At 65.6% G+C, this 109610-nt stretch carries 118 protein-coding genes, 1 tRNA gene and 1 riboswitch; of the genes, 51 read left to right on the forward strand and 68 right to left on the reverse strand.

Annotation, left to right across the window (positions count from 1 at the left end):
* Window positions 1-47: 47 nt before the first annotated feature.
* The 3 genes from RB2654_RS22570 to RB2654_RS17345 form a co-directional block, all read right to left on the reverse strand.
* Window positions 48-725, reverse strand: a complete 678-nt coding sequence (locus RB2654_RS22570; protein WP_008334263.1) for a sulfotransferase family 2 domain-containing protein — start codon at window positions 723-725, stop codon at window positions 48-50.
* Window positions 722-1828: a sulfotransferase family protein gene (locus tag RB2654_RS17340; RefSeq protein WP_040885183.1), complete on the reverse strand. Its 1107-nt coding sequence runs from the start codon at window positions 1826-1828 to the stop codon at window positions 722-724. Before RB2654_RS17340 ends, RB2654_RS22570 begins: the two co-directional genes overlap by 4 nt.
* A gap of 87 nt (window positions 1829-1915) precedes the next feature.
* Entirely contained in the window at window positions 1916-2308 is a 393-nt protein-coding gene (locus RB2654_RS17345) for a DoxX family protein (RefSeq protein WP_008334265.1), read from the reverse strand.
* 250 nt (window positions 2309-2558) lie between these two features.
* On the opposite strand from RB2654_RS17345, the gene rpsA reads away from it, so the two are divergent.
* The 10 genes from rpsA to RB2654_RS17400 all read left to right on the forward strand — a co-directional run bounded on the left by rpsA (window position 2559) and on the right by RB2654_RS17400 (window position 9879).
* Window positions 2559-4241, forward strand: a complete 1683-nt coding sequence (gene rpsA / locus RB2654_RS17350) for a 30S ribosomal protein S1 (RefSeq protein ID WP_040885185.1) — start codon at window positions 2559-2561, stop codon at window positions 4239-4241.
* Between the two features lie 115 nt (window positions 4242-4356).
* Complete coding sequence (locus RB2654_RS17355; protein WP_040885186.1) at window positions 4357-4536, forward strand: hypothetical protein; 180 nt, start codon at window positions 4357-4359, stop codon at window positions 4534-4536.
* 236 nt (window positions 4537-4772) lie between these two features.
* Window positions 4773-5054 carry an integration host factor subunit beta gene (ihfB, locus tag RB2654_RS17360; RefSeq protein WP_008334268.1) on the forward strand — a complete coding sequence of 94 codons (282 nt, stop codon included), beginning with the start codon at window positions 4773-4775 and terminating at the stop codon, window positions 5052-5054.
* Window positions 5055-5067: 13 nt separating this feature from the next.
* Complete coding sequence (locus RB2654_RS17365) at window positions 5068-5418, forward strand: lipopolysaccharide assembly protein LapA domain-containing protein (RefSeq protein ID WP_008334269.1); 351 nt, start codon at window positions 5068-5070, stop codon at window positions 5416-5418.
* A gap of 10 nt (window positions 5419-5428) precedes the next feature.
* The gene (locus tag RB2654_RS17370; RefSeq protein WP_008334270.1) at window positions 5429-6067 is read left to right on the forward strand and encodes a phosphoribosylanthranilate isomerase; all 639 of its coding nucleotides are present in this window, start codon (window positions 5429-5431) and stop codon (window positions 6065-6067) included.
* Window positions 6064-6516: a GNAT family N-acetyltransferase gene (locus RB2654_RS17375; protein ID WP_008334271.1), complete on the forward strand. Its 453-nt coding sequence runs from the start codon at window positions 6064-6066 to the stop codon at window positions 6514-6516. Before RB2654_RS17370 ends, RB2654_RS17375 begins: the two co-directional genes overlap by 4 nt.
* 35 nt (window positions 6517-6551) lie before the next feature.
* Window positions 6552-6806, forward strand: coding sequence for a hypothetical protein (locus RB2654_RS17380; RefSeq protein WP_008334272.1), 255 nt, complete (start codon window positions 6552-6554; stop codon window positions 6804-6806).
* Between the two features lie 72 nt (window positions 6807-6878).
* Entirely contained in the window at window positions 6879-8114 is a 1236-nt protein-coding gene (gene trpB / locus RB2654_RS17385) for a tryptophan synthase subunit beta (protein WP_008334273.1), read from the forward strand.
* A gap of 494 nt (window positions 8115-8608) precedes the next feature.
* Entirely contained in the window at window positions 8609-9295 is a 687-nt protein-coding gene (locus RB2654_RS23930; RefSeq protein ID WP_246146579.1) for a hypothetical protein, read from the forward strand.
* Entirely contained in the window at window positions 9295-9879 is a 585-nt protein-coding gene (locus RB2654_RS17400; protein ID WP_148912565.1) for a helix-turn-helix transcriptional regulator, read from the forward strand. The genes RB2654_RS23930 and RB2654_RS17400 overlap by 1 nt, the downstream gene beginning before the upstream one ends.
* Window positions 9880-9927: 48 nt before the next feature.
* Here the strand turns inward: RB2654_RS17400 and RB2654_RS17405 are convergent, their stop codons facing one another.
* From RB2654_RS17405 to pth, 7 genes are all read right to left on the reverse strand, one after another.
* Window positions 9928-10446, reverse strand: a complete 519-nt coding sequence (locus RB2654_RS17405; RefSeq protein WP_008334277.1) for a hypothetical protein — start codon at window positions 10444-10446, stop codon at window positions 9928-9930.
* Window positions 10447-10697: 251 nt separating this feature from the next.
* Window positions 10698-11420 carry a hypothetical protein gene (locus RB2654_RS23230; RefSeq protein WP_148912564.1) on the reverse strand — a complete coding sequence of 241 codons (723 nt, stop codon included), beginning with the start codon at window positions 11418-11420 and terminating at the stop codon, window positions 10698-10700.
* A 274-nt stretch (window positions 11421-11694) separates the two neighbouring features.
* A complete protein-coding gene (locus RB2654_RS17415) occupies window positions 11695-12360 on the reverse strand; it encodes a hypothetical protein (protein ID WP_040885191.1) in 666 nt (221 codons plus the stop codon).
* A 330-nt stretch (window positions 12361-12690) separates the two neighbouring features.
* Window positions 12691-13065, reverse strand: coding sequence for a DUF2237 family protein (locus RB2654_RS17420; protein ID WP_008334280.1), 375 nt, complete (start codon window positions 13063-13065; stop codon window positions 12691-12693).
* Entirely contained in the window at window positions 13046-14215 is a 1170-nt protein-coding gene (locus RB2654_RS17425; protein ID WP_008334282.1) for a serine hydrolase domain-containing protein, read from the reverse strand. The genes RB2654_RS17420 and RB2654_RS17425 overlap by 20 nt, the downstream gene beginning before the upstream one ends.
* 30 nt (window positions 14216-14245) lie before the next feature.
* Entirely contained in the window at window positions 14246-15277 is a 1032-nt protein-coding gene (locus tag RB2654_RS17430) for a DUF2332 domain-containing protein (RefSeq protein WP_008334283.1), read from the reverse strand.
* A complete protein-coding gene (gene pth / locus RB2654_RS17435) occupies window positions 15274-15957 on the reverse strand; it encodes an aminoacyl-tRNA hydrolase (protein WP_008334284.1) in 684 nt (227 codons plus the stop codon). Before pth ends, RB2654_RS17430 begins: the two co-directional genes overlap by 4 nt.
* A 106-nt stretch (window positions 15958-16063) precedes the next feature.
* On the opposite strand from pth, the gene RB2654_RS17440 reads away from it, so the two are divergent.
* Entirely contained in the window at window positions 16064-16741 is a 678-nt protein-coding gene (locus tag RB2654_RS17440; protein WP_008334285.1) for an FkbM family methyltransferase, read from the forward strand.
* Window positions 16742-16792: 51 nt separating this feature from the next.
* On the opposite strand, the gene RB2654_RS17445 is transcribed toward RB2654_RS17440, so the two are convergent.
* On the reverse strand, window positions 16793-17434 hold the full coding sequence (locus RB2654_RS17445; protein WP_040885193.1) for a 50S ribosomal protein L25/general stress protein Ctc: 642 nt from the start codon (window positions 17432-17434) through the stop codon (window positions 16793-16795).
* A gap of 298 nt (window positions 17435-17732) precedes the next feature.
* Here RB2654_RS17445 and RB2654_RS17450 point away from each other — a divergent pair, with 298 nt between their 5' ends.
* Window positions 17733-18872: an MFS transporter gene (locus RB2654_RS17450; RefSeq protein WP_008334287.1), complete on the forward strand. Its 1140-nt coding sequence runs from the start codon at window positions 17733-17735 to the stop codon at window positions 18870-18872.
* Window positions 18873-19087: 215 nt separating this feature from the next.
* Here the strand turns inward: RB2654_RS17450 and RB2654_RS17455 are convergent, their stop codons facing one another.
* A complete protein-coding gene (locus RB2654_RS17455; RefSeq protein ID WP_008334288.1) occupies window positions 19088-20251 on the reverse strand; it encodes an alpha-hydroxy acid oxidase in 1164 nt (387 codons plus the stop codon).
* 109 nt (window positions 20252-20360) lie between these two features.
* On the opposite strand from RB2654_RS17455, the gene RB2654_RS17460 reads away from it, so the two are divergent.
* The 3 genes from RB2654_RS17460 to RB2654_RS23605 are packed head-to-tail and all read left to right on the forward strand — an operon-like array spanning window position 20361 to window position 22021.
* The gene (locus RB2654_RS17460) at window positions 20361-21134 is read left to right on the forward strand and encodes a ZIP family metal transporter (protein WP_040885806.1); all 774 of its coding nucleotides are present in this window, start codon (window positions 20361-20363) and stop codon (window positions 21132-21134) included.
* 60 nt (window positions 21135-21194) lie between these two features.
* Complete coding sequence (locus RB2654_RS23600) at window positions 21195-21566, forward strand: hypothetical protein (protein ID WP_161600703.1); 372 nt, start codon at window positions 21195-21197, stop codon at window positions 21564-21566.
* On the forward strand, window positions 21563-22021 hold the full coding sequence (locus RB2654_RS23605) for a MaoC family dehydratase (protein WP_008334291.1): 459 nt from the start codon (window positions 21563-21565) through the stop codon (window positions 22019-22021). Before RB2654_RS23600 ends, RB2654_RS23605 begins: the two co-directional genes overlap by 4 nt.
* A gap of 18 nt (window positions 22022-22039) precedes the next feature.
* Here the strand turns inward: RB2654_RS23605 and RB2654_RS17475 are convergent, their stop codons facing one another.
* Window positions 22040-22597, reverse strand: coding sequence for a LapA family protein (locus RB2654_RS17475; protein WP_008334292.1), 558 nt, complete (start codon window positions 22595-22597; stop codon window positions 22040-22042).
* Window positions 22594-24255, reverse strand: coding sequence for an NAD+ synthase (locus RB2654_RS17480; protein ID WP_040885807.1), 1662 nt, complete (start codon window positions 24253-24255; stop codon window positions 22594-22596). Before RB2654_RS17480 ends, RB2654_RS17475 begins: the two co-directional genes overlap by 4 nt.
* 149 nt (window positions 24256-24404) lie before the next feature.
* On the opposite strand from RB2654_RS17480, the gene RB2654_RS17485 reads away from it, so the two are divergent.
* A complete protein-coding gene (locus RB2654_RS17485; RefSeq protein ID WP_008334302.1) occupies window positions 24405-26183 on the forward strand; it encodes an MORN repeat-containing protein in 1779 nt (592 codons plus the stop codon).
* Between the two features lie 72 nt (window positions 26184-26255).
* Here the strand turns inward: RB2654_RS17485 and RB2654_RS17495 are convergent, their stop codons facing one another.
* The 4 genes from RB2654_RS17495 to RB2654_RS17510 all read right to left on the reverse strand — a co-directional run bounded on the left by RB2654_RS17495 (window position 26256) and on the right by RB2654_RS17510 (window position 30617).
* A complete protein-coding gene (locus RB2654_RS17495) occupies window positions 26256-27539 on the reverse strand; it encodes an NAD(P)/FAD-dependent oxidoreductase (RefSeq protein ID WP_008334303.1) in 1284 nt (427 codons plus the stop codon).
* A 149-nt stretch (window positions 27540-27688) separates the two neighbouring features.
* The gene (locus RB2654_RS17500) at window positions 27689-28279 is read right to left on the reverse strand and encodes a TetR/AcrR family transcriptional regulator (RefSeq protein WP_008334304.1); all 591 of its coding nucleotides are present in this window, start codon (window positions 28277-28279) and stop codon (window positions 27689-27691) included.
* A 146-nt stretch (window positions 28280-28425) separates the two neighbouring features.
* A complete protein-coding gene (locus RB2654_RS17505; protein WP_008334305.1) occupies window positions 28426-29955 on the reverse strand; it encodes a cryptochrome/photolyase family protein in 1530 nt (509 codons plus the stop codon).
* Window positions 29949-30617, reverse strand: coding sequence for an SDR family NAD(P)-dependent oxidoreductase (locus RB2654_RS17510; protein ID WP_008334307.1), 669 nt, complete (start codon window positions 30615-30617; stop codon window positions 29949-29951). Before RB2654_RS17510 ends, RB2654_RS17505 begins: the two co-directional genes overlap by 7 nt.
* A gap of 259 nt (window positions 30618-30876) precedes the next feature.
* Between RB2654_RS17510 and RB2654_RS17515 the strand changes: the two genes are divergently transcribed.
* From RB2654_RS17515 to RB2654_RS17545, 7 genes are all read left to right on the forward strand, one after another.
* On the forward strand, window positions 30877-32439 hold the full coding sequence (locus tag RB2654_RS17515) for a 2-isopropylmalate synthase (protein ID WP_008334309.1): 1563 nt from the start codon (window positions 30877-30879) through the stop codon (window positions 32437-32439).
* Window positions 32440-32652: 213 nt separating this feature from the next.
* A complete protein-coding gene (locus RB2654_RS17520) occupies window positions 32653-33690 on the forward strand; it encodes a rod shape-determining protein (RefSeq protein ID WP_040885198.1) in 1038 nt (345 codons plus the stop codon).
* Between the two features lie 41 nt (window positions 33691-33731).
* The gene (gene mreC, locus RB2654_RS17525; protein WP_050771989.1) at window positions 33732-34703 is read left to right on the forward strand and encodes a rod shape-determining protein MreC; all 972 of its coding nucleotides are present in this window, start codon (window positions 33732-33734) and stop codon (window positions 34701-34703) included.
* Window positions 34700-35239, forward strand: a complete 540-nt coding sequence (locus tag RB2654_RS17530; protein ID WP_008334314.1) for a hypothetical protein — start codon at window positions 34700-34702, stop codon at window positions 35237-35239. The genes mreC and RB2654_RS17530 overlap by 4 nt, the downstream gene beginning before the upstream one ends.
* Entirely contained in the window at window positions 35236-37179 is a 1944-nt protein-coding gene (gene mrdA, locus RB2654_RS17535) for a penicillin-binding protein 2 (protein ID WP_008334316.1), read from the forward strand. The genes RB2654_RS17530 and mrdA overlap by 4 nt, the downstream gene beginning before the upstream one ends.
* Entirely contained in the window at window positions 37176-38315 is a 1140-nt protein-coding gene (rodA, locus tag RB2654_RS17540) for a rod shape-determining protein RodA (protein ID WP_008334318.1), read from the forward strand. Before mrdA ends, rodA begins: the two co-directional genes overlap by 4 nt.
* Entirely contained in the window at window positions 38315-39244 is a 930-nt protein-coding gene (locus RB2654_RS17545; RefSeq protein WP_008334319.1) for a 2-hydroxyacid dehydrogenase, read from the forward strand. Before rodA ends, RB2654_RS17545 begins: the two co-directional genes overlap by 1 nt.
* Before the next feature lie 103 nt (window positions 39245-39347).
* On the opposite strand, the gene RB2654_RS17550 is transcribed toward RB2654_RS17545, so the two are convergent.
* The 4 genes from RB2654_RS17550 to mgtE form a co-directional block, all read right to left on the reverse strand.
* Complete coding sequence (locus RB2654_RS17550) at window positions 39348-41126, reverse strand: SLC13 family permease (RefSeq protein WP_008334321.1); 1779 nt, start codon at window positions 41124-41126, stop codon at window positions 39348-39350.
* Between the two features lie 64 nt (window positions 41127-41190).
* On the reverse strand, window positions 41191-42003 hold the full coding sequence (locus RB2654_RS17555) for a TIGR00282 family metallophosphoesterase (protein WP_008334323.1): 813 nt from the start codon (window positions 42001-42003) through the stop codon (window positions 41191-41193).
* Window positions 42004-42046: 43 nt separating this feature from the next.
* The gene (locus tag RB2654_RS17560) at window positions 42047-42595 is read right to left on the reverse strand and encodes a 5-formyltetrahydrofolate cyclo-ligase (RefSeq protein ID WP_008334324.1); all 549 of its coding nucleotides are present in this window, start codon (window positions 42593-42595) and stop codon (window positions 42047-42049) included.
* Window positions 42595-43977 (reverse strand): magnesium transporter, encoded by a 1383-nt coding sequence (mgtE, locus tag RB2654_RS17565; protein WP_008334325.1) that lies wholly within the window; start codon window positions 43975-43977, stop codon window positions 42595-42597. The genes RB2654_RS17560 and mgtE overlap by 1 nt, the downstream gene beginning before the upstream one ends.
* A 124-nt stretch (window positions 43978-44101) precedes the next feature.
* On the opposite strand from mgtE, the gene guaD reads away from it, so the two are divergent.
* Complete coding sequence (guaD, locus tag RB2654_RS17570) at window positions 44102-45388, forward strand: guanine deaminase (protein ID WP_008334326.1); 1287 nt, start codon at window positions 44102-44104, stop codon at window positions 45386-45388.
* Between the two features lie 89 nt (window positions 45389-45477).
* Window positions 45478-46140 (forward strand): methyltransferase domain-containing protein, encoded by a 663-nt coding sequence (locus RB2654_RS17575; RefSeq protein WP_008334327.1) that lies wholly within the window; start codon window positions 45478-45480, stop codon window positions 46138-46140.
* 1 nt (window position 46141) lies between these two features.
* Here the strand turns inward: RB2654_RS17575 and RB2654_RS17580 are convergent, their stop codons facing one another.
* The 3 genes from RB2654_RS17580 to trxC form a co-directional block, all read right to left on the reverse strand.
* Window positions 46142-46858: a SapC family protein gene (locus RB2654_RS17580; RefSeq protein WP_008334328.1), complete on the reverse strand. Its 717-nt coding sequence runs from the start codon at window positions 46856-46858 to the stop codon at window positions 46142-46144.
* Window positions 46859-46982: 124 nt separating this feature from the next.
* Window positions 46983-47058, reverse strand: a tRNA-Ala gene (locus RB2654_RS17585).
* Window positions 47059-47116: 58 nt separating this feature from the next.
* Window positions 47117-47563: a thioredoxin TrxC gene (gene trxC, locus RB2654_RS17590; RefSeq protein ID WP_008334329.1), complete on the reverse strand. Its 447-nt coding sequence runs from the start codon at window positions 47561-47563 to the stop codon at window positions 47117-47119.
* 75 nt (window positions 47564-47638) lie between these two features.
* Between trxC and RB2654_RS17595 the strand changes: the two genes are divergently transcribed.
* A complete protein-coding gene (locus RB2654_RS17595) occupies window positions 47639-47824 on the forward strand; it encodes a hypothetical protein (protein WP_008334336.1) in 186 nt (61 codons plus the stop codon).
* 18 nt (window positions 47825-47842) lie between these two features.
* A complete protein-coding gene (locus tag RB2654_RS17600; RefSeq protein WP_008334338.1) occupies window positions 47843-49027 on the forward strand; it encodes a geranylgeranyl reductase family protein in 1185 nt (394 codons plus the stop codon).
* Window positions 49028-49167: 140 nt separating this feature from the next.
* On the opposite strand, the gene RB2654_RS17605 is transcribed toward RB2654_RS17600, so the two are convergent.
* The 6 genes from RB2654_RS17605 to gcvT form a co-directional block, all read right to left on the reverse strand.
* Window positions 49168-50148, reverse strand: coding sequence for a class I SAM-dependent methyltransferase (locus RB2654_RS17605; protein WP_008334341.1), 981 nt, complete (start codon window positions 50146-50148; stop codon window positions 49168-49170).
* Between the two features lie 64 nt (window positions 50149-50212).
* Window positions 50213-53059 (reverse strand): aminomethyl-transferring glycine dehydrogenase, encoded by a 2847-nt coding sequence (gcvP, locus tag RB2654_RS17610; RefSeq protein WP_040885200.1) that lies wholly within the window; start codon window positions 53057-53059, stop codon window positions 50213-50215.
* A gap of 11 nt (window positions 53060-53070) precedes the next feature.
* The gene (locus tag RB2654_RS17615) at window positions 53071-53424 is read right to left on the reverse strand and encodes a VOC family protein (RefSeq protein ID WP_008334345.1); all 354 of its coding nucleotides are present in this window, start codon (window positions 53422-53424) and stop codon (window positions 53071-53073) included.
* Window positions 53421-53885: an SRPBCC family protein gene (locus RB2654_RS17620; protein WP_008334347.1), complete on the reverse strand. Its 465-nt coding sequence runs from the start codon at window positions 53883-53885 to the stop codon at window positions 53421-53423. Before RB2654_RS17620 ends, RB2654_RS17615 begins: the two co-directional genes overlap by 4 nt.
* Window positions 53882-54241, reverse strand: a complete 360-nt coding sequence (gene gcvH / locus RB2654_RS17625; RefSeq protein ID WP_008334349.1) for a glycine cleavage system protein GcvH — start codon at window positions 54239-54241, stop codon at window positions 53882-53884. Before gcvH ends, RB2654_RS17620 begins: the two co-directional genes overlap by 4 nt.
* 18 nt (window positions 54242-54259) lie before the next feature.
* Window positions 54260-55354: a glycine cleavage system aminomethyltransferase GcvT gene (gene gcvT / locus RB2654_RS17630; protein ID WP_008334351.1), complete on the reverse strand. Its 1095-nt coding sequence runs from the start codon at window positions 55352-55354 to the stop codon at window positions 54260-54262.
* Between the two features lie 139 nt (window positions 55355-55493).
* A riboswitch (glycine riboswitch) is annotated at window positions 55494-55593 on the reverse strand.
* A 69-nt stretch (window positions 55594-55662) separates the two neighbouring features.
* On the opposite strand from gcvT, the gene RB2654_RS17635 reads away from it, so the two are divergent.
* The 4 genes from RB2654_RS17635 (at window position 55663) to RB2654_RS17650 (ending at window position 58392) form a co-directional block, all read left to right on the forward strand.
* Window positions 55663-56229: a gamma-glutamylcyclotransferase family protein gene (locus tag RB2654_RS17635; protein WP_008334353.1), complete on the forward strand. Its 567-nt coding sequence runs from the start codon at window positions 55663-55665 to the stop codon at window positions 56227-56229.
* 220 nt (window positions 56230-56449) lie between these two features.
* Window positions 56450-57310, forward strand: coding sequence for a branched-chain amino acid aminotransferase (locus tag RB2654_RS17640; protein WP_008334354.1), 861 nt, complete (start codon window positions 56450-56452; stop codon window positions 57308-57310).
* Window positions 57311-57511: 201 nt separating this feature from the next.
* A complete protein-coding gene (locus RB2654_RS17645; protein WP_008334356.1) occupies window positions 57512-57967 on the forward strand; it encodes a universal stress protein in 456 nt (151 codons plus the stop codon).
* A gap of 59 nt (window positions 57968-58026) precedes the next feature.
* Entirely contained in the window at window positions 58027-58392 is a 366-nt protein-coding gene (locus RB2654_RS17650) for a hypothetical protein (RefSeq protein WP_148912562.1), read from the forward strand.
* Here RB2654_RS17650 and RB2654_RS17655 read toward each other — a convergent pair.
* Complete coding sequence (locus RB2654_RS17655) at window positions 58367-59260, reverse strand: DMT family transporter (protein WP_008334361.1); 894 nt, start codon at window positions 59258-59260, stop codon at window positions 58367-58369. The genes RB2654_RS17650 and RB2654_RS17655 overlap by 26 nt on opposite strands.
* A gap of 104 nt (window positions 59261-59364) precedes the next feature.
* Between RB2654_RS17655 and RB2654_RS17660 the strand changes: the two genes are divergently transcribed.
* The 3 genes from RB2654_RS17660 to RB2654_RS17670 are packed head-to-tail and all read left to right on the forward strand — an operon-like array spanning window position 59365 to window position 60927.
* Window positions 59365-59925 (forward strand): NifU family protein, encoded by a 561-nt coding sequence (locus tag RB2654_RS17660; RefSeq protein WP_008334363.1) that lies wholly within the window; start codon window positions 59365-59367, stop codon window positions 59923-59925.
* Window positions 59915-60517, forward strand: coding sequence for a tRNA (adenosine(37)-N6)-threonylcarbamoyltransferase complex dimerization subunit type 1 TsaB (gene tsaB / locus RB2654_RS17665; RefSeq protein ID WP_040885205.1), 603 nt, complete (start codon window positions 59915-59917; stop codon window positions 60515-60517). The genes RB2654_RS17660 and tsaB overlap by 11 nt, the downstream gene beginning before the upstream one ends.
* An 11-nt stretch (window positions 60518-60528) precedes the next feature.
* A complete protein-coding gene (locus tag RB2654_RS17670; protein ID WP_008334368.1) occupies window positions 60529-60927 on the forward strand; it encodes a GNAT family N-acetyltransferase in 399 nt (132 codons plus the stop codon).
* On the opposite strand, the gene RB2654_RS17675 is transcribed toward RB2654_RS17670, so the two are convergent.
* Window positions 60924-61538, reverse strand: a complete 615-nt coding sequence (locus RB2654_RS17675) for a PAS and helix-turn-helix domain-containing protein (protein ID WP_008334370.1) — start codon at window positions 61536-61538, stop codon at window positions 60924-60926. The genes RB2654_RS17670 and RB2654_RS17675 overlap by 4 nt on opposite strands.
* 89 nt (window positions 61539-61627) lie before the next feature.
* Here RB2654_RS17675 and RB2654_RS17680 point away from each other — a divergent pair, with 89 nt between their 5' ends.
* The 8 genes from RB2654_RS17680 to RB2654_RS17715 all read left to right on the forward strand — a co-directional run bounded on the left by RB2654_RS17680 (window position 61628) and on the right by RB2654_RS17715 (window position 69393).
* Window positions 61628-62821: a substrate-binding domain-containing protein gene (locus RB2654_RS17680; protein WP_008334372.1), complete on the forward strand. Its 1194-nt coding sequence runs from the start codon at window positions 61628-61630 to the stop codon at window positions 62819-62821.
* A 65-nt stretch (window positions 62822-62886) separates the two neighbouring features.
* Window positions 62887-63651: an ABC transporter ATP-binding protein gene (locus tag RB2654_RS17685; RefSeq protein ID WP_008334375.1), complete on the forward strand. Its 765-nt coding sequence runs from the start codon at window positions 62887-62889 to the stop codon at window positions 63649-63651.
* Complete coding sequence (locus tag RB2654_RS17690; protein WP_008334380.1) at window positions 63648-64361, forward strand: ABC transporter ATP-binding protein; 714 nt, start codon at window positions 63648-63650, stop codon at window positions 64359-64361. The genes RB2654_RS17685 and RB2654_RS17690 overlap by 4 nt, the downstream gene beginning before the upstream one ends.
* Window positions 64362-64596: 235 nt before the next feature.
* On the forward strand, window positions 64597-65583 hold the full coding sequence (locus tag RB2654_RS17695; protein ID WP_138421675.1) for a branched-chain amino acid ABC transporter permease: 987 nt from the start codon (window positions 64597-64599) through the stop codon (window positions 65581-65583).
* An 11-nt stretch (window positions 65584-65594) separates the two neighbouring features.
* Window positions 65595-66653, forward strand: coding sequence for a branched-chain amino acid ABC transporter permease (locus RB2654_RS17700; RefSeq protein WP_008334384.1), 1059 nt, complete (start codon window positions 65595-65597; stop codon window positions 66651-66653).
* Window positions 66650-67513, forward strand: coding sequence for an alpha/beta fold hydrolase (locus RB2654_RS17705; protein ID WP_008334386.1), 864 nt, complete (start codon window positions 66650-66652; stop codon window positions 67511-67513). Before RB2654_RS17700 ends, RB2654_RS17705 begins: the two co-directional genes overlap by 4 nt.
* 65 nt (window positions 67514-67578) lie before the next feature.
* Window positions 67579-68739 carry an amidohydrolase family protein gene (locus RB2654_RS17710; RefSeq protein WP_008334387.1) on the forward strand — a complete coding sequence of 387 codons (1161 nt, stop codon included), beginning with the start codon at window positions 67579-67581 and terminating at the stop codon, window positions 68737-68739.
* A 36-nt stretch (window positions 68740-68775) separates the two neighbouring features.
* Window positions 68776-69393, forward strand: coding sequence for a nucleoside/nucleotide kinase family protein (locus RB2654_RS17715; protein ID WP_008334395.1), 618 nt, complete (start codon window positions 68776-68778; stop codon window positions 69391-69393).
* On the opposite strand, the gene RB2654_RS17720 is transcribed toward RB2654_RS17715, so the two are convergent.
* Window positions 69383-69853, reverse strand: coding sequence for an Lrp/AsnC family transcriptional regulator (locus tag RB2654_RS17720; protein WP_008334397.1), 471 nt, complete (start codon window positions 69851-69853; stop codon window positions 69383-69385). The two genes, RB2654_RS17715 and RB2654_RS17720, sit on opposite strands and share 11 nt — an antisense overlap.
* 97 nt (window positions 69854-69950) lie before the next feature.
* On the opposite strand from RB2654_RS17720, the gene putA reads away from it, so the two are divergent.
* From putA to RB2654_RS17735, 3 genes are all read left to right on the forward strand, one after another.
* Window positions 69951-73367 carry a bifunctional proline dehydrogenase/L-glutamate gamma-semialdehyde dehydrogenase PutA gene (gene putA, locus RB2654_RS17725; RefSeq protein ID WP_008334398.1) on the forward strand — a complete coding sequence of 1139 codons (3417 nt, stop codon included), beginning with the start codon at window positions 69951-69953 and terminating at the stop codon, window positions 73365-73367.
* A gap of 90 nt (window positions 73368-73457) precedes the next feature.
* On the forward strand, window positions 73458-74363 hold the full coding sequence (locus tag RB2654_RS17730) for a diacylglycerol/lipid kinase family protein (protein ID WP_040885209.1): 906 nt from the start codon (window positions 73458-73460) through the stop codon (window positions 74361-74363).
* Window positions 74360-75196 carry a metallophosphoesterase family protein gene (locus tag RB2654_RS17735; RefSeq protein WP_008334400.1) on the forward strand — a complete coding sequence of 279 codons (837 nt, stop codon included), beginning with the start codon at window positions 74360-74362 and terminating at the stop codon, window positions 75194-75196. The genes RB2654_RS17730 and RB2654_RS17735 overlap by 4 nt, the downstream gene beginning before the upstream one ends.
* Here RB2654_RS17735 and RB2654_RS17740 read toward each other — a convergent pair.
* A complete protein-coding gene (locus RB2654_RS17740; protein ID WP_008334401.1) occupies window positions 75164-75976 on the reverse strand; it encodes a division plane positioning ATPase MipZ in 813 nt (270 codons plus the stop codon). The two genes, RB2654_RS17735 and RB2654_RS17740, sit on opposite strands and share 33 nt — an antisense overlap.
* 320 nt (window positions 75977-76296) lie before the next feature.
* Here RB2654_RS17740 and RB2654_RS22580 point away from each other — a divergent pair, with 320 nt between their 5' ends.
* Window positions 76297-78429, forward strand: coding sequence for a calcium-binding protein (locus RB2654_RS22580; protein WP_008334402.1), 2133 nt, complete (start codon window positions 76297-76299; stop codon window positions 78427-78429).
* Window positions 78430-78585: 156 nt separating this feature from the next.
* The gene (locus RB2654_RS17750; RefSeq protein ID WP_008334404.1) at window positions 78586-79242 is read left to right on the forward strand and encodes a hypothetical protein; all 657 of its coding nucleotides are present in this window, start codon (window positions 78586-78588) and stop codon (window positions 79240-79242) included.
* 58 nt (window positions 79243-79300) lie between these two features.
* On the opposite strand, the gene rpmE is transcribed toward RB2654_RS17750, so the two are convergent.
* The 12 genes from rpmE to ffh all read right to left on the reverse strand — a co-directional run bounded on the left by rpmE (window position 79301) and on the right by ffh (window position 87472).
* Window positions 79301-79522, reverse strand: a complete 222-nt coding sequence (rpmE, locus tag RB2654_RS17755) for a 50S ribosomal protein L31 (protein WP_008334405.1) — start codon at window positions 79520-79522, stop codon at window positions 79301-79303.
* An 11-nt stretch (window positions 79523-79533) separates the two neighbouring features.
* Window positions 79534-79914, reverse strand: coding sequence for a 50S ribosomal protein L19 (rplS, locus tag RB2654_RS17760; RefSeq protein ID WP_008334407.1), 381 nt, complete (start codon window positions 79912-79914; stop codon window positions 79534-79536).
* Window positions 79915-80189: 275 nt separating this feature from the next.
* Window positions 80190-80474: a GNAT family N-acetyltransferase gene (locus RB2654_RS17765; RefSeq protein ID WP_008334409.1), complete on the reverse strand. Its 285-nt coding sequence runs from the start codon at window positions 80472-80474 to the stop codon at window positions 80190-80192.
* The gene (locus tag RB2654_RS23935) at window positions 80471-81094 is read right to left on the reverse strand and encodes a CDGSH iron-sulfur domain-containing protein (RefSeq protein WP_008334411.1); all 624 of its coding nucleotides are present in this window, start codon (window positions 81092-81094) and stop codon (window positions 80471-80473) included. The genes RB2654_RS17765 and RB2654_RS23935 overlap by 4 nt, the downstream gene beginning before the upstream one ends.
* Window positions 81095-81164: 70 nt before the next feature.
* Window positions 81165-81962 (reverse strand): tRNA (guanosine(37)-N1)-methyltransferase TrmD, encoded by a 798-nt coding sequence (trmD, locus tag RB2654_RS17775; RefSeq protein ID WP_040885819.1) that lies wholly within the window; start codon window positions 81960-81962, stop codon window positions 81165-81167.
* A 156-nt stretch (window positions 81963-82118) separates the two neighbouring features.
* The gene (locus RB2654_RS17780; protein WP_008334415.1) at window positions 82119-82973 is read right to left on the reverse strand and encodes a hypothetical protein; all 855 of its coding nucleotides are present in this window, start codon (window positions 82971-82973) and stop codon (window positions 82119-82121) included.
* A gap of 128 nt (window positions 82974-83101) precedes the next feature.
* A complete protein-coding gene (locus RB2654_RS17785) occupies window positions 83102-83908 on the reverse strand; it encodes a hypothetical protein (RefSeq protein ID WP_008334417.1) in 807 nt (268 codons plus the stop codon).
* Window positions 83905-84417 (reverse strand): ribosome maturation factor RimM, encoded by a 513-nt coding sequence (rimM, locus tag RB2654_RS17790; protein WP_008334423.1) that lies wholly within the window; start codon window positions 84415-84417, stop codon window positions 83905-83907. Before rimM ends, RB2654_RS17785 begins: the two co-directional genes overlap by 4 nt.
* Before the next feature lie 81 nt (window positions 84418-84498).
* Window positions 84499-84897 carry a 30S ribosomal protein S16 gene (gene rpsP, locus RB2654_RS17795; protein ID WP_040885212.1) on the reverse strand — a complete coding sequence of 133 codons (399 nt, stop codon included), beginning with the start codon at window positions 84895-84897 and terminating at the stop codon, window positions 84499-84501.
* A 35-nt stretch (window positions 84898-84932) separates the two neighbouring features.
* Complete coding sequence (locus tag RB2654_RS17800; RefSeq protein WP_040885820.1) at window positions 84933-85241, reverse strand: chorismate mutase; 309 nt, start codon at window positions 85239-85241, stop codon at window positions 84933-84935.
* Between the two features lie 17 nt (window positions 85242-85258).
* On the reverse strand, window positions 85259-85867 hold the full coding sequence (locus tag RB2654_RS17805; protein ID WP_008334426.1) for a GNAT family N-acetyltransferase: 609 nt from the start codon (window positions 85865-85867) through the stop codon (window positions 85259-85261).
* Window positions 85868-85966: 99 nt separating this feature from the next.
* Window positions 85967-87472 (reverse strand): signal recognition particle protein, encoded by a 1506-nt coding sequence (ffh, locus tag RB2654_RS17810; RefSeq protein WP_008334428.1) that lies wholly within the window; start codon window positions 87470-87472, stop codon window positions 85967-85969.
* 380 nt (window positions 87473-87852) lie between these two features.
* Between ffh and RB2654_RS17815 the strand changes: the two genes are divergently transcribed.
* Complete coding sequence (locus tag RB2654_RS17815) at window positions 87853-88623, forward strand: putative nucleotide-diphospho-sugar transferase (RefSeq protein WP_008334429.1); 771 nt, start codon at window positions 87853-87855, stop codon at window positions 88621-88623.
* Here RB2654_RS17815 and RB2654_RS17820 read toward each other — a convergent pair.
* Genes RB2654_RS17820 through RB2654_RS17835 form a run of 4 tightly spaced genes read right to left on the reverse strand, consistent with a single transcriptional unit; the run spans window position 88620 to window position 90473 of the window.
* A complete protein-coding gene (locus RB2654_RS17820) occupies window positions 88620-89078 on the reverse strand; it encodes a hypothetical protein (protein ID WP_008334430.1) in 459 nt (152 codons plus the stop codon). The two genes, RB2654_RS17815 and RB2654_RS17820, sit on opposite strands and share 4 nt — an antisense overlap.
* Window positions 89075-89533 (reverse strand): hypothetical protein, encoded by a 459-nt coding sequence (locus RB2654_RS17825; protein ID WP_008334431.1) that lies wholly within the window; start codon window positions 89531-89533, stop codon window positions 89075-89077. The genes RB2654_RS17820 and RB2654_RS17825 overlap by 4 nt, the downstream gene beginning before the upstream one ends.
* Window positions 89530-89991: a hypothetical protein gene (locus RB2654_RS17830; protein WP_246146577.1), complete on the reverse strand. Its 462-nt coding sequence runs from the start codon at window positions 89989-89991 to the stop codon at window positions 89530-89532. Before RB2654_RS17830 ends, RB2654_RS17825 begins: the two co-directional genes overlap by 4 nt.
* 8 nt (window positions 89992-89999) lie before the next feature.
* Window positions 90000-90473 (reverse strand): hypothetical protein, encoded by a 474-nt coding sequence (locus RB2654_RS17835; RefSeq protein ID WP_008334434.1) that lies wholly within the window; start codon window positions 90471-90473, stop codon window positions 90000-90002.
* A 177-nt stretch (window positions 90474-90650) separates the two neighbouring features.
* Here RB2654_RS17835 and RB2654_RS17840 point away from each other — a divergent pair, with 177 nt between their 5' ends.
* Together RB2654_RS17840 and RB2654_RS17845 are read left to right on the forward strand one after the other, a co-directional pair.
* Window positions 90651-91517 carry a LysR family transcriptional regulator gene (locus RB2654_RS17840; protein ID WP_008334440.1) on the forward strand — a complete coding sequence of 289 codons (867 nt, stop codon included), beginning with the start codon at window positions 90651-90653 and terminating at the stop codon, window positions 91515-91517.
* Entirely contained in the window at window positions 91514-92413 is a 900-nt protein-coding gene (locus tag RB2654_RS17845) for a DMT family transporter (protein ID WP_008334441.1), read from the forward strand. Before RB2654_RS17840 ends, RB2654_RS17845 begins: the two co-directional genes overlap by 4 nt.
* Window positions 92414-92416: 3 nt before the next feature.
* On the opposite strand, the gene RB2654_RS17850 is transcribed toward RB2654_RS17845, so the two are convergent.
* From RB2654_RS17850 to xdhA, 12 genes are all read right to left on the reverse strand, one after another.
* The gene (locus RB2654_RS17850) at window positions 92417-93571 is read right to left on the reverse strand and encodes a lipocalin-like domain-containing protein (protein WP_008334442.1); all 1155 of its coding nucleotides are present in this window, start codon (window positions 93569-93571) and stop codon (window positions 92417-92419) included.
* A 41-nt stretch (window positions 93572-93612) separates the two neighbouring features.
* Window positions 93613-94677: an NAD(P)/FAD-dependent oxidoreductase gene (locus tag RB2654_RS17855; protein WP_008334443.1), complete on the reverse strand. Its 1065-nt coding sequence runs from the start codon at window positions 94675-94677 to the stop codon at window positions 93613-93615.
* A gap of 90 nt (window positions 94678-94767) precedes the next feature.
* Complete coding sequence (locus RB2654_RS22585) at window positions 94768-95319, reverse strand: EF-hand domain-containing protein (RefSeq protein WP_008334444.1); 552 nt, start codon at window positions 95317-95319, stop codon at window positions 94768-94770.
* Between the two features lie 150 nt (window positions 95320-95469).
* Window positions 95470-96555: a BMP family ABC transporter substrate-binding protein gene (locus RB2654_RS17865; RefSeq protein WP_008334445.1), complete on the reverse strand. Its 1086-nt coding sequence runs from the start codon at window positions 96553-96555 to the stop codon at window positions 95470-95472.
* A gap of 1 nt (window position 96556) precedes the next feature.
* The gene (locus RB2654_RS17870) at window positions 96557-97309 is read right to left on the reverse strand and encodes an ion transporter (protein WP_008334447.1); all 753 of its coding nucleotides are present in this window, start codon (window positions 97307-97309) and stop codon (window positions 96557-96559) included.
* Between the two features lie 40 nt (window positions 97310-97349).
* On the reverse strand, window positions 97350-98273 hold the full coding sequence (locus RB2654_RS17875; RefSeq protein ID WP_008334450.1) for an ABC transporter permease: 924 nt from the start codon (window positions 98271-98273) through the stop codon (window positions 97350-97352).
* A gap of 119 nt (window positions 98274-98392) precedes the next feature.
* Complete coding sequence (locus RB2654_RS17880; RefSeq protein WP_040885823.1) at window positions 98393-99484, reverse strand: ABC transporter permease; 1092 nt, start codon at window positions 99482-99484, stop codon at window positions 98393-98395.
* Between the two features lie 2 nt (window positions 99485-99486).
* The gene (locus tag RB2654_RS17885; protein WP_008334454.1) at window positions 99487-101019 is read right to left on the reverse strand and encodes an ABC transporter ATP-binding protein; all 1533 of its coding nucleotides are present in this window, start codon (window positions 101017-101019) and stop codon (window positions 99487-99489) included.
* Window positions 100994-101965: a xanthine dehydrogenase accessory protein XdhC gene (xdhC, locus tag RB2654_RS17890; RefSeq protein WP_008334455.1), complete on the reverse strand. Its 972-nt coding sequence runs from the start codon at window positions 101963-101965 to the stop codon at window positions 100994-100996. Before xdhC ends, RB2654_RS17885 begins: the two co-directional genes overlap by 26 nt.
* A complete protein-coding gene (locus tag RB2654_RS23460; protein ID WP_148912561.1) occupies window positions 101962-102468 on the reverse strand; it encodes a hypothetical protein in 507 nt (168 codons plus the stop codon). The genes xdhC and RB2654_RS23460 overlap by 4 nt, the downstream gene beginning before the upstream one ends.
* A 32-nt stretch (window positions 102469-102500) precedes the next feature.
* Window positions 102501-104780, reverse strand: a complete 2280-nt coding sequence (gene xdhB / locus RB2654_RS17895) for a xanthine dehydrogenase molybdopterin binding subunit (protein WP_008334456.1) — start codon at window positions 104778-104780, stop codon at window positions 102501-102503.
* Window positions 104777-106153, reverse strand: a complete 1377-nt coding sequence (xdhA, locus tag RB2654_RS17900) for a xanthine dehydrogenase small subunit (RefSeq protein WP_008334457.1) — start codon at window positions 106151-106153, stop codon at window positions 104777-104779. The genes xdhB and xdhA overlap by 4 nt, the downstream gene beginning before the upstream one ends.
* 295 nt (window positions 106154-106448) lie before the next feature.
* On the opposite strand from xdhA, the gene RB2654_RS17905 reads away from it, so the two are divergent.
* Complete coding sequence (locus RB2654_RS17905) at window positions 106449-107273, forward strand: DUF6544 family protein (protein WP_008334458.1); 825 nt, start codon at window positions 106449-106451, stop codon at window positions 107271-107273.
* On the opposite strand, the gene RB2654_RS17910 is transcribed toward RB2654_RS17905, so the two are convergent.
* From RB2654_RS17910 to RB2654_RS17930, 5 genes are read right to left on the reverse strand one after another with little or no spacing between them, the layout of a single operon-like run.
* Window positions 107243-107719 (reverse strand): SRPBCC family protein, encoded by a 477-nt coding sequence (locus RB2654_RS17910; RefSeq protein ID WP_008334459.1) that lies wholly within the window; start codon window positions 107717-107719, stop codon window positions 107243-107245. The genes RB2654_RS17905 and RB2654_RS17910 overlap by 31 nt on opposite strands.
* A gap of 11 nt (window positions 107720-107730) precedes the next feature.
* Window positions 107731-108183: an SRPBCC domain-containing protein gene (locus RB2654_RS17915; protein ID WP_008334468.1), complete on the reverse strand. Its 453-nt coding sequence runs from the start codon at window positions 108181-108183 to the stop codon at window positions 107731-107733.
* Window positions 108180-108635 (reverse strand): SRPBCC family protein, encoded by a 456-nt coding sequence (locus tag RB2654_RS17920; RefSeq protein WP_008334470.1) that lies wholly within the window; start codon window positions 108633-108635, stop codon window positions 108180-108182. The genes RB2654_RS17915 and RB2654_RS17920 overlap by 4 nt, the downstream gene beginning before the upstream one ends.
* Window positions 108632-108982, reverse strand: a complete 351-nt coding sequence (locus RB2654_RS17925; RefSeq protein ID WP_040885219.1) for an ArsR/SmtB family transcription factor — start codon at window positions 108980-108982, stop codon at window positions 108632-108634. The genes RB2654_RS17920 and RB2654_RS17925 overlap by 4 nt, the downstream gene beginning before the upstream one ends.
* A gap of 55 nt (window positions 108983-109037) precedes the next feature.
* Window positions 109038-109499, reverse strand: coding sequence for an SRPBCC domain-containing protein (locus RB2654_RS17930; protein WP_008334472.1), 462 nt, complete (start codon window positions 109497-109499; stop codon window positions 109038-109040).
* Window positions 109500-109610: the final 111 nt, after the last annotated feature.

Raw genomic sequence — 109610 nt, forward strand, 5'->3', positions numbered from 1 at the left:
CCCCAGCCCCCCCTCCGAGGTATTTGTGGACCAGAGAAGGTGGACCGTCAGGCCCCTTTGCCGAAACTCGGGAAGAGGCGGCGCTTCGGTTGGCCTGCGTCTTGTGTGTAGCCGAATGCTTCGAAGTCTTTCGCATAGAGCACGACGATCTGGTCCAGGTCTTTGTCTGCAAGGTCGCGGCGCGTTGCGCCATCCACGCTCCGATTTCTATGGGGGAGCGGGGCCCCGAGGTTTGCCGTATTCTGGAGTGCGGGCCAGTCACGACCAAGGGTTTCGAGATGGAATACCCGGTCTGGCAGGAGCGTGCCGCCGTCGCCCGCCAAGAAATCGACCTGCGGACGCACGAAGTGAAACTTGGCGCTGCGGTCATCAGGCGCGCGGGTGAATTGCGCGGGCAGCCAGTCGTGGACGAACGCCCTCAGAGTCTCGACCGGGCGCAGATGGTTGAACAGCGACACCGCGCGCGCGACAGGGTCGCGGACCACGGTGAAGGTGAAGTAGTCGTCCCACATCTTGTCCGTGACGAAGTGGTGCCGGGTGTACTGCGCTGCCGACAGATGGGCGAGCCGGGGTGGACCCACGGCTTTCGACGGATTGCGCCCCAGCATCAGCGGCGCGCGCTGGCCCCAATCAAGGCCCAGATCGTCGAGGAACGCCTGTTCGACGCTTTGACCGCCGCATTTCGGGATATGGACGAAGATCGTGCGGTGGGGATGCGAGATCATGCGCCGAACCGGGCCTCGATGAGCGGCTTATAGGCCTGCCAACCCCGCGCCATGGCCGGGTCGATCCCCTGACGCACCTGCCATTTGGACAGTGTCGGCATGTCGCCCCCGGATTTCTCGGGCGCGGCGCAGGCGTCGGTCCAGTCGAGGCCGAGCGCCGTCAGAACGGGGGTCAGGGTGGCGCGCGGCGCGGCTGTGAGGGTGTCGAGGTGGATGTCATGCCACGCGGACCCCGCGCGCGCCGCGCCGAGCGCGCAGAAGTCGAGGTGCCGGTCGTATTGCGCGCTCAGATCGCCCCAGTCGTAGCTGTAGCGGTGGCCGTCGCGGAAGTCGTTCTTGAAGCAGGACCAGCAGGTCGCCTGTTTGTCGCGGCGCATGTGGATGATCTGGGCGTCGGGAAACAGCATCGGGATCGCCCAGGCGAAATAGTAGTTTTCGGGCATCTTGTCGACGAAGATGCCCGTGTTCGGGACGCCTTGCAGATAAGCGGTGCGGGCGGCCTCGAGCCGGTCGGCGTCCAGCCCGTCGAGAAAGGCGATGTGCGGGTTGCGGCCCGTGCCGTCGCGCATGAGCGCAGGTCCAAGCGCGATCCGTTCGCCAAGGTTCGTGATTTCGCGGTGTGCGGCAAGCATCTGACTGATGAGCGAGGTGCCGGAGCGCGGCATTCCAAGGACGAAGACCATCCGGGGCGGCCTCGCATCCAGCCGCAGGTCGGGGGCGGCGCGCACGGCGGCAAGCGTGTCGCGGGCAAGCGCCGCCATCGCGCCGTTGTCGTATCGGACGCCTTTCAGGCGATTGGCCGCGACCACGGCATCGAAGGCTCGCTGGGGCTTGCCGAGATCGTCATAGGCCTTGCCCAACATGAACAGGAGTTGCGCGCGCAGCGGGGCCGACAGCGCCTTTTGCCTCGCGAAGCCTTCGATCCGGGCCAGCATCTTGTCGCCGGGGGTATAGGGCGTGCCGTAAGTGTAGATCCACAGACCGGCGAGGCTGCCGGGATCGGCCGCGAACACCTTGTCGAGCGCCGCGTGCATTTCGTCGAACCGGCCCGCGTTCAGGGCCGCTTCGGCGGTGACGAGGTGCTGGTGCAACGTGTCGGTCATGGTCTTCCCTTCCCGGCGCAGTCTGCCCGACATCGAGACCCCAAGGAAAGGTGCCGCGCGGGGCCGCCCGCCGCTTTCACGCGCCGGTCAAAGCGACCGCGCCAGCGGGAACAGGCCACGCAGCCGGGGCGAGCGAAGCCACAATCCGCCCCACATGAAAAGGCCGAGGTAGATGGAGAAGAGCTTGTTCGACAAAAGCGGCATGTCGGCGAAGACCTGCATCGTCATCGCACCGCCGAGGATCGCCATCGACAGCACCGCGCCAAGCACCGCCGTCGCCGGCACGGCATAGAGCAGCACGCAGATCAGTTCGAGGATGCCGATCATCAGAACCGGACTGTGCTCCCACCCGAGCGACACCATCGTTTCGTCGGCAATCGGCATCCCGGACAGTTTCGGATAGACCGACGCGCCGAGGATGAAGAGGATGTAGAGGCCGGACAACACCCAGCCGAGACGTGTCATGGTCTTCTGCGACATGAAAAACTCCTGATCGAACGCGCCATCGAAGCACTGCCGCTCCCCGTCCTGTCAAGGTGCTTTGCCCTTGCGTTATGGGGCCGAGAGCCGTATACGCGCGCCCAGACAGGCGTTAAGCCGCATGCCAGAGAGCGAGCAGGGTCGGGCAACCGGCCCTCTTTGTTTTGCGTAAGCCCGTCTGGAAACCCATGAAAGACCGGCGGAGACAACCGTCTGGCCCGAATAGAACTGTAAAGGAACTGAAACGCTTATGAGCGCCAATGCATCTATGGAGGAATTCGAGGCCCTCCTTAACGAATCCCTCGAAATGGACACGCCGGACGAAGGTACGGTTGTCAAAGGCAAGGTCATCGCTGTCGAAGCCGGCCAAGCCATCATCGACGTCGGCTACAAGATGGAAGGCCGTGTCGATCTTAAAGAATTCGCAAACCCCGGCGAAGCGCCCGACATCACGGTCGGCGACGAAGTCGAGGTTTACCTGCGCGCGGCTGAAAACGCCCGTGGCGAAGCCGTCATCTCGCGCGAGATGGCCCGCCGCGAAGAAGCCTGGGACCGTCTGGAAAAGGCCTATGCCGACGACGCTCGTGTCGAAGGCGCGATCTTCGGTCGCGTCAAAGGCGGCTTCACCGTCGATCTCGGCGGTGCCGTTGCGTTCCTGCCCGGTTCGCAGGTCGATGTGCGCCCCGTGCGCGACGCCGGCCCGCTCATGGGTCTCAAGCAGCCGTTCCAGATCCTCAAGATGGACCGCCGCCGTGGCAACATCGTCGTGTCGCGCCGTGCCATCCTTGAAGAATCGCGTGCCGAGCAGCGTGCCGAAGTCATCGGCAACCTGTCCGAAGGCCAGACGGTCGAGGGCGTGGTCAAGAACATCACCGAGTACGGCGCGTTCGTCGACTTGGGCGGCGTCGATGGCCTGCTCCACGTGACCGACATGGCATGGCGCCGTGTGAACCACCCGTCCGAGATCCTCTCGATCGGCGAGACGATCAACGTTCAGGTCATCAAGATCAACAAAGAGACGCACCGCATCTCGCTCGGCATGAAGCAGCTTCAGGAAGATCCGTGGGATCTGGTCGCTGCCAAGTACCCGCTCGAGTCGGTCCACAAGGGCCGCGTTACGAACATCACCGACTACGGTGCGTTCGTCGAGCTGGAGCCGGGTGTGGAAGGCCTCGTCCACGTTTCGGAAATGTCCTGGACCAAGAAGAACGTCCATCCGGGCAAGATCGTGTCGACTTCGCAAGAGGTCGAGGTCATGGTTCTTGAGATCGACCAAGCCAAACGTCGCGTTTCGCTCGGCCTCAAGCAGACCATGCGCAACCCGTGGGAAGTCTTTGCCGAGACGCACCCCGAGGGCACGCAGGTCGAAGGCGAAGTCAAGAACATCACCGAATTCGGTCTGTTCATCGGCCTCGACAACGACATCGACGGCATGGTGCACCTGTCGGACATCTCGTGGGACCAGCGTGGCGAAGACGCCATTCAGCAGTTCCACAAGGGCGACGTCGTCAAAGCCGTCGTCACCGAGGTGGACACGGACAAAGAGCGTATCTCGCTCTCGATCAAGGCGCTCGACGGCGACCCGTTTGCCGAAGCCGTTGGCGGCGTGAAGCGCGGCCAGATCATCACCGTGACCGTGACCGCGATCGAAGATGGCGGGATCGAAGTGGAATACGAAGGCATGAAGTCCTTCATCCGCCGCTCCGACCTGTCGCGTGACCGTGCCGAGCAGCGCCCCGAGCGTTTCCAGGTCGGTGACCACGTCGACGTGCGTGTGACCAACGTGGACGCCAAGTCGCGCCGCCTCGGTCTGTCGATCAAGGCCCGCGAGATCGCCGAAGAGAAAGAGGCCGTGGAGCAGTTCGGTTCGTCCGACTCCGGTGCTTCGCTCGGCGACATCCTCGGCGCCGCGCTGAACAAAGGCGACGAATAAGCCTTTCGCGTAAAGCGATGAGAATTGAGACGGCCCCGGAGCGTTCCGGGGCCGTTTTCTTTTGTCGCGGCGACATGGCGCGCCGACCGCGATACACTTGGTTCAGGAGGGGCGTATGAGACAGAAACGCAAGGAATGGATGGGCGTCGTCGGCGCATTGGGTCTGGCCGCGTTTCTTTTGGGATTGTTCGGCGGCATCTACTCGCTCGGTATGGCGATCGCGCTGTCGGTGTCGGTGTGGGCGGTCGGTGCCACGCTCGTCCTCGCCCTGACCGACCCGCCCGAGGGCGACTGATCCGGCCCCCGAATCATAAGGCGCTAACCATGCGGTTCGCGGGGTCGTGGCGGGCGGTTTCGCCGGGCGCACCACCTAACGGTCGGGATTTCCATGAAAAAATCGGCACTTTGCCGCCAAATTCGGCGCGCGGCCCAAGCCTCGGCTGTTTCGCGACGAAATCTTTCCCCCTATAGTCAGGGGGTAAGCGGCGTGCTGCCAACAAACGCCGGTCAGTCCTTCGGGGGGAAGACGGGATGATCCGTTCGGAGCTCATTCAGAAGATCGCGGACGAAAATCCGCATCTCTACCAGCGCGATGTCGAGCGCATCGTGAACACCATCTTCGAAGAAATCATCGAAGCGATGGCGCGCGGCGACCGGGTCGAGTTGCGCGGTTTCGGCGCCTTTTCCGTCAAGCAACGGGATGCCAGAGTAGGGCGGAACCCGCGCACGGGTGAATCGGTTGATGTCGAAGAGAAGCACGTGCCTTTCTTCAAGACCGGCAAGCTGCTGCGCGACCGACTGAACGGGAACTGAAAGGCCCTTTCCCATGCGTTACATTCGCTACGCGTTTCTGGGCGCGCTGGCCGTGGTGCTTATCACCGTGGCGCTCGCCAATCGCAACATCGTCGAACTTCGTCTGCTGCCGGAAGAAATGGCCGGTTTTCTGGGCTGGAGCTGGACCATCAATCTGCCGCTTTTCATCGTCATCTTCCTCGCCATCATCGCGGGCGTGATGATCGGGTTCGTCTGGGAATGGTTCCGGGAACACAACCAGCGCGCCGAAGGGCGCCGGGCCAAATCGGCCGCCGTCAAGCTGGCGGGCGAGGTGCAAAGTCTCAAGCGCGAGAAGGCCGGGCCGAAGGACGATGTTCTGGCGCTTCTGGAGGATGGGCGGTAAGCACACGCCCATGACCGACATCCGAGTGAAAATCTGCGGGCTGACGAGCGTGGAGGCGGTGGCCGCCGCCGCCGACGCCGGTGCGCGTTATGTCGGCTTCGTGTTCTTCCCGAAATCCCCGCGCAACATCTCGGTCGATCTGGCCGCGGAGCTGGCTGCCGAGGTGCCGCCGGGCATCGCCAAGGTCGCGCTGGTGGTGAACGCGGACAACGCGCTGCTTGACGAGATCACGTCGCGGGTGCCGCTCGACATGCTGCAACTCCATGGCTCCGAAACGCCGGAACGGGTGGCCGAGGTGCGCGCGCGCTATGGCCTGCCGGTGATGAAGGCGGTCGGGATCGCGGATGCCGCCGATCTTACGCGCATCGACGATTATATCGGCGTCGCCGACCAGATCCTCGTCGATACCAAGCCCCCGAAAGAGGCGGAGCTTCCCGGCGGCAACGGTCTGGCGTTCGACTGGCGGCTTTTGCAGGGGCGGCACTGGACGGTGCCGTGGATGTTGGCCGGCGGCCTGACCCCCAGAAACGTGGCTCTGGCGGCGAAGCTTACGGGTGCACGGCAGGTCGATGTCTCGTCGGGCGTGGAAAGCGCGCCGGGCGTGAAGGACGAAGGGCTCGTCCGCGACTTTCTGGGGGCGGTCGGGTGACCGTGACTTTCCGCGCCGCGCGCGCCGACGATGTGCCCGCGGTGATGGCCCTGCTCATGGAGGATCGTGCGCCGGGCGCGCAGCCGGTGCGGGACGACGATCCGGTCCAGATGTACCTCGCCATGATCGCCGACGGCACGACCCAGTTGGTCGTGGGGTGGCGCGCGGGCGAGGTCGTGGCCTGCTATCACCTGACGATCCTCCACCTCGTATCGCCATCCACGCCGATCCGCGCACAGGTTGAATCGGTGCGTGTGCGCGCGGATCTGCGCGGGCAGGGGATCGGCGCGGCCATGATGCGGGATGCCGAGGACCGGGCGCGGGCGGCGGATGCCACGCTCATGCAGTTCACATCGAACGCCTCGCGCGGTGACGCGCATCGGTTCTATGAACGGCTGGGGTTCAAGGCGACGCACGCGGGATTCAAGAAGGATCTGATCTCACGTTAACCGGGGATTCACCGCGACTCGGCCATGGTTAACCCATGACACATCTCATCCCGCCTCAGAGCCCCGACCACTGGCTGTCCGCAGCTTTCACCTCCAACACCGCGACCTCCGGCGGCGTCATCAAGCGCCGGATCAGCGACATCGACCGGATCGTCGGGCGCGACCGTTTTCTGGGCGAAGTGCGCGCGCGCGGGTTTCAGGCCGTCGAAAACGGCGACAACCTGATCGTCTTCTGCAATGCCCAGCCCGTGCGGCTGGCCGCCCCCCGCGCCGGGGTCACGGCCCACTGATTGCCACGCTGCCGTGCTTGCTCTTGCCCGATGCCTATTCTAGGAACGGGCAAGACTGCCCGGGAGCGCGATATGGCTGACGATCTCTTCAATTCCTTCATGAACGGCCCTGACGAGAAGGGCCGGTTCGGCGATTTCGGCGGGCGTTTCGTGTCCGAGACGCTCATGCCGCTGATCCTCGAACTCGAAGCGCAGTATGAACATGCCAAGACCGACCAGAGCTTCTGGGACGAAATGGAATTCCTGTGGAAGCACTATGTCGGCCGCCCGTCGCCGCTTTATTTTGCTGAGCGTCTGACCGAAGAGCTTGGCGGTGCGAAGATCTATCTCAAGCGGGATGAGCTGAACCACACCGGCGCGCACAAGATCAACAACGTGCTGGGGCAGATCATCCTCGCCCGCCGCATGGGCAAGACCCGGATCATCGCCGAAACCGGCGCGGGCCAGCACGGCGTGGCGACGGCGACCGTCTGCGCCAAATTCGGGCTGAAATGCATCGTCTACATGGGCGCGCATGATGTCGAGCGTCAGGCGCCCAACGTGTTCCGCATGAAGCTGTTGGGGGCCGAGGTCGTTCCGGTGACCTCCGGTCGCGGCACGCTGAAGGACGCGATGAACGACGCGCTGCGCGACTGGGTGACCAACGTGCGCGACACGTTCTACTGCATCGGCACGGTGGCCGGCCCGCACCCCTATCCGGCGATGGTCCGCGATTTTCAGGCGATCATCGGCAAGGAAGCCAAGGAACAGATGATGGAGGCGGAAGGGCGCCTTCCCGACACCATCATCGCGGCCATCGGCGGCGGGTCCAACGCGATGGGCCTGTTCTATCCGTTCCTCGACGACAAATCCGTGCGCATCATCGGCGTCGAAGCCGGCGGCAAGGGCGTGAACGAAAAGATGGAGCACTGCGCGTCGCTGACCGGCGGTCGCCCCGGCGTGCTGCACGGCAACCGGACCTACCTGCTACAGGACGAAGACGGTCAGATCCTCGAAGGGCATTCGATCTCGGCGGGTCTGGATTATCCGGGCATCGGGCCGGAGCATTCGTGGCTGCATGACATCGGTCGCGCCGAATACGTGTCGATCACGGACACCGAGGCGCTCGAGGCGTTCCAGCTTCTGTGCCAGACCGAAGGCATCATTCCGGCGCTGGAGCCGTCTCACGCGATGGGCCATGTGATGAAAATCGCGGGCGATCTGCCCAAGGATCACATCATCTGCATGAACCTGTGCGGGCGCGGCGACAAGGACATTTTCACGGTCGCCAAAGCGCTGGGCACGGATATGGCGGGTCTGAGCGACTAGTGATCGGCCTATAAACTCAGGTTTAGACCCGTCTGCGCCGGGTTTAAAACGCCGGTCATAAACCCGACGCTCATAGCCTGACCCATGCGTTCGCCGCAGCCTCTCCTCGGGTGCCACGATCCAGGCACCGGAGGAGAACGCAAAGGAACGCATAATGAAACTCGACATTTTCAAAGTAACGGCAGCCGTATTGCTGTCGGCTGGTATCGCTACGGCCGCGCCGCAGGACACGATCAACGAGATCGTGAAGGGGCTCGCAGGCGAAGGATTCACGCGGGTCGAAATCAAGAACCGACTGAATGGCGTCAAGATCGAAGCCCACGGCCCGAACGGTTCGGTGGAACGGATCTACGACGGGAACGGCGTGCTGATGAAAGAAGAAACGCACAGCCGTCAGGGCACGTTCGGCTTCGGTGATCGTGACCGGGATCGGGACCGCAGCGGCCAGCGCAGCGCGACCAATGGTTTCGCCCATGACGACGACGGTCCCGACCATGACCGCGACGACGATCACGGCGGCCGTGACCGAGACCGCGACCGTGACGACCACGGCGAACATGACAGTGACGACGACCACGGTGGGCGCGACCGCGACCGCGAAGACCGTGACCATGGCGGTCGGGATCGCGAAGATCGCGACGACGACTGAGCCTGCGACACAGGAACGCTCCCATCGCGATTGCGGCATCGGGTGGGGGCGTGCCATCTTGCGGGCGGGAGGAATGGATTTGCGGCATCTCGCGATCGTGGCGGTTTGGCTTTTGGCGGGCACCGGGCTCGCCCGCGCCGACGTTGATCTCGACACGTTGATGCGCAGCCTGTCGCAACAGGGGTTCACCCGGATGCAGGTCTCGACGACCCTGCTGGGCAGAACCCGGATTTTCGCCACCTCTGACCAGTTTCATCGCGAAATCGTCGTGAACACGAACACGGGCGAGATCCTTCGCGATTTCTGGCAGGTGCGCTCCGAGTCCTCGTCCCGGTCCGAGGCGCAGATCCTCGATCCGTCCGGCGTGAACGACATGGGCGACCGCGACGACCGAAGCGGGTCGTCGGGCTCAAGTGGTCGCTCGGGGCGGGACGATCGCGACGACAGAGATTCGTATGACGACGACGATTACGACGACGATGATGACGACGACGACCGTGACCGCGACTCCGATCGTGAGGATGACGATTGATGCAGGGGCGGAGGCGATTGGCGCAGGACCGGGTCATCATCGTGATCGCGCTGGTCGTTCAGGCGCTCTGCGCCGGGTTCTTCATTTCCGACATTCTTTCCTCCCGCATCGGGTTCAGAAGCACGCCGATCCCGTGGCGGATGCGCGAACTCATCGAAATAGGGGCTGCGCTTGGGCTATTGCTCGGGTTCGTGCTGGGTGTTCTGGCGCTGACGCGGGTGCGCCGCCATCATCGGCTGGCGGAAGAGCGCCTGCGCGAGGCGTCGGCGGCGTTTCTGGACCTCGTGGCCAAACGGTTCGACGACTGGGCCCTGACGCCTGCCGAACGTGACGTGGCGCTGTTCGCCATCAAGGGGATGAGCCTGGCCGATATCGCGGCGGTCAGGGGCACGTCCGAAGGCACGGTCAAGGCGCAGACCAACGCAATCTATCGCAAAGCGGGGGTGAGCGGCCGGGCCCAGATGTTGAGCGACCTGATCGACACGCTGATGGACGATCAGGTGATGCAGGACTTCCCGCCACCGACCGTCCCCGAACCGCATGAGATCGCGGCCAAGACGCGCGACGCCGAAGTCCGCTCATGAAAAGAGGCGGCGCACTGCGCCGCCTCTGATCCGTGAGAGAGACCTCACTTAGTTGGTGGAGTTCTTCACTTCCGTATCGGACTCGGTCTCGGCGTCGGCCGAAGCGCTTTCTTCCAGATCGTTGGTGGCTTCAGCGCCGCCACCGGCTTCGGTCCGGGTGTTCAGGTCGATGTCGATGTCGGGATCGATCGAACCTTCTTCCGGCAGAATCTCGGTGGTCTGGTTGCTGACGTTCGTGTCATCCGAGTCTTCGATCTCTTCGTCGGTGAAGATGGTGGTCGCGGCGTACTGGTCCACGCCCATTTCCATCTGCGTCATGGTGTCGGACACGACCATGCCGTCGGCGTCGAGGATCAGAATGCGGCCACCAGCGTCGCTGGACGCCATGAAGGTCAGATTGCCGTCGCGGCCCTGACGCACGGTGTTCACGTCGTAGCCTTCGGCGGTCAGGTCGGCCATGCCCTTGGCATAGACTTCCTGATTCAGGCCCGATTCCACGTTCTGAGCGAAAGCGGCCGTGCCGGCGATGAGGGCGACGGTCGAAAGGGTCATCAGCTTGCGTTTCATAACTTCAGTCTCCTGTTGTCCCCGCGTCTCGTTTAACCGCGGGCCCCGGCTGCTATTGGCGGTCAGTTCACGTGGACCCTCATGGTCCGTCGAGGACCGCCCGCCGGGCGCTATGGTCTGCCAACACGAGACTCGATCATTTGGTTCCTCACCCCGGTGCGTTTTTTTCAAATGATTGATTTTTTAACAAAAAGGGTGGCGCCAAGCGTTGGCGCCACCCTGTCCCCACCGATGTGATTTCGCCCCTGCCGTCAGGAGCCGAGACCCAAGGACACGTCAAGGCCGATGCCCAGTCCGCCGTTCTTGCTGCCCGAGGCGCTGACGTCGGCATCGACCTCGGCGTCGAGGCCCGATTGCCCGTCCGACGACCCGACCGCGGCGTCGACATCGGCGTCGAGACCGAGACCGGACGAGCCGTCCGTGCCGGATGTGCCGACGCTGGCTCCGGCCTCTGCCGAAAGGCCTCCGCCGCCGTCCGAGCCACCCACGCCGACGCCCACGTCTGCGTCGATGCCAGCGGCGACATCCGCCCCGGTGGAGCTGCCGTCGGTCGCCGGCCCATCGCTGCCGGGGTTATCTCCGCCAGCCATGTCGTCGCCGTCACCCGGCGGTGTCATCGGATCGTCGGACGCGGCGTCTCCCGTCCGACCGTTTCCGGTATCCGGGCCGACCGGCGTGGTGACAGACTGGCGGGCGGCGGTGCGCAGGTCGCCGGTGCAGGCGACCTGTTCATCCGACACCACGGTGCCGTCTTCGGACAGGATCAGGATCCGCCCGTCGTCACCGGCGCAGGCGTAAAACGTCAGCCGCCCCAGGCTGTCCTGGCGGACGGTGCCGACCGAATACCCTTCGGCGCGAAGTTGCGTGGTGCCCATCTGATAGACGCTGTCGTTCAAAGCCGTCTGTGCGATGGTCGGTGCTGCGGAACAGGCAGCGGCGATCGTTACTGCGGAAACACGTTGCGTAAAAGTCATTGTCTGGTCCTCTTCGGTCTGCGGTGACCCCCACCCAGATGGGGACGCGACAACCCGAGGCTTGATCGGACGAACCCGCCCGACCATCGGGCTGAACACGTAACCTACATGATGGCCAAACTGCCGGCGGCCCGGATCAGTTCCCAATTGAGACGCAACAAATCGTTTCGCGTGAAAGTTGTGGCGCTTACACAATGAGAAGAGGCGGCACCGAAGTGCCGCCTCTCGCAAAGGTCAGGTCTGTCGGTCAGCTGTGTGACCGTGCGACCCCGGATTAGCTGTCGCTGTCAGCCGACAGGCCAAGGTTCAGGCCGGTGTTGAGGCCGATGGACGCGCTGCCGTCGCCATCGTCGCCTTCACCTTCGACCGACACACCGGCGTCCACGCCAGCGCCAAGGCCGACCGAGGCGGAGTCGCCGCCGTCGTCGCCTTCGGCGTCGATCCCGACGTCAAGGCCGGTGCCGACGTTGACCGAGGCGGAGCCGTCGCCATCGTCGCCTTCAGCGTCGATGCCGATGTTCGTGTCCGACCCCACGCCAGCCGACAGGCTGCCCGAGTCGTCGCCATCGTCCGACATGGTTTCCACACCGATCATGGTGTCGGAGTCGGCCATTGCGCTCAGCGAGCCGCCGTCTTCGTCACCTTCGGCTTCGATCGCGGCCGAGGCGCTCAGGTCGGTCATCGTGTCCGACATGACTTCGCCGTCTTCGCTCATGATAAGGATACGGCCGTTGGTGTTGTTGCGGGCCATGAAGGTCAGCGAGCCTTCGCCGTCCTGACGCACCGAGTCGACGTTGTAGCCGTCGCCGCGCAGTTCAGCCATGCCCATCGCATAGACTTCCTGGTTGAGTTCAGCTTGGGCCGAGTCCTGTGCGAAAGCGGTCGCGGCAGGCGTAGCGGCCAGAAGGGCGATTGCAGTCATCGTAGCAAAGCGGTTCATAATCTCTCTCCAATCTGCTGTGGCACCCCTTGGATGCCCCTTCCAATGCGTTGGTCGCCGGGATCGCATCGACCGTCGTGGCCGGATGAGGGCGCCCCCCGTTGGAAGCTGTGACCGGACAACAGCCTCAAAGTCCGAAAGTTCCTGTCTCGGTTGCGAAAAAACTTTAATTTTTCCAATGGGCTATCGGCTGAAACTTTTCACGGGGCGGACTCGTGCCAGTTCAGTTGGTGCTGGAAACAAAGAGAATTTTCTTGAAGTGACTGTTCGCTTCGGGGGCCGGACGCCAGCCACGGGCAAATCAAGGGCCGCAACTTTTTTCCGGGTCGTTCAGATCGAATGCTCTTCCAGCACCCTCAGCGGGATGACTTCGAGCGCGCGTCCGTGGGTCGCTTCCAGCCGGACCTTGGGCGCGCACCCCTCGTCATGGGCCTGAAGGAACCGGGCGGCACACAGGCACCACTGATCGCCGGGCTTGAGGCCGGGAAAGCTGAACTCGGGCCGGGGTGTCGACAGGTCGTTGCCCACGTATTTCGAATAGGCGAGGAACTCGGCGGTCATGACCGCGCAGACCGTGTGATTGCCGGTGTCCGCGTTGCAGGTGTTGCAATAGCTGTCACGGAAGTATCCCGTCTTGGGGTCGTCCGAGCATAGCAGCAATGTCCCGCCAAGGACGTTGATCGGTTCAATCGGTTCTGGCTTCATGGGCGGTCCGGGTGATCTGTCTCAGTCTCTCGATATTGTCTTCGAAGACGCCGGGTTCGGTAAAGCCCCGGTCGGCTGAATTGATCGCGATGACGACGTCGTGGGTGCGGTCGATCCAAATGTATTGACCATAGACGCCGATGGCGAAAACCTCGCCGGGCTGCGGATCGGCGGGCAGCCACCATTGGTGGCCATAGCGCGCCTCTCCTTGCGCGGTCGGCGCTGTGGGGGCCGTCGATGCCTCGACCCAGTCGGCGGGAACGATCTGCTGCCCCTGCCACATGCCGTCCTGCGCGATCATCTGGCCGAAGCGGGCATAGTCGCGGGTTCGCAGGTTGAGCCCCCCCAGCACAAAGGCATTTCCGTCACCGTCGGCCATGTAATAGGGGTCGGCTTCCAGCCCGAGCGGCTCGATGATCCGGTCTTCGAGAAGCGGTGGAATGCGTTCCCCCGTCGCGCCGCGAATGACCATGCCAAGCACATGGGTATCCATCGAGACATAATACCATTCCGCCCCCGGCTCTGCGCGGCGATCCATCAGGTCGCGGGTGAAATCGTCAAGCGACCCGCCAAGCGCGATCACGCGGCCCATGCGGTTGATGTCGGACCAGAAGTCCAGATAGTCCTCGTCGAACGCGACGCCCGAGGCCATATTCGCCACCTGCGCGATGGTGGCACCGTCATAGGCCGTCCCTTCGAGCGATGGGGCATATGCGGTGACCGGATCGTCGATGGAGGCGATAACGCCCTCGTCGATCATGATCCCGAGAAGCGCCGACAGCCAGCTTTTGGCGACCGACCATGACACGCGCCGATCTTCGGGCGCGGTGCCTTGGTAATAGTCCTCATGGACGATCTCGCCCCCGGACAGGACGACCATCGCAGTCACGGTGCGGGTTTCGATCCAGTCGTCGATCCCGGCGGGCAGCGTCATCGCCTCGCCCTCGGGCAAGGGCGAAACCGGGCCGTCGCCGCGCGACATCGGGACCGTGTTGAACAGCGCGTCCATGTTCGAGAAATTCTCGACGATGCGCCCCTCGTCGAACAACGTCTGCACGGCCATGAGACGTTTGAGTTCCTCGCCGCGCGTGATGCCGATCAGGGCGGCAATCGCGACGATGGCGACGAGGATGTAACCCAGTTTGCGCATGATAACACTCCCGATGCCCGGACTATGGCGTCAGGGGGCCTGCCAGTCCACCCAACGCCCGTGGAAATCGACGCGGCCGAGGTTGTGCACCTCGCCGCCGGGCCATGTGGTCAGGGTCATGGCCGCGCCCGGCCCCTGTCCGTCGGCTTCCATCGACAGCCGCGCGATGGGGGCGTCGAGGGTCGCGGCCTTGCCCGCCGCTTCGAACGCGATTTCGCAGGCGGCCTTGGTGGCGGGAGGGAAGTATTGCCACGCGATCGTGTGGAACACGAGGTGGATGTGGCCGGGCCGCCGGATCGCCACGCGGATCGGCAGGAACGACATGGCATCGCTCTGATCCACCTGCGCGTCATAGACCGCGATCGCCGCCCGCGTGCGCTCGATCCGCTCGGGCTGGTCGGCCCAGAGGTAGGACAAGAGGCGGCGTTCATCCGCCGGGTCGTGCACGTCGAGCGGGGCCACGTCGATCCCGCGCCGGTCCGTAACCTCGATCTTCGCCTCGGGCGGGCAGGGGCCGGTCCAGTCGGGCGACAGCGTGACGGCGGGATCGGCAGGCCCGCGATAGCCGCAGGGCAGGTCGAGCGCATAGCGATCCCACATCAGGTTCAATCCGGCGCTCGCGCCCAGTTCCGTCAGCACGAAGGGCAGGCCATAGCGGTCGGCAAGCCAGTGACCGGCGGCGATCATCACGGCCGAGCGGCGCACCTCGTTCGTCTGCGGCGGCAGCGCGAGATAGGTGAGCAGCGTGTCGGTCCGGGTGGCGAGCGCTGCGTCGAGGGCGGCGCCAAGCGTCGCGTCGTCCGTCGCCGGGTTCGGCGGGTAACAGGCGGCAAGGTCCGGGTCTTCGCCCGACAGCACCAGCGCGTGCAACCCGCCCAGCAGGCGCAGGGGCACCGATTGGCCCGAGGGGCCGATGTCGCCCTCGAATGCGAGCATCCGGTCCATCACCGGACTTCCCGGTGCGATGCGGTCGGCGACAAGGCGCAAGACACGGGCGGAGAACGGCGAGCCGAGAGCTTCGTTGCTCTTGGCCTGTTCGCGGAAGGCGGTGGCGAGAGTCATCTGAACTTGTCGACCAGTTTCTGAAGCGGTGAACGGTCTTCCTGCGGTGCCGGCGGCTCCTTTGCCTTCGCAGGGGCGGGTTTCGGGGCGGGTTTTTCGGGCTTGGGTTTGGCACCCCCCGTGCGCAGCGCGACGGCATTGGTGAACTTGGCGTTGTCGTCCGTCACAAGGTGCTCGGCCCCGTCCGAAATGCCGCGCAGCATGTCGTCGAGCCACTTTTCTTCCTGCTTGGCGAAGTCGGACAGCACGTAGGGCGACACGCGGTCCTTGTGGCCCGGATGGCCGATGCCCAGCCGGACGCGGCCATAATGCGGGCTGATATGCTGGTGGATCGAGCGCAACCCGTTATGGCCCGCATGGCCCCCGCCCAGCTTCAGCTTCACCTTGAACGGCGGCAGGTCCAGCTCGTCGTGGAACACCGTCACGTCCGTCGAGTCGAGTTTGTAAAAGCGCATCGCCTCGCCCACCGACTGACCCGACAGGTTCATGAACGTCTCGGGCTTGAGCAGGATGACCTTCTCACCACCCAGGTTGCCCTCGCTCACCTGTCCCTGAAATTTGGACCGCCACGGGGCGAAGCCGTGATCCTCGCGAATCCGGTCCACGGCCATGAAGCCGATGTTGTGGCGGTTGCCCGCGTATTTGCTGCCCGGATTGCCGAGGCCGACGAAGAGTTTCATGGCGGCAATCTAGGGGCGGACGGGCGCGAGGTAAATGTCCTGCCGTCCCGCTGGACTTTCACCCCGCCCGGTCTAGGATCGTCGCCAAAACCGGGCAGGGCGGACCATGGCGCAATTCACTTTGAAAGACATCACGCTTCGCGTGCCGGGCAAGGCGCTGACCAAGCCGCTGCGGGTGGCGTTGGAGACGGGCCGCTACGAATGGAACGAGCGCGACGCGATCGAACGGCATGTGAAGCCGGGCGACAAGGTGCTCGATATCGGGGCGGGGGCCGGCTACATCTCGATCATCGCCGGGCGCGCGGCGGGGCCCGAGAACGTGATCTCGGTCGAGGGCAACCCGGTGATGATGGAGGCGCTGCGCCACAACCTCGACGAAAACGGGGCGCAGGCGACGCAGGTGCTGCACGGCGCCGTGGTGGCCGACAATTTCGACGAGGATACGGTTCTGTTCGCGGCACGCGACGCCTTCTGGTCGTCCTCGATCGCGAACGAAAAGACCAATCCCGACAAGATCGTCGAGGTGCCCGCGCTGAAGCTGTCGGCGCTGCTCGACGAACACCAGCCCACGATCGTGTCGATGGATGTGGAAGGGGGCGAACTGGAACTGTGCCAGCAGCCCTGGCCGCCCTGTGTGCGCATGGTGGTGATGGAAATTCACACGAGCCAATATCCGCCCTCGGCGGTGAAGGCGATTTTCGACGGCATGTCGAGAAACAACATGACGCTCATGCCGTGGGGCACCCGCGGAGAGGTCATCGTGCTGCAAAGGTGCGATAAATGAAAAACGGGGCCTGATCGGCCCCGCTTCGTTTGTTCCACGATGGGAAGAGACTTACGCCTCTTCGCCCTCGGTCACATCCTCTTCGGCTTCGCCCTCGTCCTCGTCCGCACCGGCGGAGCGCAGGCCCGACGGGGCCGAGATGTTGGCGATCACGAAATCACGCTCGACGGTCGGCTTGGCGCCCTGCGGCAACTCGACGTCCGAGATGTGGATCACGTCACCGATGTCACGGCCGGCGAGATCGACGACGATCTTTTCGGGAATGTCACCCGCGACCACATCAAGCTCGACTTCCGGACGAACGTGCACGACCACGCCACCCTTCTTCACGCCCGGAGCCTTCTCTTCGTTGATGAACTCGACGGGAATGAACAGGTTGATGCGCGAGGTGCGGCGCAGGCGCAGGAAATCGACGTGGGTCGGAAGATCCTTGACCACGTCGCGCTGCACGTTGCGGCAGATCACGCGGACATCGTCCTGACCTTCAACCTTGAGGTTGAAGAGGGTCGACAGGAAACGACCGTCCTTGAGCTTCTTGAGAAGCATGTTGAAGTTGATGTTGATCGGCAGCGGATCGACGTCGCCACCATACACGATACCAGGTACGTTGCCTTCGCGGCGAGCTTGACGAGCGGCCCCCTTGCCCGTCCCCGTCCGTACCGTGGCGTGAAAGTCAGGTATTTCACCAGCCATGGGTTTTCTCCAAATTGTAAAGGTCTGCGGCGTTCCTCCAAGGGTGCAACCCCGCATGAGTGCGCGCGTATACGCGGGAATCATGGGTTTGGGAAGGGAAAAAGCGCGCGCGCCCCGGCGGCCTCGCGGTGGCCCGCCGGGCCGGGCGAACGGGGCACCCTTTTCTTCATCGTTCTCGGAATACTTCGGGGAGTGCGAGGGGCAGCACCCCTCGTATGGTTCGGTGGGGGCGCAGGCCCGCGACGAAACACGAATGCGTCGTGACGCCCGTTGCCGTTTGCGCTATCGGTCCCGGTGCATGACCCTGTTCGACGCCCTCAGAATCTCCCGCGGACCGGCCTTCGTCCTGATGGCGACGGGCGTCTATTGGGGTGGCCTCGCGGGCATGATGCCCGACGTCAAGGCGCATGTGGCGGCCTCGGACGGGGTGATGGGCGCGGTGCTGGTGGCGCCCGCCGCGGCCTCGATCCTCGCGATGGGGGCGGCCCCCTGGGCTGCGCGCCGGTATGGCGGATACACTCTGCCGGTCGCGGCGATCCTGATCGCGCTGACGCTGCTTCTGTATCTCGTCGCCGATACGCCTTTGGCTCTGGCCGGCGCGCTGTTCGCGGGCGGTTTCGCGGTCGCCTTCGCGGATATGACCGCGAATATCCGCATCGCCCATGTCGAGGCGCGGCGCGATGTGCATCTGATGAACCTGAACCACGCGGCCTATTCCTTTTCCTTTGCGATCACGGCGCTTCTGATCGCGGGGCTTCGCGGCGGTGGCTGGGATTTCAGGACCATCGCGATGATCCTGTCCGGCGTCGCGCTGGCCTATGCCGTGCTGGGGTGGGACAGTCGCGACCCGTCGAGCGGCGATGACGAGGCCGAGAGCGGCCCGGCGCGTCCGCCCATGATCGTGGTGCTTCTAGCCGGGGGGATGCTGTTTTGTTCCTTCGTGGCCGAGAACGCGACCGAGGGCTGGACCGCGCTGTTCATCGAACGCACGCTCGGCGGCGCGGTCGGCGAGGGCAGCTTCGGTCCCGCCGTCTTCGGCTTCGTCATGGGGGCCGCGCGCCTGTCGGGGCAGGCGCTGGTGCGGCGGCTGGGGGCCGAACGGCTGATCCTGTCCTCGGCGGTGCTGGCCGTGATCGGGGCCATCGTGATCGCCCTGTCGCCGAGCCAGATCGTGATGCATGGCGGGGTGGTTCTGACCGCGCTCGGCGTTGCGGTCATCGTGCCCTCGACCAACTCGATCCTTGCGCGAAAAGTGAAAGGTCCGGCCCGGTCCATCGCCATTTCGCGGGCCTGGATGTTGGGATTGATGGGGTTCTTCATCGGCCCGGCCCTGATGGGCGGGCTCGCGGAACTGGGCAGTCTGCGCCTGTCCTTCGCCGCCGTTGCGGTCTCCTCCGCCGCGATCATCCCGGCGGTTCTGGCGCTGTCGCGTCGGTAGAGTTCCCGCATTGTGCGGGCTGAAGCCCGCGCCGGATGTGCGCGTCCCCGCCGCTGGCGGGCACGCGCGGTGGGCGCCCTTGCCCGGCGGCCCTTACGGCGATGACGGTCGGAGCATGGGCTGGGGAGGCGCTTGAGGGGGCGATCCGCCCCTCAAGGCGCCATGTCCAGCATGAGGCGAGTCGCCTGCGCGTCAAGGACGACTCGCGGGTGCTCTTAGGCCCAGTCGCCGGAGAAATCGCGCGGGATGCGCAGGATGTCGCGGTCGACCTGATTGATGTCGCGGTGTCCGCAGAAGGCCATCGAGGTGTCGAGTTCCTTGTGGATCACCTCCAGCGCGCGGGTCACGCCCGCTTCGCCCATCGCGCCCAGACCATAGACGAAGGCGCGGCCGATATAGGTGCCCTTCGCGCCCATCGCCATTGCCTTTAGCACGTCCTGACCGGAGCGGATGCCGCTGTCCAGATGCACCTCGATCCGGTCGCCCACCGCCTGAAGGATCGGGTCCAGCGCGCGGATCGACGACAGCGCCCCGTCCAGTTGGCGCCCGCCGTGGTTCGACACGATGATCGCATCGGCACCCACCTTGGCGGCCATCACCGCGTCCTCGGCTTCCATCACGCCTTTCAGGATCAGCGGGCCGCCCCACATCTCTTTGATCTTTTCGATCTTGGACCAGTCGAGCGAGGGGTCGAATTGATCGTTGGTCCAGGACATGAGCTTGGACGGGTCCGAAATCCCCTTCACATGCCCGACGACGTTTCCGAAACTGCGCCGTTTCGTGCCCAGCATCCCCATGCCCCAGCGCCATTTGGTCGACAGGTTCACGAGGTTTCGGACGGTGGGTTTCGGGGGGGCGGAAAGGCCGTTGCGAATGTCCTTGTGCCGCTGCCCCATGATCTGAAGGTCGAGCGTGATGACGAGCGCCGAACAGCCCGCATCCTTGGTGCGCTGGATCAGGCGCGACAGGTAATCCTCGTCGCGCATGACGTAGAGCTGGAACCAGAAGGGGGCCGTGGTGTGCTCGGCCACGTCCTCGATCGAGCAGATCGACATGGTGGACAGCGTGAAGGGCACCCCGAATTTTTCGGCGGCGCGGGCTGCCTTGATCTCGCCATCCGCGGATTGCATCCCGGTCATGCCGACCGGGGCGAGCGCGACGGGCATGGCCACGTCCTGTCCGATCATCTGCGTCTTCGTGGTCCGGTTGGACATATCGACGGCCACGCGCTGACGCAGGCGGATCGCGTCGAAATCCGATACGTTCTCGCGAAAGGTCTGCTCGGTCCACGAACCGCTTTCGCAATAGTCGTAGAACATCTTCGGCGCACGACGCCGGTAGAGGCGTTTGAGATCGTCGATGTTGGTGATGACGGTCATGGATACCTCCCCCGGACCTGCTGTCCGCGCGACGCTACAGCCGGCGATCACCGTGCGCAACGCGACCGATTGCTCTTGCGCCCGGCGCGACGCCCCGCAAGGTGGCGCCATGTCTATCGTATTGATCGGATTGCTGGCGAGCCTTGGCGCAGGGCTCATGACGGGGGTCGGGGCGCTGCCCGTTCTCTTCGGTCGCACCATCACCCGGAAATGGTCGGACATGCTCTTGGGCTTCGCGGCCGGGGTGATGATCTCGGCCTCGTTCTTTTCGCTCATCCTGCCCGGTCTCGACATCGCCAAAGCGGAAACCGGGAGCGTCTGGGCGGCTGCGGCCATCGCGGCGGGCGGGATCGTTCTGGGCGCGCTTGCCGTCTATGCGATGAACGAAGCCTTGCCGCATGAGCATTTCATCGCCGGGCCCGAGGGCGCGGACCCCGGTGCGCTGTCGCGCATCTGGCTGTTCGTCATCGCGATCACGATCCACAACTTCCCCGAGGGTATGGCCGTGGGTGTCGGGTTCGGCGGCGGCGACGTGGCCAACGGCATGTCGCTGGCCACCGGCATCGGCCTTCAGAACGCGCCCGAGGGGCTTGCGGTCGCCGTGGCCCTGCGCGGGCTGGGGTATGCCAAGGGGCGCAGTTTCCTGATCGCCCTCATGACCGGGCTGGTGGAGCCGGTGGGCGGGCTGATCGGTGTCGTCGCGGTGACCATGGCCGAGGCGCTGCTGCCCTGGGGGCTGACCTTCGCCGCCGGGGCCATGCTCTATATCATCAGCCACGAGATCATCCCCGAAACGCATCGCGGCGGGCACCAGCACCGTGCCACGACCGGACTAATCGTCGGACTGGTCCTGATGATGTTTCTGGATGTCACGCTGGGCTGATCGCCGGGCCGGTGGCCAAGTTTCGCTTGCGCATGTCGCGCCACATGGCACTGTCGCCGCATGACAGCACGCACTGCCTTACGAATAGGTCTCTTGCTCTGGAGCGTCGCGTTCATTCTGGCGTTCATCGACTTCGGAATGACCGAGCCATCCAGCGACGGGTTCACCGCCGGGCTGAACAAGGTCGCCAAGTTCATGGCGTGGCAGGCGGTGGCGCTCGTCATCTCCGTCATCGTCTGGGTGATCGGCAGCCGGTTCGAGCGTCGGTCGGCCCAACGGGTCGCAAGCCGTATTCCGGGGATCATCATGATCGCGATCGCACTCGCGTTCGGCCTGTTCATTCTGAGCTCGGGCCTGATCGGCGGCATGGCGGGCGGAACCGAAACATCCCCACAAATGCCGGTGACCAAACCGGCGGAGCCTGCCCAGTGACACAAAGGTATTTCGAGGATCTGCCGATCGGGTTCACCTACCGATCCGGCGAGGCGGAGCTGACCCGCGAGGCCATCGTGAAATTCGCCCGCGAATGGGATCCGCAGCCGTTCCATGTCGACGATGCGGCGGCGGCCGAAAGCCATTTCGGAACGCTGATCGCCTCGGGCTGGCACACGCTTCTGATCGCCTTCAACCTCGCCATGCAGTCGGGCGTCTGGGACGAGGCGTCGATGGGCGCCTCGGGGATGGACGAGGTGCGGTGGTTCCTGCCAGCGGTTCCGGGCGACGTGATCCACGTGCGGGCCGAGGTCGTGACGGCGGAACGGTCGAAATCGCGGCCCGACCGGGGGCGGGTGAGTTTCCGCAACGACGTGCATCGCGCCGACGGCAAGCGGATCGCGAGCTATATCGGCAATCACCTGATGAAGGCGCGCGGCACCTCGCTCGCCTGAGGCCGCCCCGAGGGGTGATCAGGCGGGGACGTGTCCGGGCTTGGCCGGCGCGGGTTCCGGCGCGCCCGACACCTCCCAAACGTCGCGTTGACCGATCATCTGCTCTTTCGGCGCGTGGGTCACCGTCAGCCCGGCATTCTCGATCAGGGCGAGCACTTCGCCCACGATCATGTCGGGCGAGGTTTCGGCGCGGCCCACCGGGATCGGACGGCGCAATTCGCGCTTGCCGGAGGGGAACAGCGTGAGCGTCTCGTAGGTGCCCGAGCCACGCCGTTCGACGCGCACGATATGGCTCCACGGGATCAGGCCATGCACCCCGACCTGCGCGCCTTTGGGCGTCAGAAGCGCCAGCCGCCGCCGCATATGGGTTTCGGTCAGCCCGACCCAGCCCAGCATCACACCGATCAGAACCGGCACGGCGAGGATCACGCCGAGCGGCGTTTTCCACAGCGCATCAGGATCGGTCGTCGCCACGTTGAAGATGCAGATCACACCCAGCGCCAGAAACGCCGCCCCGATCCAGCGCATCGTCCGGAACGACGGCGGGGCCGCGTGGATTTCCAACGTATTCGTCATGTCTTGTCCCGCCAGCGGTTCACGATGGGATAGCGGCGGTCGAGCCAGAAGCTACGCATCGTCAGGCGTGCGCCCGGCGCGGATTGGAAACGCTTGTATTCCGAGATGAAGATCAGGTGTTCCACCTTTTTCACCGTGTCCCGGTCGAAGCCCTGCGCCACCAGCTCGGCCACCGACAGTTCCTTGTCTACAAGCCCTTCTAGAATGGCGTCCAGCACCTCGTAAGGCGGCAAGCTGTCGCTGTCTTTCTGGTCGTCGCGGAGTTCCGCGCTGGGCGGTTTGTCGATGATGGACACCGGAATGACCTCGCCCGCCGGGCCCATCATCCAGTCGCGGTGGTTCGCATTGCGCCAGCGGCAGGTCTCGAAGACCCGCATTTTATAGAGGTCTTTGATCGGGTTATAGCCGCCCGCCATGTCGCCATAGATCGTGGCGTATCCTACCGCGACCTCGGATTTGTTGCCGGTGGTCAGCAGCATTTCCCCGAACTTGTTGGACATCGCCATCAGGAGCAGGCCGCGCAGGCGCGACTGGATGTTTTCCTCGGTGAGGTCTGGCGCGTAGCCCTCGAACAAGGGCGCGAGCGCTTCCGTCACCGCGTCGCGGGGGCCTTTGATCGGCACGAAGTCGTAGTGACAGCCGAGCCTCTCGGCCACCGCCTTGGCGTCGTCCAGAGAGCCTTGGCTGGTGTATTCGGACGGCAGCATCACGCAGCGCACGTTTTCGGGGCCAAGCGCGTCGGCAGCGATGGTCGCGACGATGGCGCTGTCGATGCCGCCGGACAGACCCAGAAGCACCTTCTTGAACCCGGTCTTGCCCATGTAGTCGCGCAGGGATTGCACCATGACGCGGTAGTCGGCCTCATAGGCTGGCAGGGCGGGCACCACCTCACCCGGCACAATGCGCCAGCCATCGTCGCCCTTTTCGAGGTCGACGTGCCGGATCACCTCGTCGAATTCGCGAAACTGGAAGGCAAGCTCGCCCTGCGCGTCCATGCCGAAACTCGCGCCGTCGAACACCTGATCGTCCTGTCCGCCGACCATGTTAAGGTAGATGAGCGGCAGCCCCGTCTCTTCGACGCGCGCGCGCATCACGCCATGGCGCGTCTCGACCTTGCCCCGGTAGTAGGGCGAGCCGTTCGGCACGGCGAGCACCTCGGCACCCTTGTCGGCAAGGTTTTCGCAGACCGCATCGGGCCACCACGCATCCTCGCAGATCGGGATGCCCAGCGTGAGCGGCCCGATCTTGATCGGGTCTTGCGGTTCTGCGTGGCTGAACAGGCGTTTTTCGTCGAACACCGTCTCGTTCGGCAGCATCTGCTTCAGGATGCGCCGCCGCACCCGCCCGCCTTCGAGAACCCAGTAGGCGTTATACAGGTCTTTGCCGTCGTGATAGGGGCAGCCGATCCCCATGACCGGGCCATCGGCCACGTCTTTGGCCAGCGCCTCGCACGCCTCCATCGCCTCGGACCAGAAGGCCGGGCGCATCACAAGGTCCTGCGGCTGGTAGCCGGTCAGGAAGCTTTCGGTCAGCATGACCATGTCGGCCCCGGCCTCTTTCGCGGCGGTCCACGCCGCGCGCGCCATGTCGGCATTGCCGGGAATATCACCCACAACAGGGTTCAACTGGGCCAGTGTCAGGCGAAAGGTGTCAGCCATGTCCATCCTCGCGAGGTCGCGACCCTCTTAGCGGGGTTCATGGGCAGGGAAAAGCCGGGTGCCGTGATTGTCATGCGAAAACAATTGTCTCTCATGGCCCTGACGCTTAGGTTTCGCACACTTTCCGAACGAATGCCCACGAGGTTCTCATGTATCGCGCGATGCGTCTTGTCCTTCCCTTCGCCGCCAGCCTGTGCGCCAGCGGCGTCTTTGCGCAGGACGGGGCCGATACGATGCAGTATGACGACGGCCGCGTCTATGAAGGCACGTTCAAGGACGGGCAGCCCCACGGACAGGGCACGCTGCGCACCCCGGCGGGCTACGAATACACCGGCACCTTCGTCGAGGGCGAGATCCGGGGCGAGGGCGTCGCGCGCTTTCCCAACGGCTCGGTCTACGAAGGGAACTTCGCCGCCGGCAAGCCGCATGGCTTCGGCAAGATCACCTTCGCGGACGGGTCGAGTTTCGAAGGCGACTGGGTCGACGGCAAGATCACCGGGACCGGGATCGCGGAATACGCCAATGGCGTGACCTACGAGGGTGGCCTGCGGGAGGCGCTGCATCACGGGCGCGGCAAGATGGTCAGCCCCTCGGGCTTCACCTACGACGGCGAGTGGAACATGGGCCAGAAGGACGGGACGGGCACCGCGACCTATGCGGACGGCTCGACCTATTCCGGCGGGTTCTCGAACGACCAGCGGCAGGGGCAGGGCACCTATGTCGGAACCGACGGGATGCGCTACGAAGGCCAGTGGGTCGCGGGCCAGATGCACGGCTCCGGCATCCTCACGCAGGCCAATGGCGACGTCTATCAGGGCCAGTTCGTCGAAGGTCAGCGGTCGGGCGAGGGCAAGGTCACCTATGCCAGCGGCGACAGCTACACCGGCGCCTTCCTGAACGATCACCGCAGCGGGCAGGGCGTTTTCGCCGGCGCGGACGGGTATCGCTACGAGGGCAACTGGGTCGACGGCCAGATCGAAGGCGAAGGCACCGTGACCTATCCCGACGGGTCGGTCTATCAGGGCACCTTCCGCGCGGGCCTGCCCGACGGCAGTGGCACGATCACCTATCCCGACGGCGGCACCTATGTCGGCGACTGGCGCGACGGGGTGATCGAAGGCACGGGCCGCGCGACCTATCCCAACGGCTCGACATACGAGGGCAGCTTCGTTTCGGCGCTGTTCGACGGCGAAGGCACCCTGACCTTCGCCGAAGGTCACGGCTACACCGGCGGCTGGAAGGCGGGCAAACGCCACGGTCAGGGACGCGAGGAATACGCCGACGGCTCCGTCTATGACGGCGGCTGGGCCAATGGTGAACGCGACGGGCAGGGCACGCTGACGCTGGCCGACGGGTTCACCTATACCGGCGAATGGAAAGACGGGATGAAGCACGGCATGGGCACCGCGACCTATGCCAACGGCGACGTCTACGAAGGCATGTTCGCGAACGACCAGCGCAACGGGCAGGGCACGGTGGCCTATGCTTCGGGCGAGCGGGTGTCGGGCGCATGGGTCAACGGCGTGATGTCGTCGATGCTCGAAGGCGGCACGCCCGCGCCGATCGTCCCGGCTGCGACCGAAGCCGAACCCGAAACACCCGCGGCCGAACCCGAGACACCTGCGACCGACCCGGTACCTGCTGCGGAGCCCGAGCCCGCCCCCGAACCGGAACCGGAACCTGCGCCCGAGCCTGAGCCTGAACCCACACCGGAACCCGCGCCGACGCCCGAACCCGAGCCCACGCCGGAACCCGCGCCTGCCCCTGCGCCCGAGCCGGAGCCTGCGCCCGCCCCGGCACCCGCTCCGGCGCCTGCGCAAGAGAACCAGTCGTCGGATCAGAACAATTCGGCCGCGCCCCGTGTGCCGTCGGGGCCGCCGCAGGCGCCCGAGATCAATTCGACCCTGGGAAGCGGCGGGCTTTACTGATTCCGACATCCTCGACCACGAAAAAGGCCGCCCACTGGGCGGCCTTTTCCCTTTTCCGATCCAAGGGCTGCCTCAGCGGCCCTGAATCTTGTTGATCTTCATGATCTTCATTGCGGTCTTTTCGTACCACGGCTCGCTCACGCCCTTGCGGACCTTGCGCATGAAATACCACTCGAAGGCCAGCTTCGCCCAATGCACCCATTTGCCTTCCGACGCCCAGTTCACGTTACGCGGCGGGTTCTGGGGCATGGCGAGGAACGCGGCCCCCCGGTCGCCGAAATCGGCAAGGCAAAGCGCGTTCCAAGACGGCAGGTTGTTCGGCTCCTCTCCCACGAGAATGCGGGGCAGGTTGTGGGCCGTCGCGGTCACCATCGACTCGATCATGAACCCGGTCTTGGGCACACCCGTCGCGACCGGGGTCGCAACAGGCGGTGCGATGGCGATGGCGACGCCGATCCCGAAGATGTTGCGGTATTTCGGATTGCGCTGGTACTCGTCGACGATGACGAAGCCGCGCGGGTTCACCAGCCCCTCGATGCCCCGGATCGCCGGGATGCCGCGAAAGGCGGGCAGCATCATCTTGTAGGTCGCCGGCACCTCGTGCGTCTTCTTCTCGTTGCCGTCCTCGTCGAACTCGGTGACGTGCACCGCGCCATCGGTGAACTTGTCGGTGCGCGCATTGGTGATCCACTTGATGTCGCGGTCGCGCATCGCGCTTTCCAGCATCGATTTGGTGTCGCCCACGCCGCCAAGGCCCAAGTGGCCGATATAGGGTTCCGATGTCACGAAGGTCATCGGCACCTTATGCTTGATCTTGCGACGGCGCAGGTCCGTGTCGAGCGTGAACAGGTATTCATAGGCCGGGCCGAAGCAAGACGCGCCCTGTACCGCGCCCACGACGATGGGGCCGGGGTTCTTGCAGAACGCCTCCCACGTGCCGCCCTTGCCGCCCGATTTCTCGGCATGTTCGATGGTGCAGACCGAGTTCGTGTGACCCTCGGGTCCGAACCCCTCGATCTCGTCGAAGGCGAGCTCCGGCCCGGTCGCGATGATGAGGTAGTCGTATGTGACCTCGGCCCCGCTTTCAAGCTCGATCCTGTTTTCCTCGGGCACGAGTTTCGTCGCACCGTCGCAGATGAAATCGATCCCCCGGCGTTTCATCACCGGAGCGAGGTCGATGGTGATCTCGTCCTTTGAGCGCCAGCCGACACCGGCCCACGGGTTCGACGGGGTGAACTGGAAATAGGGTTTGTTCGATATGAGCGTGATGGTGTCGCTGCGTGTCAGCGTTTCCTTCAACTCATAGGCCTGGATGGTGCCCCCAAGGCCCCCGCCCAGAACGACCACATGCGCCATGATGTCTCCTCCCACAAGAGGGGCGCAGCGATCCTACCAAGCGCCCGAGCAGGCCGCGACAGTGCGGCCAAGGGCGATTGTATACTATCGGAGACCGAAAAACGGAAGCATAAATTCATATTTTAGAATGTTACATTCCGCCGCAGGTTTCAGGTGCGGATCATCGCGATCAGGTTGTCCGCAAGACGCGCGCCTTCTTCTTCCAGATCGAAGGTCTGCCCCTTAAGGGTCCAGTCGAGCGTAAGCCCGTGGAGCGACGAAAGCACCACACCGGCCACTTCCGATGGTTTCAGGTCGTGCCGGATGATCCGTGCGCCCTGACCCTGTTCGACCAGCCCGGCGATCATCGACGTGCGCTCGGAATGCATGGCGTGGAAACGGTCGCGCAGCGCGGCGTTATCGGCCTGAAGCTCCAGCGAATGCAGGATCGAGGGCAGGGCGGGCCGCCATTTGACCAGATCGACGAAATTCTTCACGTAGTCGCGCAGCCCGTCCAGAGCGTCTCCGGCGGTGCGCGCGATGCCTTCGATGTCGGTCACGATCCGCTCGCTAACGGCGTCCCAAATCTCGGCCTTGGTGCCGAAATGGCGGAAAATCGCCGGCTGGGTCACCCCCACCGCATCTGCAAGGTGCTGTGTCGTTACGCGGTCCGGCCCCATCGTCGCCGACAGCTGGATCACCGTGTCCACGATTTCGGCTTTGCGGTCGGCGGCGCTTTTTCTTCTGCGCACCTGGTCCACGAATACCTCCTTTTCGACCGGCCCATCCGGTCATGTCTGGAAATCCTGACAGCAAGGACTGACTAACAGTGACTCATATGGGCTTTAAATACGATAGTGAAATACAACTTTTGGCCGTGCAGGCCGATTTTCGCTTGGGAAGTGGGTTACGGAGTCTCACCATTATCGAGTCGGGCCAAGAATTCTTCGGCTTCCGACAGGATCACCTTTTTCCGGTCCGTGTCCATCCGGTCCCATGTCGCATAAATCGTTCCCATGCGGGGATTTTTTCGGAACCTTTGCGCGTGTCGGTCAAGGAACCACCAATAGAGCAGGTTGAACGGACAAGCGCCTTTCCCGGTCTTCTTGCGCACGTCATAGGCGCAACCGTCACAATAGTTTGACATCTTGTCGATATAATTGCCGGACGAGACATAGGGCTTGGACGCGATCATGCCGCCATCTGCGAACTGGCTCATTCCGATCGTGTTCGGGGCCTCGACCCATTCGAACGCGTCGGCATAGACCGATAAATACCAGTCGTGCACCTGCGCCGGGTCCGCGCCGATCAGAAGCGCGAAGTTTCCGGTAATCATCAACCGTTGGATATGGTGCGCATAGGCGTTTTCGCGCGTCAGCGTCACCACTTCGGACAGGCAGGCCATATCGGTGTCGCCGCTCCAGAATACCCATGGCAGATCGCGCTCATGCCGCAGCGCGTTGCGGCCGGTGTAGCCGGGGCCGTCCATCATGTAGATGCCGCGCACGTATTCGCGCCAGCCAAGGATCTGGCGGATGAACCCTTCGGCCGAATTCAGTGGCACCTTCCCGTCGCGATAGGCCGCTTCGGCGCGTCGGCACAGATCGAGCGGGTCCAGAAGCCCGATGTTCAGCGCGGGCGACAGGATCGAGTGATACAGATGCGCCTCGCCGGTCAGCATCGCGTCCTGATAGGGGCCGAAGCCCTCAAGCCGATTCGCGATGAAATCGTCGGCGGCCTTCGCGGCCTCTTTCGCCGTGGTCGGATAGGCGAACCCGTCCAGATCCCCGAAATGGTCGGCGAATTCGTCTGCGACAAGCTCCAGCACCTCCCGCGTCACGTCATCGGGCTTGAACCTCGGCACCTTCGGCTGGAACAGGTCCGCCTCGGCGGGCTTTCGGTTGTCATGGTCGTAATTCCACTTGCCGCCCTCCGGCTTGTCGCCATCCATCAGAATGCCCGTCTTCTTGCGCATCAACCGATAGAAATACTCCATGCGGAGCTCCTTGCGGCCCTCGGCCCAATCCTCGAACTCCGACTGGGTCGAGATGAACCGGGTGTCGGGCAGGCGTGTGACCTTGAGCGGCAGCTCGTCCAGAAGTTCGATCAACCGCCAGTCGCCGGGGGTGGTGCAGATCACCTCCCGCGCGCCGAACTCGTCGGCACGGCGCAGGAGTTCGCCGTCAATTGACTGCGCGTTGTCCGTGTCGGTGAGCCGGGCATAGGCCACGGTCCAGCCCTCTTCGATCAGGGCCGCCGCGAACTTGCGCATCGCGGCAAAGATCAGCGCGATCTTCTGCGGATGGTGCTTGGGGTTTCCCGCCTCGCCCCGCACCTCGGCCATGACCACCACGTCCGTCTCCCGGTCGGCCGCATCCAGCGCGGACAGCGTTGGGGTCAACTGGTCGCCAAGGACGAGGATCAGGCGGCTCACCACACCACCCGCTTGCCCTGCCAGTCGAAGAACAGCCCCGTGTCCTCCGGCGTCAGACCGTCCAGAACGCCCAGCAGGTTCGCGGCGGCCTGATCTGGCGTGACCTTGTCATGACCCGCGCCGTGCACGGCGGTCAGGTCCGTCTCAACCGTGCCGGGGTGCAGGGCCACGCAGACGGCCTGTTTGTGCGTGCGGGCGAGTTCGATGGCCGCGCCGTGCATGATCTGGTTCAGTGCCGCCTTGGCCGCGCGGTAGCCATACCATCCGCCTAGACGGTTGTCGCCGATGGAGCCGACGCGCGCCGACAGCGCCGCCACGGTCGCCCGCCGATCGCGGGGGAGGAGGCGCGCGGCATGGCGCATCACAAGCGCCGGGCCGATGGTGTTGGTGCGGAATTGCGCCTCCAGCGCAGCGGCGTCGATCTGCTTCAGCGCCTTTTCGGGGCCGTGCCCGTCGATCTCAAGCGCGCCCGTGGCGATGAAGATCAGGTCGAACGGGCCGTCGAGTGTCGAGAGTAGGCGGTCCACGGCGTCCGGGTCCGCATAATCGAACCCGTCCACGCTACGAGACAGGCCCGCGACAGACCACCCGGCGGCGTCCAGATGTCGGCAAATGGCGGCGCCGATTCCGCCCGACGCGCCGATGATGAGGGCTGATCCGGTCATGTCTCGTTTACGCAGCGCCTGCCGGGCCAGACCAGTTCCGCCGAAAAATCACTTTTCATTCACGCTGGGCGGGGTATAAATCCGCCCCATGACGATGACGGCACATAATCTCGGTTCGACCGGCGCGACCCCGCGCCCGTCCCGTCGTGCTGCCCTCCTCCTTCTTAGCCGCCTCTGAGCGTGCCGTCGGCGCGAGCGCTCAGGGGTATGCAACCGCGCCAGCGAACCCAAGGCTAAGACAGACAAGAGAGACATTCCCATGACCGACAAGAGCGAACAGGACCGCGTCCTGATTTTCGATACGACCCTGCGTGACGGCGAACAAAGCCCCGGCGCGACCATGAGCCACGAGGAAAAGCTCGAGATCGCGGAAATGCTCGACGACATGGGCGTCGACGTGATCGAAGCGGGCTTTCCCATCGCCTCCGAGGGCGATTTCGAGGCGGTGAAGGAAATCGCCGTCCGCTCGAAACAGTCCACGATCTGCGGGCTGTCGAGGGCGAATTTCAAGGACATCGACCGGTGTTATGAGGCGATCAAGCACGCGGGCAGCCACCGGATACACACGTTCATCGGCACCTCGCCGCTGCACCGGGCCATCCCGAACCTGACGCAGGATGCGATGGCGGACCTGATCCACGACACGGTGACCCACGCCCGCAACCTGACCGACAACGTCCAGTGGTCCGCGATGGATGCGACCCGGACCGAGCACGACTATCTCTGCCGCGTCGTCGAAATCGCGATCAACGCGGGTGCGACGACGATCAACATCCCCGACACGGTGGGCTACACCGCGCCGCGCGAAAGCGCCGACCTGATCCGTATGCTGATAGAAAAGGTGCCGGGCGCGGACGAGGTCGTGTTTTCGACCCATTGCCACAACGATCTGGGCATGGCGACGGCCAACAGCCTCGCCGCCGTCGACGCAGGCGCGCGCCAGATCGAATGCACGATCAACGGGCTGGGTGAACGCGCGGGCAACACCGCGCTGGAAGAGGTCGTCATGGCGATGCGCGTGCGCAACGACATCATGCCCTATGCCACCCAGATCGACACGAAAAAGATCATGGCGATCAGCCGCCGTGTGAGCCAGGTGTCAGGCTTCCCGGTGCAGTTCAACAAGGCCGTGGTCGGCAAGAACGCCTTCGCGCATGAAAGCGGCATCCATCAGGACGGAATGCTGAAGAACGCCGAGACGTTCGAGATCATGCTGCCCGAGGACATCGGCCTCGCCGCGTCCTCCTTGCCGCTGGGCAAACACTCGGGTCGGGCGGCGCTGCGCGACAAGCTCAAGGGTCTGGGCTACGACGATGTGGGCGAGAACCAGTTGAAGGACGTGTTCGTGCGGTTCAAGGCTTTGGCCGACCGCAAGAAAGAGGTCTACGACGACGACATCATCGCCCTGATGCAGGTGGTGTCGGGCGACGCGATCAACGAGCGGATCAAGCTGAAGTTCCTGCGCGTCATCTGCGGCACCGAAGCGCCGCAATCCGCCGACATCAACCTGACCATCGACGGGGTGGATCACCAGCACACCGCGACCGGCGACGGCCCGGTGGACGCGACCTTCAACGCGGTCAAGGCGCTGTTCCCGACCGGGGCGCGGCTGGAACTCTATCAGGTGTCCGCCGTGACCGAAGGCACGGATGCGCAGGCCACGGTGTCGGTGCGTTTGTCCGAGGATGGCCGGATCGCCACCGGCCAGTCGTCGGACACCGATACGGTCGTGGCCTCGGCCAAGGCCTATATCACCGCGCTGAACCGGCTTCAGGTCCGAAAGAAATCGACCCCGGAAGTGCGCTACACCGACGCGAGCTGACGGGCGGGGCCACGCTCATCCGGCCCTGCGACCCGTCTTCGCCCAGACGGCGATGAGAGGGCAGCGACCTTGAAGAGCGGGCGGGCTGGGCAGAATTTTGCCGGGGCCGCCTGCGCACCCCCTTTCACCTGCGCCCCTTGGCTCATATAAGGCGTCACACCCCCGGCCTCGCGTCGGGGGCTTGGGTATTGGGACTGACGGAAGACACCGAAAATGGTAGGAATCTCTGGACTTTTCTCGTCCGACATGGCGATCGACCTCGGGACGGCGAACACGCTCGTCTACGTGAAGGGTCGCGGTGTGATTCTCAACGAACCTTCGGTGGTCGCCTACCACGTCAAAGACGGCGTGAAGAAGGTGCTCGCCGTGGGCGAGGACGCCAAGCTGATGCTGGGTCGGACCCCCGGTTCGATCGAAGCGATCCGCCCGATGCGCGAAGGCGTGATCGCCGACTTCGACACCGCCGAAGAGATGATCAAGCACTTCATCCGCAAGGTTCACAAGCGCACGACCTTCTCGAAGCCCAAGATCATCGTCTGCGTGCCCCATGGGGCCACCCCCGTCGAAAAACGCGCCATTCGCCAGTCGGTGCTGTCCGCCGGCGCGCGGCGCGCCGGCCTGATCGCGGAACCCATCGCGGCGGCCATCGGGGCGGGGATGCCGATCACCGATCCGACCGGGTCCATGGTCGTCGACATCGGCGGCGGCACGACCGAGGTGGCCGTCCTGTCGCTGGGCGACATCGTTTACGCGCGCTCGGTCCGCGTCGGTGGCGACCGGATGGACGAAAGCATCGTCAACTACCTGCGCCGCCAGCATAACCTGCTCATCGGCGAAGCGACCGCCGAGCGCATCAAGACCTCCATCGGCACCGCGCGGATGCCCGACGACGGGCGCGGCGCGAGCATGATGATCCGGGGCCGCGACCTGCTCAACGGTGTGCCGAAGGAAATCGAGATCAGCCAGGCCCAGGTGGCCGAGGCGCTGGCCGAACCCGTGCAGCAGATCTGCGAGGCGGTGATGACGGCACTGGAAACCACGCCGCCCGACCTCGCCGCCGACATCGTCGACCGTGGTGTCATGCTCACCGGCGGCGGCGCACTTCTGGGCGAACTCGACCTCGCCCTGCGCGAGCAGACCGGGCTTTCGATCTCGGTCGCAGACGAGTCGCTGAATTGTGTAGCCTTGGGCACCGGCAAGGCACTGGAATACGAAAAGCAACTGCGTCACGTTATCGACTACGACAGTTGAGGGGCCACGTGGCCCGCACCCCGAGACGATAGGGGATCAGATTGGCAAGGTCCAAGGCACGGACAGAGGACTATGTGGGTCCGGTCAGGCGCATCCTGATCGGTCTGACGCTGTTCGTCCTCTTCGCCCTGTTCCTGCTCTGGCGGATCGACAGCCCGCGGGTGGAACGCTTCCGGGCGCAGCTTGTCGATGCCGTGGTGCCGAATTTCGAATGGGCGCTGGTCCCGGTGACCAAGACCGCCGACGCGATCGAGAATTTCCAGAGCTACCAGCGCATCTCCGAGCAGAATCAGGAACTGCGCCGCGAATTGCGCCAGATGCAGGCGTGGAAAGAGGCGGCGCTGCAACTGGAGCAAGAGAACGCCAAGCTGCGTGACCTGAACAACGTCCGCCTCGACGCGCGCCTGTCCTACGTGACCGGCGTGGTGCTCGCCGATTCCGGGTCGCCCTTCCGCCAATCGGTGCTCATCAACCTCGGCGCGCGCGATGGCGTTGTCGATGGCTGGGCGGCGATGGACGGACTGGGCCTCGTCGGCCGGATCGCGGGCGTGGGGGAGCGCACCAGCCGGGTGATTTTGCTCACCGATTCCAACAGCCGCATTCCGGTGACCGTGCAGCCCTCGGGCCAGACCGCGATCCTGACCGGCGACAACTCGGCGGTGCCGCCGCTGGGCTTCGTCGACAACCGCGATCTCGTGCGCCCGGGCGACCGGGTGTTGTCTTCGGGCGACGGAGGCGTATTCCCCGCCGGGCTTCTGGTGGGTGAGGTGGTGCAGGGCAAGGATCGCCGCCTGCGCGTGCGCCTTGCGGCCGATTACGAACGGCTCGAATTCCTGCGCGTTATGCGCTCGCACCCCGGCGAAGTGGTGACGGACAACGGCGCGCTCATCGTGATGAACCCGGTCATGGCCCCCGTGGCCGACGGCCTGCCGCCCGAATGCGTCGACCTCGAAGACGGGGCGGAGCGGCCCGAAACCTGCCCGGCGGAGGAAACGGCGGAGGTCACGCAATGATCGACCCGTATCTCGCCCGCAGGCTGCTTTACATGCTGCTCTTTCTCGGCATCAGTGCGCTGATCCTGTTCACCCGGATGCTGCCGCTACACAACGGGGCGCAGAATTTTCCGCCGCCCGATCTGATCTTGTGCTTCGCCTTCGCCTGGACCGTCCGGCGCCCGGATTATCTCCCGGTCCTGCTGGTCGCTGCCATCCTTCTCGTCGGTGACATGCTGTCGCTCGCCCCGCCGGGCATCGCGCCGTTGCTCGCGATCCTGGGGCTGGAGACGCTCCGCTCGCGCCGTGGCCTTCTGGCCGAACAGGGCTTTGCGCTCGAATGGGTGTCGGTTGGCGCGATCCTGACCCTGATGATGCTGGCCGAGCGACTGATCCTCGGCGTCTTCTTCGTGCCGCAGGTCGGGTTCGGCATGTCCGTCCTGAACCTTCTCGTCACCGTGGTCGCCTATCCGGTGGCCGTCCTGATCTCGTCGCTCGGGTTCCGCATCGAATGGCTGAAACCCGGCGCCCTCGACCCGGAGGCGCGGCCCGCATGAGACGCACCCCTGCGGATACCGAGAAAAGCGCCAAGCGTATCACCCGGCGCGGCCTGCTGCTGGGCACGGCCCAGCTTGCGCTGGCGGGCGTGTTGGTGGGCCGGATGCGCTATATGCAGGTCGATCAGGCCGACGAATACCGGATGCTCGCCGACGAGAACCGGATCAACATACGGCTCATCCCGCCGGTGCGCGGTCTGGTCTATGACCGCAAGGGCGTCCTGCTTGCCGGGAACGAGCAGAATTACTCCATCGTCATGGTACGTGAGGATGCGGGCGACCCCGAGGAAATCCTGACCCGGTTGCAGAAACTCGTCTGGATTTCGGAAGAGGACAAACAAAAGGCGCTGGACGAGATGATGCGCCGCTCGCCCTTCGTGCCCGTGACGGTGGCCGAACGTGTCGCGTGGGAAGACATCTCCAAGGTCGCCGTGAACGCGCCCGCCCTGCCGGGTGTCACGCCCGAGGTCGGCCTCAGCCGGGTCTATCCGCTCGACAGCGATTTCGCCCATGTGGTCGGCTACGTCGGCCCGGTGTCCGATTATGACTTGTCCAAGATCGAAGACCCGGACCCGGTGCTCCAGATCCCGCGTTTCCAGATCGGCAAGACCGGGGTCGAGAACAAGCACGAAGAGGATCTGAGGGGCGAGGCCGGGACACGCCGGATCGAAGTGAACGCCGTGGGCCGCGTCATGCGCGAGATCGACCGGGAAGAGGGCATCCCCGGCGCCAATCTGCAACTGACGGTGAACCACGCGCTCCAGAATTTCTCGGAAGCGCGTCTGGCGGGCGAAAGCGCGGCAGCGGTGGTGATGGACCCGCGCAACGGCGATATCCTCGCCATCGCCTCGGCGCCGTCCTACGATCCGAACAAATTCGTGCGCGGGATTTCCAGCCGCGATTACAACGCGCTGCTCGAAGACCCGTATCGCCCGCTCGCCAACAAGACGGCGCAGGGCACCTATCCGCCCGGCTCGACCTTCAAGATGGTCGTGGCGCTCGCGGCGCTCGAAGCTGGGGTCATCGACGACAAGGAAACCGTGACTTGCCGGGGCTACAAGGAAGTCTCAGGCCGACGCTTCCACTGCTGGTCGCGCGGCGGGCATGGCCGGGTCGATCTGGTCCGCTCGCTCAAGGAATCCTGCGACGTCTATTACTACGAGCTTGCCGAGCGGGTCGGGATCGAAGCGATTTCCGCCATGGCGCGCAAGCTGGGGCTGGGCATCCGGCCCGACGTGCCGCTGTCCGGCGTGGCCGAAGGGCTGATGCCGACAAAGGACTGGAAGCGCGAGGTTCGTGGCGGCGACTGGATGATCGGCGACAGTCTGAACGCGGGGATCGGGCAGGGCTTCGTGCTCGCCTCGCCGCTGCAACTCGCGATCATGACCGCCCGCATCGCCAGCGGCACTGCGATCGAACCGCGCCTCGTCCGGTCGATCGACGGCGTCGAACAGCCCGTGCGCGGCGCGGATGTTCTGGACATCGACCCCTCGCACCTCGCCGCCGTGCGCCTCGGCATGTACGAGGTCGTCAACGGCACGCGCGGCACCGCCGGGCGCTCGCGCATCGTGGCCGACGGGATTCGCATGGCCGGCAAGACCGGCACCAGTCAGGTGCGCAACATCACCGCCGCCGAACGCGCGGCGGGCGTGACCCGGAACGAGGATCTGCCGTGGAACCGCCGCGACCACGCGCTGTTCGTCAGCTTCGCGCCCCATGACGCACCCGAAGTGGCGGTGTCGGTGGTCGTGGAACACGGCATGGGCGGCTCGCTGGCCGCCGCGCCCATCGCCCGCGACATCATGCTCGCCGCGCTCTACGACGACATTCCGCCGCTCGACGCCTATCCCTCGCCCCAGCGCGGCACGATCCGCTCGCAGTTCGAAATGATGAACCTGCGCGAACCGCTCGCCCCGTCGCAAGGCAGGTCGCGGGCATGAGTTTTCTCGAATACAACGTCAAGTACACGCCCACCGGGCTGTCCAAGGTCTTTTACTTCAACTGGGTGCTCGCCCTGCTGCTCGCCGCCGCCGCCAGCATCGGCTTTTTGATGCTCTACTCGGTCGCGGGCGGGTCGTTCTCGCCCTGGGCCGAGCCGCAGATGAAGCGTTTCGCGGTCGGCTTCGTGATGATGTTCATCGTCGCGATGGTCCCGATCTGGTTCTGGCGCAACATGTCGGTTCTGGCCTTCGCGGTCTCGGTCGCGCTGCTTGTCGCGGTGGAGTTCGTGGGCGACGTGGGCATGGGCGCGCAGCGTTGGATCGACCTCGGCTTCATGCGCCTGCAACCTTCCGAGCTGACCAAGATCACCTTGGTCATGGTGCTCGCCGCCTATTACGACTGGCTCGACGTCGACAAGGTCTCGCGCCCGCTCTGGGTGCTGGTGCCGGTCGTGGTCGTGCTGTTTCCCACCTTCCTCGTCCTCAGCCAGCCCGACCTCGGCACCGCCATCCTGCTGGTCGGCGGCGGCGCGGTGGTGATGTTCCTTGCGGGGGTCCACTGGCTTTATTTCGCCGTCGTCGGGGCCGGGGGCGTCGGGCTGGTGGCCGCCGTCTTCACCTCGCGCGGGACCGAGTGGCAGCTTTTGAAAGACTACCAGTACCGCCGGATCGACACCTTCCTCGACCCGACGACCGACCCGCTCGGCGCGGGCTACCACATCACCCAGTCCAAGATCGCGCTGGGGTCGGGCGGCTGGACAGGCCGGGGGTTCATGCAGGGCACCCAGTCGCGCCTGAACTTCCTGCCCGAAAAACACACCGACTTCATCTTCACGACGCTGGCCGAGGAATTCGGCTTCGTCGGCGCCGCCTCGCTTCTCGCCGTCTATGTGCTCATCATCGTGTTCTGCATCGCCAGCGCCATTCGCAACACCGACAGGTATGGCGCGCTTCTGACGCTCGGCATCGCCGCCACGTTCTTTTTCTTCTTCGCGGTCAACATGTCGATGGTCATGGGCCTCGCCCCCGTCGTCGGCGTGCCGCTGCCTTTGGTCAGCTACGGCGGCTCGGCCATGCTCATCCTGATGATCGGGTTCGGCCTCGTCCAATCCGCCCACGTCCACCGGCCCCGCTGATGCTGAAGGTTCAGTGCCTCGCCCCCCGCCGCCTCGTCGCGGAGTGGACCCCGCATCTGGAGGCGGCCTTCGACGAGGCCGGGATCACCGCATCCCTCGGCACCGACTTCGCACCCGAAACGGTGGACTACGTGATCTACGCGCCGGGCAAGGGCGCGGCGGACCTGTCGGATTACACGCGCACGAAAGCGGTGCTCGGCCTCTGGGCCGGGGTCGAAAGCATCATCGCGAACGACACGCTGACCCAGCCCTATGCGCGCATGGTCGATACGGGCCTAACCGAAGGCATGGTCGAATGGGTGACGGGCCATGTCCTGCGCCATCATCTTGGCCTCGACCAGCACATCACCCGAACCGCGCCGGACTGGACCCACGCCGCCCCGCCGCTCGCCCGCTCGCGCAAGGTCGCGGTGCTGGGGCTGGGCGAGCTTGGCGCGGCCTGCGCGCGCGCGCTGTCGGCCCTGAATTTCGTCGTGACGGGGTGGAGCCGGTCGCCCAAATCCATCCCCGGTGTCGCCTGCTTTCACGGCGCGGCGGGGCTGGACGAGGTGCTGACCAGTGCCGAAATCCTCGTGCTGCTCCTGCCCTCAACGCCCGATACCGAGAACACGCTGAACGCCCGCACGCTGGCGCTCATGCCCGAAGGCGCCGTGATCCTGAACCCCGGACGCGGCGCGCTGATCGACGACGACGCCCTGCTCGCGGCGCTTGACGCCGGACACATCGGGCACGCGACGCTCGACACCTTCCGCATCGAACCGCTGCCCGAAGATCACCCCTACTGGTCGCACCCGCGAGTCACGGTCACGCCCCACATCGCCTCGGAAACCCGTCCCGAAACCGCGTCCCGCGTCGTGGCCCGGAACATCAGGCGGGTCGAAGCCGGCGAACCGCTTCTCAATGAAGTCGACAAACGCCGGGGCTACTGACGCCCCGTTCTGCTTCTCTGGTCCGGAAATACCTCGGAGGGGGTGTGGGGGAGGCTGGCCTCCCCCGCCTCGGTCGGACGGGCGCAAGCCCGTTCGAAACCGCTCAGAGCGGCCAGATCAACGGGATGACCGCGCTCACCAGCAAGCCCATCGACAGGTTCAGGGGAATCCCCACCTTCATGAAATCGGTGAACCGATACCCGCCGGGGCCATAGACCAGCGTGTTGGTCTGATACCCGATCGGGGTCGAAAAGCTGGCCGAGGCCGCGACCATCACCGCCACCACGAGAGGGCGGGGGTCATAGCCGATGGCCGTGGCGATCCCGATGGCGATGGGCGTGACCACCACCGCGACCGCGTTGTTCGAGACGAGCTCCGTCAGAACCGAGGTCAGCAGGTAGATCGACCAGATCAGCAGGAAGGGCGGGAGGCCCTCGATCACGGGCGCCAGCGCGTCCGCGATCATCTTCACGGCGCCCGAGGCGTCCAGCGCGGCCCCGATGGCGAGCATCGAGAAGATGAGCGCCAGAAGACTGCCCTCGACCTGGCTGAAGGCCTCGTCCGCATCCACGGCCCGGGTCAGCAGCACCACCGCCACGGCGATCACGGCCACGGCGAGGATCGGCGCGACCCCCAGACCGGCCAGCGCCACGATCCCGAACAGGGACAAAAGCGCGATGGGCGCGTGACCCCGGCGAAACGCGCGGCCCGACGGTTTGGACACGTCGACAAGGTCCATGTCCGCCGCCAATCGTTGAATATCCTCCTGCGCGCCTTCCAGAAGCAGCGTATCGCCCACCCGCACGGTGATATTGTCGAGTTGCTGGCCGATGTTCTGGTTCCGGCGATGCACGGCCAGCGGATAGACCCCGTAACGCCGGCGCAGGCGAAGCTGGCCCAGCGTGCGCCCGATCATCTTGCAGCCGGGCGAGATCAGCACCTCCACCGTCGTCGTTTCGACCGCCGACACCTGATCCACCCGCTTGAGGCTCTTGTTCGCCTGAAGCGATAGCAGTTCGGTCATCTGGGTGCGCAGAACCACGCGGTCCCCGACCTGAAGCTTCACGGCGGCAAGGTTGCGGCGCAGCGAGACGTCGCCGCGCACCACGTCGATCAGCCGCACGCCTTCGCGTTTGAACAGCTGCACCCCGTTCACCTCGCGCCCGATAAGGTTGGAGTCCGGCGGGATCACCGCCTCGGTGAAGAACTTCTTGCGCGACCGATCCGTCAGCAGCCCCGCCATCGTGTCGCGGTCGGGCAAGAGATGCGGCGCCACGATCCAGAGATAGGCCATGCCCCAGATCACGACCAGCAGCCCGATGGGCGTGATCTCGAAGATCGAGAACGGCTCCAGCCCCGCCGACCGCGCCACGCCGTCGACCAGCAGGTTGGTCGAGGTGCCGATCAGCGTCAGCGTGCCGCCGAGGATCGCACCGTAGGACAGGGGGATCAGCAGTTTCGACGCCGAGATGCCGAGCCGCCGGGCAAGCTGCGTGAACACCGGGATCATCACGACGACGACCGGGGTGTTGGACACGAAGGCCGAGGCGAAGACGACGAACCCCATGAGGGTGGCGAGGGCGAGCTTCGGCCGCGCGCCGGCCTGCCGCTCGGCGATGTTGGTGAACCAGTCCAATGCGCCGGTGCGCACCAGCGCGCCCATGATGATGAACATGCAGGCGATGGTCCAGGGTGCCGGGTTCGACAGGACGGCTAGCGCGTTCTCGTAGGGCAGGATGCCGGTGACGAGCATGACGGCGACCCCGCCGATCGCGACCACTTCGGTCGGAAAGACCTCGCGCAGGAAGAGCAGGAACATGACGCCGACGACGATCAGCGCAACGATGGGTTCGACTGACGGGGAAAGTTGTAGGACGTTCATGCTGCCTGTGCCTTGACCGGCTCATCTAAACCGGGCCGCCGCGTGCGGGCAAGCGCGGAAGGGGTCAGGGTGCCGACTGTTGCAGCTTTCCACCCTCGCGCACCATCTCGATCCGCACCGCCTTGCCGGTGGCGTCGTCGGTCTCGACGTACAGGCCCGAAAGCGTCGCGTCCTCGTTCGCGGGATTGAAGCGGCCCTTGGCCATGCCGGTGACGAACCGGCGCAGCGGCTCGGCCTTCTCCATCCCGATCACGGAATGATAATCGCCGCACATCCCGGCATCGGTGAGATACGCGGTGCCACCGGGCAGGATCATCGCGTCTCCGGTTGGCACGTGGGTATGGGTGCCGACGACGATGCTCGCCCGCCCGTCGAGGAAATGACCCATCGCCATCTTCTCCGACGTCGCCTCGCAATGCACGTCGACCAGCGCGGCTTGCACGGCGCCACCAAGGTTGAAGGGCTTGAGGGCCCGGTCGATATACCCGAAAGGGTCTTCGAAGGCGCGTTTCATGAACACGTTGCCCAGAATCTGCGCCACGAGCACCCGGCGGCCCCGATGATCCTCGAACACCCGCACGCCGCGCCCCGGCGCGTCCTTGGCGAAGTTGAGGGGGCGGATGATGCGCGTCTCGCGCTCGCAATAGGACAGCATCTCCTTCTGGTCAAAGGCATGGTCGCCCAGCGTCACCACATCCGCGCCCGCCTCGAAGATCAGCTTCGCGTGGGCCTCGGACAGCCCCGCGCCGTTGGTGGCGTTCTCGCCGTTCACCACGACGAAATCGAGCTTCCAGTCTCTGCGGAGGGTGGGGAGGCGATCCGAGATCGCCTGACGGCCGGCGCGGCCCATGACGTCGCCAAGGAAAAGTATCTTCATGGATCGTGACTATGACGTTGCCGGGGCGAGGGCAAGCGGGCGCTCACCGGAAGCGCAGCGTTTCGACCTCGGTCACGATGGCGTCGAGCGGCTGGTCCGTGGGTTCCAACGGCAAGTCGGGAAGTTCCTGCGCGGCGAAGGCATAGCCTATAGCGAGCGTCGGGCGCAGCGCCCGCAGCGCCGCCAGCGTCCGGTCGTAGAACCCGCCGCCATAACCCAGCCGATTGCCCGCACGGTCGAAGGCGACGAGGGGCACGATCAGCACATGCGGCTCCACGTCCGGCCCGTCGGCGGGCCATTGGGTGCCGTATTTCCCCTCGACCAGCGGTGTGTCCGGCGTCCATAGCCGGAAGGTGAGGGGCAGGCCCAGCTTGGGCGTGACCGGCACGCCCACCGGGCCATGTCCGGCCATTTCGGCCATGACGGGCTGCGCATCGACCTCCGAGCGCATCGGCAGGTATCCGGCCAGCGGCCTGCCGCGATGCACATGCAGCATCGCTCTGAGCCGCGCTTGCGCCGCCTGCGCGCGCGCCGGGTCGTGCACCGCGTCGCGGGCGGCAAGCGCCTGGGCGCGGGCCTCGGCCTTGTCCATCACAGCAGGACGATCCCGGCGAGGCCGAGGAAGGCGAAGAACCCAACGACATCCGTGACCGTGGTCACGAAAGTGCCGGAGGCCAACGCCGGGTCCACGTTGAACTTGTCCAGAACGACGGGGACGAGCACGCCCGCCAGCCCCGCGACCATCAGGTTGATGACCATGGCCGCCGCGATCACCGCGCCCAGCATGGGCGAGCCGAACCAGATGATCCCGACGATCCCCATGACGATGGCGAAGACCGCCCCGTTGATGAAGCCAACGGCGGCCTCGCGACGGATCACGCGCCAGACGTTCGAGGAGGTCAGGTCTTTCGTCGCGATCGCGCGCACCGCGACGGTCAGGCTTTGTGTGCCCGCGTTCCCGCCCATCGACGCGACGATGGGCATCAGAACGGCAAGCGCCACGAACCCGGCGATTACGTCTTCGAAGAGCGCGATGACGAGTGAGGCGATGATCGCGGTGCCAAGGTTCACGGCGAGCCACGGCAGGCGCGCGCGCACCGTCTCGCTCACCCGGTCGTTGAGTGACCCTTCACCGACACCGGCGAGGCGCAGAATGTCCTCTTCATGCTCTTCGTCCAGAATGATCATGGCGTCGTCGATGGTGATGACGCCGACCAGCCGGTCATCCTCGTCGACCACCGGGGCCGAAATCAGGTGATACTGGTTGAACGCATAGGCCACATCGCCTTCGTCCTGCGTGACGGGGATGGTGCGAAAGCTGTCCTCGGTGATCTCCGACAGGGCCGTGGTGCGGGGCGAGGCCATGATCTTGCCCAGCGTGACATAGCCCGTGGGCCGCATCCGCGGATCGACGAGAATGACGTGATAGAACTGATCCGGCAGATCTTCATGCGCGCGCATGTGGTCGATCAGGTGGCCCACGTCCCAATGCTCGGGCGCCGCCACAAGCTCGCGCTGCATAAGGCGGCCTGCGGATTCCTCGGGGTAGGACAGCGACTGTTCGACGGCGGCCCGGTCGGTGATCGCCAGCGCGTCGAGGATGATTTCCTGCTGCGGCTCGTCCAGATCCTCGATCAGGTCGACCACGTCGTCGGTGTCCAGCTCGCGCACGGCGTCGGCCAGAACCTCGGGATGCAGCGCCTCGATCACGCTTTCGCGGACGCTCTCGTTCAGTTCCGACAGGATGTCGCCGTCGAATTCCTTGCCGTAAAGCTGGACGAGGCGCAGGCGCGTATCCTCGTCCACCTGTTCCAGAAGGTCGGCGATGTCGGCCGGGTGAACCGGCTCCAGCGCCTCGATCAGCGCCTCGCTGTCACCGTCGCGCAGGGCGACGAGAACCGGCTCGACCGTCTCACGGTCAAGCGCGTAGCTGTCCTCTTCGTGAATCTCTTCGGTGTTCAGGTCTTCCGCCATCTTTCACCCCGCCTGTTGTCGCGGGCGACATTAGGGGAAGGCCGGGATGAGATACAGGGGGAAAGGCCGTGGACCTTGCCCCAAGCCCGGCCTAGGTTTTGCGAGTCACCAGCGCGGAAGCCCCATGAAACTCATCCTCGGTCAGACCCTGTCATTCCTGTCGGACCCGTTCGCGGGCGACCCCGAAGCGTCGGCGCTCTGGGATCGCCGGTCGGGCGTCGTCGTGGACGACACCACGGGAACCATCGTCGAGATCGGGCCGGCGGACACGCTGAAACGCCTGTGGTCCAATGCGGTGGTCGAGGATCACGGCGACGCCCTGATCCTGCCGGGCTTCATCGACGCCCACGCGCATTATCCGCAGACCGGCATCATCGCCAGTTGGGGCAAACGCCTGATCGACTGGCTGAACACTTACACATTCCCCGAAGAGGCGCGGTTCGGGGATGCGGGCTATGCGGCCGAGGTGGCATCGCGCTATTTCGACCTCGTCTTGTCCAACGGCACGACCACGACCGTCAGCTTCTGCACCATCCACCCGGAAAGCGTCGGCGCCTATTTCGCCGAGGCGCAGAAGCGCGGGATGCGCGTGTTCGGGGGCAAGACCTGCATGGACCGGAACGCGCCGGACGATTTGCGGGACACCGCGCAATCGGCATACGACGACTCGAAGCGGCTACTCGCGCGGTGGCACGGGCAGGGGCGGCTGTCCTACGTCATCACGCCGCGCTTCGCGCCCACCTCGACGCCCGAACAACTCGAGGCACTGGGAAGCCTGTGGGCCGAGAACCCCACGTGCCTGATGCAGACGCATCTGTCCGAGCAGACGGAAGAGATCGAGTGGGTCATGGGGATGTTTCCCGAGGCCACGGATTACACCGACATCTACGACCGCTTCGGCCTCTTGCGCGAGGGCGCGCTGATGGGCCACGCGATCCACCTGTCGGCCCGTGAACGGGCGCGGCTGAAGGAGGTGGGGGCATCGCTCATCCATTGCCCGACCTCCAACACCTTCATCGGCTCCGGCCTGTTCGACATGGCCGGCCTGCGAGCCGAGGGGCAGAAGGTCGGGCTCGCCACCGACACCGGGGGCGGGTCGTCGTTTTCCATGCTGCGCACGATGGCGGCGACCTATGAGATCGGGCAGCTTCGCGGCACGCCCCTGCACCCCGCGCACCTTCTGTGGCTGGCCACCGCCGGATCGGCCGAGGCCATCGGGATGGGGCAGACCATCGGACGGCTCGCGCCGGACTACGAGGCGGACCTCGTGGTTCTCGACCTCGCCTCGACACCGGGGATCGAACAGCGTGCGGGCAGGGCCGAGACGATCTGGGAACAGGTGTTTCCCACGATCATGATGGGCGACGACCGGGCCGTGGCCGCAACCTATGTCGCCGGGCAACGCGTTTGATGAATATCGGATTTTTCCCGGTTTTCACTTGATCTGAACGCATCCTTCCGAATCCTTGTCGCAAAAAGACAAGAAGATCGGGCGGACAGATGCACAAGGAAACGATCACGCTGATGAAAAAGGCGTTCCGCAAACACGTGGCGGAACGCGATCCGGGGCTCGTCCTCGACGTCGGGTCCGTGGGCAAGCGCCCGTGGTTTCGCCAGGTGTGGGAGGACGGTGGCTGGACCTATCACGGCATGGACATGAAGGCGGGGCCGAACGTCGACATCGTGCTGGACGACCCCTGGCGTTTCGAAATCGAGGACGGCAGGTATGACGCCGTCATCTCGGGCAACATGCTCGAACATAACGAGTTCTTCTGGCTGACCTTCCTCGAAATGTCGCGGGTGCTGAAACTGGACGGTGTGATGGTGCATGTCGTGCCGTCGCGCGGGCCGGAACATCGCGACCCGCAGGACTGTTGGCGCTGGTATCGCGACGGCATGTTCGCGATGGCGAAATGGGCCGGCTTCGACTGCGTCGAAACGACGACGGACTGGTCGGACGAACACATCGCGTATTACGAAACCAAGAACAGGGCGCGGGCCAAACGGCTCACGCGCACGCGGCGGCACGCCGACAACTTCTGGGGCGACACCGTCGGCGTGTTCGTGAAGACCGCCGAAACCCGCGATACGCTCGGGATGGACTACATCCGGCGCTTCGCCGCGCAACACCCCGAAGGCGCCGCGCAGCTCGCCGCCGAATAGCTCAGGCCGCCTGCGCTTCGCTTTCGTCCTTGAGAACACGGGTCAGCGACACGCTCATCAGATGCGCGTAGATCGCGGGCAGGATACCGGCCGCGCGCAGCCGCAGGAACGCCTCGTCCGGCAGGGCCGACAACGCCTGTTCGTTGATGACCGCGAAGCCCTGTAGGCTGGTCGTGACCTTGCCGTTCGCATCCTTCGCCTCGATGGTGATCGTCTGGAACAGCGCCAGCTCGTTCAGCACGGCAAGCGCGGCTTCGGTCCGCTTGGCCGAGGCCGCGTATTCGGTGACGAGCGTGACCACCCGCCCCATGAAATCGGTCTGCTTGCCGTCCTCGTCAAACAGTGCCGTGCCGCCATCGGTCTCGGCGAAGCCGGGGAACTCCGCGTCCACGCAGATGATCGGGTCGGCCCCGTCCTGTTCGCCCAGAATGAACGGATAGCGCCGCAGATAGGCGGGGAGGTAGCGGCGGTTCCAGCGCCCGTCGGCATCCACGAACTGATTGTGGCCCGTGGTCAGCCCGCACAGAAAGACCGGCGTATACCCGGTGCCGGTGGGCACGAACACGATCGGCAGGTCATGCGCGGCCACCGTGAACTCGTCGAACACCGCCGGGATCAACTGCGCCTCACGGGCGAAGCCGAACGGCTCGGCCTCGGGTGAAATCTGGAACTTGCGATGATTCACGGTCGAGAGCGCCTCGACCTTTTTATAAAACATTGGCAATTGGGTCATCGGAACGCCTCGTCTGAAAATTGGTCCCGAGACTGTCCGACGAGACGCGCCCGGAGTCAAACACGGGGGCGCCGCAAACCGGGCCACGACATTGCCGATGAAGGGAATTTGGTGGAGCCGATCGGGATCGAACCGACGACCTCGTCATTGCGAACGACGCGCTCTCCCAACTGAGCTACGGCCCCAACGCGGTGGTATCTGGAGGTTTCCGGCCCCGCTGTCAAGCGGGTAACGCCGCCTGTGTCACGCCCCGACCTTGGCTTTCGACCGCACAAAATCCTCGATCCCCTTGGCGGGCATCGCCCCCGCCTGTCGCGCGATTTCGCGACCGTTCTGATAGAGGATCAGCGCGGGAATGCCCCGGATGTTGTTCTTCATCGACACCTTGGGGAATTCCTCGGTGTTGATCTTGGCCAACCGCACATTCGGAGCGAGCGACTGGGCCGCTTTCTGGAACTCCGGTGCCATCATCCGGCACGGCCCGCACCACGGGGCCCAGAAATCGACGAGCAAGGGCAGATCGTCGGCTTTGGCGGCCTTGGCCAGCGTCGTCGGGTCCAACTCGCGCACCTTGCCGTCCATCAGCTTGGTGCCGCAGGTGCCGCATTTCGGGCCTGCGCCCAGCTTGTCTTCGGGCGCACGGTTCAGGCTGCCGCATTCGAGACAGGTAAGTTTGACGTGTTTGGTCATGTCGGACCTCGTAAATATTCTTTGGAGTGAATATGTATCCGGGCGGATCACGGTTCAAGGGGCAAGTGGCGGCAAATGCGCGAATGGGCAGACCTCACCAAGGACGAGCAGACCGCGCTGCGTCTGGCCTATCAGGATGAGATAGACCGAAACCCGCGCACCTGTTCGATGGACGAAAAAGTGACACGGTTCACCAACTGGCTCGCCACGAGCGGGGTGGCCTTTTCCGCCGCCGACCTTTCGCCTAACAAGGCCCGGTAAAGGATCGGAGCGCATGTCATGGCAGATCAGGATTTCGATGTCGTCGTGATCGGCGCCGGACCGGCCGGGTCGTCCGCCGCGAAACGGGCCCGTGACCTCGGCCTCAGCGTCGCCCTCATAGACCGGGCGGTGTTCCCACGCCCGAAGCTTTGCGGCGCGCTCATCAGCCCCCGTGGCAACAAGGCGGTCAAACGCGTCTTCGATATGGAGATGTCGCCCGAGATGTATCTCGTCTCGCGGCAGGTGGCGTTCAAATGGGATGGCGAGGAACTGAACCGTTTCGACGCGCCCTATGATCTGACCTACACCTACCGGCTCGATTTCGACCACTGGCTGCAACAGGCCGCCGTCGCGGCGGGCGCCGTGGACATGCAGGGCACGCGGGTCGAGACGATCCATGACGCCGACAACCTGCTGGAACTCTCGGACGGGCGCCGGATCGGCTACAAAGTTCTGATCGGCGCGGACGGGGCCGCCAGCCCGGTGGCCAAGCACATCCTCGGCGCGGCCTACGACCCCGACAAGATCGGCTTCGCATTCGAGACCGAGGCACCGGGCGGCTGCGACCCCGAGGCGCTCATGTCCATCGACTTCGACATCGTGCATTGGGGCTACGGCTGGAATTTTCCCAAGGCGGGCAGCCGCACCATCGGGCTAGGCGCGATCCGGTCGGTGGATCAAGATCTCAAGGCACGCATGGCGCGCTATCTGGCGCATGAGGGCGTGGACCCGGACAGCGTGACGATCAAGGGCGCGCATATCCCGCTGGGCGATTTCAAGGAAAAGCCGGGCAAGGGCAACGTGCTGCTCGCAGGCGACGCGGCCGGGTTCGTGGACGGGATCACGGGCGAGGGGATCGCACTGGCCATCGAGAGCGGGGCCGAAGCGGCCGAGGCCGCCGCGCAGGTGATCGACGAGGGGCGGCCCCAGCGCGCCGACCGCGCCTATTTCCCGCGCATCAAGTATATCCAGACCGATCTGGAAAAGGTCCGGCGGCTGCGGGTGATCGCCTATAGCTCCGCCATGCGCGATCTTTTCAAGGAAAAGCTCAGGACCTCGACCATGATGCGCTCGTCCCTGTTCGAGGTGCTCGCGGGCAACGCGACCTATGCCGACATCGAAAAGCGGGTCGCCAAGCGTGCTTTCATGTCGGTTGCGCAAGGGTTGTCGTCCTGGCCCACCAAACTCGCGCGCCGGGGCTGACGGACGCGGGAGTTTTGGGGTGGTGGTGACCGGAAGTCCGTGATTAACGCATTGAAATCATGATGCAATACGTCATTCCTAGGTTACTAGAATACTAGGATACTAGAAAACTAGGATTCTGGTATCCCCGCCGCGCCCGCTCAGGCCGCGTTAGGCCCCACGGCCCGGATCAAACCATAGCGCGTTATGCCGTTCTCGCTCGCCGGATCTGCCGCGCCGCCGTACATGATGTAGATGCCAAGGAACCCGGCGACGGCATTGCGCGCGAGGTGCTTGGGAACGAAGGGGCGCAGCAGCCGGTATTTCCACTGGGTCAGGAACTTCAGCCCGACCCGGCCCAGACGTCGACAGGTGCCCAGGCCCTGCATCGAAATGTCCTCGGTCGTCACGTCGGTGAACCCGGCGCGCGCCAGTGCATCCTCCCACGTGCCCCAGACGGCATAGCCGTGGGGAACCGCAAGGCACAGTTCGTTCAGGACCAGCGCCTCTTTCAGATCGTCCGATTTCGATTCCCAGTCCGTGCGGCGGAACGCGTCGTGGAACATGAAGGTGCCGCCGGGGGCGAGCCGGGCCTTGATGCGTTCGATCACCGCGTCGATCTCGGGCGAATGGCACAGGGTTTCGACCGCGAAGATCAGGTCGAACTGGCCCAGATCGTCGGGCAATTCGGTAAAGCTCGACCGCACCGCGCGGAAATTCGGCAGATGCGCCCCGCGTTCATTGGCCTTGGTGATATGCGCCTCGATCAGGTCGGTCGCCACCACCTCGACCTCGGGCAGGGCCTCGGCGATGACGCGGGCGTTGAAGGCCTGACCGCACCCGAGTTCGAGGATGCGTCTCGCCCCGATCTTCCGCGCCTCGGCGATGACCGTGTCGGCTTGCGCCCGCAGCCCGTCGTGAGTGTATTTCCCGTCATCCGACAATGCCATGTGCATCGCCGCATGGGGGTTGTAGCGTTCGTAGCCCCAACGCGATTGCAGGTAGTAGGCGGTGACGAGCCGTTCCGTCGGCGTCGACAGATCACGCAACAGGCGGTCCTTGCCGAACCGCCTGTCGATCAGCGCCAGAGCATCCGTCACCGAATAGTCCGTCAGTTTCGGATCGTTCGTCTTCTGCGCCATGACCGCTCTCGGTTGCCCCGGCGGCTTGGGTAGCAACCGATGCGCGCTTTGACCAGCGCCAAGATCACTCGGCGGCTTCGACGTAATCCTCGAGCGGCGGGCAGATGCAGACGAGGTTCCGGTCGCCATAGGCGTTGTCGACCCGGTTCACCGGCGGCCAGTACTTGTCGACCCGAAACGCGCCCGGCGGGAAGCACCCCTGTTCGCGGCTATAGGGCCGGTTCCAGTCGCCCACCAGATCCTCGACCGTGTGCGGCGCGTGTTTCAGCGGGTTCGCCTCCGCATCCGCGCGCCCCTCTTCGATGTCGCGGATTTCCTCGCGGATCGCCAGCATGGCGTCGCAGAAGCGGTCGAGCTCGGCCTTGGTCTCGGATTCCGTGGGTTCGACCATCAGCGTGCCCGCCACCGGCCAGCTCATCGTGGGCGCGTGGAAGCCGCAATCCATCAGGCGCTTGGCGATGTCGTCGACGGTGACCCCGGCGCTCTCGGCATAGGGCCGCGTGTCGATGATGCACTCATGCGCGACATGGCCGGTCGGCCCCTTGTAGAGCACGTCGTAGGCCCCGCGCAGCCGCGCCGCGATATAGTTCGCGTTCAGGATCGCGACCCGCGTCGCCTGTGTCAGCCCCTCGCCGCCCATCATCAGGATATAGGCCCAGGAAATCGGTAGGATACTGGCCGACCCATAGGGCGCCGACGACACTGCACCGATCCCGCCCTTGAACGGATCGGGGGGCAGATGCGGCGCAAGGTGCGCCTTTACCCCGATCGGACCCATGCCGGGGCCGCCGCCGCCATGCGGAATCGCGAAAGTCTTGTGCAGGTTCAGGTGGCTCACGTCGCCCCCCAACTCGCCCAGCTTCACAAGACCCACGAGCGCATTCAAGTTCGCCCCGTCGATATAGACTTGCCCGCCGTGTTCATGCGTAATGGCGCAGACGGTGCGCACGGTTTCCTCGAACACGCCGTGGGTGGAGGGATAGGTAATCATCGTCGCGGCCAGCTTGTCGCCCGCCGCTTCGGCCTTGGCGCGGAAGTCGTCCAGGTCGATGTCGCCGTTCTCGGCGGATTTCACGACCACCACCTTCATTCCCACCATCTGCGCGCTCGCCGGATTGGTGCCATGCGCGCTCATCGGGATGAGGCAAACATCGCGCTCATCCTGCCCGTTCGCCGCGTGATAGGCGGCGATGGTCAGAAGCCCCGCGTATTCCCCTTGCGCGCCGGAGTTGGGCTGCATCGACATCGCATCATACCCGGTGATCGTGCAGAGCTTGGCCTTCAGATCCTCGATCAGCCTGTGATAGCCGCGCGCCTGATCCTCGGGCGCTAGCGGGTGCAGCATCGCGAATTCGCGCCACGAGATCGGGATCATCTCGGCCGCCGCGTTCAGCTTCATGGTGCAGGAGCCGAGCGGAATCATCGCCCGGTCCAGCGCCAGATCGCGGTCGGCCAGCCGACGCATGTAGCGCATCATTTCGGTCTCGGCCCGGTTCATGTGAAAGACCGGATGGGTCAGGTAATCGCTGTCACGCAGGATCGAGTCCGGCAGGCGGTAATCCGTGTCCGACGGATCGTCCTCGGCCTCGATCCCGAAGGCGCGCCACACCGCTTCGATGGTGGCGGAGCGGATCGCCTCGTCCATCGTGATTGCCACTTTGGTCTTTCCGACCGGGCGCAAGTTCACACCCTGAGACCGCGCCGCATGGAGCACGCCTTTCTGAAGCAGTCCGACCTCGACCGTGAAGGTGTCGAAGAACGCACCCGGCCCGATCTCGAACCCGGCCTGTTCCAGCTTCTTGGCACAGCGCAGCGCCTTGCGGTGAACGCTCTGCGCGATGGCCTTCAACCCTTCCGGCCCATGAAAAACGGCATAAAAGCTCGCCATGACCGCCAGAAGCGCCTGCGCGGTGCAGACGTTCGACGTGGCCTTTTCGCGCCGGATATGTTGTTCGCGGGTCTGAAGCGACAGGCGATAGGCCTTGTTGCCGCGCGCATCCACGCTCACGCCCACGATCCGCCCCGGCATCGACCGTTTGTAGGCGTCCTTGGTCGCCATGTAAGCCGCGTGCGGGCCGCCATAGGCCATGGGCACGCCGAACCGCTGGCTGGTGCCGACGGCGATATCGGCTCCCATCGCGCCGGGTTCCTTCAGCACGGTCAGGGCCAGCGGGTCGGCCGACACGATGCCGATGGCCTTCGCGTCGTGCAGGGCGGCGATTTGTCCCGTGAAATCGCGCACCTCGCCATTGGTGCCGGGATACTGGAAGATCGCGCCGAACACCGCCTCGGGGTCGAGCGTATCGGGGTCGCCCACGATCACCTCGATCCCCAAAGGCGCGGCGCGGGTTTTCATGACGGCGATGTTCTGCGGGTGGCAGTTCTCGTCCACGAAGAACCCGGTCGCCTTCGACTTGGCCACCCGATGTGCCATCGCCATCGCCTCGGCGCAGGCCGTCGCCTCGTCCAGAAGCGAGGCATTGGCGACCTCCAGCCCGGTCAGGTCCGAGATCATCGTCTGATAATTCAAAAGCGCCTCGAGACGTCCTTGCGAAATCTCCGGCTGATAGGGCGTATAGGCCGTGTACCACGCCGGGTTCTCAAGGATGTTGCGCTGGATCGCGGGCGGGGTGACCGTACCGTGATACCCTTGTCCGAGGAGCGATGTCAGAACCTCGTTCTCGCCCGCCGTGACGCGCATCCGATGCAGCATCTCGCGCTCGGACAGGGGCGCGCCGAAGTCGAGCGGTTCGTCCTGTCGCAGGCTTTTCGGGATCGTCGCGTCGATCAGCGCGTTCAGACTGTCGGCGCCGATCACTTTCAACATCTCGTCCATCTCGCTGGGCGACGGGCCGATGTGGCGGCGGTTCGCGAAGTCGTAGGGGTCGTAGCCGGTGGGCGTGAAGGTCATATCGGTTTCCTTCAATTGATATGGGTCACGACATTCACGAGGTTGCCCTCGGGGTCGGAAAAGTAGAAGCGGCGAATGCCCCACGGCTCATCGACGGGGCCATAGGACGGGGTGATCTGGCGGGCGTTCAGGCGGTCGAGCGTGGCGGCGAAATCGTCGACCTCGATCGAGATGACGGGCATGTCGGTGCCCGATCCACCCTCGCTGGCGGTGTGCAGTTCGATCTGGTGGGACTGGTCGTTTTGCAGGAACGCGATCCACCCCATGTCCATCGGAACGTCGAGGTCGAACACCTCGGCATAGAACCGGGCCAGCGTGACCGGGTCGGTCGCGGGCAGGTTGGGCACGATGCGGATGACCGTCATCCCCCCACCTCGGCGGCGAGTTTCGCGAGGGACGAGGCGAGCGCGGCTTCGTGCACGGCCCGGTCGATCCCCGGCGGCACGTTCTTGGCGGTCACCGATACCTTTGTCCCGCCTGCGGCGGCGATATGGTCCCACGTCATGCACATGGTTCCCGCGTAAGCGTCGTCGGTGCTTACGAAGTCGACCTCCTGCACGATGCGGGTCGGCTCGTCGAGCGCGACGAAGCGCCCGTGCACCTCGTCCGTATCGGCTTGCGTCTTGCCCACGCCCGTCTCGGTGAAGGTCAGGCGCAGGCGATACGCGCCGCCCGGTGTCGGGTCGAACGCCAATACCTCCATCGTGGCATCGTCGGGCGGTAGCCATCGCACCAGCCGGTCCGGGTCAGTCTGGGCCGCCCAGACCTCTTCGGGCGAGGTGGCGATGAAGCGTTCCGCCCGGTCGGTGCGACCGCCGTCGATCACCCGATGAAGTCCTTGTATTCGTTCTCGTCCATATAGTCGTCCATCTGCTCCGGCTCGGACGGCTTGATCCTGAAGAACCACGCTTCGCCTTCGGGGTCGTCGTTGACCTTGCCCGGTTCTTCCACGATGGCCTCGTTGATCTCGACGATCTCGCCGTCGATGGGGGCTAGGATGTCCGACGCCGCCTTGACGCTTTCGATCACCACGATCTCGTCGTCCTTGGTCACTTCGGTGCCCACTTCGGGCAATTCGACGAAAACGATGTCGCCCAGTTGCTCGGCGGCGTGGGCGGTGATGCCGACCGTGACGATCCCGTCCACGTCATCGAGCCATTCGTGTTCTTCGGTATATTTCATGCGCGTCTCTCCTGTTGGTCAGCGTTTGAAGGTGGCGGGACGGAAGGGCAGGGGCGCGACCGTCACGGGAAGCCGTTTGCCCCGCACGTCGCCGAAAAGCGTCGTGCCGGGGGCGGCGGATGAGGTGGGAACGTAGCCCATCGACATGGGCCGTTCGATGGACGGGCCGAAGGCGCCCGAGGTGACGGACCCGATGGGATCGCCCGCGTCCGGGCTGGCGAAAAGCTGCGTGCCCGCGCGCATCGGGGCGCGACCTTCGGGCAGCAGGCCCACGCGCTTGCGCGGCGCGCCGTTCTCGATCTGGTCGAGGATGGTGGCGGCGCCGGGAAAGTCCGTTCGGTCGGTGCGCCGGACCTTCTGGATCGCCCAGCCAAGTCCGGCCTCGATGGGGGTCGTCGTCGTGTCGATGTCGGAGCCGTAAAGGCACAGCCCGGCCTCGAGCCGCAGCGAATCCCGTGCGCCCAGCCCGATCGGCTCGACCTCCTCCATCGTGAGCAGCGCCTCGGCCAGCGCGGTGGCCTGCGCCTCGCCCACGCTGATTTCATACCCGTCCTCGCCTGTATAGCCGGATCGTGAGACCCAAAGCGCGCCGTAGTCCGAGGGGATGACAGCCAAGTCCATGAACCGCATCCCGGCCACGTCAGGTGCGATCCGTGCAAGTGCGGCCTCGGCTTTCGGCCCCTGAAGCGCCAGCAATGCGCGATCCGTGATAACTTCCACCGCATCGCCCAGATGCGCGCGCAGGTGGGCGATGTCCTGATCCGCCATCGCCGCATTCACCACGAGGAACAGGTGGTCGCCGCGATTGGCGAGCATCAGATCGTCCATGATCCCGCCCGCCGCGTTAGTGAAGACCCCGTAGCGTTGCCGCCCTTCGGCCAGCCCGACCACATCGACCGGCACCAGCGTCTCCAGCGCGGCGGGGTCGCAGCGCAGGATCACCTGACCCATATGGCTTACGTCGAACAGACCGGCGGCGGCGCGGGTGTGCAGGTGTTCCTTCATCACGCCCAGCGGATATTGCACCGGCATTTCCCAGCCCGCGAAGGGCACCATCTTGCCGCCGCGCTCCACGTGCAGATCGAATAACGGTGTTCGTTTCAAGTCGCCCATGCGTTCCCGGCTCCCAATCCACCGGGGTGACGCGCCCGGCATCGCGGGGCCGATCCGGCCCGCCCGATGCCCCCTCTGTCCTTTCGCCTGAGATCGTTATCCCTTCGGCGGGCGCCCATGCGCCACTCTCCAGAGTGCTGTCGTCCACGCGGTCCTGAAGCCTGAGAGGTTCCGGGGCGGTTGCTCCTTCGGCACTGGTCCCGGTCAGGCGGGCGCCAGATTCTCCCAACGTGGATGCGGCCAAGTTACCGACGCATTGCACAGGGTCAAGACTTGCCTTCCGTCCCGTTCGCGCAAACAGTGCCGCCATGTCCGACCCATTCTTTTTCGGCTACGGCTCGCTGGTGAACCGGCGGACCCATGCCTACCCCGAAGCGCACCCGGCCCGCGTGACCGGATGGCGGCGCGCGTGGCGCCATTCGAAACGGTTCGACCGCTGCCTGCTCTCCGCCGTGCCCGCGCCCGACGATTACATCGACGGGCTGATCGCCTCGGTGCCCGGAGCCGACTGGGCCGCGCTCGACGAACGCGAAGGGGCTTATGCCCGCCATGATGCGAGCCACGCGGTCACGCACCCCATGGCCCGTGATCTGGACATCGCGATCTATGCGGTGGACCTCGCCACCTATCCGGTGCCCGGCGACGATCACCCGATCCTCATGTCCTACCTCGACGTGGTCATTCAGGGCTTTCATTCCGAGTTCGGCCAAACCGGCGTCGACCATTTCTTCGAGACGACTGAAGGCTGGCACGCGCCCGTGCTGGATGACCGCGCCGCCCCGGTCTATCCGCGCCATCAACGGCTCGCCGCCGAGGAAACGGCCCTCGTGGATGACGGGCTGGCCCGGATCGGGGCGCGGATCGTCCGTCTTTGACCTGACCTGTCACAAAACGGAATCAGCCCGACCCTAGGGTGAGCCTGCCCGCGATTCCCGGCCCGACCCGGTGGGGATGACATGGGCCGCGCGCCTGTCCCTACCCATTCCCCTGCGCGCATCCTCGCGCCCCCGGTCCTACCCACCGGGGGCGCTTTTTTGTCCGACTGGACCTTCGGAAAGGCCGGGCATAGGGTCGCGCGAAATCAAGGAGAACGACATGGCGACCGGGACCAATCTGCGCACCTATTTCGACGGCACATGGCACGAGGGCGACGTGCCCGTGATGAAGGCCGGGGATCATGGCGCATGGCTGGGCACCACGGTGTTCGACGGTGCACGGTTCGTCGACGGGATGGCCCCGGACCTCGACCGCCATCTGGCGCGGGTCAATGCCTCGGCCGAGGCGCTGATGATCAAGCCGACGGTCGGTGTGGACGAAATGCTCGAAATCGTCCGCGAAGGTCTGGCGCTCTATCCCAAGGACGCCGCTGTCTATATCCGCCCGATGTATTGGGGGATCGAGGGCGGCTACCTCGGCATTCTGCCCGACCAGTCCGCGACCGGCTTCGCCGTGGCGTTGGAGGAAATCCCGATGGCCGCGCCGGATGCGTCGATGACCCTGACGACCACGCGCTTTCGCCGCCCCGTGCTGGAGGACGCCGTGGTGAACGCCAAGGCCGGATGCCTCTATCCCAACAACGCCCGGATGCTGGCCGAGGCCCGCGCCAAGGGCTACACCAACGCGCTCGTCGCCGATGCGCTGGGCAACGTGGCCGAAACCGCGAGCGCGAACGTGTTCATGGTGAAGGACGGCGAGGTGTTCACGCCCATCGCCAACGGCACCTTCCTGTCCGGCATCACCCGCGCCCGCCATATCGAGAACCTGCGCGCGGACGGCGTCACGGTGCACGAGGCGGTCCTGAGCTTCGACGATTTCAGGGCCGCGGACGAGGTGTTTTTGTCGGGCAACCTCAACAAGGTGACGCCCGTCATCGAGTTCGACGGGACCATGTATCAGCACGGCCCCGTCACGCGCCGGGTCCGCGAGCTTTACTGGGACTGGGCCGCGAGCCTTTGAGGGTGGCGAAACGGTGCGGGGCTGAAGCCCCGCGCAGGATTTGCGCCGCCCCGACTGCGTCGGGCCGTCGCGGTGGCAGCCGCCGTTGGCGGCTCTGGAGGGCCAGCCCTCCAGACCTCCCGAAGTATTTAGAAAACGAAGAAGAACATTGATCGGTTGCGGGTGCTGCGTCATGATCCGGACGGTCGAGGGGAGTGATCCATGCGCAAGTTTCTGGTGGTTCTGGACGACAGCCGCGAGTGTCTGAACGCGATGCGCTTCGCCGCGATGCGGGCGGCCAACACGGGCGGCGGGGTCGAGATCCTGTCGATCATTCCGCCCGAGGAATTCAACCACTGGCTCGGTGTCGGAGCCGTCATGCGCGAAGAAGCCCGCGAGCGGATCGAGGCGCATTACGAGGTGTTCGCCAAGTGGATGCGCGACAAGCAGGGGGTGAACCCCGAACTCGTGATCCGCGAAGGAGAGGCGGTCGAAGAGCTTCTGGCCCAAGTGCGTGAAGACCCGGATGTGGGGGTCGTGGTGCTGGGCGCCGGGTCCGGCAAGAAGGGGCCGGGGCCGCTGGTCACCGCGCTCACCCGGGCGGCGGCGAACCTGCCGGTGCCGCTGACCATCGTTCCGGGCGAGATGTCCAAGGAGCGGCTGGAGAGCATCACCTGAGCCGGGTCTGGCTGTCTCTCATCTACCTCGCCGCGATGTGTGGGGCGTTCGTCGCCGCCATGGGGCTGGCCATAGACGAGACCACCGGGATGTATGCGCGGCAGGCGGACGGCGGGCTGTTCGATTGCACGTCGCTCACTGGTGCGGGCAGCGACGATCAGGTGTTCTTTTCGCTGATCGTGGTGTTCCTGCCCAGTATGCTTTTGCGTCTCGTGCGGCTGGCGCGCCCGGTGCCGCTCTGGGAGGCGATCGTGCACGGGGTCGCCCTGCTGATCTACATCCAGATCATCATGAACCTTCGCAGCTGCAGCGAGATCGTGGCGACGCAGGCGGTGCGCGACGACTGGCTGTTGCCGGGCGTGGCGGCGGGCCTTTTGGTCGCCAGCGTCGCGATCATCCCTACGCGCGGGGCGGTCCGGGTTTGACGGCGACCCGGCGGCCCTGAACCAGCGCGATGCCGTTCGATACGGCGAGGGCGCCGATCACCACCGCGCCACCGATCAGCGCCCATTTGCCGGGGTCTTCGCCCACCACCACCCATGCGAGCACCGGGGCGAGGACGCTTTCGACCAGAAGCAGAAGCGCGACCTCCGCCGAGGGCAGAAAGCGCGGTCCGGTCGCCAGAAGCGCGGTCGAGACGGTGACGAAGAACCCCCCGTGGAGTGCGACCCAGATCCAGTCGTCCGCGGGGACCGACAACGGGGTGGCGAAGGGAAAAAGAACCAGTGCCGCGCCCAGCATCCCCGCCGGAATGGCCGGGACGACCGAGACCGGGCGCAGTTTGCGCGCGACGGTCAGGCCGATCGAGAACACGATGACGATCCCGACCGCGATCAGGTCGCCCTTGAGCGAGGCGCCCTCGGTCTCGCCCGAGCCGAAGGCGATCAGCGCGATGCCGACCGGGACCACGGCCATGGTGAGCGCCGTGCGCCGGGAGATCGCCTCGCCCAATGCGATGCGCGAGAACAGCGCCGAGGCGAGGGGCATGGCCGCGACGATGAAGACCACGTTCGCGATCGAGGTATGCGCGACGGCGATGACGAACAGCGCGCCGCTCGCGCCCGAAGTGGCGGCATAGACCCAGACGAGCGGGCTTGCGGCGAAGGTGGTGCGGTAGACGCCGGGGCCACGGGTGACGAGCAGGCCAAGGCCCAGCACCAGCCCGATGAGCAGCGCCTTCCAGAACGCCACCGTCACACCGTCGGTGCCGATGAGACGGACGAACAGGCTGTCGGGCAGGATGAACAGGACGCCCGTGAAGGTGATGAGAAGGCCTTTGAGGTGATCGGTCATGCCTCCATCAATCGTGATTGGCGGCAAAAGGGAAGAGGGAACCGGTCGGGTTGACTTGGAACGATTCCAAGCTCATATGAATACCCGACAGAAAGGCTGTGCAAATGTTCATTCAAACCGAGTCCACACCGAATCCGGCGACGCTGAAGTTTCTTCCCGGTCAGGAAGTTCTTGAGGCGGGGACCGCCGATTTCCCGAGTGCCGAGGCCGCGGCCAAGTCGCCGCTGGCGCAACGCGTCTTTGCGGTGAACGGGGTGAAAGGCGTCTTCTTCGGGACCGATTTCGTGACCGTGACCAAGGCCGACGATGTCGAGTGGGACCACGTGAAACCCGCCATCCTCGGCGCGATCATGGAGCATTTCCAGTCCGGTGCGCCGGTCATGGGCGAGGGTCCGCGCGAAGCGGCCCATGCCGAACATGACGGCCCGGATGCCGAGATCGTGGTTCAGATCAAGGACCTGCTCGATACCCGCGTGCGGCCCGCCGTGGCGCAGGACGGGGGCGACATCACCTTCCACGGGTTCGAACGCGGCGTGGTCTATCTTCACATGCAGGGCGCCTGTGCGGGCTGCCCGTCCTCGACGCTCACGCTGAAGATGGGGATCGAGAACCTGCTCAAACACTACATCCCGGAAGTGACCGAGGTGCGGCCGGTTGCGGTCTGACCCGACGATCCTAGCTTTCGACACATCGGCCGCGCATTGCGCGGCCGCTTTGCTTGTGGGCGGGGCGATCACGCAGGTTACGGTGGAGGCGATGGCCAAGGGGCAGGCCGAACGCCTGATGCCCCTGTTGCAGGACGTGATGACGACGGCCGGGCTATCCTTCGACGATCTCGACGCGGTGGCGGTCGGCGTAGGGCCGGGCAACTTCACCGGCATCCGCATCGCCGTCTCCGCCGCGCGCGGGCTGGCGCTGGGCCTCGGCAAACCCGCCATCGGCGTCTCGACCTTGGAGGCGCAGGCGCTGGGTTACCCGCGGCCTTGCCGCGCTGTGGCGGATGCCCGGCGCGGGATGGTCTATGCGCAGGATTTCGGCGGCGGCGACCTGTCGCCCCGTCTGGATGCGGCGGACGCGGTGGGCGACGACCACCCGGTCGCCGGTCCCGTGCCTGCCGAGACGCTCGTGACCCGCATCGCCCAGATCGCCGCCGACCGCCTGGCATCGGGTGCCGAGCTTGCGCGCCCCGCCCCGCTTTACATCCGGGGGGCCGATGCCGCCCCGGCCAGCGACCCGCCTCCGGTGATCCTGCCGTGACACCGGAGCGGATGGCGGACATCTACGCGGCCGCCTTTCCCGATGGCCGGGCATGGTCGGCGCTGGAACTTTCCGGGTTGGTCGGTGGGCCGGGCGGTTTCGCGGTGTACACCGACGCGGGCTTCGCCGTCGGGCGCGCGATTGCGGGAGAGGCGGAACTGGTCACGCTTGCGGTCGCACCCGAAGCCCGCCGGAGGGGCGAAGGCCGGGCGTTGCTCGCCGCCTTCGAACGTGCCGTGCAGGATCGTGATGGCGAAACCGCGTTCCTCGAAGTCGCCGCCGACAACACCGCGGCGATTGCGCTCTACCTTGCCGCAGGGTGGGTCGAGAACGGGCGGCGCCGGGGGTATTATCCGCGCCCGGACGGCGCGGCGGTCGATGCGATCCTGATGACGAAACTACTGGCCTAGCGGGCGACGATCCGCTCGGGCGGCACGCCCGACATGGCGTGCAAGAGCGCGTTGGTGTTGGTCACCCCGAACTTCTTTTGCAGCTTGGCCCGGTGCACTTCGACCGTGCGCGGGCTGATCTCAAGCTCGCGCGCGATTTCCTTCGACGTCATGCCCTCGGCCAGAAGGTTCACCACCTCGGTTTCGCGCCGGGTGAGCGGCTGATAGGGGCGGTGACCGGACAGGTCCGCGAAACTCCAGACGGCGCGGTTCAGCGGGTCGCCCTCGGGCGTCAGGGAATGGCCGCGCGTCCGGCACCAGAACAGCGACCCGTCCTTGCGCGCCATCACGCGTTCGTCCCAATAGGTGTTGGTTGTGCGCAACTGATCGACACCCCGGTCGCGGATCTTCGCGAACTCCTCCGGCGTCGGGTAGAGCACCTGAAACGACTGATCGACAAGCTCGCCCGCGCCATATCCGAACATGCGCTCGAACTCGGGATTGCAACTGCGGATCACCCGGCTCTCGGTGATGACGAGGCCGACGGGCGCGTATTCGAAGGCCAGACCCGCGAAGTCGCCGGTGGCATATGCCTGATCTATACGTATTTTCCCCAACTTGCTCAGACCCATCCCAAAAAGCGAGGTTCATGCCACGATATGAACGATCCCGTGCAGGCACAACCATGCGACGGGAAAAGGGAGGACATTCCATGACTATCATGAAACGCGCATTCGCCGCGTTGACCCTTGCTGCCGGCCTTGCCGTTCCTGCCGCCGCGCAGGATGCCGATCCGATCAAGATCGCACTCGTCCACGGCATGTCGGGCAGCCCGCTCGAGGCATTTTCCAAGCAGACCCACACCGGGTTCGAGCTTGGCCTCGAATACGCCACCGATGGCACGATGGAGGTGAACGGTCGCCCCATCGAGATCATCTACAAGGACACGCAGTTCAAGCCGGACGTGGCGCGCGCCGTGCTGGCCGAAGCCTATGCCGATGACGAAGTTCTGCTGGCCGTCGGCGCCACCTCGTCGGGCGTGACCACGGGCCTTCTGCCCATCGCCGAGGAATACGAGCGCATCCTGCTCGTGGAACCGGCGGTGGCTGACAGCCTCACTGGGCCGGATTCGAACCGCTACGTGTTCAAGACCTCGCGCAACTCGTCGATGGACATGCAGGCGCAGGCGCTCGCGCTGAAGCCGGACGAAAACCTCTATGTCGCCACGCTGGCCGAGGACTACGCCTTCGGTCGTGACGGGATCGCCGCGTTCAAATCGGCGCTCGAAGGCACTGGCGCCACGGTCGTGACCGAGGAATACGTGCCGCAGGGAACCACCGACTACACCGCCGTGGGCGAGCGCATGTTCAACGCGCTCAAGGATCAAGAGGGTCGCAAGGTCATCCTGATCTACGTGGCCGGGTCGGGCGACGCGCCGGGCAAGCTTCAGGCGATGGACCCCTCGCGCTTCGGGATCGAACTGTCGTTCGGCGGGAACATCCTGCCCGCGATGGTCGGCTACAAGGCCTACCCGGGCATGGAGGGCGCGGTGTATTACTACTACGAAGCCTTCGATAACCCGATCAACGACTGGCTCGTGGAAGAGCATCAGGCGCGCTTCGACGGTCCGCCCGACTTCTTCACCGCAGGTGGCATGGCCGCCGCGCTTGCCGTGGTCAAGGCGCTGAACACCGCCGAAACGCTCGACACCGAAGGGCTGATCGCCGCGATGGAAGGCATGTCCTGGGACACGCCGAAGGGTGAAATGACCTTCCGCCCCGAAGATCATCAGGCGCTGCAATCCATGCTGCACTTCAAGATCCGGGTCGATGACGACGTGGCTTGGGCGATCCCCGAGAAGGTCGAGATCATCACGCCCGACATGATGGACATTCCGATCGGTCGCGAAAACTGATCGTCCCGTCCCGGCCGGCCCTGCATCCCCGGCCGGGACACACCCCTGAAAAGACCCTTTCCGACATGACCCAAGCTTCGCTTTCCACCCGGGATCTCACGATCCGGTTCGGCGGCCATACGGCTGTGAACGCCGTCACCTGCGACTTTCGCCCCGGCGAGTTGACGGTGATCGTGGGCCCGAACGGCGCCGGCAAGACGACCTATTTCAACATGATATCCGGGCAGTTGACGCCCTCCGAGGGGACCGTGACGAAGGACGGGATCGACCTGACCCGGATGCCCGCCTCGACCCGCGCCCGCCACGGTGTCGGCCGCGCGTTCCAGCTGACCAACCTGTTTCCCCGCCTGAGCGTGATCGAGAACATCCGGTTGGCCGTTCAGGCCCAGTCGGGCGATGGTCGCCGGTTTTTCTCACCGGTTTCCAAACTCACCGAACTCACCTCGCGCGCCGAACGCTATCTCGCCGCTGCGAAGCTTGAAAACAAGGCCGATCTGCCCGCCGCCGCGCTGCCCCATGGGGATCAGCGCAAGCTGGAAGTGGCGCTCCTGATGGCGATGGAACCGGACATCTACATGTTCGACGAACCCACCGCGGGCATGAGCCTCGACCATACGCCGGACGTGCTCGACCTCATCGCCGAGATCAAGCACGACCACACGAAAACCGTGCTCCTCGTCGAGCACAAGATGGACGTGGTGCGCGCGCTCGCGGACCGGATCATCGTGCTTCACAACGGCGAGCTGATCGCCGACGGCGACCCGACCGAGGTGATGTCCTCGCAGGTGGTGCGCGACGTTTATCTCGGCAATGCGGGGGAGATGGCATGAGCCTGCTTTCCATTCAGAATATGGACGTCTCGATCGGGCAGTATTCCGTGCTGCACGGCGTGACCTTCGACGTGCCCGAAGGCGGCGTTTTCGTCCTTCTGGGCCGCAACGGCGCGGGCAAGACCACGACCCTGCGCGCGATCATGGGACTGTGGCAGCCCTCGCCGGGATCGGTGAGCTTCCGCGGCGAGCAGATCGCCGGGATGCACACCTCGGACATCGCGAAGAAAGGCATCGCCTTTGTCCCTGAAAACATGGGGATTTTCGGCGGGCTGACCGTGGCCGAGAACATGGTGCTCGCGACCGCCAACGGCAAATTCGACCAGACCCGCCTGAAGCGCGTCTATGAACTGTTCCCGGCGCTGGAGCAGTTCTGGGACAAGCAAGCCTGGAGCCTGTCGGGCGGGCAGAAACAGATGCTCGCCGTGGCCCGCGCCATCATCGAGCCGCGCGACCTGATCCTGATCGACGAGCCGACCAAGGGGCTGGCCCCGTCGATCATCGCCGCGATGGGCGAGGCGTTTCGCGAGATTTCGGCCCAGACCACGATCCTGCTGGTCGAACAGAATTTCGCCTTCGCCAAGTCGCTGGGCCGGGACATGGCGGTGATCGATGACGGGCGGGTGGTTCATACCGGGACCATGGCCGATTTCGTGGCGGACACCGAACTTCAGAACCGGCTTCTGAGCCTTTCGATGGAGGCGGGGTGATGGTCTTGGTCCGATGTGGAAACAGAGCGGGAGCGCCGGACCGGGGGCTGGCGCACCGACAGCCGAACAAGGCGCTTTATAGTGCCATGTCCGAAAAACATCTGAGCGAAGCGTCTACAGAACCCAAGCGCCAGACCGCGGGACGGTCCGGCACTCGCGCGGCGGCCTGCGGCCTTGATTCCGCGCGTTCGGGCGATCGAGCCTTCGCTTACATTCATCCGAGGAGGCTCGCCTGATGGGTATGCTCGACCGTTTCGGGGGTGTCTTCTGGCTCCCCGTCATCCTCGCCATCATCGCCTTCGTCTTGATCGGCGCGCCGTCTTCGTGGCTGACGCTGACCGTGGCCGGGCTGTCGATGGGTCTGATGATCTTTCTCATGGCCTCGGGTCTGAGCCTCGTCTTCGGCCTGATGGACGTGCTGAACTTCGGCCACTCGGCTTTCGTGAGCTTCGGGGCCTTCGTCGCGGCGAGCGTGCTGGCCTATTTCGGCGGCTGGCTCGGCTCCGACAGCATCCTTCTGAACAGCCTCGCGCTGGTCTTCGCCATCGCTGCCGCCGTCGTCTTCGGCGCGGCGCTGGGCTGGTTTTTCGAGCGGGTCATCGTCAAGCCGGTCTATTCCGACCACTTGCGTCAGATCCTCATCACCATGGGCGCGTTGATCGTGGCCGAGCAACTGATCCTCGCGACATGGGGCGGCTCGCCCGTGAACGTGCCGCGCCCGCATTTCCTTGAGGGCGCGATCATCGTCGGCAACTCGTCGCTGGAGGTCTATCGCCTGTTCGCCTTCTGCCTAGGCGCTCTCGTCTATGGCGGGCTTTTCGTGCTGCTCAACCGCACCCGCATGGGCCTGCTGATCCGGGCGGGCGTCGAAAACCGCGAGATGGTCGAGGCGCTGGGCTTCAAGATCGACCGCCTGTTCATCGGGGTCTTCATGCTGGGGTCGGCGCTGGCCGCGATGGGAGGGGCCATGTGGGCGGGGTATGAGACGATCATCACCCCCGCGCTCGGCGCCGAGATGATGGTGATCGTCTTCATCGTCGTCATCATCGGCGGGCTCGGGTCCATTCAGGGCACGCTGCTGGGGGCGATCGTGGTCGCGCTGATGCAGAACTACGTGGGCTTCCTCGCCCCCAAACTCGCGCTCGCATCCAACATGATCCTGATGATGGTCATTCTGCTGTGGCGGCCCTACGGCCTTGCCCCGGCGGTGAAGATCAAGTGAGGGAGGGGACCATGAACGGCAAAATCACCGTCAAGATCATTGCGCTCAGCATCTGGGGGCTGCTCCTGTTCTCGCCCTTCCTGTTTCAGGACGTGCGCCAGATCGAGGTCGCCGCGCGGATCGCCGTCTTCATCGTGCTGGTGGCGAGCTATGACCTCCTGATCGGCTACACCGGAATCGTGAGTTTCGCGCATACCATGTTCTTCGGCTTCGGGGCCTACGGGGTCGCCATCGCCATGAAGCAGGGCGACAGCACGTGGGGCTACTGGATGGTCGGGGTGCTGGCGGGTGTGCTGGTCTCGGCCATCGTCGCGGTGCTGATCGGGCTTTTGTCCCTGCGCGTGAAGGCGATCTTCTTCGCCATGATCACGCTTGCCGCCGCCAGCGTGGCACTTGTGCTCGCCTCGCAACTGTCGAGTTTCACGGGCGGCGAGGACGGGATCACCTATTCCGTCCAGTCGATCTTCAAGCCCGCGACCAAGCTTTTGACGGATGACGAGGGTAAGGTGCTTCGCATCATGGACGTGCGCATGAACGGCAAGATCGCGGCCTATTACTTCGTCTTCATCTCCTGCGCGGTTCTGTTCTGGGCGATGCTGCGAATCGTGGCCAGCCCCCTGGGCACCGTGCTTCAGGCGATCCGCGAGAACGAGGCGCGGGCCGAAGGCATCGGCTACCGCGTCGTCGCCTATCGCACCGCCGTGTTCGTCATCGCGGCGACCGCCGCCGCGCTCGCGGGGGCGGTCTATGCGACATGGCTCAAATACACCGGGCCGGACACCACGCTGAGTTTCGCGATCATGATCGACATCCTTCTGATGGTCGTGATCGGCGGCATGGGCACCATGTGGGGCGCGGTGATCGGTGCGACGCTGATGGTCATGGCGCAATACTACCTGCGTGACCTGATGGAGGTCGCCGCGAACGCGACCGAGGCGCTGCCGCTTCTGCCCGACCTTCTCAGTCCCGACCGCTGGCTTCTGTGGCTCGGCATCATCTTCATTCTTCTGGTCTATTTCTTTCCGGCCGGGATCGCGGGCACGATCATCCAGCGGCGGGCGGTGAAATGACCCCGCGTTCAGTCTACCTCCCGCTTCTCGGCCATGAACTGCACGTCATGGAATGGGGCGATGCGACCAAGCCGCTCTTGGTGATGTGGCACGGGCTGGCCCGCAACGGGCGCGACTTCGACGAGCTCGCGATGGCGCTGACGGATCGCTGGTTCGTGGTTTGCCCAGACACCATCGGGCGCGGCAATTCCACGTGGTCCGACCGGCCCGAGACTGATTACGTGCTGCCCAACTACGCGCGCATGGCGGTGGCGATGTTCGACCATTACGGCGCCGAGCGCGCGGCGTGGATCGGCACGTCGATGGGCGGACAGATCGGCATGACCGTGGCGGGCGATGTGGCACCGCACCGGATCTCGGCCCTCGTCATCAACGACATCGGGCCGGAGGTGCCGGATGCGGCGCTGGACCGGATCGTGACCTATTCCGCCGACCTGCCGACCTTCGAAACCCTGACTCAGGCCGAGGCCTGGCTGCGTGAGGTCTATCTGCCGTTCGGGCCGGCGAGCGATGCGTTCTGGCGGCGCATGGCCGAGGCGAGCGTGCGGCGTAGGGCCGACGGGCGGCTGACGCTGCATTACGACCCTCGGATCATCGCGGTGCTGGACGGGGATCGCGCCTCGACCAACCTGTGGGAGGTGTTCGACCGCATCACCGCGCCGACCCATGTGGTGCGCGGCGGCCAATCGGACCTGCTGACCGCCGAGATCGCGGAGGCGATGAAGGCGCGCGGACCCAAACCCGGTGTGACGGTCTATGACGACTGCGGCCACGCGCCGACGCTGACGCGCCCGGCCGATACCGAATGGATCGCCGGGCTCTTGGAGACCCTGGTCGAAACCAGCGCCGCCGACACCTGACCGCACGTCATGTGAGCGACACATAGACCTGTTATCTCAGTTGGAAATTGAGCGCAGGTTCGAAAATGACAACTCTCCCCCCGCTGAGGTTCACGGGCGCCGAGGTGCTGCGTGACGGCGCCTTGTCGCGCGGATCGGTGGCCCTGAAGGACGGGCGGATTGCGCAAGGCGATGCGCCGCAGGTTGACCTGTCGGGCTATCTGGTCCTGCCGGGGATCGTCGATCTGAACATGGGGCCGCTGGGCCGGGCGGGCGCGCTGACCAACGGGGCCGCCTTTGCCGCCTTGGACCGCGAGGCGGCGGCGCATGGCATCACGACGGGCTGGATCGCGCAGGGCTGGTCGTGGAAGGGCGGTGCCGGCAGCCCCGAGGCCGCGATGGATACGCTGGCGGCGCTGGCCATGGCGCGGCGCCGGGCGCTTTGCGATCTCAGGCTGCAACTGCGGGTCGAGACGCATATGCCGGAAACGCGCGAGGCGCTGATCGCCGCCGTGACCGCGCATGAGGTGGATCAGGTGGTCTTCACCGACGGGCTGCCCGAAGCGATCGCGATGTCGCACCGAGCGTCGCACAAGCTGGTCGCATGGGCCGAGGCCGAGGGGCGCAGGCCGGAGGAGTTCATCCGCCGCCTGCGCATGGCCAAGGATGCCGCGCCGGATGTGCCGCGTCACCTGCTGGCGCTGGCCGAGGCCTTCGACCGGCTGGGCGTGATATACGGCAGCCATGACGACCCGGACGGCGAGACGCGCGAACGGATGGGAACGCTGGGCGCGCGGCTGGCCGAGTTTCCGCTGCGCGCAGGGGCGGCGGCGGTGGCGCGGTGCAACCGAAACCCCATCGTGTTCTGCGCCGCCGATGTCCTCGGGGCCGGGCCGCGTGCGGGCGGCGTGTCGACCATGGCGCTTTTGTCCAAGGGGATGGGGGAGGCGCTGGCCTCGCGCGATCACCCTGCGGCTCTGGTCGAGGCGGTTTTTGCGCTGGTCGATAGCGGCACGCGTGGATTCGCCGAGGCCTGGGCGATGATTTCCACCGGGCCCGCGCGGATCATGCGGCTTGAGGACCGGGGTCGGATCGAGACGGGGCTTCGTGCGGACCTGACCATCCTGAACGCCGCGACCCGGGCGGTTGAGGGGACGATCTGCGGGGGCCGGATCGCCTATCTGTCCGGCGCACTCGCCCTGCGGCTCATCGCGGCGCGCGCGGATTTCGCCCTCGCTGCCGAGTGACTTGCGCAGAACCCGCGACGGCGGCAGTGTCGTTACATGACCGAGATCAGCGAAACCGACCTTGCCGACCTTCTGCGCCGAACTTCCGTCGGGCGTTCCCGCGTGCTCGTCGCCGTGGTGGGTGCGCCGGGGTCCGGCAAATCGACACTGGCCGAGACGCTTGCGGGCGCCTTGCCGCAGGCCCAGTGGATTCCGATGGACGGTTTCCACATGGACAACGCGACGCTCGCCGCGCAAGGCACGCTCGAACGCAAGGGGGCGCCCGAAACCTTCGACGCGGCAGGGTTCGTGCGCTTCGTGCGTGCGCTGGCGAGCGGCCAGCAGGCGCATTACCCGACCTTCGACCGGGTCGCCGATGCGGTGGTCCCGCAAGGGGGGCGGATCGCGCCGGATACCCATATCTTCGTGGTCGAAGGCAACTACCTTTTGCTCGACGACGACCCGTGGCGCGAGCTTGCGCGCCTGTGGGACGTGACCGTGACGCTCGAGGTCGACGAGGATGAGCTTGAACGCCGTCTGGTGGAGCGGTGGACGCGGCATGGCCATCCGCCCGAAGACGCGCTCTTTCGCGCCCATAACAACGATCTGGTCAATGCCCGCGTGGTGCGCGACCGATCCCGCAAGGCCGACTACGTGATCCGGTTCAAAGCGTGACGTAGCTTTGTTCGACCACCGCCTCCATCGCGATGTAGGTGGAGGAGGACGAGACATGAGGCAGCGAAGAAATGGTCTCGCCCAGCACGCGGCGATAATCCACGATGTCGCGCGAGCGGACCTTGAGCAGATAATCGAACCCGCCCGCGATCATGTAGCATTCTTCGATTTCCGGCACCCGTCGCGCGGCGTCGTTGAATTCCTGAAGCGCGGCCTGCCGGGTGTCGAGCAGCCGCACCTCGACATAGGCCACATGGGCCAGACCCAGCTTTTCGGGTGACAGGATCGCGCGGTAGCCAAGGATGATCCCGCGATCCTCCAACGCCTTCACCCGCGCGGCCACCGGCGTTTTCGACAGACCGACGCGCCGGGCGAGTTCCACGATGGACAGGCGCGCGTTTTCGGTGAGGGCCGACAGGATTCGCCTGTCTATCGGGTCCAACGTATTCTGATCGTCCAAAATTATCCTCAACTTCGGTGCTTTCGCCTGCAACATCGCGAAACAAGGGCGATAAGTCCAGCGTTGAGAGGGTATCCTGCCGCCAAAGGAGCCCTAGATGCGCGATACGCTGATGACCCCGTTTGACGACACCGCCAAATTCGCCCCCGAAGCCGACCTGATCCCCGACCTGATCGTGGATGCCCGCCTGTCCACAAAGGACCGTGCGGCGATCCACTCGCGGGCGGTCGCGCTGGTCCGCCAGATTCGCGAGGGCGAAAAACCGGGGATCATGGAGCAGTTTCTGGGCGAATACGGCCTGTCGACGGAAGAAGGCGTCGCGCTCATGTGTCTGGCCGAGGCGCTGCTCCGCGTGCCGGACCCGGACACCATCGACGCGCTGATCGAAGACAAGATCGCACCGTCCGACTGGGGCCGGCACATGGGGCAGGCGGCGTCGCCGCTGGTCAATGCCTCGACCTGGGCGCTGATGCTGACGGGCCGGGTGCTGGACGATCATCAGCCGGGCATTGCGGGCACGCTCAGGGGCATGGTGCGCCGTCTGGGCGAGCCGGTGATCCGGGTCGCGGTCGGCCAAGCGATGCGCGAGATGGGGCGCCAGTTCGTGCTGGGCGAGACCATCGAAGACGCGATCAAGCGGGCGAAGAAGCAGGAGGACAAGGGCTACACCTATTCCTACGACATGCTGGGCGAGGCGGCGCGCACCGCCCGCGATGCGCGGCGCTATCACGAAGCCTATTCCCATGCCATCGAGCGCATGGGGCATGTGGCCCGCGACAAGCCGGTGGCAGAAAGCCCCGGCATTTCGATCAAGCTCTCGGCGCTGCATCCCCGCTACGAGGTGGCGCAGGAAGACCGCGTGATGCGGGAGCTTGTGCCGATCGTCACCGATCTTGCCCGCCAGGCCGCCGAAGCCAACATCGGCTTGAACATCGACGCCGAGGAACAGGATCGGCTGGCGCTGTCGCTCAAGGTGATCGCGGCGGTTCTGAGCAATCCCGCCTTGCACGGCTGGAACGGTTTCGGCGTCGTCGTGCAGGCCTATGGCAAACGCGCGGGGGCGGTGATCGACTGGCTTCACGCCACCGCCGAGGCGCTGGACCGCAAGATCATGGTGCGGCTGGTCAAGGGGGCCTACTGGGACACCGAGATGAAGCACGCGCAGGTCGAGGGACATCCGGGCTTTCCGCTGTTCACGACCAAGCCCGCGACCGATGTGAGCTATCTGGCCAATGCCCGCAAGCTGATCGGATATGCCGACCGGCTCTATCCGCAGTTCGCCACGCACAACGCCCATACCGTCGCCGCGATCCTGCACATGGCCGAGGGGGTGGATTACGAATTCCAGCGCCTGCACGGGATGGGCGAGGGGCTGCATGACATCGTGATGCGCGAAAACGGCACGCGCTGCCGCATCTATGCACCCGTGGGGGCGCACCGCGATCTGCTCGCTTACCTCGTCCGGCGGCTTCTGGAGAACGGCGCGAATTCCAGCTTCGTGAATCAGATCGTGGACGAGGACGTGCCACCGGAAACCATCGCCGCCGATCCGATCACGCAGGTGAGCGAGGTGAAGCGGGCCGAAGTTCTGGCGAAACCGTCCGCGATTTTCGGGGCCGGGCGGCTGAATTCGCAAGGCTACGACCTGTCCGACGCGGCGACGCTCGCGCGCATCTACGAGGTGCGCGAGATCGAGATGCCGGGGGCCAAGCCGATCCTGTCGGACCGTCTGGGAACGGGCACGGACCGGCAGATCGTCAACCCGGCGACGGGAGAGGGCATTGCGACCGTGACCGATGCGGACGCCGACAGCGTCGAACGGGCGCTCGCCGGGGCTGCACCGTGGGAGGCGACCGCCGCCGAACGCGCGGCGATCCTGCGCCGGGCGGCCGATCTCTATGAGGATGCGCTTGGCCCGCTTTTCGCCGCGCTTCACCGGGAGGCGGGCAAGACGATCCCCGATGCGGTGGGGGAATTGCGCGAGGCGGTCGATTTCCTGCGCTATTACGCGAACGAGGGCGAAAAGCTGACGGCAGGCCCGCGCGGCGTCATCGCGGCGATCAGCCCGTGGAACTTCCCGCTCGCGATCTTCACCGGGCAGATCGCCGCCGCTCTGGCCGCAGGCAACGCGGTCATCGCCAAACCCGCCGAGCAGACGCCGCTCGTCGCCGCGATGGCCGTGCGTTTGATGCACGAGGCGGGGGTGCCGCGCAGCGCGCTGCAATATGTGCCGGGCGACGGGGCCACGGTGGGGGCGACACTCACCTCGGATGCGCGGGTAGATGGCGTGGTGTTCACGGGGTCCACCGAAACGGCGCGGGTCATTCAGGGCGCGATGGCCGAACACCTCGCCCCCGGTGCGCCGCTGATCGCGGAAACCGGCGGGCTGAATGCGATGATCGTGGATTCCACCGCTCTGCCCGAACAGGCGGTGCGCGACATCGTCGCCTCGTCCTTCCAGTCGGCGGGGCAACGCTGTTCGGCGCTCAGGTGTCTTTACGTGCAGGAGGACGTGGCGCCGACGCTGATCGAAATGCTCAAGGGCGCGATGGACGAGCTGGCGCTGGGCGATCCGTGGCATCTGTCGACGGACGTGGGGCCGGTGATCGACGCCGACGCCAAGGCGGGGATCGAAGCCTATGTCGAGGCACACACGGCGCGGGTGCTGCATCGGGTGGCGGCGCCCGAGACGGGCACCTTCGTCGCGCCGACGCTGATCGAGGTGGGCGGTATCGCGGATCTGGAGCGCGAGGTGTTCGGCCCCGTGCTGCATGTGGCGACGTTCCGGGCCGAGGATATCGACCGGGTGATCGACGACATCAACGCGCGGGGGTTCGGCCTGACCTTCGGCCTGCACACCCGCATCGACGGGCGGGTCGAAAACCTGTCGCGCCGTATTCGTGTCGGGAACGCCTATGTGAACCGCAACCAGATCGGCGCAATTGTCGGCAGTCAGCCGTTCGGCGGCGAGGGGCTGTCTGGCACGGGTCCGAAGGCGGGCGGGCCGAATTATGTCGCTCGCTTCACCGCGTCGCCCACCCCGATGGCCGATCAGACGTGGGAGATCATTGCCGAGACGCCCGCGGTGAAACGCGCCCTGTCCGATCACAGGGACCAGGTGGTGTCGGAGGAGTTGCTGCCCGGCCCGACCGGGGAGTTGAACCGCCTGACGCACTGGACGCGTCCGCCGATCCTGTGCCTTGGGCCCGGCACCCGCGCCGCCGAGGCGCAGGCGCAGGCGGTGCGCGCCCTTGGCGGCGAAGCCGTCGTGCCGGAGGGGGAGCTGACGCCGGAAGCTCTGGTCACGCTCGACGGTTTCTCGGGCGCGATCTGGTGGGGCGAGGCCGACACGGCGCGCATCTATGCCAAGGCGCTGGCGGCGCGTAAGGGCGCGATCGTGCCGCTGATCACCGGCCATCCCGACCGCGCGCATGTCTGCCACGAGCGGCACCTGTGCGTGGATACCACAGCCGCGGGCGGTAACGCCGATTTGCTTGCGAAGTCTGCCGGGTAGAGGGAACCAATCCCGGGGCGCGCCGTTAGGTCACCGATGTCGACAGAGCGTGCCCCGAGTATGTTAAAGCGAACCAACGAACCACAGTTGATGAACACCCATGTGGTGATCAACGCCCGCTCGGGGCGCCGTGAAGGCACGGCCATCACCGATGCGCTCGAGGCCTGCGTCGCCAAACATGGCGGTCGGGTGACCTTTCACGTCGACGAACGGGGCGGCTCGGTCGAGAAGCTGACCCGCCGCGCCCTGAACGCCGGGGCATCTGCCGTGATCGCGGCGGGGGGCGACGGCACCATCTGCGGCGTGGCGAACCGGATGGTCGGCTCGGGCGTGCCGCTGGGCGTGATCCCGATGGGGACGTTCAACTATTTCGCGCGCTCGCTCGGTATCCCGGAAACGGCCGAGGATGCCGTCGCCGCAATCTGCGACGGCGAGGTGCGCCCGGCGGCCATCGGTCGGGTGAACGACAAGGTGTTCCTGAACAACACCTCGATCGGGGTCTATTCCGCGATCCTTCAGCAGCGTGAAGACACCTATAAGCAATTCGGGCGTTCGCGCATCGCCGCCTATTGGTCGGTCCTGCGGGCGCTGGTGAAGTTCTACGACCCCATGACCATGAAGATCGAAGTGGATGGCGAGCGGATGTCGGTGAGATCCCCGCTCGCCTTCGTCTGCAATTCGGCCTTCCAGCTTGAACGCTTCGCCCTGCAAGGCGCCGACGAGGTGCGCGAGGGCAAGCTGGCGCTGTTCCTTGCCGATGACGTCGGGCGCTGGGGGCTGGTCAAACACGCCGCCAAACTCGCCGCGCGCCGGATGCAGGAGGGGCGCGACTTCCGCCTCGTCACCGGGCGCGAGATCGTGATCGATCCGGGCAAGCACAAGCGGCTCGTCGTGCGCGACGGCGAGAAGGAACCGATGCGCGGGCCCTATCGCATACGGCTGGACCAGCGTGGGCTGGACGTCATCCGCCCGAAGGCCGGTTCGCGTCCGGCATGAGCCGTCTCGTCCACCTGTCCGACCTTCACTTCGGGCGCGCGCGCCCCGAATTGCTCGCACCGCTGTCCGATGCGATCAACGCCGCGCACCCGGATCTGGTCGTGGTGTCGGGCGATCTGACACAACGCGCCCGGTCGCGGGAGTTCGCGGCGGCGCGGGAGTTTCTTGACGGTCTCGGTGCGCGCTGGCTGGCGGTGCCGGGCAATCACGACATTCCGCTTTATCAACCGTGGGATAGGTTTCTGAAGCCGTTCCGAAAATATCGCGAGAACATCGCGCTGGATCTGGAGCCCTGCCACGAGGGCGAGGATTACCTTGTCGCGGGTCTGAACACGGTGGATCGGTTCGCCGGGCAGCGGGGCCGGGCGCGGGCGGGCGCGATCCGGCGGGTCTGTTCCCTTTTCGACGGTGGGCCGGACGACCGGTTCAACATCCTGATGGCCCATCACCCGTTCGAGCAGGATCATGCGAGCCACAAGACGCCGATGAAACGGGCCGAGCCGATGCTGGAGCGGCTCAAGGCCTGCGGCACCCATGTGGTGCTGTCGGGGCATCTGCATATGTGGCACACCGGCCCGTTCTTGACGCGCCCCGGCCATGTCGGCCCGATTCAGGTCCATGCCGGCACGAGCCTGTCGAGCCGCCTGCGTGGCGAGGTGAACGATTTCGCCCTGCTCGACATGACCGGCGACCGGCTGACCGTCACGCGCATGGCGGTCGAGGCCGACGGCACCGATTTCACCGAGCGCACGCAGGCGCGGTTCAAGCGTCGGGGGACCGGGCTGGTGCCGCTGGACGGGTCAGAAATCGACGGTGACGCCGGGCAGCTTTAGCTCTTTCATCAGGTCGCGCAGTTCCTGACGCGCGGCCACGTTCGAGATGTTCATCTGACCGACGACGCCCACGTCGCGCAGGTCGAGAAGCGTCAGGCCGCGCGGGAACAATTCGCGAAAGATCACCCGCTCGTTGAAGCCGGGCGCGGTGCGGAACCCGATCCGGCGCGACAGGTTCTTGAGCGCGTCGCCCATCTTTTTCTTGTTGATCATCGCCTGCGCCCCCAGCCGGTTGCGCACCACGATCCAGTCGATCGGCTTAAGACCCGCCTGCGCGCGAAGCTGGCGCGCGTTCCACACCATCTCCGCATAGACCGAAGGGCCGAGCACCTTGTTCGAGTCGCTGTCGATATGGGCGAGCAGGTCGAAATCGACAAAGCTGTCATTGAGCGGGGTGATGAGCGTATCGGCCAGCGTATGCGCCACCTGACTTAGCCGGGTGTGGGAGCCGGGGCAGTCGATCAGGATGAAATCGCAGGTCGGCTCGATCTCGGCCACGGCTTGCGAGAGCCTGCGGTCATAAGGGTTTTCGCCGGGCTTGAGGCTCGCCTGATCTATCTCGGGCAGTTCGTGGTAGACGGGCGAGGGCAGGTCCACGCCTTCCTTGGCGATGGTCGCGGCGCGGTTCGCCATGTAGCGGCCGAAGGTCCGTTGACGCAGGTCGAGGTCAAGAACGCCGACCTTGAAGCCCAGACGGGCCAGCGCGGTCGCCACGTGCATGGAAACGGTCGACTTGCCAGCCCCGCCCTTTTCGTTCCCCACAACGATGATATGCGCCACGCCCGGCCCCCGAAACTGTCCCGATGATGCGCCTGTGCCGACGCTTTGCCACACTATATGGTGGGAGGTCGGGATTTGGAAGCGGAACCGCCCTTGCCCTGACGCGACGAAGGCCATCCGCATCCGGCGGCGGAGCACCCGGCGAAGCGCATCGGTGCGTGATGGTGCGGGGGCGGGCAGGACGGGTCCGCACAGTCTGTTTCCAAATCGCTCATAGGGAAATGTGGCAGGAATAAGGTAAGAACAAGGCGGGTTTGGGGGCAGATAATGGCGGTTACGTCGCATTGCGACGGAATTCTTGTCTGCGGACCGGGGGACCCATGAAGCTCGAACTCACCCATCAGCCTGCGACGGGCCTGACGGTGCGGCCAGAGCTGTTCGGCGGCAACACGCTTTATTCGCTCAACTCGCTCGACCCGGACGGCAGCTTCGTGCAGGCGGTCGATCAGCTAGGCGTCACCGGCCTGCGCTATCCCGGCGGGACGATGACGGAGGAGTGGGGGGCCGCGTTCTATGACGATCCCAACACGCTGCCCGCCCATGTGACCGATGCCTACAGCTTCATCGGGCTGGACGCCTTTCTCGACTGGACCACCGCGCAGGGCCGGGCGGCGACCATCGTGCTGCCGACGAGCCACCTGTTCGTGGGCGACCCCGTGGGGCAGGCGCCGCGCAGGCTCGACATGGCGGCGGTGGCCGAGATCGGGGAGTTCGTCGCGGACCTCGTCGCGCGTCACCCCGAGGCGGTGATCGACGGGTTCGAGATCGGGAACGAATACTGGGGCGCCGTGGATCGGATGACCTCGCAGGAATACGGCATCCTCGCGAATGCCGTGGCGATTGCAGCGCAGGCCGGACTGGACAGGGTTCTGGGGGCGGGGGCCGATCAACCCGCAATCCTCGTCCAGTCCGGCCAACAATGGGGCCGCGATTTCAAGCTGGGCGGGGTCTATTACGGCAACGGGATGGACTGGCCCGCGAAGGTCACGCAGGCCAACATCGACGTGCTGGCCGAACTCACCGACGCGGCGAAGGTGGCGATCGACGGGTTGATCGAGCACTATTATTTCGTCGAGACGACCGATCCCCTGAACATCGGGGACACCGCGCCGGAAAAGGCCAACCGTTACTTCCGCGAAATGCAGTGGGACATCCGTCAGTGGAGCGCGGCCTTCGATCCGGCGCGCCACGGCGTGCTGGACATCGCAGTGACGGAATGGGGCGTTGCGTGGGAAGCGCGCGAGCAATGGGGGCTGAAATCGGCGGGCGTCGTGCTGGAGATGTTCGAAGGGCTGGTGCGGATGGGGGCCAGCAGCGCGAATGTCTGGCCCATCGAACTGGACGGCTCGGTCGATTTCGCGGGCAGCCACACCGACCGCGACGGGGCCGATAGCGACAAGCTGACCGCGCGCGGGCAGGCGTTCCGGCTGATGGCGGAATACACAATTGGGCTGGAGGTGCTGGATAACGGGTTCAGCGCGGCGGATGCGGCGGTCCAGACGGTCGAGGTGAACAGCTACGGCAGCGCCGACCGCTTCGTCGTCTTCATCTCGTCGCGCGACGCGGCGACACAGGATGTCGAGTTGGATGTGTCGGCCTATGTGCCGGGGTTTTCGTCGATGTCCGGCCAGCGCATATCGCTCATCAACGACGCGGCCCACTGGAACGAGGCGCGGTGGTTTGCCGAAACCGACCCGCTGTCGGCGGGCGATCTGGGCAATTCCGCCGTCATCGACGTGACCCTGAAACCGTTCGAGGTGGTCATGGTCGAATACGTGCTGAACGGCGCCGCCGACCGCTTCGCCGCACCGGAATATATCTCGGGCGCGATGACCGCCGACCGGATTTACGGCACCGACGGCAGCGATGAGATCTGGGGCCGGGCCGGGCACGATTTCATCAACGCGGGCGGCGGCGACGACTGGGTGCAGGGCAACAAGGGCCGCGACAAGATTCTGACCGGGACCGGGGACGACTTCACCAAAGGGCGCAAAGGGCCGGACACGATCCTTGGCGGGCCGGGGGACGACGACCTGCGCGGCAATCGCGGGCATGACCAGATCTTCGGCGAGGCGGGCCACGATACCCTCAAGGGCGGGCGGGGCAACGACTGGCTTTACGGCGGGAGCGGGGATGACGTCATCATTGCGGGGCGCGGTGACGACGTTCTGGTCGGCGGTCCGGGACACGACATTCTGAGCGGAAAGCAGGGTGCGGACCGCTTCGTGTTCAAGGGCGCGGGGTCGAACCTGGTCACGGATTACGACGCGGGCGAGGATACGCTCGACCTGTCCGAAACGGGTGCGCGCTATTCCGACCTTACCATCATGAACACGACGGCACGGATCGACGGCGAGACCACCACGGGCGCTCTCATCGACTACGGCGAAGGGACAGCGTTCCTCGTCGCAATCGACGCGCGCGACCTTGGGGCCGACGATTTCGTGTTCTGAGGATCACCGGGGCCTCTCTTCGTCCAGCCGGGCGGGGGCCACGGTGCGCGCAGGTCGGCGGGTGCGGCCGGCCTGCGCAATCACGCATCACCACCCTTGCCGCGCATGGCAAAAGGCCGGACAGTGGGTCGCGATTGCCCCAGACTGCGTTTCGCGATGCCGATTGACCTGAACTTCACCCTCGACGTCATCACATGGGAAGCCGTCTCGGCGCTTTCGGGCCTGATGATCGCGGGGGTCGGTTTCGTCATCAGCCGCAACCTCAGACGCCACGACCGGCACACGCAACGCTATGCGCTGTTGGGCGAATACCGGCGCGAGGTGACGGCGTTTTCCAAGGAATACTTCGAAATCGTCGCCGATGTGCTTGCGGTGCGCGACAGTGTGGAAGACCCGGCACAGGTGCGCGCCGAACTCGAACGCCTTGCCACCCGGCTGTCGGGCATGGTGGATGCGGGCCGGTTTCTGTTTCCCAACGACACGAGCGGCGAAAACGCCTTCGGCTTTGAAAAAGGCGATGCTTTCGCGGGCCGGCGACGCCCGGCGCTGAACGCGATCCTCGCCGCCTATCACGCGGTGAAGGCGATGAAGACCGAGGGCGACTATCGGCAGGAGAAGCTTGCCGAAGCCCTGGCCCAACTGAGGAAAACAGGCGAGCCGCTGTCCGAACCGATCCGGGAGAACGATCCGGTCTACCTGCTGATCCAGTCGCGCCGCTGCTACCTGAACGCCGTGGTGCCCGAGACGCAGCCGGACGAATGGCGGCGCATGTTCTCGGACATTCTGGCCCCTGTGCCGCGGGCGACGAAATAGCCCAACGAAAAACGCCGCCCGTTTGGGGCGGCGTTTCCGATACGTCTTGCGGGCTGGCTCAGAAGCCGAGACCGGCGTACTTGTTCTTGAACTTCGACACGCGGCCGCCGGTGTCCATCAGGCGGGACGAGCCGCCGGTCCAGGCCGGGTGAACGGTGGGGTCGATGTCGAGCGACAGCGTGTCGCCCTCGGCGCCCCAGGTCGATTTCATCTGCACCACGGTGCCATCGGTCATCTTGACGTCGATGATGTGGTAGTCCGGATGGGTTTCCTTTTTCATCTCGTCTCTCCTCAGGCTTTCGCTTTGAGCGGCTTGTAGGTGGTGTCTTCCGCGATACGGGCCGATTTGCCGCGACGCGAACGGAGGTAGTAGAGCTTGGCGCGGCGGACTTTACCGCGACGCACCACTTCGATCGACTCGATGTTGGTCGAGTAGAGCGGGAACACGCGTTCCACGCCTTCGCCGAAGGAAATCTTGCGAACGGTGAACGAACCGGCAATGCCCGCGCCGTTCTTGCGCGAAATGCAGACGCCTTCGTAGGCCTGCACGCGGGTGCGCGTGCCTTCGGTCACCTTGTAGCCGACGCGGATGGTGTCACCCGCTTTGAAATCCGGAATGTCTTTCCCGAGCTCGGCAATCTGCTCGGCTTCCAGTTGTGCGATCAGGTCCATCGGACCACTCCTATGCTGCTCACGGTTGACCCGCGAAGTTTGACGCGCCTCAGAGCTCCGTGTCTTCGACTGGGTCCGCTTGTCGCTTGCGCGTGCGCCCACCGGAGGGTTCAGGTCACTGTTCCTTTGGTCTCGTCGTCCGGCCGACCTGCCCACCGAAGAAGCGGGTGCCCTGGCATTGGACAACGGCCCGGATGCCCCGCGAGGGGCCCGGACGGGCAGCGTATAAGAGCAGAATCACTTTGGATCAAGGCTTTTGAACGCCTCGAATCCCTTTATTGCATGACGTCCGACCACTCCGGGTGGCGGGCGTATTGCGCTTTCACGAACGGGCAGAGCGGGATGATGCGATAGCCGTTCTCGCGCGCGTCGGCAATCAGGGCCTCGACCAGCGCCTGACCCACGCCTTGCCCCTTAAGCGCGTCGGGAACCCCGGTGTGATCGGCGATGATGAGGGTGGCGCTGGTGCGCGAATAGGTCAGTTCCGCCTCGTGCCCGTCGACCACGGCGACGAAGCGCCCCTTGGTCTCGCCCTGTTCCTTGGTGACGTCGATACTCATTCGGTCGTAAACCCCGCGCGTGTGTGGCTGCCGTCGCAGAACGGCTTGTTGGCCGATTGTCCGCAGCGGCACAGAAACATCTTTTCGCCGACCGCGACCTGACGGCCCGAGGCCGCGATGACCTCCACATGCCCCTCGATCTTCACCGGGCCATTGGGCAGCGGCGTGACGGTCAGATCGCCGCCGATCTCGGTTTCCTGTGCGTCCTGCGTTTCGGGTTCGCTGGTTGCGGTGAATCCGGCGGCGACGTGGGAATTGTCGCAGAAGGGTTTGTTCTTGGACTGACCGCAGCGACACAGGAGCATCCGGGTCGTCGGCGCCTCGTCGATCCACAGGTCGCCGCGCAACTCGTTCGGCCCGTTCTCCCACAGGCGCACCGTATTCACGGGCGGGACCTGTTCGCCCATGCCGCCGTCGTGGCGCGTGTAGCTGAGCGCACCGGAGGGGCAGGCGTCGATCACGCGCGCGATCTCGGCGGCGCGGGCGTTCTCGGGAAACAGCCAACCGCCCGGCGTGCCGGGTTTGAACACGGCGGGTAGGCCCAGCACGCAGCGGCGCGCGTGGATGCACTTCGATCCGTCGAACTGGATGGTGATCTCGTCGCTCTTGGCGCGGGACATGGGCGCTCCTGCCTGTGCGGTCGGGTCGAGCCTAGCCGGGCAAGGGGGGTGGCGACAAGCGTGCGCTTGGTCAGTCGTCGCGGTAGCGCGCCCAAAGGTCGGGGCGACGGTCACGGGTCAGGGCCTCGGACTGTGCGCGGCGCCATTTTTCGATCTCGGCGTGGTTGCCGGAAAGCAGGACCGGGGGAATCGCCCGCCCGCGCCATTCGGCGGGCCGGGTGTATTGCGGATGCTCCAGAAGGCCCGAGGAATGGCTTTCCTCTTCGGTCGATGCGGCGTTGCCCAGCACACCGGGCAAAAGCCGCACGGTCGTGTCGATCATCGCCTGCGCCGCGATTTCGCCCCCGGTCAGAACGAAGTCGCCCAAGCTCACCTCTTCGATCGCGTATTCTTCGAGCACACGCTCGTCCACGCCTTCGAACCGACCGCAGAGCAGGGTGATCCCGTCGCCCGCGGCCCAGCGGCGCGCGGTGGCCTGATCGAACAGTCGCCCGCGCGGGGACAGGTAGACGATGGGCCAGCGGGCGCGGTCCATCGGGGTGCCTTCGCGCGCCCGGTCGAGCGCCTGTGACACCACATCCGCCCGCAGCACCATCCCGGCGCCGCCGCCCGCCGGTGTGTCATCCACGTTGCGGTGCTTGCCCTCGCCGAACTCGCGCAGCGCGATGGTCTCCAGCCCCCACTTGCGCTCGGCCAGCGCGCGGCCCGTCAGACTTTCGCCCAGCACGCCGGGGAAGGCCTCGGGAAACAGCGTGATGACCCGCGCGCGCCAGTTGCCCACGAGGTCGGGGTTGTCCTCCATCAGCGAACGGGGGCGCAGGGTGGGGCGCACGGCCAGCCGACCGTGGGATTTGGGCGGGTTTGTCATGGCCGCGCTCATAGCGCGGGGCGCACGGCTTGGGAAGCCGCCAGCGTGAAGGGTCCGTCGATGGCGCGTGGCTGAAATCAGGGCCGTGGTCGGAAGCGCCCGGCACTACGGCGCACCGATGGCGTCGGTCAGAGGGTCTTGCGACGCATCTGCCGCTCAGGCGGATATCCGGTCGCGTCGCTGCCGGGCGATCTCGTCATAGCCTTCGCCCGGAAACTCCGCGTTCAGTTCGTCCAGCCAGACCGGATCGGGAAGCTGCGCGTTCGGCGCGCCCTCGTCGATGAGTGTGGCGAGAAGGCTGCGCGCCTCGGAGCGGACGCCGGGATCGCTGGCGTTCAGCATCAGCATCGGGGCGATGCCGCCTTCGCCGCGTTCGACCAGCCTACGCCGGATATAGGGGCTGGCCACGAACCGCAGGAGGCCGAGATCGACGCGGCGATCCTCGACCCCGTCGACCATGCCCGCCGCGTCGTAGAACGGATCGAATCCGGCGACGTCGGTCTGCTGTTCGAGATCCTGAACGATGGAGTCGATCATCGCGACGTTGGCATTGGCGGGAAGGCCCCTGAGCGCCGCGACCGTTTTATCGACGGCGGCCTGAACGTCCGGCGACGATTCGGGGTGAACCTCGGCCCAGTCCGCTGCCCGCCCATCCTTCATAGCTTCTAGCTCTTCGATGGCGCTGTCGAGAAAGACGTTCATTTCGGCGTTTTCGGAATACCGCAAGGCCCCGACAACGGCGGCGAGGGCGGTCATCACGATGGGCAGCCACAGCGGGGCGGCGAGCGGACCTGCGAACCGCGCGACGAGCGCCCCGCCCCCGAAGCAGACGGCGACCAGCACGAACTGCACTGCCGCCATGATCGCAAGGCCCGCGATCCCGGCGGGGTCGCTCAGGTCAGGGCGGCGGCTTGCGGCGATGAAAAGCAGGAAGGCGAGGGCGAAGACGGGCAGGGTGGCCAGCGGATGCCCGGCCCAGCCCGACAGGATCGGACCCGCGTAAAGCGGCACGAAGACGAGGGCGAGGCCCGCGCGACTGTATGGCCCGAACGACAGTTGCCTCTCTCCCTCGTGTCTGGACCGTATTACTTATCCGCCGAAGCCGACGGGCGCATGGCATACGGTGCGGGTCGCGTTTGTCAGTTGCCGGAGCGCCCGGCGTCGATCAGCGCCGCCTTGGCCTCTCTCAATGCGGATTTGGACATCGCCTGCCGGTTGAGGTCAAGGAAGGCGGCCTGAATTTCGGGCGTTTGTCCTTCGTTCGCGCGTGCGACCGGGGTCAGGCGGGCGCGCAGGTCGCCCGGCACGCGCGCGAGATCGAGAAGGGCGCCCGCTGGGCCTTCGGCGGTGTGGCCCCAGTCCTCCAACGCGGCGATGGCGACGGGGATCGGGGCGAGCGCGCCCGCCATGCGCTGCGCCTCTTCGGCGGGCGAGGCGAGGGCGGGGAAATGGCCACGGAAAGTCTCGAAATCCTCGGTCAACCGGATCGAGCGGAGCAGGTGGCCGTAGACCGACCTGATCCACGCCTCACGCGCGCGGGTGGTGTAGAAAAACGTGATCTCGACGCTCTCGCCGAAGCGGCGGCGCAATTCGGCGATGATCGCATGGGCGAGTTTCAGCGACGGCCCGAAATAGGATGTCATCAGGGCACCGCCGACCTGATGGTGGCCCGGCATTCCGCCCGAGAACGTCTCGCGCGAGAGCACGATCAACTCGTGATCCGGTATGGATTTCAGGAACTTGCGCAGCGACCGCCGAAACCGGGCAAGCCGCCACGGATAGGGGCGCTGGGCATAGATGCGGGCGTCGGCCCCGGCGCCGAGGAACTCCATCTTGCCGTAATAGGCCAGCACGGGGGCGAGCGTTTCGCGGTTTGCCGCCATGAAATCCTGCAAGCTCGTCGTGCCGGTCTTGTGATACCCGGCATGGACGATGACGCGCGTCATTCCGGGAACGTCCCCTCCGGCGGGTCGATCACGATGCGGCCTGCCGTCAGGTCCACGGTCGGCACGTTGGCGCGGGTGAAGGGCACCAATGCCGGTGTCTTGAGCCCCGGTCCCGCGACTTCGATCAGGTCGCCCGCGCCGTGGTTGTGCACCGCGCTGACGCGCCCGACCTCGGCCCCGCCGGTATCGAGCACGGTCAGGCCGATCAGGTCGGCATGGTAGAATTCGTCATCCGGCAACGACGGCAACGCGTCACGGTCGGCATAGAGCCGCACGCCTTTCAGCGCATCGGCCTGTTCCTTGGTGGTGATCCCGTCGACATCCGCCGCGAAGCCGGTCTTGACCGCGCGGGTCAGGGACAGGGTAAAACTGCGCGTCCCGTCCTCGGTCCAGAGGGTCCCGTAGGTTTCGATATCCTCGGGCTCGGCGCAGAAAGACTTCACGCGCACCTCGCCACCGACCCCGAAAGATCCGGCGAACGCGCCGACGCAGATGCGATCCTCGCTCACGGTCCAAGGCTCCCTTGCTCACGAAAAAGGCGCGGGGCCATGTAACCCCGCGCCCTGATATGTTCCAAGCGAAACCGGAGGTTACTCCGCGGTTTCCTCAGCAGCGGCCTCTTCGGCCGGCTCTTCGGCGGGCGCAGCGGCAGCGGCGGCCTTTTCGGCCTTCTCTTCAGCGCGTTCCTGAGCTTTCTTGCCCGGCACGGCCTTGTTCGGGTTGTTGCGTTCTTTCTTCTCGAGCACGCCGGCGGCTTCGAGCATACGGGCCACGCGGTCGGTCGGCTGGGCGCCCTTGTCGAGCCAGGCTTTGACGGCGTCGAGGTCCATCTTCACGCGCTCTTCCGAATCCTTCGGCAGGAGCGGGTTGTAGGTGCCCAGTTTTTCGATGAAGCGGCCGTCACGCGCCATGCGCGAGTCGGCGGCGACGATGCGGTAGAAGGGGCGTTTCTTGGTGCCGCCACGGGCGAGGCGAATTTTCATAGCCATGATGAGTGTCTCCTGAGATTAGCTATGGAAGGGGCTCAAGCCCCTGATTCCTGATGTTTTTCGTGGTGGTGAATGACTTCCTGAATGATGAAGTTCAGAAAAGCCTTGGCGAATTCAGGGTCGAGGTCGGCCTGAACCGCCAGATCTTCGAGACGCGCGATCTGGGTCGCTTCGCGCGACGGATCGGACGGGGGAAGGTCGTGCCGGGCCTTGAGTTTCCCCACGGCCTGCGTGTGTTTGAACCGCTCGCCCAGCGTGTAGACGAGGATCGCGTCGAGACGGTCGATCGAGGCGCGGTGTTCTTTCAGAACCTCGGCGGCGCGGGCGGTGACGTCTGTGGTCATGTCGGTCTCCAACTGGCTCATGCGTAAGCCTCCATCCCGCCGTCGCCGCCCATCGGCGCGTGGCGATAGACGCGGCAGTCGTCGTTGACAGCGGCCTCGGCCACAGCATCGCGGAAGGCTCCGAGCTTTTCGGCCAGTCGGGCCGAGCGGTCGTTGCCATGCGCGACGTAGGAGACGAGGCGCTCCAGCCCCAAGGCCCCCAGCGCATGGTCGCGCGCGGCCTGCGCCGCCTCGGTCGCAAAGCCGTTGCCCTCGGCCTCGGAGGTCAGGAAAAAGCCAAGCTCCGGCTCCTGATCGCCCGGCTCCATGTTCACCAGAACGAAGCCGGCTACGGCGCCCGTGTCCTTGCGGATCACGGTCCAGAGGCCGTGGCCGCGCAGCAGCCAGCCGGCCACGGTGCAGGTGAAATCGAGGTACGCGTCTTCGCGGCTCATCGGTCCGTGCATGTGCACGGCGCGCTTGGACCCCATGATCGCGGCATAGGTCGCGAAATCGTCGAGCATCGGCGCGCGCAGGGTCAGGCGCGGGGTGTCGAGCACGGGCAGCATCGCTTGAAGCCGGTCCGCGAAAATCGCGGCCGGGCCAGAGGCGGGCAGTTCCCAAGGCTGACACATGCCGTCCGTCATCCGCGCACGGCTCCGACAGACCGCGCACGCACCGGGCGCGGCGCAGACACGCCGCCCGCCGTCAGCGCGAACACGATATGCTGGATGAAGCTGGTCATCTTATTTCTTCTTTCCAAAACCGGACAGGTCCGACGGCATCTGCATGCCGCCCATGTTCCCCATGCCGGGAAAACCACCCGCCGCGCCCTTCTGGGCGAGCATCTTGGCGGCTTCGTCGAGTTTCTTGGGATCCTGGAACTCCGTCGGGTCCACGTCCTTGCCGAACATGGATTTCATCGCGTTCTTCAGCATCCCGCCTTTGCCCATCTTGCCGAGCTTCTTCATCATGTCGGCCATCTGGCGGTGCATCTTGAGCAGTTTGTTGAGGTCCGCGACCTCCATCCCCGCGCCCGCAGCGATCCGCTTTTTGCGGCTGGCCTGAAGGATCTGGGGATTGCGGCGCTCGTGCTTGGTCATCGAGTTGATGAGCGCGATGTGACGGCGCAGCATCTTGTCGTCGAGCCCGGCCTGCGTCAGGCCCTTGGCGGCTTTGCCCATGCCGGGGAGCATCCCCATCACGTTTTCCATGCCGCCCATCTTGATCATCTGCTCGAACTGGCTTTTCAGGTCGTTCATCGAGAACTGACCCTTGGCCATCCGGCGCATCATTTTCTCGGCCTGCTCGGCCTCGATGGTTTCCTGAGCCTTCTCGACCAGCGCGACGATGTCGCCCATGCCGAGGATGCGGCCTGCGATCCGGTCGGGCTCAAACGTTTCGAGCGCGTCGAGTTTCTCACCCACACCGACGAAGCGAATGGGTTTGCCGGTCACCGCGCGCATCGACAGCGCGGCACCGCCGCGCCCGTCACCGTCCATCCGGGTCAGGACCACGCCGGAGATGCCGACCTTGGCGTCGAACTCTTCGGCGACTTCCACGGCGACCTGACCGGTCAGGCCATCGACGACGAGAAGCGTTTCACGCGGGTTCACCGCCTTGGACACGTCCTCGACTTCCTGCATGAGAACTTCGTCGATCTGAAGGCGACCGGCGGTGTCGAGGAGGTAGACGTCATAGCCACCCATCGTGGCCTGCTGCTTGGCACGCTTGGCGATGTCGACGGGCTTCTGTCCCTCGACGATCGGCAGCACGTCGACGCCGATCTGGCCCCCCAGCACTTCGAGCTGATGCATGGCCGCCGGACGGTAGACGTCGAGCGAGGCCATGAGAACGCGCTTGTTCTCGCGCTCCTTGAGGCGTTTGGCGAGTTTACCGGTCGTGGTCGTCTTACCGCCACCCTGCAGACCGACCATGAGGATCGGTGCGGGCGCGTTGTCGATCTTGAGCTTGCCGGGGTCTTCCGCGCCGGTGAGCACGGCGACCAATTCGTCATGGACGATCTTGACGACCTGCTGACCGGGCGTAACCGACTTGGTCACGGCCTGACCGGTGGCCTTGTCCTGCACCGCACGCACGAAGTCGCGCGCCACGGGGAGCGACACGTCGGCCTCGAGCAGCGCCACCCGCACCTCGCGCAGGGCGGTCTTGACGTCATCTTCCGACAGCGCACCTTGTTTCGTCAGCCGGTCAAAGACACCGGACAGCCGATCTGAAAGGCTCTCAAACATTGCGGCTCCTTTCGCCGTATTCCGTTTGCACCCCAGATAGGGGCAGGTGCGCGTGAACTCAAACCAGTAGCGCCCCCGTGGGCGCAACGCGCTGACGGAGGGCGATCCCGGCATAAGCCATGGGACCGGAAGCTTGCGACTTCCGGGAGTTGATGCGGGCTTTAAGCGCCTCTTTGCCCCGAGTCAAGTCCGCGTCCCCATCGCACGACCGGGTGGCATACCCGACCTGCGCACCTGCGTCCCCTTCTCTGTTTTCAAAAACCTCGGGGAGGTCTGGAGGGGCTGGCCCCTCCAGCGGGTCGGGCCGGGCGCAGGCTCGGCCCGAAACCAGACGGCCCTTTGGGCTTGCGCTGGCACGAGCCTCATGCGCTCATCCGGGCATGGACAGGGGCGTCATCTACGTGGCCACAGGGGCCGACTACCGCGATCTCGCGGTTGCGTCCGCGCGGTCCCTGCGTGTGGTCGAACCCGATCTGGCGGTGGACCTGTTCACCGATGCGCCCGAGGCGGTGCCGGGGGGGCTGTTCGACGCCGTGCACCTGATCGCGGATCCCCACGACCGCTCGAAGCTCGACTGCATGGCCCTGACCCGGTTCGCTCGCACGCTGTTTCTGGACTGCGACACGCTGGTGGTGAACCCGCTGGGCGATCTGTGGGACATTCTGGACCGTTTCGATCTGGCGCTGGCGCATGACGTGCGGCGCAGGTCGGACCTGATCCGCGCCGGGCATTCGGTGACGACCCCCTATGCCTTTCCGCAGCTCAATTCCGGCGTCATGCTCTATCGCCGGTCCGAGGCGATGCGCGCCTTTCTGGCCGAGTGGGTGCGGCGCTACGTGGCGGCGGGCACCTATCGCGATCAGCCGGTGCTGAAAGACCTGCTGTGGGAGTCGGACCTGCGGTTCTACATTCTGCCGCCGGAGTTCAACCTGCGCCGCGTGACCCTGCTCGACGCGTGGGAGCCGCTGGATGCGCGCCCCACGATCCTCCATTCGCATCGGTTCATGGATCACATGCGCCACGGCGGTGACCGGATTTCCGACGTGGTGGCGCTGATGGATGCCGAGCGTGCGGCGCTCGAGGCCGAATGGGACGCAGCGGGCGGGCGCGACGATCACCCGGTCCGGCGGTTCGACCCAAAAGGCGACTAGCGCTCACCGAGCCAGTCGTTGATCGTCTCCGCGACGGCCTTCTTGTCGCCCGAGGAATAGATCTGGCTGATCGGGTGACGACCCGCCGACTGTCCTTCGTCGATGACGAGCGTGACGCGGGCGGTGTCGGACAATTCTTCGACGATGGCGCGGGACACCTCCGACAGGTCATGGCGCACGCGCTTGGTGCCGAAGATGGACTTGTTGCGCAATTCGACCCAACCTTCGGGGCGGTGGAACACGGCCTGCGCGCGACGCACGAAGGCGCCGAAGCCGATGCCGCCACAGACCACGCCGAGCAGGATCACGGTGACCCCCTTGAGCGTGTCGCCTTCCGACAGGATCGCGATGCCGAAGACGAGGAACCCCAGGATGAAGGCGATCAGGCCAAGACTCATCCACACGGGTCGGTAATCGACGATGAGCAGATCGGGGGTGTTCTCGGTCACTTTCATCGGGCCAGCCAGTCGTTGATCGCCCGCGCGACGCGGTCCGGTGTCGGGCCGGACAGGAAGGCGCGGGTGAGTTGGTGGTGCCGGTCGCCCACGACCAGCGCCGTGCGCCGGATCGCGGGACCGTCGTGGGAGCGGATGGTGTCGACCACCGCCCGCTCGATCCCGTGCAGAGGCAGGGTCCGGCGCGAGAGGCCCGCGTCGTCGCACCAGAGGATGTCGGCCATGCCCGTGGTCCGGTCCAGCGTCACCGTCGTGTGGGCGAGAAAATCGTAATGGACGAGAAGTGCGAGGACGAGGGCGAGCGCAAGGGGCACCGCCGCCCAGAGTGACCCGTGCCATGCAAGGTCCACGCCGACCGCAAGCGCCACGCCCGCGAGGGCCGCGAGCATCATCATCAGGCTGCGCGGGCGGTGTTCGATCACCAGCCGGTCCGGTCGGTTCACCGCAATTCTCATTCCACCCCCAGCCAAGCGTTGATCGCGTCCTTGCACCGCTGGTGCCCGGGTCCGTTGGAATAGGCAAGGGTGATCGGGTGGTGTCCCGCGCTTTCGCCCTCGGGGATCACGAGAACCACGCGCCACGTGTTCGACGTGCCGGCACCACGCAGAATGTCGAGTTCGGCGTGGGACACCTCGGACAGGCCGTGGCGCACCGTTTCGGTCGAAAAGACGGATTTGCGGCGCAGTTCGATCCAGCCCTCGGGGCGGTGGAACACCACCTGAACCCGCCGCACGAACAGGGCGTATCCGATCAAGCCGAGCCCGCCGCCGAAGCCACCGAAGATCAGCCCCGCCCAGATCCCTTCGGAGACGAGGAAAAAGCCGACGGCGACGAAAGCGAGGATGAACAGGATCAGCATGATCGCGAAGACCAGCGGCCGGTCGTCGATGACGAGCAGATCAGGGGTGTTCACCGTGACCTTCACCGCTCCCCCAGCCACTCGTTGATCGCGCGGGCCGTCCGTTCGTGGCCCGAGCCCGAGGAATAGGCGAAGGTGATCGGATGAAGGCCTGCGCTTTCACCGGCGTCGAACACCAGCGTCACGCGGTAGGTCGTGCCACCCTCGGACGACCGATTGCGCTCCACGATGGCGCGGGCGACATCGCGCAGGTCGTGGCGGACCTTGAGTGCGCGAAAGACGTTCTTGCGGCGAAACTCGACGTAGCGGTCCGGGCGGTGGAACACCACCTGAACCCGCCGCACGAAAATCGCGAAGAAGAGCAGCCCCATGCCGCCGCCCAGGCCCGCGAAGACCAGCCCCCACCATTCGCCCGCAGCGAGGATACCCAGACCCGCACCGAGAAAGACCAGCGTAAAGACGATCAGCATGATCGCGATGAACACGGGCCGGTCTTCGACGATCAGGAGGTCCGGGGTGTGGGTGATGACTTTCATGGGCTCTGCGTGGCTGACATGCGAAAGCTACCGCCTTGGCGCGAAGGGGGGAAGGGCGACGTCCTCGGTGGGTCGTGATGGGTCCGGCAATGGACTGCCGCGAAAACCCGACCTTGCCTCTCTCCACATCCCGTGCTTCCTTCTGCCACAAGTGTTCACATGCGCACAGGAGGCGACATGCAGGATTGGGACGGGCTGCGCACCGCCTTCGAAGTCGTGCGGCACGGGACGGTTTCGGGTGCCGCGCAGGCGCTGGGCGTGCATCATGCGACGGTGATCCGCCACATCGACGCGCTCGAGGCGCGGTTGGGGGTGAAGCTGTTTCAGCGTCACGCGCGGGGTTACACGCCGACCGAGGCGGGCGAGGATCTGGCGCGGGTCGCGCAGGCCACGGACGATCAGTTCGCCCAGCTTTCGGCGCGGCTGTCGGGGCAGGGCAGCGCGGTGCAGGGCGAGCTGGTGGTGACCACGCTCGCCTCGTTCACCCGGCGGCTGATGCCGGTTCTGGCCGAGTTTCAGGCCCAGCACCCGAGTGTGACGCTGGTCTATCGCACCGGCCCCCGGATTTTCCGTCTGGAATACGGCGAGGCCCACGTTGCGATCCGGGCCGGCAGCCCGCCCAAGGAACTCGACAATGTGGTGCAGGAACTGGCGACGCTGAAAACCGCGCTTTACGCCGCGCCGTCCTATGTCGAACGGCGGGGGATGCCGACCGAGGCGGACCTCGTCACCCATGATTTCGTGGGCGCCGATGACGAACAGACCCGCGCGCCGGGGCTGCGCTGGATGTCGGCCAACATCCCGCGTGACCGAGTCGTGTTCCGGGCCATCGACGATCTGTCGCTTTACGAAGCCCTGCGTGCGGGTGTCGGCCTGGGGTTCTCGCCCGTGGCCGAGGCCGGGCCGGACCTTGTGCAGGTGTTGCCGCCGCGCGACGAATGGTCGGCGAAGCTGTGGCTTGTCACCCATGTGGATCTGCACCGCACGGCCAAAGTTCAGGCGCTGACGCAGCATCTCAAGGCCAGTCTCAAGGATTGCGAATGAGCGAGCGGTTCGGCGGGGCCGAGGCGGTCAAGGGCCATGGGGCCATGCTTGCCTTTTCGATGCTGGTGGGCGGGTCTTTCACGCTTGGCTCGCTTACGGCGAACCTTATCGACCCGGTGGCCTACATGGCGCTGCGCTTCGCGATCGCGGCGGTGATCCTTGGCGTTATCGGGGTTGCGACCGGGGCGATCCGGCTGCGCGATGCACGGGCGCCGTGGCGCTGGCTGGTGCTGGGCGCCGTGTTCGGCAGCTATTTCGCACTGATGTTCGAGGGGCTCAAGACGGCGATGCCGGTGTCGGCCTCGGCGGTGTTCACGCTGGTTCCCGTGATGACGGCGGCGTTTTCGTGGCTGCTCTTGCGGCAGGTCACCACACGCCGGATCGCTCTGGCCCTGACCGTGGGCGCGGTGGGGGCGCTCTGGGTCATCTTCCGGGGCGACCCGGCGCGGCTGGCCGCGTTCCAGATCGGGCGGGGCGAGGTGATCTATTTCATCGGCTGTATTTCCCATGCGCTCTACGTGCCGCTGATGCGCAAGCTCAGCCGGGGGGAGAGCGCGATTGCCGCGTCGTTCTGGGTGCTGTCGGCCGGGTTTCTCGTGCTCGCGGGATACAGTGCGCGCGACCTTGTCAGCGTCGATTTCGGGGCGATGCCGCCGATCTTCTGGGTCGCGCTCGCCTATCTGGCGATCGGGGCGTCGGCGATGACCTTCGTGCTTCTGAACTTCGCGACCATGCGCCTGCCCGGCGCCAAGGTCATGGCCTATACCTATCTCACCCCCGGCTGGGTGATCCTGTGGGAGTTGGCGTTCGGGCACGGGTTGCCGGACCTCTGGACGCTGCTTGGCCTGCTCATCACCGCCGTCGCGATCCTGATGCTTCTCAAACACGAAGCCTGACGGTCAGCGCCGCCGCCATCGGTCGCGAATCGACAGGACGGCGGCGTAACCGGCGAGTTCCAGCCGCGCGGGCCCTTCGATCATGTGGCCGTCCAGCGTGCCCTCGAACCCGGCCGCGCCTTCCCAGACCGTCAGGCCTCCGGGCAGGGGGATTTCCTGATCGTCGGTCAGGGGCGTCACGAAGGTCTCGAAACCGAGATCGGGCACCTGCACCGACCATTGGACCGGGTAGTCGGCCCCCGTGGCCGGGCTGCGCCAGAACCGGACCGGAACGGCATCGTGGCCCTGCGGCAGGGCGATGGGCTGACCCCGGTCGAAGAGCACGGTCGAGGCGGCCCGGGTCGTGCCCGTGGGGCGGTCGTGATGGCGACTGAGCATCAGGTGCCAGTCGGGCCCCAGCGAAAGCGCGAACCAGTCCCAGCCCAACAGCGCCTTGCCGCGCGGGGCATCGGCCAGCATCCAGCCCTCCAGCGCACCCCATTGCCGGTCGAACCACAGGCTTCCCGTGACGCTTTCATGCCCGATCCGGCCTGAAAGCGGGAGCGCGGGGGCGCATTGGTAGTGAAAGCCCGCGGCGTGACCCGCCGAGAGGCCCGCCGCATCTTCGTGCATCACCGCGTCGGGCATCGGCACCTGCGCCTCGAGACCGCTCCCCGCTCCGGTCGGCAGGGTCAGGCGCAGGAGGCCGCGCATCGGATCATGTGCGAGGAGGAGGCCGCCGCCGCTTGCCGCAAAGGGATCGGTGCCGAAGCGGACGCCCTTGGGATCGACCGTGAGCGCCGGGTGGCGGAGCGTGAGGGCCGCGTTGTCCTTGCGGTGACGCCAGAGGGCGAGTTGCATGAGGCCGGGCACCCAGTTCGGCACGCAGGATTTCGCGACCTCGGCCGCGATCCGGTCTTCGATGGCGAGGATGCCGGGCGTCACGCGGGCCTGGGCTTGGGTCTTGCCCGTCACCTCGTCCAGCACATGCGTCAGGACGACCGAGCCTTCGGTGCCGCCGATCTCGGCGCGAAACAGGGCGAACATGAACCGCAGACGAGTGGTTTCGCCCGTGACATGGCCCTGACCGAACCACCATTCCAGCTCGGCCCCGGCAACCGGGGCGAGCCGGAGGGGGCCCGTGCGCAGCGGCGCGCCGGTCTGGGTCGGTCCATCCATATTCGGATATTTCCCCGCCAACCCGTCGCGTGCAAGCGCGTTCAGCGGAAGCGGGCGGGGTCGCAAGCGCGGACGATGTCGGGCGGCACCTCGGGCGCGGTGCCTGTGACGAGCGCGGCGAGCAGGCGACCGGCGGCCGGGGCGGTCTGAAAGCCGTAGCCGCCTTGCCCGGCCATCCAGTAGAAATCGGGCGCCGCCGGATCGGCCCCGATCACAAGCTGGCGGTCGGGCGAGAAGGTACGCAGCCCGGCCCAGTTGGCGAGCATTCGCGTGACCTCGCCCGTGATATGCTCTTCGAAGTGCATCAGCCCTTCTGCCAGCACCATGTCGTCGGCCCATGCGTCCATCGGGTCGCTCGGATCCTCCTCGGACGGTGAGACGATCAGGGCGCCCGCGTCGGGCTTGGCATACCAATCCTCGTTGGCGCCGATCAGCATTGGCCAGTCGCGGGCGTCGGCGCCGCCGGGCACGTCGATGCGCGCCATGGAGCGGCGCAGCGGCCTGATCCCGATGGGGGCGAGGCCCGCCTGTTCCGCGACCCGGTCGGCCCAGGGTCCGGCGGCATTGACCAGTGTGCGGGCGCGGTAGGTGACCTCGCCCGCCTCGACCTCCCACCCGTCGCCCCTGCGGATCGCCGTCACAGGGGCGCGGGTCACGACCTGACCGTTCGCGCGCACCCGTTTGGCATAGAGTTGCAGGAGCGCATCCGTGTCGATGTCCCAAGCCTCTTCCCGGTGAGCGGCGCAGGTGACGACCGCCGGGTCGAGGATCGGCACGAAGGACAGGGCGTCGGCGACCGGGATCGGCGAGAGCGACAGGTCGGCGGCGACATGGGCGAGCTTTTCCTCTTCCCCCGCGCGCCCGACGGCCATGACGCCGCGCGGGCTGGTCAGGCCGGTGTCGTGCAGGTCGCGGGCCGAGGCGAGGCTCAGGGCCTTGACCCAGGGTGCGCCGTAGGTCGGGATGAAGATCGCCGCCGAGCGCGACGAAGCGTGGTAGCCCAGCACATCCTCGGCCTCGAGTAGGGTGACGGTGCCGTGCGCGGCGAGGTGGGCGCCTGCGGTGAGGCCGGCGATACCGCCGCCGATGATGAGAAAGTCGTCCATGGCGCGACGCTGACATGGCGGGTTGCCAATGAAAAGGCCCCGCAGGTTTCCCTGCGGGGCCGGGCCGGTGCTCTGACAGGGACGCGAGGGTCAGAAGCGCGGGCCGAAGTCGTCAGCGGTGATCGCGCCGTCGCCGGAGCGGTCGCGGCGCTGGAACCAGTCGGCGGTGGCATCGGTGAATTCGGCAAGCGACAAAAGGCCGTCGCCGTCCGCGTCCATGGCGGCGTGATCCTGCGGCTGCTGGCCGTGACCCATCCGGCCCTGACCGCCATGCTGGCCCATCATCTTGCCCTGACGCTGACCCATGCCGTCATGCTGGCCCATGCCTTCATGCTGGCCCATGCGCGGACCCATCCCCTGACGGCCTTCGGCGTGCTGCCCGGCCAGCATCGTCCGGCGCATCCCGTCGCTGGCGGTGTCCATCGCGGCCAGTTCGCCCGTGTCGAGCGTGCCGCTTTCATCGGCGTCGAAGGTCGCGAAGGTCTCGGCAAGGTGCTGGATCGCCTCGGCCAGCGTGACGCGACCGTCGCCGTTCGCATCCCATTGGTCGAGGAAGCCCTGACCGCGGGCATCCGCAAGGGCGGGGAGGGCGAGCGCGGTTGCGATCGCGGTGGTGAGAAGTGTGGTGCGAAGCGTTGTCATGTCTGTCTCCTATGCGTTCGATCTGAGACATATACGGTTAGGCGAATGTGTTCCGTCGGACCTGCGACCGCCTGCCGCAGAAGGGACCCCGCATCGCAAAAGAAAAGGCCCCGCCGAAGCAGGGCCTTTCCGGTCGGACTGTCGTCCGGATCAGTTCGGGATTTCGCCTTCGATGCCTTCGACGTAGAAGTTCATGCCCGCGAGCGTGCCGTCATCGGCGGTTTCGCCCTCGCCCAGCCATGCCGAACCGTCCTGCTTGTTGAGCGGGCCGGTGAACGGGTGGTATTCGCCCGCGCCGATGGCGTCGCGCAGGGCTTCGGCTTCGGCTTTCACCTCGGCCGGAACCGCGTCGGTGATTTCACCGATGCCGACCATGCCCGGTCCGATCCCGTCCCAGGTGTTCGTCGATTCCCACGTGCCGTCCATGACCGCCTTCACGCGCTCGATGTAATAGGGCGCCCAGTTGTCGATGATCGACGAGACGCGCGGCATCGGGGCGTATTCGGACATGTCCGAGGCCTGACCGAAGGTATAGACGTTGCCCGCCTCCTGTGCGGCGGCCTGCGGGGCCGTCGAGTCGGTGTGCTGAAGGATCACGTCGGCGCCCTGTTCGATCAGCGCCTTGGCGGCGTCGGCCTCTTTCGCCGGGTCGAACCAGGTGTAGGCCCAGACGATCTTGAACTGGACGTCCGGGTTCACCTTCTTGGCGTGGATGTAGGCCGAGTTGATGCCACGGATAACCTCGGGGATCGGGAAGGAACCGATGTAGCCGATGATGTTACTCTCGGTCAGGTTGCCCGCGATGTGGCCCTGAACCGCGCGGCCTTCGTAAAAGCGGGCCGAGTAGACCGACACGTTGTCGGCGGTCTTGTAGCCGGTGGCGTGCTCGAACTTCACATCCGGAAACTTCTCGGCCACCGCGATGGTCGGGTCCATGTAGCCGAAGGAGGTGGTGAAGATGATGTCGGCGCCCGACAGGGCCATCTGGGTGATCGCGCGTTCGGCGTCGGCCCCTTCCGGCACGTTTTCCTGATACACGGTTTCGACCATGTCGCCGAACTCTTCTTCGACCGCGAGACGGCCCTGATCGTGTTCGTAAGTCCAGCCGCCGTCGCCGACGGGGCCGACGTAGATGAAGCCGGCCTTGACCGGTTCGCCATGGCTTTCGGCTTGTGCCATGCCCGCCAGTCCGACCGCGAGCGCGGCTCCGGCGAGTAGTTTGGTGACAGTTTTCATGTCAGTCTCCCTTGTTGGATTCCTGTTGGTTCGGGTCAGGATCGCGCGGGTCGAGCTTGGTTTCCGCCTCGAGCAGCGCGGTCGTTACGATGGCCGCCGGGACCGCGAAGATCCCGAGACCGATGAAGAGCATTATGGTGGTCATGATCCGGCCACCCCCCGTTATGGGGAACATATCGCCGTAGCCCACGGTGGTGAAGCTGACCACGGACCACCAGAGGGCAGCCGGGATCGACGAAAAAACCTCGGGCTGGACCGGGTTTTCGAACACGTAGATGCCGACCGCCGAGATGTAGAGCAAGAGCGTCGAGACGACGCCCCAGACGACGAGTTCGGATTTCACCTGACTGAAGGCGCGAAGCAGCCGGTTCAGCGCAGGGGCGGTGTTGAACAGCTTGATGAGCCGCAGAAGCCGGATGAGCCGCAACACGCGGATCGCCTGAAACGCGGGGATGAACATGAGGTGGGCCGGAAGCCATGCCAGAAGGTCGATGACACCCCAGAAGCTGAACACGTAGCGTGACGGTCTGGTGGCGGCGTAAAGGCGCAGGAAATACTCGGCCGCGAAGACGAGGACGATGAACACCTCGAACGAGATGAGCAGCCTGCGCGTGCCCGGTGCGAGCCCCGGCAGGGTTTCGACCGCGATGGCGATGGCCGACAGAACGACAAGCACGTCCATCGCAAGCGCGACCCGCCGCCCGATCCGCACATGCGTCCCGTCCAGAATTTCCAAGATCTCGGTGCGTGACACTCATCCCTCAGACCGTTGGGCCTCGCCTTCGCCGGGGCCGTCAATGCGACGCATGGAACACCCGACCGAGTGAGCCCGGAGCCCCGTGATTGCCCCGGACGGAGATTATGACCAGCACGAGAATGGTCACAAGGTAGGGGCTCATCGACAGGTACTCGACGGGAATGGTCGAACCGGCTGCCTGCAAATTGAGCTGTAGCACGGTGATGCCGCCGAACAAATAGGCGCCAAGCAGAATGCGCCACGGCCGCCACGAGGCGAAAACGACGATGGCAAGCGCGATCCAGCCTGCGCCCGATGTCATGCCTTCGACCCATTGCGGGACGCGCACGAGGGAGACGTAAGCGCCGCCAAGACCCGCCATCGCGCCCCCGAAGGCGATGGCCATGAAACGCACGCGCACGACCTTGTAGCCGAGGGCGTGCGCAGCGGAGTGGTTCTCGCCCACCGCGCGCAGGACGAGGCCCGCGCGGGTGTAGGTGAGCAGATACCAGACGGCGGCGACGAGAAGGAGCGAGACGTAGACCATCGGGTCGTGGCGAAAGAGGATCGGGCCCAGGACCGGGATGTCCGACAGGATCGGGATGTCGAGCTTGGAGAAGCCCGGCGCCTTGATCCCGACATAGGGTTTGCCGATGAGCGACGAGAGCCCGAGGCCGAAGAGGGTCAGGCCGAGGCCGGTCGCGACCTGATTGGACAGAAGCACCTGCGTGATGACCGCGAAGATCATCGACAGCGCCGCGCCCGCGACCGCGGCGGTCGCGAAGCCCGCCCAGCTGGAACCGGTGTTGACCCCGATAGCGAAGCCGACGACCGCGCCGGTAATCATCATGCCCTCGACGCCCAGGTTCAGGACGCCCGCCTTTTCGACGACCATCTCGCCCAGTGCGGCGAGCAGGATCGGGGTCGAGGCCACCATGAGTGAGGCGATGAGAAGGATCGGGTTGATCGAGCCGAAATCCATATGCGCCTCCTAGCAAGCGGTGCGGGCTTGCGCCCGCGCTGTGGGAGCCGCGCCTTTGGGCGCGGCGGATTCCGGGGCGCTGCCCCGGACCCCGGGATATTTCGAGACCGGAAAGACCGTCATTTCGCGACCTCCGGCGTGCCGATGCGTATGCGGTAGTTGGCGAAGACGTCCATCGCGAGCAGGAAGAAGAGCAGCATCCCTTGGAAGAGCTGGATCGCGGCGGCGGGCATGCCGAGCATGAGTTGGGCGAGTTCCCCGCCGATATAGGTGAGCGCCATGAGAAGGCCCGCGAGCAGGATGCCGATTGGATTGAGGCGACCCAAGAAGGCCACGATGATCGCGGTGAAGCCGTAGCCCGAGTTGAAGTCGATCGAGATCTGGCCTGCGGGGCCGGTGACTTCGAAAAGGCCCGCGAGGCCCGCGAGCGCGCCCGCTGTGCCCAAGCAGAAGATGATGAGGCGGGTGGGCGAGACGCCTGCGAAGCGCGCCGCGCGGGGGGCTTCGCCGGCGAGCCGGATCGCGAAGCCCATTTTGTGGCGCGACATGAGGACATAGGCGAGGATCACCGCGATGAAGGCGGCGACGACGCCCCAGTGCATGCCCGTGTTCTCGATGATTTCGGTGTTGGAGGCGGCCGGAAAGTCGCGGCGGAAGTTGCGCGAGCCGGGAAAGCCCATGCCGTCCGGGTTTCTGAGGAGGCCCGATGAGACGGAGGCCAGGATGTTTTCGGCCACGTAGACCAGCATCAGCGAGACGAGAATCTCGTTGGTGCCGAAGCGGGTTTTGAGAATGGCCGGGATCATCGCCCAGGCCCAGCCGCCGAGGGCGCCGGCGAGCACCATCAGGGGGAAGAGCAGGGGGCTTTCGGACGGGTAGAGGGCGAGGCCCGCGCCCGCGCCGACCACCGCGCCCATGATGTATTGCCCTTCCGCGCCGATGTTCCAGATGCCCGCCCGGAACCCCAGCGCGAGGCCGGTGGCGATCAGGATCAGGGGGCCTGCTTTCACCAGAAGCTGGGGCCGGGAATAGGGGCCAAATTGCGGATCGAAGAGCGGGTCCCAGAAGATCGTTCGGATCGCCTCCAGCGGGTTCGCGCCCAATATGGCGAACATGATACCGCCCGCGATCATCGTCGCCACCACCGCCATGAGCGGCGTCAGGGCGGAGAAGAGCCGGGACGGGGCGGGGCGTTTTTCGAGGCGGATCAGGCTCATACGTGGGCCTCCTCGGGGTGGGCTTCTTCCATGTCATGCGCGCCGCCCATCATAAGGCCGATGGCGTCGATGGTGATGCCTTTCGCGGGGCGCGGCGGGGCGAGGCGGCCTTCGGTGATCGCGGTGATGCGGTCGGAGACTTCCATGAGTTCGTCGAGATCCTGAGAAATGCAGATGACGCCCGCACCCTTGGCGGCGAGGTCGAGGATCGCCTGCCGGATCGCGGCGGCGGCGGCGGCATCGACGCCCCATGTGGGCTGGTTCACGACGAGCACGGTGGGCCGTTGCAGGATTTCGCGCCCGATCACGAATTTCTGGAGATTGCCGCCGGAGAGGGCACCTGCGGCGGTTTCCGTCCCCGGCGTGCGCACGTCGAAGGCCTTGATGACGCTGGCAGCGAAGTCACGGGCTTTGCCCCATGCCACGAAGCCGTTCTTCGTGAGGTTTTCGCGGATGTCGCCGGTAAGCAGCGCGTTTTCCGTCAGGCTCATTTCGGGTGCTGCGGCGTGTCCCAGCCGTTCTTCGGGCGCGGCGAGAAGGCCCACGGCGCGGCGGGCGTTGGGGCCCATGCGGCCCACCGGGGCGCCTTCGAGCGTGATGGTCTTCGGCGCGGTGGTCCGTTCGCCCGAGAGGGCGGCGAGGAGTTCGTCCTGACCGTTGCCCGCGACGCCCGCGATGCCGAGGACTTCGCCCGCCTTCAACTCGAACGAGATGTCGCGCAGGCGGGTGCCGAATTCGTCGGCGGGGGCGAGGTTGAGGTTCTCGACCTTGAGCAGCACCTCGCCTGGTTCGGCATAGTCGCGTGAGGGCGTGTGGAGGGTCTGGCCCACCATCATCTCGGCCAGTTCGCGGGCGGATTTCTCGCGCGGATTGCACTCGCCCACCACCTTGCCGAGGCGCAGCACCGTGGCGTGGTCGCAGAGCGCGCGGATCTCTTCGAGCTTGTGGGAAATGTAGAGGATCGCGGTGCCTTCCGCCGAGAGCTTGTTCAGCGTCTTGAACAGGATCTCGACCTCCTGCGGAGTCAGGACCGACGTCGGCTCGTCCATGATGAGGAGCTTGGGGTTTTGCAGAAGGCAGCGAATGATTTCAACACGTTGACGCTCGCCGGCCGACAGGTTGCCGACCCGGCGCGTGGGGTCGAGCGGCAGGCCGTAGGCCTCGGACACGTCGGTGATCTTCTTGGCGAGTTCGCGCATGGGCGGCGGATTGTCCATGCCGAGCGCGATGTTCTCGGCCACGTCCAGCGCGTCGAAGAGGGAAAAGTGCTGGAACACCATCGCGACCCCTGCGGCGCGGGCGGCATGGGGGTTCGCGGGTTCGAACGGGGTGCCGTTCACCTTCATCTGGCCGCTGTCGGGTTTGACGAGGCCATAGATCATCTTGACCAGCGTGGACTTGCCCGCGCCGTTTTCGCCCAGAAGCGCATGGACCTGACCGGGAGCGATGGCGAACGACACGCCATCGTTGGCGACCACGCCCGGATAGGCCTTGGTCAGCCCGTCAATCGCCAGATAGGCGTCTGTCATTCCCTGTCCCCTTGTCCCCCAGCGCGCCATCCCCTGCGCGCGCGACGTCCCTCACGATATCGGCGGCCACGCCGAGCGCAATCGCGGCGGGGTGTTTGCCGAGCACCTTGTCCCCGATGGGGCAGCGAATGCGGTCAATTTCGGCAAACGGGTGGCCCGATTGCTGCAAGCGTTTGCGAAAGCGCGCCCATTTGGTGTCCGAGCCGATGAGGCCCGCGCTGGCGAAACCGCGGGTGAGCAGACCGTCGCAGATCGCCTGATCGAGCGCGTGGCTGTAGGTCATCACGATGTGATGCGCGTTCGTCGGCGCAAAGCGGGTCGCCTCGGCGATGTTCGGGGCGGGGAGGGCGGTGACGCCCTCGGGTATCGTGCCGGGGAAACGGTCGGGGCCGGTATCCACCCAGGTGATCGCGAGACCGGGCAGCGCGGTCAGGGTGGCGACAAGCGCACGACCCACGTGGCCCGCGCCCCAGATCCAGACCGGGGCGGGCGTGGTGGTGATCGGTTCGATCATCCAGCCGTCGACGAGGGCGGGGGAAGGGGCGTCGCCTTGATTGCGGGCACGGTTTTGAATTTGCTGGACTTTCAGCGTGGCGGGGGCGCCCGCGATCGGGCGGCAGAAGGTGTCGCCTTCGGGCAGCGATGTCTCGGTGAACCGTTCCCAGAGCAGGCGCACGCGGCCGCCGCAGCATTGGCCCATATCGGGGCCGAGGGCGACGGTGCGGGTGGCGATGTCGCGGCCTTGGGTGAGCATGGCGCGGGCGGTGGCCACCGCTTTGTATTCCAGCGTGCCGCCGCCGATGGTGCCGTCCTGCCCCTCCGGCCAGACGGTGACGGATGCGCCGACCTCGCGCGGGGTGGAGCCTGCCACCTGCGCCACGACGACGCGCACCACGGGGCCGTGGTCGGCGATCAGGGTGGCGAGGTGGGCGCGGTCGAATGTCATGCCGGATACTCGGGAAGTATTCGACCTGCTTCGCTGTGGCCAATCTGCCGCATGAATGGCGAGAGCGCAGGAGAACCGATTTCGCGGTCCCCGCAGAATATGGCGGTCATCCACTCGTGGTGAGGTAACACTCTGCGCGGCCTTGTTGCCGGGGATGCCCAACATGCCGCACGACGCGGGTATGTTTCGGCCTGACCGGGGCTCAAGGCCTCACCGTCGCGCTTCATCTCGATGTGAATGCCGAGCCTTCGACCGCCGCTGTTCTCCAAAAAGATCATCATGTCGGTTTCAATCGCCCGACTGCCTTCGACTTTACAGGCGCAGCGGGTGTCTTTGCCGCACCAATAGTTCTCATAGAAAGGGGATTTCGTTCCAGGGCGAATTGCTGCTTGTAACTCGTGAAGCGAAATTGCGTCGCGGTAGGCTGTCTCAAATCGTGTCCCTTGGATCAGCCAGTTTCGGACGGAAGCGTCGGAGAATGCTGCGGTCGCAATTGCCGTCATGTAAGGCCGGGCTTTCCATGAATACGATGGCATTAGCGTTTCGCCCCCACCTTCTTAGCCGCCATGTAGACCCGTTCCGGTGTCGCGGGGGCGCTCAGGTTCGGATAGGCCTCGCCACAGGCGCCGACCGCGTCGGAGAGCGCCATGAGGGCCGAGATGCCGAGCATCAGGGGCGGTTCGCCCACCGCCTTGGAGCGGTAGATGGTCGGCACGTGGTTCTCGCCGTTCCAGAGGGCGACGTTGAACACGTCGGGGCGGTCTGAGCAGGCCGGGATCTTGTAGGTGGAGGGGGCGTGCGTGCGCAACACGCCCTTGTCGTCCCACACCAGTTCCTCGGTCGTGAGCCAGCCTGCGCCCTGCACGAAGCCGCCTTCGATCTGGCCCACGTCCACGGCGGGGTTAAGCGACTGGCCGACGTCGTGGAGGATGTCGACGCGCAGGATTTTGTTTTCGCCGGTGAGCGTGTCGATCACCACCTCGGTGATCGCCGCGCCGTGGGCGAAGTAGTAGAACGGATGGCCCTTGCCGATGGTGCGGTCCCACGAAATGTCCGGCGTGGCGTAGAACCCGGTGGCCGACAGGCTGATCCGGTTCTCATGCGCCATCTTGGCGGCTTCCTCGAAGCTGAGCACGGTGTTGCCCGCCGTCACCTTGCCGTCGGCGAAGAGGACATCCTTGGGTTTCACCCCGTCGACCGCGAGGAAGCGCGCGATCCGGTCCTTGATCTGATCCACGGCATTCTTGACCGCCATGCCGTTCAGGTCGGACCCGGACGAGGCGGCGGTGGCCGATGTGTTGGGCACCTTGCCGGTATCGGTCGCGGTGATCCTGACCCGGCCCATGTCGATGCCGAATTCGCCCGCCGCCACCTGCGCCACCTTCTGGAACAGGCCCTGCCCCATCTCGGTGCCGCCGTGATTGATGGTGACCGACCCGTCGGCGTAGACGTTCACCAGCGCCCCCGCCTGATTGAGGTGGGTGAGGGTGAAGCTGATCCCGAATTTCACGGGGGTCAGCGCGATGCCCTTCTTCAGGATCGGGCTTTTCTCGTTCCACGTCCTGATCGCGTCGCGCCGGGTCTTGTAATTCGCGGTGTCGGCCAGTTGCCGGACCAGATCGGGCAGGATGAAGCCCTTGACCGGCTGGCCATAAGGCGTCTCCTGCGGCTTGGATTTCTTGTAGAAATTGGCCTGCCGGAACTCCAGCGGGTCCATCCCCAGCCGGTGGGCCATGTGATCCATGACCCGCTCGATCCCCACCATGCCCTGCGGGCCGCCGAAGCCGCGAAAGGCGGTGGCGGAGCAGGTGTTGGTCTTCATCCGGTGCGAGGTGATGCGGATGTTCGGGATGAAATAGGCATTGTCGGCGTGGAGCATGGCGCGGTCGGCCACGGGAAGCGACAGATCCTGCGACCAGCCGCAGCGCACATATTGGTCGAACTCGACCGCGACCAGCTTGCCCTTGGCGTCCACCCCCGCCTTGTAGGCGATGCGGAAGTCGTGGCGCTTGCCGGTGATGATCATGTCGTCATCACGGTCGTAACGCATCTTGCACGGCTTGCCGGTCAGATGCGCGGCCACGGCGCAGGCGATGGCCAATGCGTTGCCCTGGCTTTCCTTGCCGCCGAAGCCGCCGCCCATGCGCCGGGTTTCGACCCGGACGGCATGGAAGGGGGTGCCCAATGCCTCGGCCACCTTGTGCTGGATCTCGGTCGGGTGCTGGGTCGAGGTCGCCAGCACCATGTCGCCGTTGTCCTGTGGCGAGGCGAGGCTGATCTGGCCCTCGAGATAGAAATGCTCCTGCCCGCCGATCTCGATCTTGCCTTCGATGATCGTGTCGGCCTTGGCCATGGCCGGGTCCACGTCGCCGCGTTTCCACGTCAGCGGTCCGCCCTCGAAATAGCTGCGCACGGCGACTGCATCGTCGATGGTCAGGATCGCGGGCTTGGGGTCGATGACCACCTCGGCCTTTGCGGCGGCCTCGCGCGCCAGACGATGCGAGGTGGCGACGACGAGAAAGATCGGCTGGCCGTGGTAATGCACCTCGCCGGGGGCGAGGAGCGGTTCGTCATGGGCCGCCGACGAGATGTCGTTGACGCCCGGCAGATCGGCGGCGGTGATGACTCGGACCACCCCCGGCGCGGTGCGCACGGCGGTCAGGTCCATGGACGAGATCACGCCGCGCGCGACGTGGCTGAGACCGAAGGCGAGGTGCAGGCAATCGGCGGGCACGGGGATGTCGTCGATATAGCGCGCAGCCCCCGTGACGTGCATCGGTGCGGAGTCGTGGGGAAGGGGTTTGCCCATGCTCATGGCGCGACCTCCCGCACGTCGGTGGGTTGCCCCTGATCCTCGCGCCAGACCCGTTCCAGCATGTTGGCCGCCGTTTCCAGCCGGTAATTCGCCGAGGCCCGCATGTCGTTCATCGGGCGGAAATCTTCGGCGAAGGACCACTTGGCGTTGCGGACCGTCTCGATGGTCCACGGCTTGCCGACCAGCGCCTTTTCGACCGCCTTCGCGCGCATCGGCGTGCCCGCCATGCCCCCGAAAGCGATGCGGGCGGATGAGACGATTCCGTCTTTCAGGCGGATATTGAAGGCGCCGAGCACCGCGGAAATGTCCTGATCGAACCTTTTCGACAGTTTGTAGACCTTGAGCCGGTCCTCGCCCTCTTCGCGCGGGATCACCACCGCCTCGACGAATTCGCCGGGTTCGAGATCCTGTTTGCCGTATTCGAGGAAGAAGTCCTCGAGCGGCATCTCGCGCGTGTCGTCGCCGTGCCTGAGTTGCAGCATCGCGCCCAGTGCCATGAGCGGCGGGGGCGTGTCGCCGATGGGCGAGCCGTTGGCGATGTTGCCGCCGACCGTCGCGGCCGAGCGCACCTGATGCGAGGCGAAGCGGTCGAGCATGGCCGAGAAGGAAGGGTAGCGTTTGGCGATGGCGAGGCGGAAGGCCTCGACGCTGGCCGCCGCGCCGATGCGGATCATGTAGGGCGCGGTTTCGATGCGCCGCATTTCCTCGATCTGGCTGACGAAGATGACGGTGCCCAGATCGCGCAGGCTCTTGTTGACCCACAGGCCCACGTCCGTCGCCCCCGCGATGAGCGTGGCGTGGGGGTGGGCGCGCAGAAGCTCTGCCAGCGCCGCCGTGGTCGTCGGCTGGAAATCGTTGACATAGCCGCGGAGCGCCGGGCCCGCCGGAATGTCGCGCAGCCAGCCGGGCACAGGGCGGCGCGCCGCGTTGGTGGCCGCGCGCACGATGGGCGCATAGCCTGTGCAGCGGCACAGGTTGCCCGCCAATTGCAGGTCGTGATCCGTTTCGCCGTTGATCTGGCCTACGGCCATCGAGACCACGAAGCCGGGGGTGCAGAAGCCGCATTGACTGCCGTGGTGTTCCACCATCGCCTGTTGCACCGGGTGCATTTCGCCATCCGGTGCTGCCAGCCCCTCGACCGTCGTCAGGGTCTTGCCGTTGATCTGCGGCAAGAACAGGATGCAGCCGTTCAGCGCCCGCGTTCCCGCCTCGTCCGTCACCATGACGGTGCAGGCCCCGCAGTCGCCCTCGTTACATCCTTCTTTCGTGCCGGTGAGTCCGCGCGTCTCGCGCAGCCAGTCGAGCACCGTCGTGGTCGGAGACACGCCGGTCAACTCCACGGTCTCTCCGTTCAGAAGAAACGCGATGTCCATGCCCTGTCTGTCCCGCCGCTTTACCGTTGTCACCCCATTCACGTCCTTCGATGCGGCGTAGAAGGACCGGGTTATCCAAAGCAGGAAAGCGCAGAAAATGGGCGCTGTCTACCCGCGTGCCGGTCACGGAAGCGGCGTAAAGCGTTGGAATTGCCCTTGAACCAAGCGGTTCATCGGCGAATTGCCCGAAATAGCGGCAGGGCGCGGGCCCGCCGGGGGCGGCCCGTCGGCTTGATCCTGCGCAAGGACGGGGGCGTCAGGGGCCGTATGATCGGGGCTTTGGCGGGAGGTCGCGATGAAGATCGTTCTGTGGATCCTTGGGCTGGCGCTGCTGGCGGCGATTGTGGCGACGGCGGCACAGGCCCTTTTCGTGAGCCGGACCGTCGCGGCGCGCGAGGCGCGTCTGGCCGTGACGAAGGGCGGCACGCTGCGCGACGACCTGCCCGAGGTGGTGCGCGCCTTTGCCGAGCGCGGGTTGGCGGGGGCGCCGCCGGGCAGGGTCGTGCGCCTGCGCCAGAGCGTCGAGATGGTGCTGAAGCCGGGGGCCGGGTGGCAGCCGATGCGGGCGCGGCAGGTCATCGGGATCGATACTGCGGGCTTTGTCTGGGTGGCGGCGATGAAGGTGGGACCGATCGCGCTGGTCAAGGCCATCGACGCGTTCGGCGAGGGGCACGGGGTGCTCGACATTCGTGTGCTCGGCGCGTGGCGGATGGGTGTGTCGAAGGGGCCGGACGCGGACCGGGCCGAGGCCGCGCGATACCTTGCCGAACTGCCGTGGTCGCCCGACGCGATCCTGCTGAACCGCGATCTGATCTGGAGCGAAACGGCGGACGGGGTCGAGGTCGCGCTGGACACGGCAGGGGGCGAGGCGCGGGTCGCGTTCTACTTCGACGCGGCGGGCGACATCGTGCGCATGACCGCGAAGGACAGGGCCGCGACGCAGCCGGACGGAAGCGTCCGGCTGCTCGACTGGGCCGGTCACTTTTCGGACTACGGCATGGTCGGCGGGCGCCGCATCCCGCGCCGGGGGGAAGTGGGCTATATCTATCCCACCGGCTACGAGGCCTACTGGCGCGGGACGATCACCGATTACAGGGTCGAGGCGAGGTCGCCCAACTGATCGATGGCCGTGCCCCAGCCGTCGAAAAAGCCCATGCTTTCGTGGCTGTCGCGCGTCGCGCCGTCCGCGTGAAGCGCACGGGCGGTGACCTTGGTCCCGGCCTCGGTCGCTTCCAGCATGTAGACGCCCGTCAGGAAAGCGCTGCCCTTGGGGTGAAAGCCCGGCGTCATCGCGTCGGTGAAGGCAAATGTCCGGCCCTCGTCCGCGATCAGGACGCAGCCGGGACCGGCGTCCTGCGTTTCCCCGTTCGGGCCGAACATCGGCGTATGGAAGATGCCGCCCGGTCGCGGGTCGATCACCGCGCCGCGCACCTGCCAAGGCTTCGGGCAGAACCATTGGGCGAGCAGGTCCGGGTCGGTCAGGCAGCGCCACAGGGTCGCGGGCGTGGCGGAAACGGTGCGGGTCAGTTCGAGGTCGGTGTCGGGGTTGAAAGCGAAAGGGTCCATCGGGTGTCCTGTCATTTGAACGTGGCGACGAGCGCGTCGATCAGGGCTTCCATGCCGCCCTGTCGCATTTCGGCCCCGTCCGAACCTTCGAAGAAGACGCCCGCTTCGGTGTAGTCGAGCCGGGTGCCCGCTTCGGTCGAGGTAAGCTCGACCGTCGCCAGCGAGGTGGAGTGGACGCGACCATCCCACGACATCGAATAGGCATAGACGATGCGTTCGTCCGGCTTGATGTCGAAATAGGTCGTCGCGTTTTCGTGGATGCCCGTGGCCGGACCCTCGGTCATGGTGAATCGCCCGCGCTCGCCCCCGCCGACCCGGAAATCCAGTGCGTAGTCGGAGGCCGACAGGTGCGGGTTCAGGAACCACGCGCGTTTCAGGTCTTCGTCCGCGAAGGCGCGGAAGACGCTGGCGGGGCTGGCCGCGATGGTGCGGGAAACAGAAAAATTGCCGTGTTCGATGGTCATGATGCGTTCTCGATATGGTGGATCAGATTGGCGATTGAGGTCGTCCAGCCGCCCTTGGTTCCGGCGAGCATTCCGTCGCCGACGAAGGATGTTGTGTAGACGTCGAGGGTCAGGCGTGTGCCGGCCTCGGTCGCGGCGAAGACGACGCTGACTTGCGAGGCGGCGAGGGGCGTGTCGCCCTTGCGCACGATTTCCGTGAAACTGACCGCGGCGGGTTCGTCGAGTTTGTGATAGCGCGTCTCGACTATGTAGGTCGGGTCCGACTTCGGGCCGCAGCGATGCAGCCCGGTGCCGCCGTCGCGCGGGTCGTGTTCCAAGACCTCGAACACCTCGTCAGGCGAGGGCGGCGACCAGATCGCGCGCGCTTTCGGGTCGAAAAAGGCGGCCCAGACGGCGGCGGGCAGGGCCGCAATCCCGCGCTCCAGCGTGAAGCGATCGTTGCCGAGGCTCATGTCTCGTCCTTCGGAAAGGGGTTGGTTTCCGCTTCGATCCGTTTCGCGACCGCTTCGAGCCGGTCGAGGCGGCCCTCCCACACCCGTTTCTGTCTGTCGATCCAGGTTTCGGCAGGGCCGAACGCCTCGGGCGTGAGGGCGACGATGCGCTGGCGGCCGACCTTGCGGCTGGTCACGACGCCCGCGTCCTCAAGCCGGTCGATGTGCTTGAGGAAAGAGGGCAGCGCCATGTCGTGCGGGGCCGCCAGTTCCTTGATCGGCGCTTCGCCATGGGTCAGCCGTTCCACCACGTCGCGGCGGGTCTGATCGGCGAGCGCCAGAAACAGGATATCCATTTGGTTAGCCATGAAGCTAACTATTCACGCGACGCGATTCGGAGCAAGGGAAAAGTTACCCCGCAGGCTAACTGTTTTCGGATATGTCGGCGGACAGGCCGTCGAGCTTGGCGATGCCGTCGTCCCAACTGGCAAGGGCGCTGGGTTCGGACCCTTCGGCCTGCATCAACGCCGCTTCAAGCCGCGTGCCCGAGGCGATCTCGTGCAGGTCGATGACCAGCGTCGCCGGATTGGCGGCCCCGGTCGGGCGATACTCGGCCCCGAGCGCGGTGGTAATGACCAGCCGGGTGGGGGCCTGCGCGTCGATCACACAGGCTGAAATGGTCTCGAGCTTCGCACCGGCGCGCGCCAGCGTGAGGTCGAAGCGCCCCCCGCGATGCGGCTCGACGATTGCACCGGCAAGATCCTCGCCGAACGGTTTGAACCACTCGACGAGCAGCCGACCGTCGGTCAGCGCGCGATAGACCCCTTGGGGTCTGGATTTCAGATACCGGGTCGTGCGGACTTCCTGATTGGGTCCGGGAATCATGTCTGCCTCATGTCTCGTTTTGCGCGATCTTGAGGGTCTGCACGCGAGACCGTCCATCACATTTGCGACCCGCACACGATCCCGGCTTGCTCCCGCCGACCGGGGGCCTAG

This window comes from Maritimibacter alkaliphilus HTCC2654 (assembly GCF_000152805.1).
Classification (GTDB): domain Bacteria; phylum Pseudomonadota; class Alphaproteobacteria; order Rhodobacterales; family Rhodobacteraceae; genus Maritimibacter; species Maritimibacter alkaliphilus.

What these genes read in the sequence shown, in the direction of transcription:
- RB2654_RS17580 (WP_008334328.1), bottom strand. Translation starts at nt 46,858, where the DNA reads ATGTTTTATAAAAAGGTCGAGGCGCTCTCGACCGTGAATCATCGCAAG.
- RB2654_RS17920 (WP_008334470.1), bottom strand. Translation starts at nt 108,635, where the DNA reads ATGAGCCTCGGCAACGATCGCTTCACGCTGGAGCGCGGGATTGCGGCC.
- RB2654_RS17865 (WP_008334445.1), bottom strand. Translation starts at nt 96,555, where the DNA reads ATGAAAACTGTCACCAAACTACTCGCCGGAGCCGCGCTCGCGGTCGGA.
- RB2654_RS17700 (WP_008334384.1), top strand. Translation starts at nt 65,595, where the DNA reads ATGAACGGCAAAATCACCGTCAAGATCATTGCGCTCAGCATCTGGGGG.
- rpmE (WP_008334405.1), bottom strand. Translation starts at nt 79,522, where the DNA reads ATGAAAAAGGAAACCCATCCGGACTACCACATCATCGACGTCAAGATG.
- RB2654_RS17785 (WP_008334417.1), bottom strand. Translation starts at nt 83,908, where the DNA reads ATGACGCGCGTCATCGTCCATGCCGGGTATCACAAGACCGGCACGACG.
- RB2654_RS17485 (WP_008334302.1), top strand. Translation starts at nt 24,405, where the DNA reads ATGTATCGCGCGATGCGTCTTGTCCTTCCCTTCGCCGCCAGCCTGTGC.
- RB2654_RS17730 (WP_040885209.1), top strand. Translation starts at nt 73,458, where the DNA reads ATGAACACCCATGTGGTGATCAACGCCCGCTCGGGGCGCCGTGAAGGC.
- mrdA (WP_008334316.1), top strand. Translation starts at nt 35,236, where the DNA reads ATGAGACGCACCCCTGCGGATACCGAGAAAAGCGCCAAGCGTATCACC.
- RB2654_RS17765 (WP_008334409.1), bottom strand. Translation starts at nt 80,474, where the DNA reads ATGAGTATCGACGTCACCAAGGAACAGGGCGAGACCAAGGGGCGCTTC.
- RB2654_RS17550 (WP_008334321.1), bottom strand. Translation starts at nt 41,126, where the DNA reads ATGAACGTCCTACAACTTTCCCCGTCAGTCGAACCCATCGTTGCGCTG.
- RB2654_RS17875 (WP_008334450.1), bottom strand. Translation starts at nt 98,273, where the DNA reads ATGGATTTCGGCTCGATCAACCCGATCCTTCTCATCGCCTCACTCATG.
- RB2654_RS23935 (WP_008334411.1), bottom strand. Translation starts at nt 81,094, where the DNA reads ATGTCCCGCGCCAAGAGCGACGAGATCACCATCCAGTTCGACGGATCG.
- rplS (WP_008334407.1), bottom strand. Translation starts at nt 79,914, where the DNA reads ATGGACCTGATCGCACAACTGGAAGCCGAGCAGATTGCCGAGCTCGGG.
- putA (WP_008334398.1), top strand. Translation starts at nt 69,951, where the DNA reads ATGCGCGATACGCTGATGACCCCGTTTGACGACACCGCCAAATTCGCC.
- gcvP (WP_040885200.1), bottom strand. Translation starts at nt 53,059, where the DNA reads ATGACCTTCACGCCCACCGGCTACGACCCCTACGACTTCGCGAACCGC.
- RB2654_RS23930 (WP_246146579.1), top strand. Translation starts at nt 8,609, where the DNA reads ATGACCGCGACGACGATCACGGCGGCCGTGACCGAGACCGCGACCGTG.
- RB2654_RS17645 (WP_008334356.1), top strand. Translation starts at nt 57,512, where the DNA reads ATGCGCAAGTTTCTGGTGGTTCTGGACGACAGCCGCGAGTGTCTGAAC.
- RB2654_RS17555 (WP_008334323.1), bottom strand. Translation starts at nt 42,003, where the DNA reads ATGAAGATACTTTTCCTTGGCGACGTCATGGGCCGCGCCGGCCGTCAG.
- RB2654_RS17815 (WP_008334429.1), top strand. Translation starts at nt 87,853, where the DNA reads ATGGACAGGGGCGTCATCTACGTGGCCACAGGGGCCGACTACCGCGAT.
- RB2654_RS17690 (WP_008334380.1), top strand. Translation starts at nt 63,648, where the DNA reads ATGAGCCTGCTTTCCATTCAGAATATGGACGTCTCGATCGGGCAGTAT.
- RB2654_RS17750 (WP_008334404.1), top strand. Translation starts at nt 78,586, where the DNA reads ATGCCGATTGACCTGAACTTCACCCTCGACGTCATCACATGGGAAGCC.
- RB2654_RS17845 (WP_008334441.1), top strand. Translation starts at nt 91,514, where the DNA reads ATGAGCGAGCGGTTCGGCGGGGCCGAGGCGGTCAAGGGCCATGGGGCC.
- RB2654_RS17575 (WP_008334327.1), top strand. Translation starts at nt 45,478, where the DNA reads ATGCACAAGGAAACGATCACGCTGATGAAAAAGGCGTTCCGCAAACAC.
- RB2654_RS17925 (WP_040885219.1), bottom strand. Translation starts at nt 108,982, where the DNA reads ATGGCTAACCAAATGGATATCCTGTTTCTGGCGCTCGCCGATCAGACC.
- ffh (WP_008334428.1), bottom strand. Translation starts at nt 87,472, where the DNA reads ATGTTTGAGAGCCTTTCAGATCGGCTGTCCGGTGTCTTTGACCGGCTG.
- trxC (WP_008334329.1), bottom strand. Translation starts at nt 47,563, where the DNA reads ATGACCAAACACGTCAAACTTACCTGTCTCGAATGCGGCAGCCTGAAC.
- RB2654_RS17560 (WP_008334324.1), bottom strand. Translation starts at nt 42,595, where the DNA reads ATGGACAAGGCCGAGGCCCGCGCCCAGGCGCTTGCCGCCCGCGACGCG.
- RB2654_RS17600 (WP_008334338.1), top strand. Translation starts at nt 47,843, where the DNA reads ATGGCAGATCAGGATTTCGATGTCGTCGTGATCGGCGCCGGACCGGCC.
- RB2654_RS17855 (WP_008334443.1), bottom strand. Translation starts at nt 94,677, where the DNA reads ATGGACGACTTTCTCATCATCGGCGGCGGTATCGCCGGCCTCACCGCA.
- RB2654_RS17405 (WP_008334277.1), bottom strand. Translation starts at nt 10,446, where the DNA reads ATGAAACGCAAGCTGATGACCCTTTCGACCGTCGCCCTCATCGCCGGC.
- RB2654_RS17425 (WP_008334282.1), bottom strand. Translation starts at nt 14,215, where the DNA reads ATGCGCAAACTGGGTTACATCCTCGTCGCCATCGTCGCGATTGCCGCC.
- RB2654_RS17670 (WP_008334368.1), top strand. Translation starts at nt 60,529, where the DNA reads ATGGCGGACATCTACGCGGCCGCCTTTCCCGATGGCCGGGCATGGTCG.
- RB2654_RS23230 (WP_148912564.1), bottom strand. Translation starts at nt 11,420, where the DNA reads ATGACTTTTACGCAACGTGTTTCCGCAGTAACGATCGCCGCTGCCTGT.
- RB2654_RS17340 (WP_040885183.1), bottom strand. Translation starts at nt 1,828, where the DNA reads ATGACCGACACGTTGCACCAGCACCTCGTCACCGCCGAAGCGGCCCTG.
- RB2654_RS17475 (WP_008334292.1), bottom strand. Translation starts at nt 22,597, where the DNA reads ATGACGAATACGTTGGAAATCCACGCGGCCCCGCCGTCGTTCCGGACG.
- RB2654_RS17675 (WP_008334370.1), bottom strand. Translation starts at nt 61,538, where the DNA reads ATGGGTCTGAGCAAGTTGGGGAAAATACGTATAGATCAGGCATATGCC.
- RB2654_RS17915 (WP_008334468.1), bottom strand. Translation starts at nt 108,183, where the DNA reads ATGACCATCGAACACGGCAATTTTTCTGTTTCCCGCACCATCGCGGCC.
- RB2654_RS17515 (WP_008334309.1), top strand. Translation starts at nt 30,877, where the DNA reads ATGACCGACAAGAGCGAACAGGACCGCGTCCTGATTTTCGATACGACC.
- RB2654_RS22570 (WP_008334263.1), bottom strand. Translation starts at nt 725, where the DNA reads ATGATCTCGCATCCCCACCGCACGATCTTCGTCCATATCCCGAAATGC.
- RB2654_RS17450 (WP_008334287.1), top strand. Translation starts at nt 17,733, where the DNA reads ATGACCCTGTTCGACGCCCTCAGAATCTCCCGCGGACCGGCCTTCGTC.
- RB2654_RS17420 (WP_008334280.1), bottom strand. Translation starts at nt 13,065, where the DNA reads ATGAAGCCAGAACCGATTGAACCGATCAACGTCCTTGGCGGGACATTG.
- RB2654_RS17805 (WP_008334426.1), bottom strand. Translation starts at nt 85,867, where the DNA reads ATGACGGACGGCATGTGTCAGCCTTGGGAACTGCCCGCCTCTGGCCCG.
- RB2654_RS22580 (WP_008334402.1), top strand. Translation starts at nt 76,297, where the DNA reads ATGAAGCTCGAACTCACCCATCAGCCTGCGACGGGCCTGACGGTGCGG.
- RB2654_RS17885 (WP_008334454.1), bottom strand. Translation starts at nt 101,019, where the DNA reads ATGACAGACGCCTATCTGGCGATTGACGGGCTGACCAAGGCCTATCCG.
- RB2654_RS17710 (WP_008334387.1), top strand. Translation starts at nt 67,579, where the DNA reads ATGACAACTCTCCCCCCGCTGAGGTTCACGGGCGCCGAGGTGCTGCGT.
- RB2654_RS17415 (WP_040885191.1), bottom strand. Translation starts at nt 12,360, where the DNA reads ATGAACCGCTTTGCTACGATGACTGCAATCGCCCTTCTGGCCGCTACG.
- gcvH (WP_008334349.1), bottom strand. Translation starts at nt 54,241, where the DNA reads ATGAAATATACCGAAGAACACGAATGGCTCGATGACGTGGACGGGATC.
- RB2654_RS17930 (WP_008334472.1), bottom strand. Translation starts at nt 109,499, where the DNA reads ATGATTCCCGGACCCAATCAGGAAGTCCGCACGACCCGGTATCTGAAA.
- RB2654_RS17530 (WP_008334314.1), top strand. Translation starts at nt 34,700, where the DNA reads ATGATCGACCCGTATCTCGCCCGCAGGCTGCTTTACATGCTGCTCTTT.
- xdhC (WP_008334455.1), bottom strand. Translation starts at nt 101,965, where the DNA reads ATGACATTCGACCGCGCCCACCTCGCCACCCTGATCGCCGACCACGGC.
- trmD (WP_040885819.1), bottom strand. Translation starts at nt 81,962, where the DNA reads ATGACAAACCCGCCCAAATCCCACGGTCGGCTGGCCGTGCGCCCCACC.
- RB2654_RS17615 (WP_008334345.1), bottom strand. Translation starts at nt 53,424, where the DNA reads ATGACGGTCATCCGCATCGTGCCCAACCTGCCCGCGACCGACCCGGTC.
- RB2654_RS17835 (WP_008334434.1), bottom strand. Translation starts at nt 90,473, where the DNA reads ATGAAAGTCATCACCCACACCCCGGACCTCCTGATCGTCGAAGACCGG.
- RB2654_RS17685 (WP_008334375.1), top strand. Translation starts at nt 62,887, where the DNA reads ATGACCCAAGCTTCGCTTTCCACCCGGGATCTCACGATCCGGTTCGGC.
- RB2654_RS17905 (WP_008334458.1), top strand. Translation starts at nt 106,449, where the DNA reads ATGAAGATCGTTCTGTGGATCCTTGGGCTGGCGCTGCTGGCGGCGATT.
- rpsP (WP_040885212.1), bottom strand. Translation starts at nt 84,897, where the DNA reads ATGGCTATGAAAATTCGCCTCGCCCGTGGCGGCACCAAGAAACGCCCC.
- RB2654_RS17705 (WP_008334386.1), top strand. Translation starts at nt 66,650, where the DNA reads ATGACCCCGCGTTCAGTCTACCTCCCGCTTCTCGGCCATGAACTGCAC.
- ihfB (WP_008334268.1), top strand. Translation starts at nt 4,773, where the DNA reads ATGATCCGTTCGGAGCTCATTCAGAAGATCGCGGACGAAAATCCGCAT.
- RB2654_RS23600 (WP_161600703.1), top strand. Translation starts at nt 21,195, where the DNA reads ATGACAGCACGCACTGCCTTACGAATAGGTCTCTTGCTCTGGAGCGTC.
- RB2654_RS17850 (WP_008334442.1), bottom strand. Translation starts at nt 93,571, where the DNA reads ATGGATGGACCGACCCAGACCGGCGCGCCGCTGCGCACGGGCCCCCTC.
- RB2654_RS17695 (WP_138421675.1), top strand. Translation starts at nt 64,597, where the DNA reads ATGGGTATGCTCGACCGTTTCGGGGGTGTCTTCTGGCTCCCCGTCATC.
- RB2654_RS17660 (WP_008334363.1), top strand. Translation starts at nt 59,365, where the DNA reads ATGTTCATTCAAACCGAGTCCACACCGAATCCGGCGACGCTGAAGTTT.
- RB2654_RS17445 (WP_040885193.1), bottom strand. Translation starts at nt 17,434, where the DNA reads ATGGCTGGTGAAATACCTGACTTTCACGCCACGGTACGGACGGGGACG.
- RB2654_RS22585 (WP_008334444.1), bottom strand. Translation starts at nt 95,319, where the DNA reads ATGACAACGCTTCGCACCACACTTCTCACCACCGCGATCGCAACCGCG.
- RB2654_RS17480 (WP_040885807.1), bottom strand. Translation starts at nt 24,255, where the DNA reads ATGGCTGACACCTTTCGCCTGACACTGGCCCAGTTGAACCCTGTTGTG.
- RB2654_RS17715 (WP_008334395.1), top strand. Translation starts at nt 68,776, where the DNA reads ATGACCGAGATCAGCGAAACCGACCTTGCCGACCTTCTGCGCCGAACT.
- RB2654_RS17840 (WP_008334440.1), top strand. Translation starts at nt 90,651, where the DNA reads ATGCAGGATTGGGACGGGCTGCGCACCGCCTTCGAAGTCGTGCGGCAC.
- RB2654_RS17545 (WP_008334319.1), top strand. Translation starts at nt 38,315, where the DNA reads ATGCTGAAGGTTCAGTGCCTCGCCCCCCGCCGCCTCGTCGCGGAGTGG.
- pth (WP_008334284.1), bottom strand. Translation starts at nt 15,957, where the DNA reads ATGAAACTCTTCGTCGGCCTCGGCAATCCGGGCAGCAAATACGCGGGC.
- RB2654_RS17595 (WP_008334336.1), top strand. Translation starts at nt 47,639, where the DNA reads ATGCGCGAATGGGCAGACCTCACCAAGGACGAGCAGACCGCGCTGCGT.
- RB2654_RS17495 (WP_008334303.1), bottom strand. Translation starts at nt 27,539, where the DNA reads ATGGCGCATGTGGTCGTTCTGGGCGGGGGCCTTGGGGGCACCATCCAG.
- xdhB (WP_008334456.1), bottom strand. Translation starts at nt 104,780, where the DNA reads ATGAGCATGGGCAAACCCCTTCCCCACGACTCCGCACCGATGCACGTC.
- xdhA (WP_008334457.1), bottom strand. Translation starts at nt 106,153, where the DNA reads ATGGACATCGCGTTTCTTCTGAACGGAGAGACCGTGGAGTTGACCGGC.
- RB2654_RS17825 (WP_008334431.1), bottom strand. Translation starts at nt 89,533, where the DNA reads ATGAGAATTGCGGTGAACCGACCGGACCGGCTGGTGATCGAACACCGC.
- RB2654_RS23460 (WP_148912561.1), bottom strand. Translation starts at nt 102,468, where the DNA reads ATGACGGCAATTGCGACCGCAGCATTCTCCGACGCTTCCGTCCGAAAC.
- RB2654_RS17820 (WP_008334430.1), bottom strand. Translation starts at nt 89,078, where the DNA reads ATGAAAGTGACCGAGAACACCCCCGATCTGCTCATCGTCGATTACCGA.
- gcvT (WP_008334351.1), bottom strand. Translation starts at nt 55,354, where the DNA reads ATGGGCGACTTGAAACGAACACCGTTATTCGATCTGCACGTGGAGCGC.
- RB2654_RS17365 (WP_008334269.1), top strand. Translation starts at nt 5,068, where the DNA reads ATGCGTTACATTCGCTACGCGTTTCTGGGCGCGCTGGCCGTGGTGCTT.
- RB2654_RS17910 (WP_008334459.1), bottom strand. Translation starts at nt 107,719, where the DNA reads ATGGACCCTTTCGCTTTCAACCCCGACACCGACCTCGAACTGACCCGC.
- RB2654_RS17510 (WP_008334307.1), bottom strand. Translation starts at nt 30,617, where the DNA reads ATGACCGGATCAGCCCTCATCATCGGCGCGTCGGGCGGAATCGGCGCC.
- guaD (WP_008334326.1), top strand. Translation starts at nt 44,102, where the DNA reads ATGAAACTCATCCTCGGTCAGACCCTGTCATTCCTGTCGGACCCGTTC.
- rodA (WP_008334318.1), top strand. Translation starts at nt 37,176, where the DNA reads ATGAGTTTTCTCGAATACAACGTCAAGTACACGCCCACCGGGCTGTCC.
- RB2654_RS17370 (WP_008334270.1), top strand. Translation starts at nt 5,429, where the DNA reads ATGACCGACATCCGAGTGAAAATCTGCGGGCTGACGAGCGTGGAGGCG.
- RB2654_RS17520 (WP_040885198.1), top strand. Translation starts at nt 32,653, where the DNA reads ATGGTAGGAATCTCTGGACTTTTCTCGTCCGACATGGCGATCGACCTC.
- rpsA (WP_040885185.1), top strand. Translation starts at nt 2,559, where the DNA reads ATGAGCGCCAATGCATCTATGGAGGAATTCGAGGCCCTCCTTAACGAA.
- RB2654_RS17460 (WP_040885806.1), top strand. Translation starts at nt 20,361, where the DNA reads ATGTCTATCGTATTGATCGGATTGCTGGCGAGCCTTGGCGCAGGGCTC.
- RB2654_RS17430 (WP_008334283.1), bottom strand. Translation starts at nt 15,277, where the DNA reads ATGACTCTCGCCACCGCCTTCCGCGAACAGGCCAAGAGCAACGAAGCT.
- RB2654_RS17735 (WP_008334400.1), top strand. Translation starts at nt 74,360, where the DNA reads ATGAGCCGTCTCGTCCACCTGTCCGACCTTCACTTCGGGCGCGCGCGC.
- RB2654_RS17640 (WP_008334354.1), top strand. Translation starts at nt 56,450, where the DNA reads ATGGCGACCGGGACCAATCTGCGCACCTATTTCGACGGCACATGGCAC.
- RB2654_RS17455 (WP_008334288.1), bottom strand. Translation starts at nt 20,251, where the DNA reads ATGACCGTCATCACCAACATCGACGATCTCAAACGCCTCTACCGGCGT.
- RB2654_RS17400 (WP_148912565.1), top strand. Translation starts at nt 9,295, where the DNA reads ATGCAGGGGCGGAGGCGATTGGCGCAGGACCGGGTCATCATCGTGATC.
- RB2654_RS17655 (WP_008334361.1), bottom strand. Translation starts at nt 59,260, where the DNA reads ATGACCGATCACCTCAAAGGCCTTCTCATCACCTTCACGGGCGTCCTG.
- RB2654_RS17440 (WP_008334285.1), top strand. Translation starts at nt 16,064, where the DNA reads ATGGCGCAATTCACTTTGAAAGACATCACGCTTCGCGTGCCGGGCAAG.
- RB2654_RS17355 (WP_040885186.1), top strand. Translation starts at nt 4,357, where the DNA reads ATGAGACAGAAACGCAAGGAATGGATGGGCGTCGTCGGCGCATTGGGT.
- RB2654_RS17605 (WP_008334341.1), bottom strand. Translation starts at nt 50,148, where the DNA reads ATGGCGCAGAAGACGAACGATCCGAAACTGACGGACTATTCGGTGACG.
- RB2654_RS17650 (WP_148912562.1), top strand. Translation starts at nt 58,027, where the DNA reads ATGGGGCTGGCCATAGACGAGACCACCGGGATGTATGCGCGGCAGGCG.
- RB2654_RS17635 (WP_008334353.1), top strand. Translation starts at nt 55,663, where the DNA reads ATGTCCGACCCATTCTTTTTCGGCTACGGCTCGCTGGTGAACCGGCGG.
- trpB (WP_008334273.1), top strand. Translation starts at nt 6,879, where the DNA reads ATGGCTGACGATCTCTTCAATTCCTTCATGAACGGCCCTGACGAGAAG.
- RB2654_RS17345 (WP_008334265.1), bottom strand. Translation starts at nt 2,308, where the DNA reads ATGTCGCAGAAGACCATGACACGTCTCGGCTGGGTGTTGTCCGGCCTC.
- mgtE (WP_008334325.1), bottom strand. Translation starts at nt 43,977, where the DNA reads ATGGCGGAAGACCTGAACACCGAAGAGATTCACGAAGAGGACAGCTAC.
- RB2654_RS17800 (WP_040885820.1), bottom strand. Translation starts at nt 85,241, where the DNA reads ATGACCACAGACGTCACCGCCCGCGCCGCCGAGGTTCTGAAAGAACAC.
- RB2654_RS17380 (WP_008334272.1), top strand. Translation starts at nt 6,552, where the DNA reads ATGACACATCTCATCCCGCCTCAGAGCCCCGACCACTGGCTGTCCGCA.
- RB2654_RS17680 (WP_008334372.1), top strand. Translation starts at nt 61,628, where the DNA reads ATGAAACGCGCATTCGCCGCGTTGACCCTTGCTGCCGGCCTTGCCGTT.